This is a genomic window from Sinobaca sp. H24 (assembly GCF_023845525.1).
The window spans coordinates 1-115,343 of sequence record NZ_JALBWT010000002.1; the positions used below are offsets into that span (position 1 = coordinate 1).

Sequence of the window (115,343 nt, forward strand, 5' to 3'; positions counted from 1 at the left end):
ACTTTTCCTCCTTAAGAAACGACTGGTGTAAAGAAGCATGAAAAGCGTATACAGACTTTCGTTTTCTATTGGTGAAACAAAACGCTTTATTCAATTGTAAAGGTTTTTAATCCAGAAAGAAATATGGAAGGCTGTAAGAAAGGAACACGAACATGTTAAAAAAGAAATGGCTGGTTGTACTGGTACTTGGTACAGCATTTATTATATTAAGTTTTGGGATTTATCTTTCTTCTGTTGTTATCGGTGCTGCAGCTATTGATGAGAAAGAACTCGTGATGAATGAAACGTCCGTGCTTGAAGACGAAAACGGAGAGCTTATCGCGGAGCTGCAGGAAGAAAATAGAGATTTAGTCGATATTGAGGAACTGCCCGATCACGTTAAAGAGGCATTTGTGGCTATTGAAGATGTGCGTTTTTACGAGCACCAGGGGATAGACCCCAGAGCTATAGGACGTGCGCTTTATCGTGACATCCTTGCAGGAGCTGCCGTTGAAGGTGGAAGTACGCTGACACAGCAGCTGGCTAAGAATGCCTTTTTAACAAATGACAAATCACTAATGAGAAAAACAAAAGAAGTGCTGATTGCCATGGGGCTGGAGCGGAAATTCAGCAAAGATGAAATTCTCGGCTACTACTTAAATCAAATATACTTCGGCCACGGAGCTTACGGTATTCAGTCTGCCTCAGAGATGTACTTTAATAAAGATGCTTCGGAGCTTACTGTTCATGAAGCCGCGCTGCTTGCGGGTATGCCTAAAGCACCAACTACTTATTCACCGGTAGACAATCCGGAGGGCTCAAAAGACCGGCGCGACGTTGTTCTTTCCGTTATGGAACGGCACGGCTTTATCAGTGCAGAAGAAGCGGTAGCCGCGCAGGGCAGAACGGTGCCTTCCGAACTGCACCGGACCGAGAATAATCCGGCCTACTATACGTATATTGATATGGTTTTAGCAGAAGCAGAAAATACGTATCAAATCAGTGCGGAAGAAGTGTACCGGGGTGGTTATACGATTACGTGCCAATGAATAATGAGATGCAGCAGATATCCTATGATTTATTTCAGGACAGCAGTTATTTTCCAGAATCATCTGAAGCCAGAAGTGAAGCCTCCTTTTTCATGATGGACAGTGATACCGGAGGAGTGACAGCGGCACAAGGTGGAAGAGAATATGTGCGCCAGGGCCTGAACCGGACGACAATGAAACGGCAGCCTGGGTCTGCAATGAAGCCGCTTGCTGTATACGGACCGGCACTTGATACCGGCGATTATGAACCTTATTCGATGCTGGTGGATGAAAAAACAGATTACGATGGATATGAGCCATCCAATAATAATGATGAATACCAGGGTGAACTCTCCATGTCACAGGCTCTGATCGAGTCTACGAACACATCAGCCGTGTGGCTCTATGATCAAATCGGAGAAAGCTACAGCAGAAGCTGGATGGAAGAAGCCGGACTGCAGGTGGAAGACGAAGGACTCGGTGTAGCTCTGGGGGGCTTGTCCGAAGGAACGTCCCCGCTTGAAATCGCCAGGGCCTATACGTCATTTTCCAATAATGGTATGAAAGTAGAACCTTATTTTATAGAAAAGATCGAAGACCGCAGTGGAGAAACAATCGGTGAACGAGAGGTAAATGAAACCGAAGTAACCACTCCGCAGAACGCATGGTATATGACAAGAATGCTGGAGCAGGCTGTACTGGAAGGAACCGGTTCAGCAGGCGGCAATACTTCCTATGCTCTTGCCGGAAAAACCGGCACAACCTCTTTTGAAGCTGTGGATGATGCAGCCAGAGATGCCTGGTTTGCAGGCTATACACCGGAGTGGACGGGATCCCTGTGGATGGGGTATGACCAGACAACGGAGGAAAATTATCTGGAAGGCGGCAGTTCGTACGCCGCTACTTTGTTCAAAGAAATTTTAAATCGTCTCCCGGAGGAGCAGACAGCGTCACAGCAGGAGTTCGAAAAGCCGGAAGGGGTACAGGATCTGGCCGATCCGATCAATATGGGAGAAGTCAATGACCTGAATTCTTCATTAAGCTTTAAAGGCTCCGGTTTGATTAATGTGCAGCTTACCTGGACGCCATCCGAGGATGACCGGGTGAAATATAAGCTTTACGAAATCGACGGGGATGAAGAAACAGAAATTGCTGAAGTTCAGGGCGAGGGCTCTTATACCGTCGAAGGAGTAAATGTATTTTCATTAAAAGATTACAAAGTAGTTCCATTTAATTCCCAGACGAACCAGGAAGGAGAACCTTCCAACATTACGGAAGTGGAAGTGGGATCCATCTGGGGATCTGCTTCTTAAAGCAGGCAGCCGGCACTTATTTAGTGCCGGTATTTTTTATGAAAAAAAGTCAGCGCCGGCATAAGGCGTTATGGACAATTAATGACTCTTTGCGATAAGTACTATACATGACATTCAGACAAGAGTATGGTAAAAATGATATGGAATTCACACAGAATAAGACAGGCCACCGATATGATATCAGTGCAGTTAAAAGGGGTGCAGGAGATGAACATGCCATTCAACGACCGGTTTTTAAAAGCTTGCAGAGGCGAGGCGACGGATCATGTACCGGTTTGGTATATGAGACAGGCGGGAAGGTCTCAGCCGGAATACCGCAAGATAAAAGAAAAATATTCATTATTTGAAATTACCCACCAGCCGGAGTTATGCGCGTATGTAACCAAACTGCCGGTTGATCAATACAATAACGATGCAGCTGTTTTATATAAAGATATTATGACTCCGCTTCCAGCCATGGGAGTCGATGTAGAAATTAAATCCGGCATCGGCCCGGTTATTTCCAATCCGGTCCGGTCCATGCGGGATATAGAAGCATTTGGTGAACTACATCCAAAAGAAGACGTTCCGTATATATTCGATACTATTTCCCTTCTCGAAAAGCAGCTGAATGTTCCTTTAATCGGTTTCAGCGGCGCACCATTCACATTGGCAAGCTACATGATTGAGGGAGGACCATCGAAAAATTATCACCATACCAAAGCGTTTATGCATGCGAAGCCCGAAGCATGGAATCTGCTTATGAATAAATTGGCTGATATGACTATCGTGTACATTAATGCACAGATAGAAGCCGGTGCTAAAGCGATTCAGATTTTTGATTCCTGGGTCGGAGCATTGAATGCGGCAGATTACCGGACGTTTGTAAAACCGGTAATGCATAGAATATTTACAGAACTGCAGAGAAAAGACGTGCCCTTTATTATGTTCGGTGTAGGTGCCGGTCATTTAATGCAGGAGTGGAATGATCTGCCTATTGATGTAATGGGACTCGACTGGAGAACAAGCATTGGAGAAGCCAGGCAGGCAGGCGTCCATAAAGCCCTGCAGGGCAATCTGGATCCATCGCTTCTCCTGGCACCGTGGGAAAAAATTGAAGAGCAGGTAAAGCCTATTCTTGATGAAGGTATAAAAAATGATGCATACATCTTCAATTTGGGACACGGGGTCTTTCCGGAAGTAGATCCGCAGGTGTTAAAACGATTGACAGCATTTGTTCATGATTATACGAAACAGGCAAAGGAGAGTAATTAATATGAAAAAGAAAATTGGACTCCTCGTCATGGCTTACGGAACGCCGAGAAGCCTGGAAGAAGTAGAGCCTTACTATACCCATATCCGCCGCGGCAGAAAGCCTTCGGAAGAAGCACTCGAAGATCTGGTGTCGCGTTATAAAGCGATCGGCGGCATTTCTCCGCTGGCGCGTCTGACAGAAGATCAGGCAAACGGACTGACGGAGGTGCTTAACAGCCGTCATGAGGATGTAGAGTTTGTGATGTACCTGGGCCTTAAACATATTGACCCGTTTATTGAAGAAGCGGTAGAGCAGATGAAAGAAGACGGTATTGAAGAAGCATACAGTATCGTTCTGGCCCCGCATTTTTCCACTTTCAGCGTAAAGTCATACAACGGCCGTGCCAAAGAGACGTCCGAAAAAATTAATGGGCCGGTAATCCACAGTGTGGAAAGCTGGTATAAAGAACCGCTCTTTATAGACTACTGGGTCAATCAGGTAAAAGAAACGATGGCAGAAGTAGAAGACGAAAACAGAACCTGCGTTATTTTTTCCGCCCACAGTCTTCCGGAAAAAATTCTGGCCAATGGAGATCCTTATCCGGAGCAGCTGCGTGAAACGGCGGAAATGATCGCCGAACAGGCAGGTATTAAGCATTATGATATAGGCTGGCAGAGTGAAGGCAACACGCCGGATCCATGGATTGGCCCGGATGTTCAGGATTTAACTAAAGATCTGGCCCACAATAAGGGATTTAATGCGTTTGTTTACTGTCCGGTAGGGTTTGTGACCGACCATCTGGAAGTTTTGTTTGATAATGACGTAGAGTGTAAAGCTGCGACAGATGAAGTAGGCGCGGCTTACTATCGTCCGGAGATGCCTAATGCAAAGCCTGAATTTCTAAATGCGCTGGCGAATGTCATTGAAAGCAAAATGAATGCCAGCGTAGAGAAGTGACTGTAATGACGACTAAAACAGCTATTATTGGGGGCGGTATCACCGGCCTTTCCGCCGCCTATTACCTGCAGAAAGCTATTATGGCAAACGATCTGGATATGGAATTTAAGCTGTTTGAGAGCAGCAGCAGGCTTGGCGGGAAAATACAGACGGAATACCGGAACGGCTTTGTTATGGAAAGAGGACCTGACTCTTTTCTTGCCCGAAAAGAAAGCGCGTCCCGCCTTGCAAAAGAGGTAGGTATCGATAAAGAGCTGGTTTCCAACTTTGCCGGTCAGGCTTATATTCTAAAAAAACTAACTTATATCCGATTCCTAAGGGATCGGTTATGGGTGTGCCGACGAAGTGGATGCCGTTTTGGAAAACGCCTCTTCTCAGCTTTAAAGGAAAAGTGCGGGCTTTAGCTGATTTAGTGATACCGAAAAGCTCGCCGGCAGAGGATCAATCCCTCGGCGGCTTTTTCCGCCGTCGTCTTGGTAGTGAGGCGGTTGATTATTTGATTGATCCGCTCTTATCAGGAGTGTATGCGGGGGATATAGATAAGCTCAGCCTGCAGGCGACCTACCCCCAGTTTTTCGAAGCTGAACAGAAATATCAAAGTTGATGCGCGGCTTAAAGCCGCCTGCTCCTGAGAAAAATGAAGACCCTTCTAAGAAAAAGGGGGCTTTTCTAAGCTTTGAAAGAGGATTGTATTCTTTAGTAGAAGCCATTGAAAACCATTTAGAAGAAGAGGCCGTAAAAAAAGATACGACACTGACGCGGCTTTCCAAAACGGACCGCGGCATGATGCTTCATTTTAAAGACGGCTCTACTGAAGAAGTAGATAACGTTATTATGGCAACCCCTCCGCACGTAACCTCCAGGCTGCTTCAGGATCCGGTTATTGAAAAGACGCTGGGAAACATCCCGTCTACAACTGTGGCTACGATATCGATGACGTTTGAAGCCGGAGAAGTCCCGGAATCATTCGATGGTACGGGGTTTGTTGTATCCAAAAAAGCAGATTATACGATTACGGCCTGCACTTGGACCCACCGCAAATGGAAGCATTCCGCACCGGCGGGAAAAGCGTTAATCCGCTGTTATGTAGGAAAGCCCGGCGGAGAAGATATTGTCGAAAAAACGGATGAAGAAATATTGAATGCCGTACGTCATGATTTGGAAAAAATTATGCAGATTCAGGCAGAGCCTTCCGACTTTTTAGTAACAAGATGGAGACAATCCATGCCCCAGTATGAAATTGGGCATAAGCAGGCGCTTGCGGAAACAAGAAATCGTCTCCAAACAGCGTTTCCTGCTGTATACGCAGGCGGCGCAGCCTTTGAAGGCGTAGGTCTTCCTGATTGTATCCTGCAGGGGGAAAAAGGGGCGCAGTTCGTGCTGCAGCATGAAAAATACTAAACAAAAAACCCGTCCACAGAAGGGGTTTTGCAGTTTGTTGAGAAATGAAAGAAACAAAAATTGTTTTCTTCAGTGGTCCGACCTTCCAGACCCTTGCCCATAAAAAGCTGTCGAGAAAGTTTTCTTTCTCGACAGCTTTTAAAGTTTAGATAGTTTTCATTTTTTATGAGTTAAATAAGAAGGGTGTGTTAGTCTCTGTTTCTACTGTTATTTTTCACCAAGCCAAAGCCGAGCGTCAATAAACCGGCGGCAAGAAGGACAGCCCCAGCGTAAGCAGTATAAATAAAAGCATTCGGCTCTGTGGCCTGCGGATCTAATACGGAAAAGAAAAAACCAACCGGAAGCAGAATGGCCGATAATGGAATGCTGTGCCGGATAAAGCGCTTCGGTCCCGGTCCGTAAGAAGTATGATCCACATATAACAGTACGACCAACGCCAAGATAAGGAGCACTCCCGCATGCGCATGACCTGCACGAAACAAATCCTGCCGAATTTGATTATCTACATAACCTGCATCCATGGAAACAATCATTTGCAGTAGACTAACTCCCCCATAAATCACTGTAGGCAATACGATAACAAGCCAGCCAGCGGTTTTACGGCTCTCTTCTTCCACTTGTTTTCCTCCTTAAATTGAAAATCAATCATTGTATAAATGGTTCGGAGAAAGTGATCAGCGGACACCAGTTCTTTTACAGAAATAGTTACTTGACTGCGCCGATGATTTTTGGCTTTGCCAAGCATCTTAGGATCGCTCTTTTTCTTTTTAGTATACGACCATTCCAGTGTATTGCCTACAAAAAACTGCTGCAAAAGAAAACTTTCCCAACCACCTGAAAAACCCCCTCCACAGGAGGGGCCAGATTGTTGAGAAGCTGTTCCATTTTGTATATCCATACATGATCTCATATATTTTTAAAGTATTTTATGAAAAGAAAAATAGAAAAATAAACAGGGGTGACTCCTGCAGAACAGCCATAGCAGAAGATAAAGAGGCGTTTTCTCCTCTTTAGCTGAGGCATGGCCTGCGGAAAGCACCCCTGTAAAGATTTTGTATAAAAATACCTGTATTTTATCTTTTTCAACAGCTTGACCCCTCCATAGGAGGGGTTTTGATTATGCTTTGGAAAGATAATGGCCGGCTAAAGCATAAAGCACGGCGTTTGTTACAAAGTGAGAGGAAAAGTCGTTGGGATCCTGCTGGGGATACACTTCCACGTAATCCATTCCGATCAGCCCTTTTTTAGCAAAAGCGTGAATAAGCGTTAATAGTTCATGAGAATGAAGTCCATTTCCGTCAATGGGACCACCGGGGTTAAAAGCGTGGTCAAGGACATCGCTGCAGATGCTTAAGTAAACGGCATCGGTCTGTTCGGAAGCAATCGCGTATACTTTATCCGCAAACGCCTCCAGATCGTGTCCGTTTTTGCGGATATCATGAAGCGTGAGAGTTACGGCGCCGGCCTCTTTTGCGCTTCGCCCATTTTCCGGCTTGTTTCTCGGCCCGTGAATGCCTAAGTGAACGAGGCTTTCATTTCGGACGCCGTCTGTTTCATACAAGCGGGCAAACGGGGCCCCGCGGCCGTATGGATCCCCCATAGAGCTGTCATTGTTGTCATAATGGGCATCCATATGAATGATTCCTACTTTTTTTCCTTTGGAAGCCAGCGCTTTTACAATAGGATAGGTAATGCCGTGATCTCCTCCCAATGCTATGGGGAATGCCCCGCTGTCCCAGGCCCTGCCTGCAAATGCGGCAATCCGCTTCATCGTTTCTTCGACATTGGACGGCACAACGTCAATGTCGCCGGCGTCGCCCATTGTAAGATGTTCTTTTACATCTATATGATCAAGTTCAGGCAGGTAGCCGCTGTATCTCGCGGAGCTGAGCCTTATCACTTTAGGAGCCAGCTCACAGCCGGTGAAATCCCCCCAGGTCACTGCCCCTTCCCAGGGCACACCGTAAAACAGCACATCTTTGCCGGCTGCTTTCTTCCAGTCGTCGGAGACGTCGGTGCTTCCTAAATAACAAGGTGTATTACCGTAAATATACTCTTCATCCCGCATGTCCATTCCCTCATTTCTAAATATAGCTTTAATGTGAAGAAAACTTTATTATTTTATTGTATAGGAGAACGCGGCTGATAAAAAGAAATATTATCCCGGGAATGGCCCGGCTTTACCCGTCGGCAGAAGCAGCCGGCGAAACTTTTTGTTGTTATTTCACCCAATGTCAGGTACATTCAATTCTGGACGATTTATAGGCTGTTCTGGTTTTCACCGGGGAATTAATGGTACGATAAGAAAACACAGAAGCTGTAGAAAACAGCCCGAACGGGTCTTTTCATCATTAATCATTCTAGGTTTCAGCCTTTGGCTGCACACAACTTTAGTCTAATGTCAAAAACTGGGAAGTGTTGAATATTGCAGGAAAAAGATAAATTGAATATTCTCCGGCATTCCAGGCATGACTGGATGAATGTAGTGCAGGTCATCAAAGGAAATCTGCAGCTGGACCGAAAAGATCGTGTCTATGACATTCTCAATGAAGTAACAAGACGCGCTGAGCACGAAGCAAAGCTGTCCGACTTGAATACGCCGGACCTTGCTTATAAATTGATTACCTTCAATTGGCAGTGGCAGAAATTTCATTTAGATATTGAAATGATCGGAAAACCAATAGATTGTGCCCGGCATGAAATGTGCTGGCTGAAATTTTTTGACCAATTTTTTGAAAAGCTTAATGAGCAGTCCAACAGCATGACAGACCCGAATCTTCTCGTGAGCTTTCATCTTCAGGAATCCCCCTATATTGAGTTTGATTTCCAGGGCGGTATCCAGGATATGAAACACATGCAGGAGTGGCTGGCTGAGTGGAAAGTTTCCTCGAGCTGCTACGTAGAGAATATCGTAGCAAACGAGCAGGAACTGGTATTTGTACTGAATAAAAAATAAGGAGTGAAGCATGTGTTTGTAGATAGAGTAAAAGTCTACCTGAAAGCCGGAGACGGCGGCGATGGTATGGTAGCATTCCGGCGCGAAAAATATGTACCAGACGGCGGCCCGGCCGGAGGCGACGGCGGAAGAGGTGCCGACGTTGTATTTGAAGTAGATGAAGGCCTTCGTACGTTAATGGATTTCCGTTATAAAAAACATTTCAAAGCCAAGCCGGGTGAACATGGACGCCCTAAAAACCAGCATGGCAGAGGGGCTGACGATTTAATTATTAAAGTTCCGCCCGGTACGATTGTAACCGACGATGAGACGGGCCAGGCACTGGCCGATCTTGTAGAACACGGACAGCGCGCGGTCATTATAAAAGGCGGACGCGGAGGACGAGGCAACTCAAGATTTGCGTCTCCTTCCAACCCTGCTCCGGAGCTGAGTGAAAAAGGGGAGCCGGCAGGCGACCGGAACGTAACGCTTGAGCTGAAGGTTCTGGCTGATGTCGGTCTCGTAGGATTTCCAAGTGTAGGAAAATCAACTATACTAAGCGTAGTTTCTTCCGCCCGTCCCAAAATCGCTGATTATCCATTTACTACGTTAAAACCAAACCTTGGTGTTGTTAATGTTAAAGAAGGCGTCAGCTTTGTTATGGCTGATCTCCCCGGTTTAATTGAAGGCGCCCACGAAGGCGTAGGACTTGGACACCAGTTCCTCCGTCATATTGAAAGAACACGTGTCATTGTGCATGTTCTGGATATGTCCGGTATAGAGGACAGAGACCCATATGATGATTATTTAAAAATTAATGAAGAGCTTAAGCAATATAATATGCGTCTGCTTGAACGTCCGCAGGTTGTAGTAGCTAATAAAATGGACATGCCGGAAGCCCAGGAAAGACTGGATGCTTTTCTGGAAAAAGCACCAAAAGACCTGCAGGTATTTCCAGTGTCAGCCCTGACAAAAAGCGGGTTAACGAATCTGCTGCGTACGGTGGCTGAATTGATCGACACGACCCCTGAGTTTCCTCTTTACGAAGATCATGTGGATAAAGAACAGCGTGTTCTTTACTCCTTTGATAAGGAAAAACAGGCTTTCGAAATTACGATTGATGAAGACGGCACGTTTATCATTTCAGGAAAAGAAATTGAGCGCCGCTTCAAAATGACCGACATGATGCGCGATGAATCCATTAAAAAATTCTCCCGTCAGATGAGACACATGGGAATAGACAGTGCACTCCGGGAAAAAGGAGCAAAGCACGGCGATATAGTAAAACTTCTTGATTTTGAATTTGAATTCATGGAAGGCTAGAAGACCTTGGGCTTGCCCGCTTGTTGTAAAACAGCGTGCAAGTCTTTATAATGTATAATTAGTATGAAAATGATGGTATCGACCATGGTTAATGGCGGTGAAACATATTGGCAGAGAAAATGGACCAATTTTATTTAGTGCGCCAGGATCTGCTGACAGAAGCAATGCAGAAAACACTGGCTGCAAAAGCTATCCTCGAAAGCGGGAAGGTAGCCAGAGTGGCGGATGCAGCAGCTGAAGTCAACTTAAGCCGGAGTGCTTTTTATAAATACAAAGACGCAGTCTTTCCTTTTCACCAAATGATACAAGAGCAGATTATTACATTATCTATTCAGCTTGTGGATAAGTCAGGCTCATTATCCGAGCTGCTGGCGCTAATGGCGAGAGCGAATGCCAACGTATTAACAATCAACCAAAGCATTCCTCTACAGGGAAGAGCCAACGTTACGCTTACAGTAGATACGTCTGCTTTGAATATGGAAATTAGAGAGCTTGTACGCAGAATTCAGGCAATGCCTGCTGTAGAGAAAGCAGAAGTAGTCGGATCAGGGTCATTGTAAATTTATTGAAACAGGGAAGGAACGATGGTTATGAATAAGATAGGATATCTAGGCCCGAAGGGGACGTTTACTGAAATGGCGGCAGTTTCTATTTTCGCAGGTGAAGAGCTAGTTCCATTTGAGACGATTCCGGCCTGCATGGACGCCTTAGCGGCCGAAGATATAGACCGGGCGGTTATTCCTCTTGAGAATACGATTGAGGGATCAGTAAACATGACGCTGGACTATTTAATTCACAAACACAACCTTCCTATCATCGGGGAAGTAACCGTTCCGATTGAACAGCATTTAATGGTGCATCCTTCCCGCGCTGAGCAGTGGAGGGAAATTGAGGATGTGTATTCGCACCCTCATGCGATTGCCCAATGCCATGATTTTCTGACAGATATACTGCCCGGTGCCAGCCTGCATTACACAAACTCTACGTCCGCTGCTGCCGAAAAACTGCATGATGATCCATCCATGAACGCAGCGGCTGTAGCTAATATATTAGCGGCTGAACAGTATGGATTGACGATTGTTAATGAAAATGTACATGACTACGAAAATAATCATACGAGATTTGTCGTGCTCGCCCAGGAAGATTCAATGGAATTACAGCCGGCTGCCAGCCGGACGGGAGATAAAACCACATTAATGGTTACTCTGCCTTCCGACTTTTCCGGTGCCCTGCACCAGGTCCTGTCTGCATTTGCCTGGAGAAAGCTGAACTTGACGAAGATTGAATCAAGGCCGATGAAAACAGGAATCGGAAACTACTTTTTTGTGATTGACGTGGATCAGCTGATGGATGATGTGCTGCTTCCCGGTGCAGTAGCAGAACTAGAAGCACTTGGCTGTGGAGTTCGTATACTAGGGAGCTATCCCTGTCTATTCTCCGTTGAAGAAATAGAAAGCACAGAAAAAAAGCCAATTCCTAAATAAGGAATCGGCTTTTCTTCAAGAAGACAGGCATTAGGAAAGGAGAAATCCTTCTTCTTCCAATGCATCACATACGTTATCCAAAATTTGTTCAGAAGCGGCTTCAATAGTATGCATGTGCGTGCCGCCGGTCAGCTCAGAGAGCAGCGCAGCGTTTGTGCTGGATATTTTTTTGATGAACTGACTGATGTCGTAACGATTTTTAATTAATAAAGAGGCGGTAAGGTCGCCGTATATAGGGTGGTCTACCGAAACATCCACAACTACTGCTCCATAATCCACTACAATCTGAAGCTCTTTCTGCGTCGTTTCTATATCAGAGAGATGATAGCAGGCTATTTTTCGTTGAACCATGGATGGAGCCTGGGCAGCTACAAGAATATAGCCCTGGGCTGTTGCCAGAATAGGCTGTCCTTTTGCTTTTAAAAGGGAAACATCCTGTACGATAACCTGCCGGCTGACTTTTGTTCGTTTGGCTAATTCACTTCCTGTTAAGGGAGAGGATGCTTCCTCAAGCCACTTGAGTATTTGGTTACGGCGTACTTCGCCGAGCATTTTATCCGGATTATTCATAGTATATGCTCCTAGTGTGCTTATTTACGGTACCTCGTGTAATTGACTTTAAAGGAAAAACAGCTATTTATCAAGATAAAATAGAGGAGAGATCTGTTATGGCAGGGCATTCAAAATGGAATAATATTAAGCATAGAAAAGAAAGACAGGATGCAAAGCGGGCGAAGATCTTTACGAAGCTTTCCAAGGAGATTTTTGCTGCAGTTCGGGAAGCAGGAGATGATCCTTCCACAAATCTGCGGCTTCGGGCTGCCATTGCCAAAGCAAAAGCAGAAAATATTCCCGGCGATAATGTAGAACGGACGATTAAGAAAGCATCCGGTGATACAAGCGGCATTCAGTATGAAGAAATTACGTACGAAGGATACGGTCCGGGAGGCGCGGCAGTCATGGTCGACGTGCTTACAGATAACAAGAACCGATCCGTAGCAGAGATCCGTCATGCCTTTAATAAAAACGGCGGCAATATGGGAGAAAGCGGCTGTGTTGCTTTTATGTTTCACAAGAACGGCTATATTTTTCTTTCCAGTGAAGGTGTAGAAGAAGAAACCGCTATGCTTGATGCTATTGAAGCCGGCGCGGATGATGTCTGGCAGGATGAAGAAGTATTCACAGTAACCGTGCCGGTTAAAGAGCTGGAGCAGGTGAAAACGGAGCTTGAAGAAAAAGGATATAAAGTAGAAAAAGCGGAAGTGCTTATGGAGCCTGAAACAACGGTAGAGCTCAATGAGGAAAACGCGGAAGCGATGATAAAGCTGATTGATGTGCTGGAGGAAAACGATGATGTCCAGGACGTTCATCACAATTATGACTGGAATGAAACGCAGGAGCAAATAAATCAGTAATACCCAAACGCCGGCTTTTTTGATAGGATTAGGGAAAGTATGTTCGCAGGATGGGGAAGGGTGTCTTGATTGATAGAATATGTAGCAGGCAGAGTGGTACGGGCAGAAGGAGACACGATTACAGTGGAGGTCGGGGGCATTGGATACTTGATCTACTGCGCCAATCCTTTTGTGTTCCAGCTGAATGAAGAAAATACGGTGTATACCTACCAGTATGTAAGAGAAGATATACTAAGACTTTACGGATTTAAATCAAGAAAAGAGCGCGAGCTGTTTGAACGGCTGCTTCAGGTGAGCGGCATCGGTCCGAAGGGTGCGCTTGCGATTCTCGCAGCCGGGGCTCCGCTTCAAGTAGTAGAAGCAATTGAAAATGAGAATGAAGCATTTTTAGTGAAATTTCCCGGTGTTGGAAAAAAGACAGCAAGACAGATGATTCTCGACCTAAAGGGAAAGCTTCAGGATATTGTAGGAGAAGAAGGCTATCTTGCTTCGTCGAATGCATCCGGCCCCCTATTCGACCAGCCGCTTGAAGAAGCACTGGAAGCATTGAGAGCACTGGGCTATGTAGAAAAAGAAATACAAAAAGTGAAGCCAAAGCTTGCCAAGGAACAGATGAGCGCAGATGAATACGTCAGGAAAGCCCTGCAGTGGATGCTCTCATAAAGGAGAGACGAATGAATAAAAATGGTGGTGAGCAGTAATGGATGACCGTATCGTATCGCAGGAAGCAACCAACGATGATCAGTCGATGGAAAGCGGTCTTCGTCCTCTGCAGTTTTCAGAATACATTGGACAGCACAAAGTAAAAGATAATTTAAGTATTTTTATAGAGGCCGCCAAGATGAGGGAAGAGTGCCTGGACCATGTGCTGCTATATGGTCCGCCCGGTCTTGGTAAAACGACACTTGCTATGATTATTGCCAACGAAATGGGCGTAAACATTAAAACAACATCCGGTCCCGCAATTGAAAAGCCCGGTGATCTGGCAGCGGTTCTTACCGCGCTGGAGCCGGGGGATGTTTTGTTTATTGATGAAATACATCGTCTTCCGCGCACAATTGAAGAGGTGCTGTATCCGGCAATGGAAGATTTCTGTATTGATATTATGATTGGAAAAGACGCGACGGCCCGTTCGGTAAGGCTTGATCTCCCGCCTTTTACCCTTATAGGAGCAACCACAAGAGCGGGAATGCTTACAGCCCCTCTGCGGGATAGATTTGGGGTTCACGCCCGTCTGGAATATTACCAGCCGGAGGAGCTTGCGAAAATTGTTGCCCGCAGCGCGGATTTATTCCAACTCGATATTACCGAAGAAGCGTCTTATGAAATGGCAAGACGTTCAAGGGGAACCCCGCGTATTGCCAACAGGCTTCTGCGCCGCGTCCGTGATTTTGCAATGGTACAGGGAGACGGCCTCGTAACAGAAAGCATAGCAAGAAATGCGCTGGAAAAGCTTCAGGTCGATAAGCTGGGCCTGGACCACATTGACCATAAGCTCCTTAAGAGCATCATAGAAACTTTTGCCGGCGGACCGGTAGGAGTCGAAGCGGTAGCAGCGTCTATTGGGGAAGAATCCCATACGCTGGAAGATGTATATGAACCGTATCTGCTACAAATTGGATTTTTAATAAGGAGTCCGAGAGGGCGGATGGTAAGCGCCAGAGTGTATGAGCACTTTCAGCTGGAGGTGCCCGAGCAGTGAACGATATCCCAAAACTGCTGATTGGTCTCGGAGCGGCACTTATCCTATTTGGATTGATCTGGCAGGTAGGCGGACGTTATATTTCATTAGGCCGGCTGCCGGGAGATTTTTTCTTTAAAGGAGAAAATACTTCCTTTTATTTTCCGCTCGCTACTTCCATCATTATAAGTATCGTGTTATCTTTGATCTTATTTGTGATAGGCCGTTTTCGTTAAAATGGCATGCATAGAAAGGAATACTGGAAATGAACGTACAGGATTTTGATTTTGAACTTCCGGAGGAGCTGATCGCCCAGACTCCTCTGTTAAATAGAGACCGCTCCCGGCTGATGGTAGTCGATCCGCAGTCAGGTGAAGTGGAGCACCGTCAATTTCCCGAAGTGAAAACGTTTCTTCAAAAAGGAGATGCGCTGGTCATTAATGACACACGCGTACTCCCCGCCCGGCTGATCGGAGAAAAAGACACGGGGGCTGCGATTGAAATACTTCTGTTAAAGCAGCTCGAAGAAGACAAATGGGAAACGCTCGTAAAGCCCGCCAAAAAAATTAAAATTGGCACAGTGATAACGTTCGGCGGAGGAAAGCTTACAGCCGAATGTACAGAACTGCAGGAACACGGCGGCCGCATTCTTCAGTTTTCCTACGAAGGGGTGTTTCTGGAAATTTTGGAGTCCCTTGGTGAAATGCCGCTTCCTCCTTATATTAAAGAAAAGCTGGAGGACCAGGAGCGCTATCAGACCGTATATGCTGAAAACAATGGTTCAGCCGCCGCGCCGACAGCAGGCCTTCATTTCACAGAAGATCTGCTTCATGAACTGCAGGAGCAGGGGGTTCACATTGTTCCCCTTACGCTTCACGTCGGCCTCGGTACGTTCCGGCCCGTTTCGGTGGATTCCATCGAAGATCATGATATGCACTCTGAATTTTATGAATTAAAGCAGCAGGCAGCGGAGACGCTGAATGAAGTAAGGCGTTCCGGCGGCACTATTACAGCTGTGGGAACCACGTCGGCCCGTACGCTCGAGACTATTGCCGGACAGAATAACGGCCTGTTTACTGCGGGGGCGGGATGGACGAATATTTTCATCTATCCAGGCTATTCCTTTTCAGGAATTGATGCCCTGCTCACCAATTTCCACCTTCCGAAATCAACGCTGGTTATGCTTGTCAGCGCTTTGGCAGGAAAAGATACAATATTAAATGCATACGAAGAGGCAGTAAATAATAAATACAGATTTTTCAGCTTTGGAGATGCTATGTTTATTAAAAAGGGAGGGGGCGTCACATGAGCGCGATTCGTTATGAACTAATAAAAACGTGCAAGCAGTCCGGAGCCAGACTCGGAAAGCTTCATACTCCCCACGGGGTCATTGAAACGCCGATATTTATGCCGGTAGGCACGATGGCAACTGTCAAAACCATCAGTCCGGATGAACTCGAGGAAATGCACGCCCAGATTATTTTGAGCAATACGTATCATCTATGGATCAGACCCGGCGAAGATATTATTAAAGAAGCCGGCGGCCTGCACAAATTCATGAACTGGAACAAGCCGATTTTAACCGATTCCGGCGGGTTTCAGGTGTTCAGCTTAAGTAAACTCAGGGACATTAAAGAAGAAGGCGTTCATTTTAGAAATCATATCAGCGGAGAGAAGCTGTTTTTGTCTCCTGAAAAGGCGATGCAGATTCAAAATGACCTCGGGCCGGACATTATGATGGCTTTTGATGAGTGTCCGCCGCATCCTGCGAGCGAAGAATACATGAAAGCCAGCGTAGAAAGAACTTCCAGATGGGCAGAGCGCTGTCTGGGTGCGCATGCTAATCCGGATACGCAGGGGCTGTTTGGAATAGTGCAGGGCGGAGAATATGAACATTTTCGTAAACAATCGGCGAAAGAATTGATTTCTCTCGACTTTCCGGGTTATGCTATAGGCGGTCTATCAGTTGGAGAGCCGAAAGAAATCATGAATCGTGTGCTGGAATATACGACTCCACTTCTTCCGGATAACAAGCCAAGGTATTTGATGGGTGTAGGATCTGCTGATTCATTAATAGATGGAGCGATCCGAGGCATCGATATGTTTGACTGTGTCCTTCCGACTCGAATTGCAAGAAACGGGACATGCATGACAAGTTCCGGCCGTCTTGTCGTTAGAAATGCAAAGTTTGCCCGGGACTTCCGACCAATTGATGAGAAATGTGACTGCCATGTTTGCAAAAATTATTCCAGAGCTTACATACGTCATTTGGTGAAGTGCAACGAATCATTTGGTTTCAGGCTCACTTCTTATCACAATCTTTATTTCCTGTTAAACTTAATGGAGCAGGTCCGCCAGGCTATACGCGAAGACAGGCTCCTTGATTTCAGGGAAGAATATTTCGAGGCATACGGCTTTAATAAAGAAAATGCCAAGAACTTTTAGGTTTTTTTAATCAGCGAAGGGAGGGACAAATCATGGAAGCAATAATTATGCTTGTGCTAATGTTTGCTATTTTTTATTTTCTGCTTATTCGTCCACAGCAGAAAAAGCAGAAACAAATCACGCAGATGCACTCTAATCTCCAAAAAGGGGATCGTATCGTCACAATTGGAGGCCTTCACGGTACAATTGATGCGATAGATGAAAACAAATTAGTTATTATCGTAGATGGAAGCAGTAAGCTGACTTTTGACCGCAGCGCGGTTAAAGAGGTAGTAAACGAAGATTAATGTACTTCCATTAAAAAAAATGCTGTTTCTCCATTTTATTAATTTTGGAGAGACAGCTTTTTCTTTGTGCTCTCCCCTGCTAGAATAAAGAAGAGGTTAGGTAAAGAGAAGAGCAAAACAGGTGAAGGAGCGGAAGTATGCTATATTCAGTCAGCAATTGGAAAGATGTGGTTCAGCCGGCCCTGCAGAGTAAAAAAGAGGAATTTCATATGCTTGGCTATATTAACGTTACAGAAGAAACAATATGGGAGTATTTACTGGAGAACGAGCGGACCTGGAAAAAAAGAGTGCACTTACATAAAGTAGTACAGGATATTCTTCATCTGAAAATGAGTGACTACATGAACCGTCTTACGATTAATTCCTATATTGACCTTGAAGCAAAAAGCCGCAGCGGCAATCAGCTTGCTTCTATTTTGGAAGATATCGAAAGCACCCGAAATGCCCGTTCGGAAGGATAGGGGTAACCGTGCAGAAAAAAGTGATTTGACATTGATTTAGATGCATCCGTATAATTAGCTTGTTCTGTGTATAAAAAGGCCCGTAACAGCAAACTTGGCAGCACTGCCAAGTTTTTTCATGAAAAAAGCAATGATGAGCCAGCGTATAGAGAGGATGTACCGAAGCATGATAAAAAAATCGAGAATTGTTATCTTTTTTCTCATCGTTCTTGCTATTGGGGGATTGATGTCCCAAACGGCGCTTAATACCGCCAAAAGCATTAACCTCGGCCTCGATCTGCAGGGGGGCTTTGAGATATTATATGAAGTCAGCAACCCTGATGGTGAAGGGGAAGTGACTGAAGAAACGATGCAGTCAACCGTAAGTGCCCTTGATCAGCGTGTGAACGTTTTGGGGGTGTCAGAGCCTAATATATCAATCGAAGGAGATAACCGTGTCCGGGTTCAGCTGGCCGGCATAGACGATCAGCAGCAGGCACGGGAGCTTTTGGCTACCGAAGCGGACTTGAGTTTCCGCGACATAGATGACAACGTGCTTTTGTCCGGGGATGACCTTCAGGAAAGTGGAGCGAGCGTGAATTTTGATCAGGGCAATCAGCCCGTGGTTTCTGTTGGTCTCCGGGACGGTGATGAATTCGGCCGGGTAACAGAACAGGTGATTGAAGAATATCCTCCACCGGAGAACTTGATGGTGATTTGGCTCGATTATGAAGAAGGCGATTCTTTTATAGAAGAATCGCAGAAGGAAGATCCTAAGTTTTTATCGGCGCCTTCCGTTAACGAACCTCTTTATACCGATACCGTACAGATAGAAGGAAATTTTGAACTCGAAGAAGCGGAGTTTTTAGCGGAAATTCTTAATTCCGGATCGCTTCCGGTCGAACTGGAAGAAATTTATTCCAATGCGGTCGGCGCTTCACTTGGAGAAGAGGCCATGGACCAGACCATATTTGCCGGATTTATCGGAATTGGGCTGATCTTTGCGTTTATGCTTTACTATTACCGTTTTTTGGGAGTTATATCCATTATTTCTCTAACAAGCTATATTTACGTCGTCTTGTTGTCTTTAACTGGATGCAGGGAGTTCTTACTCTGCCCGGACTGGCTGCTTTAGTACTCGGTGTAGGTATGGCGGTAGATGCCAATATCATTACCTACGAACGGATTAAAGAAGAACTGCGTGAAGGAAGATCTGTCATCAGTGCTTTTAAATTAGGAACGAGCCGTTCTTTCTCCACGATCGTTGATGCAAACATCACAACTATTATCGCTGCCGGCGTGCTCTTTTATTATGGCACCAGTTCGGTTCAGGGATTTGCTGTCGTGCTGATTGTCAGTATTTTAACGAGCTTTTTAACTGCCGTTCTTTTAACAAGGTTTTTACTCGGATTATGGGTGAAAAGCCGGATTTTCAATAAAAAGCCAAGAGTTTTTGGAATAAAGGAGCGTGACATTGATGCTCGGCAGTAAACGAAGAAAAGAAATTCCATTCGTTAAACACAGAAAAAAGTTTTTTATCATTTCGCTTGTGATGGCGGCTGTTGGAATTGCCCTGCTTGTCACGATCCGTTTAAATCTCGGCATTGATTTTGAGAGCGGGTCCCGGGTGGAAGTGTCTGGAGATGAACCGCTGACCGCAGAGCAGGTGCAGGAGGATTTTGCATCGATTGGTGAAGGGTACGAACCGGATGACATTACGCTTGCCGGAGATAACGGAGAAATGGCCCATGCCCGTTTTATAGGGGCACTGGACCAGGGAGAAATCAGTGAGATACAGACGTATTTTATTGATAACTATGGCCAGGAACCTAATATCAGTACCGTTTCTCCGCAGGTGGGAGAAGAACTGGCAATGAATGCCCTGATTTCCGTTCTTATAGCGGCGGTTGGTATTATCATTTATGTAACCATTCGCTTTCAGTTTTTATATGCGCTTGCGGCTATCGTCGCCCTGTTCCATGATGCATTTTTTATTATCGTCGTATTCAGTGCGCTTCAGCTTGAAGTAAACGTACCCTTCATTGCAGCGGTATTGACTATTGTCGGTTATTCCATCAATGATACGATCGTTACGTTTGACCGGATCCGGGAGAATATGGCGAAAGAAGAAGAAGTTTCGACCTTCGAGCAGCTCTCTGCCGTTGTTGATAAAAGTTTGAATCAGACGCTGGGCCGGTCGATCAGCACCGTTCTTACCGTCGTATTTGCAGCAGTTTCTCTTTACGTGTTCGGCGGAGAGGCGATACGTTCGTTCTCCTTTGCCCTGATTGTCGGACTTATTGCCGGAACGTATTCCTCTTTATTCCTGGCAGCCCAGTTGTGGGTCGTCTGGAAGTGGAAAAGCTTACAAAAGCAGCAGAACAAAGAAGCGCAGAAAGAAACGGAACCAACGATATAGTGAAAAAACCATGGTTTGTGCCATGGTTTTTTCTATCTTTTTTTATGGAATCAAGGAAACAACGGTAAAGGAATGATAGCAATGAACGATTATCAGGAACATCGGTATAAAATGGTACGATTGGGTGCTATGATCGGGATTTTTGGAAACATTATTTTAGCTATTATAAAATTTATAATCGGAATTACGGCAGACAGCCGGGCTCTTGTTGCTGATGCTGCCCATTCCGCCTCGGACGTTGTCGGTTCGGTGGCGGTACTGGTCGGTATTCGTGCGGCAAAGCTTCCGCCGGACGCAGATCATCCATACGGCCACGGTAAAGCAGAAACGCTGACGGCCATTATCGTAGCGGTGCTGTTGTTCGTTGTAGGGTTTGAGATTGGCTTGAACGCAGTGAGAGATATCGCCGAGCCCGTCGTTGTTCCGGGAACTATGGCGCTTTATGCCGTTCTTTTTTCGATAGTGGTAAAAGAAGCGATGTTTCGCTACAAATACAAGCTGGGTATAAAATACAAAAGTGAGGCGATTATAACTGATGCCTGGCATCATCGTTCTGATGTGTTTTCATCGATTGCCGCTTTAATAGGAATAGGGGCTTCCATTGCCGGAGGAGCCTATAACATCGACTTTCTTACCTATGGAGACCTTTTAGCGGGATTGTTTGTTTCCCTGCTGATCATGAGAATGGCCTGGAAGCTTGGGAAAGACTCTATTCATAATGTGCTTGACCATGTGCTGCATGCAGAAGATACGGTGGAAATGAGAAAAAATGCGGAACAGGTGGAAGGCGTACTTCATGTCGATGAATTTTTTGCGCGGGAACACGGGCATTACGTTATAATTGATATCAAGATAGGCGTAGATCCGTATATCAGCGTAGAGGAGGGACATGCGATCGGAAAGCAGGTAAAGGAATCGTTAATAACGATGGAAGAAGTGCAGGATGTATTTGTGCACGTAAATCCATTTGAAGAAAAAACCCCAGAATAGGAGAATGCGTCATGAAAACACAAACCGTCTTTATTATAAGTCTAGTTTTAGCTATCATTATTGCTGTTTTTGCTGTTATTAACGTAAATAGTGTGGAAGTGAACTACCTGTTCGGCACCGCTGAATGGCCGCTTATTCTGATCGTACTCGGCGCTGTATTAATAGGAGCCTTCATCGCAGGTTCCATTAATGCAGTGAAAATATACGGACTTCGTACGGAATTAAAAAAATATAAAAACCGCACGCCTGCTTCTGAATCCTCAGGAAGCAAAGGGTTTAGCCGTAAGAAAGATAAGCAGAGCACTGGAAAAAACGGTTCATAAGCCAAAAATATAAGATTGTCACCCTTCCACCCCTTTAGTATAATAAACGGGTTGAGGGGTGTTTTAATGTTAAAATCCAAAATGAATTGGAAAACAGCTTCCTCTATAAACGAGGAATGGAAAGTACTTCAAAAAAAAATGAACCTGTCTCCTCTCGCAGCAAAAGTATTATCTGCCAGAGGATTTTCCTCTGTAGAAGAGGCCTCCTCCTTTTTGGATACCAGTATGTCCAGGCTCCACGATCCATTTTTACTCGATGGCATGGAGCGGGCGGTCTCACGAATAAAACAGGCGATAGAAGATAAAGAAAAGATATTGATTTTTGGTGATTACGATGCCGATGGTGTATCCAGCACAACGTTAATGGTGCTTCTGCTCAAAGAAGCAGGAGCGGTGTTCGGCTGGTATATTCCTAATCGCTTTACAGAAGGCTACGGGCCCAACGTACCGGCTGTGGAACAGGCAGCGGCTGACGGAGCTTCCCTGATGATTACGGTAGATACAGGAATCAGTGCAAAAAATGAAGTAGCCGCAGCCAATGCGCTGGGAATGGATGTTATTATTACCGATCATCATGAGCCGCCTCCAGAACTGCCGGAAGCCTATGCAATTATAAATCCGAAAAAACCGGGATGCCCTTATCCATTTAAAGAACTGGCCGGTGTCGGCGTTGCTTTTAAAGTGGCTCACGCCCTGCTTGGAGAAATGCCCGAGCATTATTTGGATCTGGTGACCCTTGGTACGATAAGCGACCTCGTGCCACTTGTCGGAGAAAACAGAAGTATGGTGAAAAAAGGCCTTCATTCTCTTACCTCTTCTACCAGGCCCGGAATATCGGCATTAAAAAAGGTGTGCGGTATTGAAACGGAAACGATGCAGGAAGATCATGTGGGATTTACGATGGGACCGCGTTTAAATGCAGCCGGGCGTATGGACTCTGCTGATCCGGCAGTTCACCTGCTGCTCTCTGAAAATGGAGAAGAAGCGGCTGAATGGGCCGGACGGATAGATACGTTGAACCAATCGAGAAAAAATATAGTAAAAGAATTAACAGAAACAGCCGTAAAGCAGGTAGAAGACAAACGCTATTACGAAAATGAAGTAATCATCACTGGAGGAGAGGGATGGAACGAAGGCGTTATCGGCATTGTTGCCTCACGACTTGTTGAAACATACCATCATCCAGTTATTGTTTTATCCATTAACGCCGAAACCAAAACGGCAAAAGGATCAGCACGGAGTATTGAAGGCTTCAATATGTTTGAGCATTTGTCCCGGCAGCGTCCGCTTCTTGAAAAATTCGGAGGCCATGAAATGGCAGCCGGTCTTTCCATGAATGTAGAAAATATTGAAAGCCTGCGCACAGAGCTGTGCCGGCAGGCCGCATCTGTGCTGGATCCTTCTGCCTACGTCCCTTCTGCTTCGATTGACCTGCAGGTACCTTTATCTGATATTACGGTGTCGGCGCTCGAAGATCTAAGTACGCTTGCCCCATTCGGCATGGCAAACCCAAAGCCTGTGTTTCTGCTTGAGGATGTAGAGATTACTGCATTCAAGAAAATAGGCAGTGACAAAACACACTTAAAGCTTTCACTGGAACAAGCCGGCAGCCGGCTCGATGGTATTGCTTTTCAAAAAGGACACCTGGCTGATCAAATGACAGTAACAGCAAATGCTTCATTCATAGGCCAGCTTTCCATCAATGAATGGAATAATTTCCGTAAGCCTCAGCTGATGATGCATGATATGGCTATTACAACATGCCAGATTCACGATAAGCGCCAGCAAAAAGGGCTCAAACAGATGATACAGGCACTTCCTGCCGGGACGGCGGCAGTCGTTTTTCAGGATCAGACAAAAGCGTTAATAGCAGACGAGCTGCCTGACGGTGCAAATCTATACATGGCCCGTGATCTGGCAGAGCCTCTGGAAGAAAAATATACAGCTTTTATTGATATTCCAGCCTCACTTGAAGAATTAAACCAGGCGCTTCATTTCTGCCGGCAGACAGAGCATATGTATGCCTGCTTTTTCACGGAAGAAGAAACATATTTCCAGCACGGCGGCACCAGAGAGCATTTTAAGTGGTTTTATTCCTTTTTAAATAAGTACCAGTCGTTTAATATGGATACGCTTAAACAAAAGCTGATTCAGCAGAAAGGCTGGAAAGCGGCAGATATTGATTTTATGACAGACGTATTTACGGAGCTTGGGTTCGTCAGGATGGATGGCAGCATGATTGAATTTTTAGGATCGAATGAAAAGAAGCCGCTGACAGAATCAGCTTCGTACAGACGCCGGGACCAGCTTAAACAGATGGAGCAGGACCTGTTGTTTTCCACGTACAGGCAGCTTAAAGACCGGCTGTTGGGAGAACTGCTTTTAGATAAACAAGACAATGAACAAAGAGAGAAGGTTAATCATGGATTATAAGAAATATATTACGGTCGTTGAGGATTACCCGAAAGAAGGCATTCGTTTTAAAGATATAACTACCCTAATGCAAAACGGTCCTGCCTACAAAGAGGCCATTAACGAAATGAAAGAATTCGCGAAAGATAAGAACATAGACGTGATTGTCGGACCTGAGGCCAGAGGATTTGTAGTAGGCTGTCCGATTGCCTATGCTATGGAAGTCGGCTTTGCGCCTGTACGCAAGAAAGGAAAACTGCCCCGGGAGACAGTAGATATGGATTACGGGCTTGAATACGGGGAAGACCAGCTTTCCATGCACCTGGATTCCATTAAGCCCGGGCAGCGTGTATTAATCACGGATGATCTGCTGGCCACCGGCGGCACCATTCATGCCACCGTAAAGCTTGTAGAGGAGCTTGGCGGTATTGTAGCGGGTCTTGCTTTTCTGATTGAACTGGATTACCTGGACGGCCGCGGAAAGCTTGCTGAACTTGGCGAATATGATATTTTTTCTTTAGTGACTTTTCAATAAATCAGTCAAAGGCTGATCGTTGTACAAAAGTACTCCTAAAACGGAGTGCTTTTTTTATTTCTTGAATAAAGTAGTGCAAATGAGGGCATAATCGAGTTATACTTAACAGATTAGACCCAAATTTGCATGGAGAGCCTTTTAACAAAGTACAGACCTTTTGAGTTAATTAGAACAAGTCTAAAAACTTTACAGAAAAGCAATTCTTACAGATAATATAGAAAATAGAAAAAACACGTTATAGTAGAAAGGTGTGCAGGGTGATTCCATGACCATCGACGAAGTGTTGGAAAAAGCTCGACATTATTTATCCGAAAATCATGTCTCTTTTTTAGAAAAAGCATATAAATATGCAGAAGAAGCTCACAAAGATCAGTACCGCAAGTCTGGAGAGCCCTATATCCTCCATCCCATTCAAGTAGCAGGTATATTAGTAGACCTTGAAATGGACCCCAATACAGTTGCGGGTGCTTTTTTGCATGACGTGGTGGAAGATACGGAAGTAACCGTGGAGGACATTACGGAAGCATTTAACGAAGAAGTAGCTATGCTGGTAGATGGCGTAACCAAATTAAAGAAAATTAAATATAAATCAAAAGAAGAACAGCAGGCGGAGAATCACCGGAAAATGGTCGTTGCGATGGCAAAGGATATTCGGGTAATCCTGATCAAACTGGCAGACCGCCTGCACAACATGAGAACGTTAAAGCATCTGCCGCCGGATAAACAGCGCCGTATTTCCAATGAAACCCTGGAGATATTCGCGCCGCTTGCCCACCGTCTTGGTATTTCAAAGATTAAGTGGGAGCTCGAGGATACGGCTCTGCGTTATTTAGATCCACAGCAGTATTACCGGATCGTTAACCTTATGAAGCAGAAACGCGCAGAGCGTGAGCAGTATATTGAAGAAGTAATCGGAGATATCAATCATAATCTTGATGATTTAAACATCAAAGCGGAAATGTACGGACGTCCCAAGCATATTTACAGCATTTACCGGAAAATGGTCAAACAGAAAAAACAGTTTAACGAAATATATGATCTTCTGGCCGTGCGTATTATTGTAAAGAGCATCCGGGACTGTTACGCCGTGCTTGGTATTATCCATACCTGCTGGAAGCCGATGCCGGGACGATTTAAAGATTATATTGCGATGCCAAAAGCAAATATGTACCAGTCTCTTCACACGACCGTCATCGGTCCGAAAGGAGAGCGCTTGAAGTGCAGATCCGCTCTACCGATATGCACCGTGTAGCTGAATTTGGTGTAGCTGCACACTGGGCCTACAAAGAAGGTAAAAGCGTTTCCGGAAAGCAGACGTTCGAAGACAAGTTAACATGGTTCCGGGAGATTATTGAATGGCAGAATGATGCCGATGATGCCCAGGATTTCATGGAATCATTAAAAATGGATCTGTTTTCCGACATGGTATTTGTTTTCAGTCCGAAAGGTGACGTTATCGAGCTGCCGAGAGGGTCGGTGCCAATTGATTTTGCCTACCGCATTCATACGGAAATCGGAAACCGGACCATTGGTGCCAAAGTAAACGGGAAAATGGTGCCTCTTGATTATCAGCTTGATACCGGGGATATTGTAGAAATGCTGACTTCCAAGCATTCCTACGGCCCAAGCCAGGACTGGCTCAAGCTTACCCAGAGCTCGCATGCTAAAAATAAAATTAAGCAGTTTTATAAAAAAGAACGACGCGAAGAAAACGTTCAAAAAGGTAAAGAGCTGGTGGAAAAAGAATTAAAAAACCAGGATTACGATCCAAAGCAGATCCTTACCGAAGAGAACAAAAATGAAGCTGCGGACAAATTCAGCTTCAGCGGAGAAGAAGATATGTTTGCTGCCGTAGGCTACAATGGTGTAAGCCCAAAGCAGATTGTAACGAGACTGACAGACAAGATCCGCCACCAGAACGAACAGGAAGAAAAGCAGTCCGTGGCTGAAGCAGTTAAGACAATTAATACGAACCATCCCGTGAAGAAAACAAACGCAGGTGTTCGTGTTAAAGGAGTGGATAACCTGCTTATCCGGTTATCCAAATGCTGCAGCCCGGTGCCGGGTGATGATATTGTAGGTTTTATTACGAAGGGGCGGGGAGTATCCATCCACCGCCGGGACTGTGCGAATGTAGACAATGATGAAGCGCGTCCCCGCCTTCTCGATGTAGAATGGGAAGGCTCAGTTGAAACGAATAAAAACTACAATGTGGATATAGAAATTATCGGTTACGACAGGCGCGGCCTGTTAAATGAAGTACTGCACTGCGTGACGGAAGCAAAAACAAATATCAATGCAGTCAGTGGACGAAGCGACAAAAAAAAATGGCATTTATTGATTTGAGCATATCTATCCACAACACCGGCCATTTACAGAAAGTTGTAGAGAAAATAAAAAAACTGCCGGATATTTATACAGTGCAGCGCGTTATGCATTAATACCGGTTTACAGAAAGGGCACATCCGAGCAATGAAAGTCATAATTCAGCGAGTATCAGAAGGAACCTGTTCCATTGATGGGGAGATTTCCGGTTCTATTACAGAAGGGCTTGTTGTATTAGCGGGATTTACTCACGTTGATACGCACCGGGAAGTAGAATGGATGGCTGAAAAAATAGTTAATCTCCGCATCTTTGAAAATACAGATGGGAAATTCGACAAATCCCTGCTCGATATTTCGGGAGAAGTGTTGTCGATTTCACAGTTTACGCTTTACGGAGACGCTCAAAAGGGAAGGCGTCCAAGCTTTACAGAAGCCGCCCGGCCGGAAGGCGCCGAACCGCTTTATCATTTGTTTAATGAGAAACTCCGTGAAAAAAAAGTTACGGTGGCGGAGGGGAAATTCGGAGCGGATATGCAGATATCATTAACGAACAACGGGCCCGTTACCCTCACGCTGGAATCCCCCGGACCAAAGGCATAATACGCAGATTCGTGTTGACACAAAAGCTAATTATTCGTATGATGGAGTTCGATAGAAAACCAATGATGGAGAAAAGTATGTAAAGGTAGACGAGGCCAGAGAAGAGATGCCAAGGCTGGAAGCATTTCTGCTCGTTATTTACAGAAAGACACTCCTTAGGTGCTGCTTTGAAACCACGAGAAGTAAAGGCAGCCGTATACAGGCGTTAACTGTTAAAGCGGGAGCTTGCAAAGCTCTAACCAGGGTGGTACCACGGGAATAAATCCCGTCCCTCATATTTTTGAGGGGCGGGTTTTTTGTGTTTTTTATTAAGCTGGTGTGGCATCGACAATTATTTTTAAAGGAGTGGGGAAATGGCAGTTCAAATACCTAGAGGAACCCAGGATATACTTCCGGGAACGTCAGAAAAATGGCAGTATGTAGAAAACAGAATGCGCGATATATGCCGGGCTTTTAATTATTCGGAAATCCGCACTCCTATTTTTGAACAGACAGAGCTGTTTCAACGCAGTGTAGGAGACACGACGGATATTGTGCAGAAGGAAATGTACACTTTTGAAGATAAAGGCGGACGCAGCATGACCCTCCGGCCGGAGGGAACGGCATCTGTAGTGCGTTCTTACGTAGAAAACAAACGCTTTGGACTTCCGGACCAGCCGGATAAGTTATATTATATTGGTCCCATGTTCCGCTATGAACGCCCCCAGTCGGGGAGAATGAGACAGTTCGTTCAGTTCGGCGTAGAGGCGATAGGCAGTGACGACCCTTCTATTGACGCGGAAGTTATTGCTCTCGCGATGGAGCTGTATTCGTCCCTTGGATTAAAAGGATTGAAGCTGGTAATTAACAGTCTAGGAGATAAGGAAAGCCGTGAGAATCACAAGCAGGCGCTTATTGAACACTTTAAGCCAAGTATTGAAGAATTCTGCAGCGACTGCCAGCAGCGCCTGGAAAAAAATCCGCTCCGCATCCTGGACTGTAAAAAAGACAAAGATCATCCTTTAATGGAAACGGCACCGTCTATTCTCGATTATCTTAATGAAGACAGCCGCCGCTATTTTGAAAAAGTACAGGCTTTTCTCAGCCAGATGGGTATTTCATTCGAAATCGATCCAGGGCTGGTGAGAGGACTGGATTATTACAACAACACAGCCTTTGAAATTATGATTGAAGGAGAAGGATTTGGCGCAATAACTACGTTAACAGGGGGCGGCCGCTACAACGGCTTAACAGAAGAGCTGGGAGGACCGGAAGCGCCCGGTATTGGCTTTGCTTTAAGTATTGAAAGACTACTGATGGCTCTTTCCGCCCAGAATGTGGAGCTTCCTGTCGAAAAGGGTCTGGACTGCTATGTAGTAACCATGGGTGAAAAGGCAGAAACAGAAGCGGTATCTATTCTTTGGGATCTGCGTCGAAAAGGACTTCGCGTGGAGAAAGATTACATGCAGAAAAAAATCAAAGCGCAGTTTAAAGCAGCCGATCGAATGAATGCCGCTTATACTGTTGTTATTGGTGAGGATGAACTGCAGAGCGGAGAAGTCAGTATTAAAAAAATGAGCGATGGCAGCCAGGAAAAAACGGCAATCGCAGATCTTGCTGCCTATCTGACTGATAAAACGGGGAGAGAATAATATGGGAAAAAGAACACATTATGCAGGAGATATAACGGAATCACTTATTGGGGAAAAGGTCCGCCTAAAAGGGTGGGCCCAGACGAGAAGAGATCTGGGACAGGTTATCTTTATTGATCTGCGCGACCGCAGCGGAATTGTACAAATTGTAGCCAATCCGGAAATTTCGGCTGACGCTTTGGAAACCGCAGACAGCGTACGAAGCGAATATGTGCTTGAAATCTACGGTACGGTCGTACAGAGAGACGAAGAAATGTATAACGAAAAGATTCCTACCGGTACGGTGGAAATCCGTGTAGAACAGATCGATATTTTAAATACATCCAAACCGCTTCCTTTCCAGATCGACAGCAATCAGGAAATTTCGGAAGATGTCCGCCTGAAGTATCGTTACCTGGATTTAAGAAGAGAAGAAATGCGGGAAACGATTAAGCTGCGCAACCGCGTGACTAAAATTATCCGTGACTATATGGACGACAACGAATTTGTTGACATTGAAACGCCGATGCTGACAAAAAGCACACCGGAAGGAGCCCGGGATTATTTGGTGCCAAGCCGTGTGCATAAAGGGGAATTCTATGCCCTTCCCCAGTCTCCGCAGCTGTTTAAACAGCTTTTGATGGTATCCGGTTTTGAAAGATACTACCAGATTGTACGCTGTTTCAGAGATGAAGACCTTCGGGCAGACCGTCAGCCGGAATTCACCCAGCTTGATATTGAAGCCTCTTTCCTGGAAACGGAAGAATTTCTTCCTATGATTGAAGAACTGATGAAAAAAACAGTAAAAGAAGTTCTCGGTAAAGACGTTGAGACACCTTTTCCAAGAATGACATATGAAGACGCAATGAACCGTTATGGTTCCGATAAGCCGGATACGAGATTCGGCCTGGAGCTTACAGAGCTATCTCATATTGTAGGCAACAGCGATTTTAAAGTGTTTGCCCAGGCGGTTAAAAACGGCGGTATCGTGAAAGGCCTGAACGTTAAAGGCGCCGCTCCAAAAATGTCCCGCAAGGAAATTGATGAGCTGGCCGATTTTGCAGCGATTTACGGTGCAAAGGGTCTGGCATGGCTTCGTGTAGAAGAAGATATGCTTCGCGGTCCAATTGCGAAATTCTTTACAGAAGAAGAAACGGAGCAAATTAAATCGGCAATGGATGCAGAACCGGGAGATCTGCTTTTCTTCGGCGCCGATAAAAAAGAAGTTGTTTACGCCACGATGGGTGCGCTTCGTCTGAAATTCGGAAAAGATTTCGATATGATCGATGAATCTAAATACAACTTCCTCTGGGTAACGGAATTTCCGCTTGTAGAATACGATGACAATTCAAAGCGCTACACAGCGATGCATCACCCGTTTACAAGTCCTCTTAAAGAGGATGCGCACAAGCTTGACTCGGAGCCCGAAAACGTAAGGGCGGAAGCGTATGATATAGTCCTGAACGGCTATGAGATCGGTGGAGGCTCCCAGCGTATTTATAAAAAAGATATGCAGCAAAGCATGTTCAAGGCACTCGGCTTCAGCCAGGAAGAAGCTCAGGAGCAGTTCGGCTTTCTACTTGATGCATTTGAGTTCGGCACGCCGCCGCACGGAGGAATTGCCCTTGGACTGGACCGTTTTGTTATGATTCTTGCAGGTCGGGACAATCTTCGTGATACGATTGCTTTTCCAAAAACAGCCAGCGCAAGCGATCCTTTGACAGGAGCGCCTGGAGCTGTCAGCGAACAGCAGCTCAAAGAACTGCATCTTAAACTGGCCATTGCAAAAAAAGAAGAACAAACAAAATAATTTTAGTTAAAAAAGGTTCCGATTATCGAGTAACGATAATGGGAACCTTTTTTTATAGCAGCCTTACAATTAAAGATGCTCTAGTGTATGGAACGTTGAAATAAACTTCTCAGGCGAGGAATGGATATGAAAGGTACGGATGCCAAACACTGTATGAACATATAAAAAACCAATTTGTTCTTCAGACCAGCGGTAGGAAAGATCAAAAATATCTTCGAGGTAGTATACATGCTGATCGCTTTCGATCCTGTCATCATATAAACAAAGAGAAGAAACATGCTTTATCCGCTTCTTTTCAAGCCACTCGATTTTCTGTTCAATGAAGACAGTGTCCTGCTCGACGAGGGGCTGCCGGGTATTGTTTTTTTGAACGGAGGAATAAGTCAATATGCTGTGCTCCCTTCTTTAACATAAGTCTTTTAAAAAGAGTACCATAAAGAAACAGGAAAGTTTAGTGATAACAAATACTCTTATAATATGCCGGTTAAGTATCTTGACCATTCGTATCCAGCATGCTATGATAAAAACACAATTTGAAGAGTCCTGAGGTGTACGTAGAACACTGTACGTTTTGAGCCAACACCTATACATCGGGAGCCTGATGTTTTCATCGAAAGTGCATGCCTCTGCGAAGTGGAAGCACGGACGGTGAAGCAGGGCACCCACCTGCGAGAGCAGGCTTCAAAACAAAGTTAGTTTAACGGCACTACGGGACTCTTCCTAATTACTACTACAAATTCTTACTCCGAAGGCTGTTACTTCGGGGTTTTTTATATGCTGATCTTATGACTTTATAGATAGTGGGGGAAGTAAATGCGTACGCTGCGGTCGAAATTATTAGTCTTTTTTGTAGCCATTACCAGTATCCCACTGCTCGTAATTGGTTTTGTTTCTTATGAAACTCAGGAATCGGATCTCTCAAATCGTATAGAACAAACGTTAATATCATTCTCCGCAAACTTGTCCGTATCGGTAGAAGGAATGATACAAGAACGGCTTTCCGATCTGGAGCAGCTGGCAACAAGTCCTGTTATACGTGACCCGCAGGCTAGCGAAGAAGAACTGCAGGCTGAATTTACTCGTTTTATTGAATCCCAGGAGATGTATCACGGCATGGTATTTACGGATAATGAAGGCACGATTGCCCACTCCACAGAAGATAATGCAGTCGGCCGAAACGTAAATGACCTTGACTGGTATGAAGAAGCTAAAAACGGAGAGCTCTATTTCTCTGACCTGTTTATGTCTAAAGTACTTGAGCGGCCGATTTTAGCGATGTCAGCCGGGGTTAAGGATGAAGAGGGCAATAATATAGGCGTAATTTCGCCGGCCTACGACCTGGTTTCACTTGAAACATTTATCTGGGACAGAATGAACCGGTTTACAGATGAGCAGGAGCAGCTGGGAATGAATGGAGAAGCCTTTATTTTAAATGAGGAAGGTTATTATATAGCCCATCCGGACAGCGGATATATTCTTGATCGTAATTTTATCCGGGATGCAGAGCTCAGCACGGAGGAATTCCAGGAACTGGGTAATTCGCCATCGCTTACGACGAATAGAAGTGAAGAAACAGTTACTACGATCGTGCCGATTGAACAGATGGAAGGCTTTGATAACCAGTGGTACGTAGGGATTTCCGTACCTGAAAGTGCACTATATGCTCCATTAAGAAGACTGCTGCTTACATATGTAATTTTATTCAGCGCCGTGCTCATTATTACGATCCTTGCAGCTGTTGCCCTTTCCAGATATATTGTCAGACCTCTCGAACTGCTGGTGACGGCAACGCGGGACTTTGCTGTAGGGAAGCCCGTTATGCCTCTTCCTTCAGCCTCTTACTCCGAGGTTAATGAGCTTACACAGACATTTAATGTGATGACGGCCAGATTGGAAGAGAGAGAAAAAAGCCATAAAAAATCAACATTAATTCTTGAAACAACCGATAACGGCGTTATTTCCATTAACAAAAGTACCTACGCTGTTACTACATTTAATTATGCCGCAAGTTCGCTTTTTCAATTGAATAAAAACAATGTTCTTGCTTCATCCCTTGATGATTTAAAAAATCAGAGCAGCTTATTTCGTGCTTTTATCGAAAAAGTCGATCTGGAGCTGGAAAAAGAGGAAACAAATGAAATGGAGCTGACCTTTGAGGGGAAAACCTACTATTTTATTACGAGCGTGACGCTTTTGCCAAGGCTTGAAGATGCTGAACAGGTAGAAGATATTTTAATCGTTTTTAACGATGTGACCGATAACAGGGCGCTTGAAAAGGAATTGATACGAAGCGAAAAACTTCAGGCAGTAGGAAAACTTGCGTCAGGTTTTGCCCATGAAATCCGCAATCCGCTTACGACAATAAAAGGATTTATTCAGTTATTTAAAGAAACGTCCGAGCAGAAAGAGGAAGAAGTTCAGCATTATCAAATTATTCTAAGTGAAATTGACCGGGTGAACGGAATTGTCCGTGATCTTCTCGGAATTGCGAGCCCTGAATACGATGAGAAGGCAGTTCAGGTCAATATGAATACAATTCTGCAGGATATTGTGTATCTCCATAAAGACCAGGCTCTGGCAAAAAATATAGAGATTCATACACCATGGCAGGAGATTCCTGATATATATGCCAATGAAAAAAAACTAAAACAGCTTTATTTGAATTTACTTCAAAATGCGATGGAAGCCGTAAAGGAAAATGGCAGAATCAGCATAAGAACATATGAATTCTTTAATGAAGCAGGCCGTTCCTGTATTGGGGTGGAGATAGAAGATACCGGAGACGGTATGGATACCCGCACGCTTTCTAAACTGGGCACCCCGTTTTTCACAACGAAAGATGAAGGCACAGGACTGGGACTGATGATCTGCTATCAGATTGTAAGTGAAATGGATGGGAAAATTAAAGTGTTCTCAGCTGAAGGCAAGGGTACGTTGTTTCAACTGACGTTTCCAACAGAATAAAAGAAAAAGCCGGAAGGAGCGTCCCTTCCGGCTTTTTCTATATAGCAGCGTTACCGCTTTGTCATTTTTTTATGCCCTTCCGCTAAAGCATGTTCAAATTTGTTGTGGGTTCTGGCTTCATAATATATTTCATTTTTCACTGCATCGGGCAGGTACTGCTGAGCGAGCCAGCCGCCCGGATCGTTATGCGGGTATTTGTATTCCACTCCCCGGTTCAAACTGGCAGCTCCTTTATAATGGGAATCTTTCAAGTGCCGGGGGATTTCTGGAGTCCCGTGTTTTAACAGGGAATCGCGGGCTTTATCCACCGCTTTGTAGGCACTGTTTGATTTAGGGGAGAGGCAGAGTTCCACAACGACATTTGCGAGCGGAATGCGTGCTTCCGGAAAGCCGAGCCTTTCTGCTGCTTCCACGGCCGCAACAGCTCTGGCACCTGCCTGGGGATTGGCCAGGCCTACATCTTCATAGGCGGTTACGATAAGCCTTCTGCTGATACTGATTAAATCCCCGGCTTCGATCAGTCTTGCCAGATAATGAAGGGCTGCATCCGGATCGCTCCCCCGGATTGATTTTTGAAAAGCAGAAAGCACGTCATAATGAGCATCGCCGTCTTTATCGTGCTGAAAACGGTTGTGCTGTATACATTCTTCCGCCGTTTCTTTAGTAATCGTAACTGGCTGATCGGAAGAGGAGCTGGATAACACTGCGATTTCGAGCGCGTTTAAAGCAGCCCTCGCATCTCCGCCGCAGGCATAGGCAAGGTGTTCCGCTGCTTCTTCGGATAAATCAGCATTAAAGGAGCCGAGGCCTCGCTCCTCATCTTCCATAGCGGCAAATAAAAGTTCTTTAATATCGTTATGTTCCAGGCGGTGCAGTTCGAAAATCTGGCATCGGCTGCGAATGGCAGGATTAATGGAATGATATGGATTGGCAGTGGTGGCACCGATCATCGTAATCAGTCCTTTTTCCAGGTGGGGAAGGAGAAAATCCTGCTTTGTTTTATCCAGCCGATGCACTTCATCCATTATGACAATTAAATGATTGGATATTTTTGCTTCGGCCACGGCTATTTCCATATCTTTTTTATTATGGACTACCGCATTGAGCATTTTAAATGGGGTGTCGGTACTCCCTGCAATGGCGGAAGCAATCGATGTTTTTCCGGTGCCGGGAGGGCCGTATAGTATTAGGGAAGTGAGACGGTTGGCAGTTATCATTCGTTTTAGCAGCTTTCCCTCTTCCAGAAGGTGCTGCTGTCCTGCAATTTCTTCTATTGTTCTCGGCCTCATTCGATAAGCCAGAGGCTGCTGTTTGTTTTTCATAAAATCCTCCATCTTGCAGCCGGCTCAAATAGGCTTTACGCTGCATCGTATCTACAGCCTTTATTATAGAGAGAGCGGCGGTGGAAGTAAATAAAGGGACCTAGAGCACTCCTATGCAAATAATGGGGCTTTCATGCTATAATAGCGTAGACTTCAGTGTGAATCGGTTGAAAGAAGGTCTTTGATGGTAAAATTATATACAAAACGCGAGCACCTTTTCCTGCGGTGGCTGATTTTTATGATAGGATTGGTCATTGTATCATTCGGAATTGCGTTGATGATTCGTGCAGATCTTGGCAGCGCTCCCTGGGATGTTCTTCACATCGGCCTCCGGGATCAACTGGGCCTGACGGTAGGAACTTGGAGCATTATAATCGGTATCATCGTAATTGTGATGACATCCTTGCTGCAAAAGGAAACTCCTCAGGCAGGCGGAATAGTAAATATGCTCTTAATTGGAGTGTTTATTGATATATTTCTTCTTCTCATTGAAACACCATCCCTGCTGGCAGTTCAAATTACTATGCTTTTAGCAGGAATTATTATTATCGGCTATGGAATTGGGCTTTATATAGCGCCGGAGGTTGGTGCAGGGCCCAGGGACAGCCTGATGATTGCACTGCATGAGCGGACAGGATGGAAAATTTCCAGAGTGAGAATTATGATGGAAACAGTAGTCCTTGCTGTCGGCTGGGCTTTAGGGGGACCTGTTTTCGTTGGTACTATTCTTTTTTGCCTCGGCATCGGGCAGGTAGTAGGTTTTGCTATGCCTCAAACGTCGAAGCTCGTGCATTATTTGATTGAAAGAGGTGGCAGACATGAAAATTTCAACAAAAGGACGTTACGGCCTTACCATAATGATGGCATTAGCAAAAAAACACGGTGAAGGGCCGACATCATTAAAATCCATAGCTCGTGAACATGAGCTTTCTGAACATTATTTAGAGCAGCTGATTGCCCCGCTTCGAAACGCCATGCTTGTAAAAAGCGTGCGTGGTGCTTACGGCGGCTATATGCTGACAAAAGAACCTGCCGAAATTACAGCGGGCGACATTATCCGGGTGCTGGAAGGACCAATAAGTCCGGTGGAGGTCCTCGAGGATGAAGAACCGGTAAAGCGGGCGCTGTGGATAAAAATAAGAGACGCTGTAAAAGATGTTCTCGATAACACGACCCTTGAATATTTAGCGAATTATAAAGAAGAAGGCGACATGCAGGACTATATGTTTTACATTTAAACTATGCGAGGAGGGGGCGTAAAGTGGCCTCAGCCATTTATTTGGATCATGCGGCGACAACGCCCATGCTTCCGGAAGTAATTGAAACGATCACGAAAAGCATGCAGGATTCCTACGGTAACGCATCCAGTATTCATAGGATGGGAAGAGATGCGAGAAAGCAGCTTGATCACGCAAGAAGTATGCTTGCAGAAACGATTCGTGCCGATGCGCGGGATATTGTGTTTACAAGCGGCGGCACCGAAGCAAACAATCTCGCGCTTACCGGCTATGCCAGAGCCAATAAAGAAGACGGAAAGCATATTATTACAAGCGCTGTAGAGCACCATGCTGTTCTGCATCCCCTTGAAAAGCTGAAACAGGAAGGGTTTGACGTTACGTTTCTTCCTGTAGATCAAACGGGGGCAGTATCCCTGGATCAGCTCAAAGCGGCTTTTCGGGAAGATACGATTTTAGTAAGCATTATGCACAGCAATAACGAAACGGGTGTTTTACAGCCTGTAGAGGATATAGCAGCGTATGTTAAAAACACACAGGCGGCTATGCATACAGATGCGGTACAATCATACGGACTTTCCAATCTGGATGTAGAAAAACTGGGCGTAGATATGCTTTCTGTTTCTGCCCATAAAATTAACGGGCCTAAAGGAACGGGATTTTTGTATATCCGCCGGGGGACGCTTGTGGACCCGCTGCATTCAGGCGGTGAACAAGAGCGCAGGAAAAGAGCGGGAACGGAAAATGTACCGGGAGCAGCTGGTTTTGCAAAAGCAGCGGAAGAGAAAACCCTGTCCCGTGAACAGGCAGCCGCTGATTTGTTATCATTAAAAAAACACTTTTTAAGCCGTCTTGAAGAAGAAGCGGTTTCTTTTGCCGTTAATGGGGAGGTTTCCCGGACGCAGCCGCATATCGTGAATATTTATTTACCCGGCATACAGATGGAATCGTTTTTAGTGCAGCTGGATATGGAAGGAATTTACGCTTCCAGCGGTTCTGCCTGCACAGCCGGATCCATGCAGCCATCCCATGTAATAGAAGCTATGTATCCAGGGGAAGAAAGAGCATACTCTTCGATACGGTTCAGCTTTGGGGTAGGCAATACGCTTGAAGAGATGAACAAAAGCAACAAAAACAGCAGCCGTGATAGGAAAAATATTAAAAACGCTCGTAGAAGCGGAAGGGAAAAAATGGTAGTTAAACAAAAAGCCCCGGAAGATACAAGAGTGGTTGTCGGAATGTCCGGCGGCGTGGACTCTTCGGTTACAGCAGCCCTTCTCAAAGATAAGGGCTATGAAGTAATCGGTATTTTTATGAAAAACTGGGACGATACGGACGGCAGTGGATTCTGTACAGCCACTGAAGATTTTGATGATGTAGTCAAGGTCTGCAATCAGCTGGATATCCCGTATTACGCGGTCAATTTTGAAAAAAAATACTGGGATCTTGTGTTCACGTATTTCCTTGATGAATACCGGGCAGGGAGAACGCCGAATCCTGACGTCATGTGCAACAAAGAAATCAAGTTTCAGGCGTTCCTGCAGCATGCGCTTTCACTTGGTGCCGACTATCTGGCGACCGGCCATTACGCACAGGTGGAAACCGACAGCGATGGAAACGTTACAATGAAGCGCGGCGTAGACAATAATAAAGATCAGACGTATTTTTTAAATCAGCTGAGCCAGTCACAGATTGAGCAGGTTATGTTTCCGCTTGGAGGCATGAACAAGCAGAAAGTCCGCGAAATCGCAGAAGAAAAAGGATTGGCTACCGCTAAAAAGAAAGACAGCACGGGCATCTGCTTTATCGGCGAAAGAAACTTCAAAGACTTTCTTCAGTCCTTCCTTCCGGCACAGCCGGGTTCGATGGTTACGGTAGACGGAGACGTAAAAGGCTCCCACGAAGGCCTGATGTATTATACGCTCGGACAGCGCCAGGGACTTGGCATCGGCGGAGCCGGCGAGCCTTGGTTTGTTATCCGTAAAGACCTTGAAAATAATAATCTTATCGTAGGACAAGGCTATCATAACGACGGCCTTTACAGCGACGAACTGGAAGCGTCCGGATTGAACTGGATTAATAAGGAGTATACGGAACCGTTCGACTGTACGGCAAAATTCAGATACCGTCAGGCGGATCAGGCGGTAACCGTTTATCCATCAGCAGACGGCAGCGCACGCGTCGTGTTTCATGAGCCGCAGCGCGCGGTAACTCCCGGGCAGTCTGTCGTATTTTATGACGGTGATATCTGCCTGGGCGGAGCGACAATTGAATATGCAGTAAAAAAAGAGGAGAGCGTTGAGGTTTAAAACGTTGTCCTCTTTTCCCTCTATCATGTGAACCAATACAAAAGGAGATTTTTAATATGGATACGAATCAACAGGCTCTGCAGGAATTACAGGAAGGAAATATGGAAGAAGCAGCCAGACTATTAAATCAGGCGATTGAAGAAGAGCCGAATAACCCGGTCGCCTATATTAATTTTGGAAACCTGCTTGCCGAACTGGGAGAAGCAGAAAAAGCGCTGCGCTTTTTTGAAAAAGGGATAGAGCTGGACAGCAGCGCCGCTGCCGCATACTACGGAGCGGGCAATGTTTTGTTTAATGAAGATAAGTTTGCGGAAGCACTGACGATGTATCAGCAGGCCCATAAAGCCGGGCTTGATGACAGCAGTCTTCATTACATGCTCGGAATGGCGTATTTTCAGTCCGGTCGTGTACCCCATGCGATGGCTTCTTTTAAACGCGCCGTAGAGCTGGACGCAGAAGATACGGAAGCCCGCTTTTACTACGCAATGAGTATGGCACAGAACGGAATGGTCGAAGAGGCAGTTACAGAGTTTCACGTGGTGACAGAGCAGGACCCGGAACATGCGGATGCCTATTTTAATCTGGGAGTAGGCTATCTTCATACGAAAGGTGCCGCGGAGGCGCTTCCCTACTTTGAACAGGCGATTGAAATAGAGCCGGACCATATGCTTGCCCATAACGGCAAAAAAGAGGCGTCCAAGCTATTAAATGAGTAACGGAGGAATAAGCGATGAATGACTATTATCCGGAAGCCTATGCCTCCTCTTATATTACAGGCTCTGTGCTTCATATTATTTTCCGGAATGAGGAAAATGGGTATACTGTTTTAGTCATTAAAGTAAAAAAATCAGAACCAAAGCTTGATGAAAAGAAAATGAGCATCGTCGGCTACTTTCCGGAAATTGACAGTGAAGAAATGTACCGCTTTGAAGGAGCGTATAAAGATCATCCCCGGTTTGGCAAACAATATGTAGTGCAGTCCTATGAAAAGCTGGTGCCGACGGAAAAAGAAGCATTAATTGGATATTTATCGAGCGACCGTTTTCCAGGTATTGGGGAGAAGACAGCAGGGAAATTAGTCGAGGCGTATGGTGAAAATGTAATTTCTCATGTGCTCGATGACCCGGAACGATTAAAAGAAGTGGTCGGATGGAACGAAGAAAAACGGAATAAAGTGTACCAGGCGATGCTTGAAAACCAGGGAATGGAGAGAGCGATCACGCGTCTTACCCGTCTTGGGTTTGGTATGGAACTGGCCGTGAAAATCTACAATTCCTATAAAGAACAGACGCTTCATATTATTGAATCTTCTCCTTATCAGCTCGTATGGGATATCCAGGGCATTGGTTTTGTAAAAGCCGACCGTCTCGGTAAAAGTCTTGGTATTAAGCATGACGACTTAGAAAGAGTAAAAGCAGGTATTTTATACTTATTGTATGAAAAAACCATGCAGGAGGGCCATGTCTATGTGCCGGCGCTGGACCTGCTTGAAGAAGCAGGCGAGCTTCTGAAAGAAAGACAGCCCATGGAAGCCGATTTACTGGCGGAGGGCCTCCGGGTGCTGGAACAGGAAGAAAAGGTCAGCCGGGAAGATCAGTTTGTATACGTTTCTTCTTTATACTATGCAGAAAAAGGGTTTGCCGCAAAAGTACGAAAGATGGCTGAATCCGGGGAGCTCGAAGAAACGTTTCCTGAATCGGAATTTCTGGAAGCACTTGGAGAAACGGAAGAAAAGTACAGCATTGAATATGCCGAACAGCAGAAAGAAGCTATAAAACAGGCGATCCACTCCAAAATTATGATTCTGACCGGTGGGCCGGGTACCGGTAAAACAACGGTTATCCGGGCTATTGTGGAAGTGTTTGCTTCACTCCACGGCTTTCCGCTCGATCCGAAAGAGTATAAAAAAGATGAAGCCTATCCTATCGTGCTCGCCGCACCTACAGGACGCGCAGCAAAACGAATGAAAGAATCCACAGGTCTGGCTGCCTCCACGATTCATAAGCTTCTTGGTTTTAATGGCGAAGAAGGAATGGATATTGAAGCAAGGGAGGAGGATTTGTATCTGCCCGGCAAGCTGCTGATCATAGATGAAGTATCGATGGTGGATATGTGGCTTGCCAACCAGCTGTTCCGTGCTGTGCCGGATGATATGCAGGTCATTCTTGTTGGTGATGAAGACCAGCTGCCATCTGTCGGACCGGGACAGGTGCTGACGGATTTAATCGAATCCGATAAGCTGCCGGTCGTATCGTTGTCTGTCGTCTACCGGCAGGCTGAAGGCTCATCTATTATTGATCTGGCCCACGCCATTAAAGCTGGAGGCCTTCCGGAAGATATAAAAGGAAAATATCCGGACAGGCGGTTCTTTCCCTGTTCCAAAGCGCAGACGGCGGAATTGATTGTTAAAGTTTGTGATGGTGCTGTAAAAAAAGGATACGATCCGATGGATATCCAGGTGCTTGCCCCCATGTACAGGGGACCGGCAGGCGTGCATGAATTAAACAAGCAGCTGCAGCACTTATTTAATCCACTTTCACAGAAAAAGAAAACTGTCAGTTTTGGAGAAGTGACCTATCAGAAGGACGATATCGTGCTTCAGCTCGTTAATAACCCGGAACAGGGTGTGTTTAATGGGGATCGCGGAAGAATTGAAGCGATCTTCGAAGCAAAAGAAACAGCAGATAAACAAATGCAGGTGATTATTACGTTTGATAATAAAGAAGTCACCTATTCACGGCAGGATCTGAACCAGATTATGCTGGCATACTGCTCTTCCATCCACAAGTCCCAGGGAAGCGAATTTCCAATTGTAGTCGTTCCGATGCTGATGGCGTACCGCAGAATGCTGAGACGTAACTTAGTCTATACGGCGATTACAAGGGCAAAGGACTATTTAATATTGTGCGGTGAATATGAAGCACTAGAACTTGCCGTACAGACAGAACACAAAGATACCCGCTATACACGACTGAAAGAAAAGCTGGAAACACCTTCAGATGAGACGGTTAACAAATAAAGTGGCTGTTCTGCCAGAGACACCGCCTGGTCTTTATTGCATGTGCGGTTTTCCTTCGTTTCAGCAGAGGGGACCATCATGATAATACAAGAAACCTCGTATTCCTTTCAAAAGGAATACGAGGTTTCTTGATGAACCTTTTTTCTAATGAAATGGAACATCAAATCCACAAAATAGGTTTTGGACAGCCCCTTTGTTATTTAGAAAACATGCCTTTGAAAGCGAATGATACATTCTGAGGCCTTTCAGCAAGGCGCCTCATAAAGTAGCTGTACCAGTCGTTACCAAAAGGTACGTAAGTTCTGAATCTATATCCCTCTTGTGCAAGAGCCTCCTGCATGTCAGTGCGGAAGCCATATAACATCTGAAATTCGAATTGATCAGCAGGAATCCCTGCTTCGGCAGTGAAGTTCTTGACCTCTTCAATAATCCGGTGGTCATGTGTTGCAATGGCCGTGTAGCTGCCGTTAGTTAAATGCTGTTTAATAATATTCAGGAAGTTAGCATCAATCTGCTTTTTATCCTGCCAGGCAACAGCATCACTTTCTTTGTAGGCGCCTTTGACTAAACGAAGCGGCACTCCTTTTAAATCATCTATATCGTCAGAGGCTCTGTATAAGTATGCCTGAATTACGGTGCCCACGTTGTCATATTCTTTCCGCAGCCTTTTCAGCATATCAAGCGTAGGCTGGCAGTGCGCATAATCTTCCATATCTATTCGTACAAATAACTCCAAAGAAGCTGCTTTTTCCAATATTTCTTTCATGAATTGGAAACAAAGCTCCCGGTCAATATCAATTCCGAGCTGCGTTAATTTTAATGAAAGATAACAGTCTGCACCGCAGCGGTCGACAGCCTCTAAAGTACGCAGGCAGTGCTCAGCAGCTTCTTTGGCTTCCTGCTCGCTGGACACAAATTCTCCGAGATGATCAACAGCAGCAAGTATGCCTTTGTGGTTAAGGGAAAGGACGGTATCCATCGCGCTTTCAATGGATTCCCCGGCGACTACTTTGGCAGCCCCCAGGTTAAATCCCCAGCGTTTAGCACTTTTATTCAGCGTTTTATTTTGTGATAAGAATAAAAAGAAATTTCTCGATGTTTTCTGCATAGCCTTCTCCTTTCATTGGGAAAAACAGCTGCTTTACAAGCGGCTGAAGGGAACCAAAGAAAATGAAACGCAGTATTCGCACGCAAAAATCTTCGCGTGCCTGCTCGAAACGAGTGTGGTTATTGAAAATATCCCCTGTGCCAGGGGGATTATAATAACATGTATTCTGTTCTATATATTCTCTACCGGGAACGAAAATTCCTTCTTTCAGGAGGAGTATACAGCGGACGTAATATTCGGGGAAATCACTCGCTTCCGCCGTTTCGATGGCTGCTTTTTGTCATGATTTACCGGTTTCAAATACGAAACAGGGAGAAAATTCACGGAATGAAACAGATAGGGGCAAAGACAGCCGGGATAGATGATTGACAGAAAGAGAAATATTCGTTATAAAAGATAAGAGAATAATAATAACACGTTGAAGGAAAAAGTACGTTTTCCACCCAGTACAGAGACTGTTTAGGCTGCTGAGATAAACAGAAGGGTCCGGATTGCGGAAAGCTGGTCCAGAGTGCACGGTAATGCGTGCCGCTTCGCTGCGTTACAAGCGTTTAAGTTGACGAAGGTTTCGTTTCCTTCGTAAACAGGGTGGTACCGCGAGCAATCTCGTCCCTGCGTCCAGGGGCGGGATTTTTTTGTCTGCAGAATTTTGACGAATAGATTGGCTAAATCCAAGGAGGAACCTACAAATGCAACAGCATACATCAGCACAGGTAAGACAGATGTTTTTAGATTTTTTCAAAGAAAAAGGACACGATATTGAACCGAGCGCTTCGCTTGTGCCAAGTGAAGACCCAACGCTTTTATGGATCAACAGCGGTGTCGCTACGCTGAAAAAATATTTTGACGGCCGCATCGTGCCGGACAATCCAAGAATTGCAAACGCCCAGAAGTCCATTCGGACCAATGATATTGAAAATGTTGGTAAAACCGCACGGCACCACACGTTTTTTGAAATGCTCGGCAACTTTTCGATCGGTGATTATTTCAAAAAAGAAGCCATTGAGTATGCATGGGAATTTCTTACCTCCGATAAATGGATTGGTTTTGAAAAGGAGCGTCTTTCTGTAACGGTGCACCCGGAGGATTTTGAAGCGTATGATCTATGGAAAGAAGTAGTCGGCCTTCCGGAGGAAAGAATTATCCGCCTGGAGGAAAATTTCTGGGATATCGGCGAAGGCCCGAGCGGACCAAACACGGAGATTTTCTATGACCGGGGCCCTGAATACGGCAATAATGAAAAAGATCCGGAGCTTTATCCAGGCGGGGAAAATGAACGGTATCTGGAAATATGGAATCTTGTATTTTCCCAGTTTAACCACAACGCAGATGACACGTATACGCCGCTTCCGAAAAAGAATATTGATACAGGAATGGGACTCGAGCGGATTGTTTCCGTTATTCAGGATGCGCGCACGAATTTTGATACGGATTTATTTCTGCCGATTATGAAAGAAATTGAAAGATTTGCAGACGTTCCCTACGGACAGAAAGAAGAATCGGACGTTTCCTATAAAGTGATTGCCGATCACATTCGTACCGTGGGATTCGCTATCGGCGACGGTGCCCTGCCGTCCAATGAGGGGCGCGGCTATGTGCTGAGACGCCTGCTTAGAAGAGCAGTACGTTACGCGAAGCTGATCGGTATTCACGAACCATTCATGTTCCAGCTTGTACCGGTGACAGGAAGCATTATGAATGATTATTACCCTGAAGTGCAGGATAAAGAAGCGTTTATCCAAAAAGTGATCAAAAATGAAGAAGAACGTTTTCATGAAACGCTGAGTGAAGGCTTAAACATTCTTTCAGATATTATGAAAAAAGCAGAAACAAATGATACAACGATTATACCGGGAGAAGAAGTGTTTCGTCTGTATGATACGTATGGCTTTCCGGTTGACCTCACAGAGGAATATTTAACGGAAGCCGGCTTCACTATGAACCGCGACAGTTTTCAAACGGCGATGCAGGAACAGCGCAGCCGGGCACGTGCTGCAAGAAAATCGACCGGTTCGATGCAGACACAGGATTCCCTCTTGTCCGACCTGAAAGAAAAAAGTGAGTTTATAGGTTATGACCAGCTGTCAGCCCGTACGACAGTCAGCACGCTTATTCATGATAAACAGGCTGTCGATGAAGTAACAGAAGGAGTAACAGCTCATATTCTGCTTGATCACACGCCTTTTTATGCAGAAAGCGGCGGCCAGGTGGCTGACACTGGATTCATCACGACCGATAACGCAACAGCAGAAGTAACAGATGTTCAAAGAGCACCAAACGGCCAGCATCTGCATGCTGTTACTGTTAAGGAAGGCACACTGAAAAAAGGGGACCTCGTCCAGGCTCAGGTCGATTCGTATACCAGAAAAGATATTGTGAAAAATCATACGGCTACACACTTAATGCATCAGGCTTTGAAAGATGTACTCGGAGAACACGTAAATCAGGCAGGGTCACTAGTGACCGGAAACAGGCTTCGTTTTGACTTTTCCCATTTCGGTCAAGTAAAGGCAGATGAACTGAAAGAAATCGAGCGGAAAGTAAATGAAAAAATCTGGGCGGATATTCCTGTCGTTATTGAAAGCAAAAAGATTGATGAAGCAAAAGCAATGGGAGCCCGGGCGCTTTTCGGCGAAAAATACGGAGACGACGTACGTGTCGTACAGATTTCAGACTATAGTATTGAATTATGCGGCGGCTGCCACGTGAATAATACCGCGGAAATCGGTATATTTAAAATTGTTTCCGAAGCGGGTACAGGAGCTGGCGTTAGAAGGATAGAAGCATTAACCGGCCAATATGCATACGGCTATATGAACGGCCAGATTGAAACACTTGAACACGCAGCGGAGCTATTGAAAGCTAAATCAGTCGATGATGTTCCTAACAGAATTGATGCACTTCATCATTCCTTAAAAGAGCTGCAGCGCGAAAATGACTCTATGTCGTCAAAACTCGGCAATGCCGAAGCCTCCACCTTGTTAAGTAAAGTACAGCAGGTGAATGGTGTATCCGTTATTGCAGAAACAGTTTCCGCCAAAGATATGGATGCGATAAGAAATACAGTTGACGAATTGAAACAGCAGCTCGAATCAGGTATTGTGGTGCTTGGAGCTGTTAATAATGACAAAGTACAAATTGTAGCAGGGGTTACAGACGATTTAATAAAGAAGGGATATAAAGCCGGGGACCTCGTAAAGCAGACAGCATCTATCTGCGGCGGCGGGGGAGGCGGACGTCCTGACATGGCCCAGGCAGGCGGCCGTAATCCGGATAAGCTCCAGGAAGCTTTGGATTCCGTTCCGGGCATGGTGGAATCTATTTCCTAAACGCTTTTAAATGTTGTACAATGGTACACGTAGAGATAGACAAACCATTTCTTTAAATGCATAATCATAGCATGTCTTTCTGTATTTATGATGATGGAAACAGACGATTTCTTTCATTAGAAAAGATAGGCAGATCGAAGGAGGCAGCATGGTGGATCCGAAAGACAAAACAGTAAAGTTTAATGTGCAGGATGAACTATCCACCGATTTGCAAGCGGAAGAAGTCCTTTTAAAAGTATATGATGCGTTGAAAGATAAAGGGTACAATCCAATCAATCAAATAGTAGGCTATCTTCTTTCCGGCGACCCTGCCTATATTCCCCGCCACAATGAAGCGAGAGCATTAATCAGGCGCCTGGAAAGAGATGAACTGCTTGAAGAATTAGTACGGTCTTACGTACAAAAAGGCGGCGGAAATGGATAGAGTACTTGGACTGGATGTTGGTTTAAAAAGAATCGGGGTTGCCCTCTCTGATCTGATGGGCTGGACTGCCCAGGGACACGATACGATTCATTTAAAAAGCAGCGCGACGGAAGAATCATTTCCTGCCATTAAGCAGATGGTAGATGAAAATGAAGTAGCGGTCGTGGTTGTCGGTCTGCCTAAAAACATGAATGGAACTATTGGGCCAAGAGGGGAACAATGCCAGGAATTTGCAGAAGCCCTTAAGAAATATATAAATATACCTGTGGTTCTTTATGATGAAAGACTGACGACGCAGGCTGCTCAGAAAACGCTGATTCAAGCTGACGTCAGCCGAAAAAAAAGAAAACAGGTAGTGGATAAAATGGCTGCTGTGTTAATATTACAGGGATACCTTGACAGGAATCAAAATTCTTTACAATAAATGGAGGCGTTATTTTTGTCTGAAGAAGAAACAGAGCGTATTGTAATACCTGACGAAGAAGGAAATGAGCATTTATTTGATGTTCTTTTTACTTTCCCTATTGAAGAACTGGGGCATTCTTATATTGTTGTTACTGCTTCCGGTAATCAGGAAAGTGAAGATGAAGAGATTGAAATCCTGGCTTTCCGTTATCAGGAAGGCGAAGATGAGGACGATATCGCTTTAGAAGAAATTGAAACAGACGAAGAGTGGGATATGGTAGAGGAAATGATTAACACGCTTGCGGATATGGAAGAGTAGAGCAGGCAACTCTGCAGGAAAGAAAAGCGCTGCCCCTGTTTTTACAGGGCATGGGCGCTTTTCTTTGTACTTTTTCAAGTATGAGCTGTTTAGTATAAAGAAAGGGGAGTCCCGTGGAAGAGATTAACCGCCCCAAAAGAAAAAGACCATTTTTAAAACGAAAACTATCTATTATTCTTTTAATCATCCTTTTTATTATTATTCTGATAACAGCGGCTGGAAGCTGGTATTTAATGAATGCTATGGGTCCTGTGAAAAGCAGCGAGCCGAAAGAAGTCGATATAGAAATAGAACAGGGATATTCTGCAGCCCAAACAGCAGATATGCTCGAAGAAAATAACTTAATACATAGCGAGGTAGTGTTTCGGTACTACTTAAGAGCAACGTCAGACTCCTCTATTCAGGCTGGTCATTATACGTTTTCGCAGGATATGCCGATAAGAGACATTGCCGGACAGCTGGAAGAGGGACCAAACGCAGAGCCTGGTATTGCATTTACCGTGCCTGAAGGAGTCTGGCTTGAAGACATAGCGTCCATTATTTCTGACAATACACCTTATTCAGAAGAGGAAGTAGCCGCCGAGCTGGAGAGCGGTGATTTTATAGCCGATGCTGGAACAGTATAGTGCAGTTACTGAAGAAATTGAAAATGAGGAAATCCTCTATCCATTGGAAGGCTATCTCTTTCCCCCACCTATGAATTTTTGAAGAAGATACGGAACTTCAGGTGATTTTAAACGAAATGATTGAACGAACGGAAGAGAATATGGTAGAATACGCCTCACAAATAGAAGAGAGCGATTATACAGTCCATCAATTACTGACTATTGCCTCTATTGTGGAAAGAGAGGCGCAGTTCGACGTTGACCGGCCGCTTATTGCGGGTGTGATTGAAAACAGGCTGGAGGCGGATATGCGGCTGGAAGTGGACCCGACGGTGGCCTATGCTATAAGGGAACACCGTTACATGACATCTCTTGATGACCTGGATACGGAATCACCTTATAATACGTATCGAAATGCAGGGCTGCCGCCAGGACCTATTTCAAGCCGGGAATTGCTTCTATTGAAGCTGTCCTCGAACCGGAAGACACGGAGTATATCTTCTTTTATGCCCGTCCCAACGGTGAAGTGATTTATAATGAATCCTTCGAAGAACACCAGCAAACCCAGGAACAGTACCGCAGTGAGTGGGAAGATGGAAGACAAACGGAAGAAGAAGAAGCTGATTAAAATTCTTTAATGCAGGGAAAGTATAGTAATAAGGGAAACCTATTTCCAAATTTCATCAAATCTAATTGAAATATGGTAAAAAATGAGTATGATGAAAACTATGGAAATAGCGATATCGCTTACATTTTTAATTGAAATATAAGAATGAACAACTTTAGAGCATTTAAGCTGAGAAAGAGGAGTGACCATAGTAATGGCAGAAGAAAAGCAAAATTATATGACTGAAGAAGGTAAAAATAAATTAGAGGAAGAACTGAATTTCCTGAAAACGGACCGCCGCACAGAAATTGTAGAGCGGATAAAGGTAGCCAGAAGTTTCGGTGATCTATCAGAGAACTCCGAGTATGATGCTGCCAAGGATGAGCAGGCTTTTGTGGAAGGCCGCATCGGACAGATTGAGAACATGCTGAAAACAGCTATTATGATTGAAGAAGATAAAACGAATAATTCTGAAGTGGCTCTTGGTAAATCCGTAACATTTAAAGAGCTTCCGGATGGAGAAAAAGAAATGTACACCATTGTCGGCAGCGCAGAATCTGATCCGCTGGAAGGCAAAATATCCAATGATTCTCCTATGGCTCAGAGCCTGCTTGGAAGAAAAGTAGGAGAAGCCGTTATGGTTAACACACCCGGCGGTGATATTGAAGTAGAAATTATTGAAGTCAGCTAATACGAAAGAAAACGACTGCCGCTGAAAAGCGGCAGTTTTTTAACATCGCCCAGGGTATCTTTCTCCTGTTTTTCCGGCGGATTACACAGTTTACAATTGTGTGTGAAAAATATAAAAACAATAGATTCTTTCAGATAACATTGTATAATAAGAAAAAGTAGTGTAGTTTTTTTGATAGGATACATAATGAAAGTGGTAGGTGAATAATCAAATGGATAGAAATAATCGAGGGTTTGGGGAAGAAAAAAGGTATGGTATGCGCCGCAAAAAAAGAATGAACCGCCTTTTAAATGCAGGAATAGCGATAGTAGCAGTACTGATTTTGTTTTTCTCTATCACGCTTCTTTTTACAGGAAATGAGGAAGCGTCTGACGAGGAGCAGAACCAGGAGCAGACTGAGGAACAGACAACAGAACCGGCAGAGACAGAACAGCCGGAGGAAGAAACATCGGCTCCGGAGGAGGAACCGGATACATCCGAATCAGAAGAAGCATCTGATTCGCAGGAAGAAGCAGAAACAGAACCTGCTCAGGAAGAAGAAACCAATACAACGGAAGAAACAGAAAGCAGTACGAGTACAGAGGAGCAGCAGAGTACAGATGAATCAGCTGCCGAGGAAGACGAGAGCGCAGCGGAGGAGGAAGAAACAGAGCAGCCTGCTTCTGATGCTGCCGAGCAGGGAGAATGGGAGCCTGTCGGGACTGAGCAAAGCGGTTCCTTTACTCCGAGCTTCGATAGAGACGGCCAGAACTGGGCGGAAATGGTAAATGCCCTCAGCGCAGCAACCGGCTTGTCTGAGGAGGAAATGACTATTTACAGGCTTGAAAATGGAGGAAGTACTACAACAGCAGTAGGAACGGTCTCTAATAGTGAAAACCGGAGCACGCCGTACCGTGTGGAAATGGAATTTATTGAAGGCCAGGGCTGGCAGCCGACAAATGTAGAAGTGTTAAGCAGCAATCCTTATTAAAAATAAAAATGCTTCAGCAAAGACCCCCCTTACAATAGTAAGGGGGGTCTTGAGCGGTGACAAAAACTTCCGATAGACAGATGAGGAGTTTGTCTATGTTTTTAACGCGGGGCGGCTGCTTTAAAGTGAACAGAAGCTGTAAATATCGGCCGGCCGTGCTCAGGGTGATAGTAAACATGATGCTGGACCTGATGCACTTCAAGCATAATGGCTTCATTTACTTCAACTTTCTGCTGAATAGCGTCTTCTAATTTTTTTATGTGATCTGCTTCAAAAAACTCAATTTTATCTTTTAATGGGCCAACACTAATATTCAATAGAAACGAATCCTCTCTTTGTCTAATTGTAGAAACGGGTACAGTCTAATAGTATAATGTATAAGTTGCAGAAAAATGCAGAAAGTAAATAAAGGAGCTGAATATAATGAAAATAGGAATCATAGGAGCTATGAAAGAAGAGGTGGAGATTCTCCAACATTCGCTGTCTTCCCTGCATGAAAGCAGAAAAGGCGGATGTATCTTTTTTGAAGGGACGATGAACGGCCAGGATATCGTACTGCTTGAATCAGGAATAGGTAAAGTGAATGCAGCAATAGGCACGACTTTATTAATTGATACATATGCCCCGATGTAGTTATTAATACAGGTTCAGCCGGCGGATTTGATCCTGCGTTAAAAGTGGGGGATCTGGTGATTTCCACTGAAGTTCGTTACAACGATGTGGATGCCACGGTTTTTGGCTATGAATTCGGCCAGGTGCCGCAGATGCCGGCATTTTATCCTGCCGATGAAGCATTGATAACTATGGCCGAAAAAGGAGCGGCTGATGGCGGCCTTCAGGCAGCATCCGGCCTTATATTATCAGGAGATTCCTTTATGAGCAGTGAAACGAGAGTAGGGGAACTAAAAGAGATGTTCCGGAAACCGCTTTGTTCGGAAATGGAAGCAGGAGCTATTGCACAGGTGTGCCACCGTTTTGATGTGCCGTTTGTAATCACACGCTCTTTAAGTGATATTGCCGGAACGGAGGCAAAAGTTTCCTATGACCAGTTTCTCGTTACCGCGTCTAAACATTCAGCAGAGCTGGTTATCCATATGGTAGGACAGCTGGCGGAAAAATAATCAGCTGGCTGTAACCTGGAGAAAATGCCGAAGAAGTCTGGCAGTCAGTCCCCAGATAATATAGTCATTATACTCATAAAAATATTCGGGTACGGTGGCAGTACGCCAGGAATAATTTTCCCCTCCCGGGATAAGGGAATAAGGAAACGTGTCCTCCGGCTGAACTTGTAAATAAATGTTATGTTTGACCGGGGGATTCTCATGGAAATAAGAAAGAGGCACCGTGAAAAGTTCACCAACTTCCGCTGGATTCGGTGAGAGAACGGCTGATTTTGAAATATGGCCGGCAAACGAATAAATCATATGGTTGTAGGGGGTAACAAGTGTATCCAGTGACCCTGCAAGCGTAATATCCTGCCGTGTGACTCCTATTTCTTCCATAACTTCACGAATACAGGCTTCTTCCTCGTTCGCGTCTTCGGCATCGACCCTGCCGCCTGGAAAGCATATTTCGCCGGGCTGGCTGTTCATATGTTCAGCGCGTACTTCAAACAGCACATGAGGGGCACCTTCTTTTTCAATAATGGGAATCATTACAGCTGATTTATGAAAATGGTCTTCCCCAGAATGCGGGAAGGTCTATTTTTTATCTGCTCAAACATGTGATCTAATTGGTTCAAAAGACATTCTCCTTTCTGTTTTCTATGATACCAAACAATAGCGGGAAAGGAGAATGTTTTCATTCCAGCCGAGGGTGGTATAGAGTAAAAAGGAGGCTGTTAATAATGAGTGACCAAGATAAAGAAAAAGATATCAAAAAAGACGTAAATCAGGAAGAACCGCCGACTGCTCTTGAAGATCCAATGCCATTGGAAGATATAAAGCAGGAAGAACAGGACACCAAAAAGAAGCATAAATCAAAGATTCCTCTTCCAGCCAGATTAAAGATAAATTAAAAGATAAGCTGAAGAGAAACAAATAATACAATATAAAACCTGGCCGCAGTGACAATCTGCAGCCAGGCTTTTTTAAGTTACAAATAGCGGTTAAACCATTCAGCCATATATTCCAGGCGGTGAATCCGGAGAACGGGGGGCCCGCTGCGGCTGAGTTCGTGATTAGAGCGGGGAACCTCAGGAACTCCACCGTTTTATCAAGTTTCTTTAAACCGATAAAAAGCTGTTCCCCTGCTCGACAGGGCAGCGCAAATCCTGCTCTCCATGCATGATAAGAAGAGGTGTAGAAACATGTTTAATATACTTAAGCGGTGAAAAATTCCACAGCTCTTCCGGGCTGTCCGGCAGACTGTTCTTTAATTCCATTCTGTAAAAAAGAATCCAATATCGCTCACACCCTGGAAACTAAGCCAGTTGGAGATAGAACGCTGCGTGACAGCTGCTTTGAATCGGTTTGTGTGCCAACTATCCAATTAGTCATAAAACCGCCGTAGCTGCCTCCTGTGACTCCCAGACGGCTGCTGTCTATAAAGGAGTACGACTGGAGAACATAATCAACAGCGCTCATCAGATCAGTATAGTCTTTTCCTCCATAGTCACCGCGGACGGCATCCACAAAGGACTGGCCATACCCATGGCTTCCACGTGGATTAATATACAGAACCGCGTATCCCCGGGCTGCCAAATACTGCATTTCATGGAAAAATGTATTGGCATACATGCGTGAGGACCGCCATGGATTTCCAGTACTAAAGGATACTGCTGTCCTTCCTCAAATTGGGCAGGACGCATTAACCATCCTTGAATTTCCCATCCATCCTCCGCTTTAAAAGAGAGCGGTTCCGGAATGGATATGTCCACCTTTTTTAAAAATTCATTGTTTACATCCGTTAGGCGCACATGAGCTTCTGCCTTGCGCTGTATTTCAAAGAAATCACCTGGATTGGAAGGGTCGCTTATTCCTGCGATAAAAAAGTCTTTCGCTGCATGATAGGAAAAGCCGAATAAATGATTCTCTTCTTCATGTACAGCTTCAATTTCGCCGAGCATATCCATCTGGTATAACCAGTACTGCCTCTTTCACTGGCAAGGAAATAAATATGCTTTTGATCACGGGACCATACGGGACCGGGGTTGGGGTGAGAAGAGCGGACATCGCCGATTGCGGCGTCGCCAATCTGAACATCCCATTTAAGCGTCATGCATGTATTTTCTTTTGTACGGAATTGATAATCCATACCTGATTGATTGTAGCGTCTGCATACTCAAGCTCGTGGCCTATTGCAGCAAGGTATTTTCCATCACCGGACCAGTTGGCCATAGTGAAAATACCAGTAGACTCAGTCATTTTTTCCAGCTCTTCGGTTTCCAGATGGAGGACGAATAAATCAACAACAGCTGACTTGTCTTCGTCCTCATTTCGGTTTGCGCTGAACGCGAGCCGTTTACTGTCAGAGGCCCAGCTTAGTCCAAAATGGTCAAATGGTCCTTTTGTCAGCAAAGTTGTCTTATTGGATCTTAAATCAAGAAGAGCAGCATGCTGTCTGGTTTTATCATGAAGACCTTTTGTGTCAGATTTATACTTCAGGCGGTTTACAAGAACGGGCTCCAGCGGCTTTTTCTCTTCTGGGTGCTGTCTTCCACTAAACCAGCCTCGGAGTCGACGGAAGCAATAAAGCAATCGACTGGCTGTCCGGTGCCCAGGCAGCTTCTGTAATACCGCCTTTAATATTAGTATATTGGCGGGGTTCGCCGCCGGCTGAAGACATAAGCCATATCTGTGTACTGCCGGAACGGCCGGAAAGAAATAACAGCTCGGATCCGTCCGGTGCCCACTGCGGGCTGTGGTCCTGAACGTCGCCAAATGTCCATTGGACAGGTTTATCATCTGTTAAATGCTGAATATAAATATGAGAATAATAAATATCTTCTTCTCGGCATGTTTTTGTACAAAAGCGTATTTTGTTCCTTCTTCAGATATATGTGGTTCGCTGACTACAGCAATGTGCTTTATATCATCAGCAGCAATCGGACGTTTTTGTAAAGACATGGATCTCATCCCTTTAGTAGCAATTCATTAGTATGTAAGTCTTATGGATTAAGTATAGTAAAATAGTGTAGGAAACACAATCACTCTTCTGGATATAATAGCACAATAAGAAAAAGTGAAAGATAATCTTACAAATTTAATGATTTGTCTGCACATACTCCCTATAATTACAAATAACAAAGTCATTCATCCCTTTTGAAGGAAAATCGGTTTCGTTCAAAGGGTTCTGGCTCACCCTCCAGAGTATTAATGTTTCCTGTAAGCCGTGAATAACAGGCTCTCCTTTAGGCATCACTCTCTCTCCCTTTGAAGCCATTGCCGGTAAATCCGGCAATGGCCTTTTTTTGTCTGTATATAAACGGGATGATTAGAATTAATCTGTATATTCGAATTCGATTTCATTTATTTTTCTGCTGAATTTAATATGAAGAGAGTGATCCTTGAAGTACCAGGCATCTTTCTTCGATAAAAGTAATGCCATCCATTTCCATAGTAAGCAGGAGTGAAGGATCAGAACTTCTATGCCGATTGAAAATCCGGCAATAAGCTGAGGGCTCCGCCGTAGCGAACGTAAAACGCGTACTGCCTCTTTTTCAGATTCATTTCTTCTAAAAACCATTAAAAAGCTGGCTGGTCATTGTAATGTTCATTATTATTCCTCCTATATGTTTACTACACTATTCCCTTCCAGACGTGCATAAAACTATGTAAAAAAGGATCTGACATCGTCAGATCTTTTTGATTCATTAATATTTGTAAATTAGTTAACAGCGTCTTTTAACTGCTTACCTGGGCGGAATGCTGGGTTTTTAGTTGCAGGAATTTTGATTTCTTCACCTGTTTGCGGGTTGCGGCCTTTACGGGCTGCACGCTCGCGTACTTCAAAGCTGCCGAAGCCTACAAGCTGAATTTTGTCACCCTTTTTAAGAGTGTCTGTGATGCTTTCAAATACAGCGTCTACTGCTTTAGAAGCATCCTTTTTTGAGATATCTGCTTGTTCTGCTACGGCGTTAATCAAATCTGTCTTATTCATCAAAAAACTCCCTTTCATTCCTAGTAATGTATAACTTCACTTACAAATTTACTCATGAATCCTTGCTATGTCAAGTGTTCAGCGGTAATTCGTGAAAATTAGCCCCTTATTCTGCCTTTTTTTTCGTATGACTCCTTAAATCGTCGTGTACTCTTTTCCACAATGGAACTCCGGTACGATGGGCAGAGCGGCTGATGATCTGCGCCCCAACGGGTGCCGTTAAAAACACGAAAAAATTGCAAGTAAAATTTTGCCAATAAATCCGCTTCAACCACCCAAAAGTAAAAAAGGTAGCAAAACTAAAAATGCGATGCCGAGGCACTTTTAGTGGCATGAATTCTTGCGTAAATATCAGGAAGTCTTACTAGGCCGATTGACCCCAAAAGACTAAAGAAAATACCAATGATAATTAAAATGCTAATCAGGATTTCTATCAATGACTAAGCCCCTCTCCCAATATTTTGCCAGTGCAACGGAGCCTAAGAAGGCCAGATGGCAATCATTAATATAACTTCCGAGAAAGCAGCTGTGTCTAAAGAGATCATCAAAGTCCTACAAACCTACCATGTTAAGTCCGAATGCATCAAGAGCTACTATGCGGTCTGGAACAGTAGGGCCTGCGATAACCCGGTATGTGCACAATACCAGAGAAACAGCCATCGCTATAAGGGCGATGTCCACTACGATAGTAAACATTACTTTCTCACCTCCAGAATAGCTTTTTCAAATTTGTTTTGTATATCTTCAATCATTGCCTTACGGCTTTCATATCAATATTGTGAATATAAATATATTGCTGTCCAGCGAGTAGTCCATAACGAGTGTTCCGGGCGTTAAAGATATCAGGCAGGAAATCAGGCTGATTTCCCACTTCTTCGTCAAATTGGTAGGAACCGCGATAATGCCGGGCTTGTGCTTAAAAGAAGGGCTTAGCACAATTTTACCATATCAATGTTGGCGATGAAAAGCTCTTTGGTAAACAGCCATAGCAGCGCGAACACTGCTTTGAGGCGGCGGAAATAAAACTCAAACGGCAGGATTTTCTGAAGCAGGTACAAAACACCAAATCCGATAACGTAGCCTATTACAAATCTCCAAGGGTGAAACTATTCTGCAGAAGCACCCATATAAATGCAATAAACACATTTAACACACAATCTGAAAGGCCATGCGATCTACTCCCCTAACACCGAATTAATATAAATAGATGGTTCAAGCAGTTCCTCGGCAATTCCATACGAGTAGCTGAAAATAGGTTCAGCAGCAAAGCCCAGAATAATTGTTAAGAGAACCATAGGAACAATAGGCAGGAGGAGGGCCGATTTTTTTTAGCAGCCTGCTCGTCTGTGTGTTTCTGCTCTCCCCAGAACGCATAGATGAATATTTTAAGCATGGAGAACAGGGTAAGCAGTCCGACTAACAGAGCAACAGCGGTAATGATGTAGCGGCCTTCCTGCATACCGGATAAAATCAGCGGGAACTTACTGAAAAACCCGCTGAGCGGCGGAATACCTGCAAGTGAAATGGCGGTAATAAAGAACATCCATGCTAAAAGAGGATGGGTTTTTAAAATGCCGCCCATTTTTTTCAGGTCAGTCGTGCCGGTAATCGATTCAGTCGCTCCGCTGAATAAGAATAACGCGGATTTAACAATGATGTGGTGGGCTATATAGTAGATGGCACCTGCAAGGGCAAGCGGGGTGAATATCCCAAGCCCCATCACCATGTAACCGACCTGGCTGATAATGTGATAGGAGAGGATCCGTTTGAAATCAAACTGTGATACCGCTCCAAGAACTCCAAAGAACATCGTAAATCCGGCAAGCGCCAGGATAATATTATGCGTGAATCCAATGTCGTGATTAAATACCAGCGTAAATAAACGAATAATCGCATAGATACCCACTTTTGTTAACAGGCCGCCAAACAGGGCGGCAATAGCAGAAGGAGGACCGTAGTACGATTTAGGCAGCCAGAAATACAATGGAAATAAGGCGCCTTTTGAAGCAAATACAATGAGAAGCAGAATAGCAATAACATTCAGAATGCCGGTCTGCCCGGTTTCTTCAATTCGTACCGCCATATCTGCCATGTTCAGCGTTCCAAGTGCTCCGTAAATATAAGCGACACCTATAAGAAAGAGCATTGAGGCAAAAACATTAATTACTACGTATTTAAAAGATTCACGCAGCTGGTATTTGGTTCCTCCCATAACTATAAGAACATAGGAGGCCAGCAGCATTACTTCGAAAAACACAAACATATTAAATAAGTCACCGGTTAAAAACGCACCGTTTACACCAGCGAGTAAAAATAGATAGAAGGGATAAAAGTAAAATTTTTCCCGTTCAGTTGAAATGGTGCTGAAAGCAAAGAACAAACAGACGACACCAACAATACTGGATAAAATAACCATCATGGTGGCAAACATATCTGCTACAAAGACAATACCGAATGGAGCCGGCCAGTCTCCCATTTCCATTGTAGCGATGCCGTTTTGATAGACATCAACTGCAAGAATAATGGAGCCGGCCAGCATAGAAAGCACAGTCAAAGAAGTAATTATTCTCTGGGCCTGGTGCTTTTTTGCCAGCAGGATAAGAACCGCACCAATTAAAAAAGGCAGGAGTACAGGTAAAATAACTAAACTATTCATCGGAAGTACCTCTCAACTGATCAAGATCATCTGTTTTGTGTGCATCGTATGTTCTATAAGCCAGCACGAGCACAAAAGCTGTCAACCCGAAGCTGATTACGATAGCTGTTAATATGAGTGCCTGAGGCAGTGGATCCGTGTAACTTGCTGCCTCCTGGCCTAAAAGAGGAGGCATGCCGTTCTGCAGGCCGCCATCGTTAAAATAAGAAGGTGGGCGCCGTGGGAAATGATAACAAGACCCATTACTATCCGGAAGATACTGCGGGAAAGCATCAGATAGGTTGCTACCATAAAGAGGACGCCGACTGTGATCGACATTAGTATTTCCATTATGCATCCTCTCCAATCGCTAAAATAATAACCAACGCTATTGCTACAACAACCAGGTAAATTCCAAGGTCAAATGGAACAGCTGTTGTCAGGTGGACCTCTCCAAATAAAGGAACATGGACGTACTGATCATACTGATTAAGAAAAGGACCTCCTAAAAACATACTGACCATTCCTGTAGCAAGTGAAATAATTAACCCTATAGCAATAATATTGACATAGTTAAAGGCAAGGCTTTTTTGATGGACTGAATATCAAAAGCCAGGTACAAAAGCAGCAGGGCCGAAGCGGTCATCAGCCCCCGATAAATCCGCCGCCGGGATTGTTATGCCGGCAAGAATAGATAAATAGAAAATGCAAATATCAAGAATGTTACTACTTGGGTAACGGATTGAAGAAGCAGGTTATTTGTCTTCATACATCCTCCCTCCCTGTCATACGCAGTTTGATGAGTGTAATAACGCCAAGTGCGGCTATTGCCAGCACCAGAACTTCCAGAATCGTATCGAGTCCACGGAAGTCAACAAGGATGACGTTAACCATATTTTCTCCTGCAGCAAGCTCATAGGAATTGTCGATGAAATACTGTGAAATAGATTCCAGCCCATTTTCATAACGAAAGGCATAAGAACTTAAGCCAATGAGAGTGACCATCACTCCCACCCCGACAGAGATAATCGCATTTGTAACCTGAATTCTCGGTTTCGTTCGTTCTTTTTTCAGGTTGGGAAGGTGCTTAAATGCGAGCAGGAATAATACGACAACCACTGTTTCGATTAGAAAACTGGGTTAAAGCCAAATCCGGAGCCCGGAAGGCTACAAAGAAAATAGCAACTAAAACCCTAGAGCGCCGACAATAATATAACGGCCATTTGTCATTTATAAATGGTACAACAACAGTCGTAAGGATAAAGAGCAGCACAAGCACCCACATATATCCCGGTATAGGAGAAATATTCTCCGTTGGCATAGAGAAAGCATCGTAACGGAACATTGTATAAGCGAGCAGCAGTACAATAAAGATGGACATGTAGGCTAAATAGTCACGAAGCCTTCGGTAATCTGCGCGCGTGTTATTTTCTGCGACCCTGTAACGAGTGCACTCAATGATCCGTCATAAAGCGGGTTAAGAATATCGCTTTCTTTTTTATAAATAGCCAGTGAGGACCATTTTTTCATATAAATGAACAATAACGTACCGAGTGCAATAACACCCATAGTCATAAACAGCTCCAGCTCAAATCCATGCCATAAATAAATATCAACATAGAAACGTTCGCCGCCTGTCATAACGCCGGGAAGGATACTCTGCATAGCGGGCTCAATTAAAGAGTAAGCCAGGAGGTTTGGAAACAGCCCGAATACGATAACAAGAGCAACGAGAATGATCGGGCTTATCAGCATACCGATCGGGGCTTCATGAACGTGCTTATCGAAGTTTTCCGGCTTGAATTTTCCGGTGAACGTTTTAAAGAATAGAATCAAACAGTACAAAAAGGTGAATATGCTGGCAACCCAGGCAATAACCGGGAAGAGTATGCCAAATGTCTGCATGTTCCACGCCGAAATTTCCATTGCTTCAAGCATGCCTGTAAAAAACATCTCTTTACTGATAAATCCGTTAAAGGGTGGTATGCCGGCCATAGAGGCCGCTCCGATCAGCGTAATAGTAAATGTAACCGGCATAATGGTCATCAGGCCGCCGAGACGGTTTATGTCTCTTGTACCTGTTTCGTGATCGATAATACCAATTGCCATAAACAAGCTTCCTTTAAAGGTCGCATGGTTAATAAGGTGAAAGATAGCCGTCATAATAGCTGCATGGTAAAGAGCGTTTTCTACGCCATCGTTAAAATACAGCGAAGCGGAGCCGACACCGAGCAGCGACATGATCAGTCCGAGCTGGCTGATAGTCGAGAAAGCAAGGATTCCTTTTAAATCCTTCTGACGCACTGCAGATAACGAGCCCCAGAATAATGTAAATAAACCAACGCCGGATACGATCCAGAACCATTCAGGAACACCTGCGAACACAGGCGTGAAGCGGGCGACTAGATATAGTCCGGCTTTTACCATCGTAGCAGAGTGCAGGTAGGCACTGACCGGTGTCGGTGCTTCCATCGCATCAGGCAGCCAGATGTGAAAAGGAAACTGAGCGGATTTTGTAAAGGCGCCCAGAAGAACGAGAATCATTGCCGGTATAAATAAATTACTTGCCATTACCAGATCGGCGCTGGCGATCGTTTCCTGAATGCTGAATGTGCCGGTAATGCTGTAGAGTATGGCAAAGCCGCCAAGCATGGCGAAACCGCCGAATACAGTTATCAGCATGGATTTCTGGGCACCGTAAATAGATTTATCGCGCTGAAACCAATAGCTGATCAACAGGGCGGAAGAAAGGCTTGTTAATTCCCAGAACACATAAAGCACAATCATGTTATCGGAAATAATAACGCCGAGCATGGCCCCCATGAACATGAGGAGGTACACATAAAAATTGTTCAGCGCTTCTTTTTCTTATCTAAATAATAGATAGAATAGAGTACAACTAAAGCGCCTATTCCAGTAATAAGAAGAGCAAATAAAATGCTCAGTCCGTCCAGGTAAACGGTGTAGAAAATTTGAAGCGACGGTACCCAGGGAGCGGAAGCCTCTACGACACCACCCTGGGATGTAGTCTGGAGCATCTGCTGCATAAAATACCCAAACAAGGCAAGCGGCAGAATAAAAACGAACCACCCAGTATGTATTTTGGGGATGTAGCGGTAAAAGAAAGGAATAAGGATGGCCAGTAAAAATGGAGATATAATGGCCCAGTGTAAAAACGTCATAATGTCTGTCCTCCTCGTGTAATAAAAAGCATGAAATGATGTAAATGTTCTGACAATAATTCATTTGGCAGAAGACTGTGCCTGGAAGAGATGCACAGCTGAGGGCATCCATAATCCATAGGAAAGCGAATATAAAATGTAATGTATTCACAGTACCGTACGCAAGTATTTTGTATTGTTGTTAACTGTATACTTTATAAACCAGCCTGGAAAGCATCCTTTTGCTTAAAAAAGGAGTAAGCTTATATAAAACACACAGACAATAAAATTATAACGTAAAAAAGTAAAGCCTGCATCCAAGAACGCCGCAACATCACTAGCTGTAAAGTATAAAATACCGTTTTTCTTAAATAAGAAGAAACGCGATAAAAATTAAAATGTATTACGTTTTTATGAACGCATAAAAAATGGAGGAACTCAGGCGCCGCCACCGGATTCTATTTGAAAAAAATCAATGCAGAGGTTATACTATTTGCTTAGAAAGCCAACGTTTAGAGTGCTTTTAATGAAAATAAAAACCGTTGAATAAATAAAAGGATGTGGCCGCGTGCTTAAGCGTTTTATACCAAATGAATATATTCCCTCCGTATATGATTTAGATCTGGATCATCTTCATGAGAGGAATATTAAAGGCATCATAACGGATCTGGATAATACTCTGGTAGAATGGGACAGGCCTGAAGCGACCCCGGAACTGCTGAGCTGGGTAAAGCTGGTTAAAAATAAAGGCTTCCAGGTGACGATTGTGTCCAATAATAATAAAAAAAGAGTGAGTGCGTTTTCCGAGCCGAGCGGCATTACTTTTATTCACTCAGCAAAAAAGCCTCTTGGACGTGCATTCAGGAAAGCTAAAAAGGATATGGGTCTGCATACAAATGAAGTAGTTGTGATTGGAGACCAGGTACTTACAGATGTATTCGGCGGAAACCGATCCGGTTTTTATACCGTACTTGTTGTTCCTATTGCGAAAACAGACGGAATGCTTACTAAAATTAACCGTAATATCGAAAGAAGAGTACTGAAAAGGCTGAAAGATAAAGGCCATGTTCAGTGGGAGGAATCATAAGTGACAGAAGAACTTGTATGTTCAGGCTGCGGAGCAGCTATCCAGACAGAAGATCAGAATAAAGCGGGTATACTCCGGAATCAGCGCTGGAAAAAGACATTATTATATGCCAGCGCTGTTTTCGTCTGCGCCATTACAATGAAGTACAGGATGTGGAATTAACGCATCAGGATTTTTCCAACAAGCTTCATGAAATTGGTAATCAAAAGCGCTGATTGTAAAAGTTGTTGATATCTTTGATCTAGAGGGAAGCTGGATTTCAGGTTTTCACCGGTATACAGGCAACAATGACGTTGTGCTTATTGCCAATAAAGCCGATCTGCTGCCCAAGTCAGTAAACCAGAACAAAGTAGTGCAGTGGCTGAAAAAGCAGGCGAAAGACCAGGGACTGACGGCCAAAGATGTGGTGCTCATCAGCGCTTCCAAAAACCAGGGAGTAGAGGAAGCCGCTCAGTTAATTGAGAAATACAGGCAGGGCAGTGATGTTTTTATTACCGGCTGTACCAACGTAGGGAAATCGACGTTTCTGAACCAGATTATTCGATTGTTCAGCGGGGAAGACGATGTTCCTATTACAACGTCCCATTTCCCGGGAACAACACTCGATATTATAGAAGTAATGCTCGAAGACGGAAAGCATTTAATTGATACACCGGGTATTATCAATAACCGTCAGCTTATTCATCAAATGCACAGCAGCGACTGGAAAAAAATGATGCCGAAAAAAGAAATTAAACCAATCATTTATCAGCTTCAGCCCGGACAAACTTTGTTTGTGGGCGGATTTGCAAGGCTTGATTTTGAAGAGGGTGAACGGAACTCCTTTGTTGCGTATTTTGCAAATGAGCTGAAGATTCACCGCACAAAACTCGAGAATGCAGATGAGTTAATGGCGAACCACCTGGGCGGCATGCTGTCACCTCCGTCTCCTAAATCAGTTGAAAAGCTGGGAAAATGGAAACGGTATGAGTTTATTATTAAAAAAGATAAAACCGATATTGTTATCGCAGGACTCGGCTGGTTTTCCGTTCCTAAAAAAGGAGCAAAAGTCAGCATCCACGTGCCGGAAGGAACCGGCGTTTCCTTAAGGGAGGCGATTGTGTGACGGACGGCATAAAGCTGCTGGGGCTGTTCGGCCATCCGGTCCATCACTCTTTATCACCTGCTATGCACAATAAAGAGTTCATTGCGCTGAATCTTCCTTATTACTATCAGGCCTTTGATGTCGCCCCGGCTAACTTAAAAGAAGCTGTCGCTGGTATCCGTGCGCTCGGAATACGGGGAGTCAACGTAACGATTCCTCATAAAGTAGAAGTTATGCAGTACCTGGATGACGTGGATGAACATGCCGAATTAATAGGCGCAGTAAATACGATCGTTAATGAAACGGGTACCTGACGGGTTATAACACAGACTCCAAAGGATTCATGGATTCACTAAAGGAAGAGACTGCTGCTGACATCGAAAAGAGCAGAATTCTTGTTATCGGAGCCGGCGGGGCTGCGAGGGCAGTTTTGACCGGCTTGTGGAGCAGCGGAGCCTCTGATGTATGCCTGACAAACCGCAGCATGGAAAAAGCAGAACATCTGGCCGGGAAATTCGAAGGCAGGCTTTCTTTAAAAGTATGGTCCAAAGAAGAAGCCGTGGCTAAAAACAATGAATATGATATTATCATTTAACACAACTTCGCTCGGCATGAGTCCGAACACAAAGGAAAAGCCGTGGCCGACGGAACGGGTTAAGCCGGAATGTATTTGCTGTGATTTAATTTACAATCCATTAAAAACAGCGTGGCTTCATGAAATGGAAGAAAAAGGGAATTTAACGTTGAACGGCCTTGGCATGTTTGTCAGGCAGGGAGCTGCATCTTTTGAAAAATGGACAGGCAGTTATCCTGATGTTCATCGGATGAAAGAAACAGTTCTGCAGAATTTAGGAGGAAAATAAATGTCATTAACGAACAGCCAGAAAAAATATCTACGCAGGCTTTCCCATAAACAGAGCCCTGTTTTTCAAATAGGAAAACAAGGACTCAGCGAAAATCTTATTAAACAGACTGCTGATACGCTCGAGGCCAGAGAATTAATTAAGATTAATATTCTGCAGAATTCAATGGAAGAAGTAGATGAAGCAGCAGAAGCTATTGCCTCTGCCGTAAACGCAGAGATTGTCCAGACAATTGGAAGCACCATGGTTTTATATAAAGAGTCCAGGAATAATAAGAAAATCGAACTTCCAAAATAAGGTGGATGCGGGATGTCGGAAAGAATTGGTATTGTAGGAGGTACATTTGATCCTCCCCATATAGCTCATTTAATGCTTGCTGAAGAAGCGCTTCATTCGCTTAATTTAGATGAGGTCTGGTTTATTCCGGTGTATACACCGCCTCACAAAAATATGAAATCAGACAGTACGCCTGAACAGCGGCTGGAGCTGATCAAAGCTGCGGTAAACGATCATCCGGACTTCCATGTATCCACGATAGAATATGAACGCCGGGGGCCTTCCTATTCGATTGACACGATCCGGGCGTTGAAAGAGGAGTATACGAACGCGTCTTTTTACTTTATTATTGGCGGAGATATGAAAGCGCAGCTCCATACGTGGAAAGATATTGAGCTTTTAAAAAAGCTGGTTACTTTTGCCGTAGCAGACCGTCCAGGCTATTTTGCTGAAAAAATGGATGAAGATGGTATACAATATATAGAAGCACCTTTATTAGATATTTCTTCAACCGATATAAGAGAAAGAATGCGGCTTGGAAAGAGCATTCGATATTATGTAACCGAAGAAGTTAGAGACTTTATTGAAAAGCAGGGATTGTATGAATAGAGCAGAAGCACTGGCTCTTGTAGAGCCGCATTTAACAGAGCACCGCTATATTCATACGATAGGAGTAGCGGATACTGCTCTGCAGCTCGCAGAGAACACAGATGTCGACAAAAACCGGCTGGAACTGGCTGCCATATTTCATGACTACGCTAAGTTCAGGGACAAGCAGGAAATGCGCGGGATCATTATGAAGGAAAAGCTTGATCCGGATTTTCTTCTTTACGGGGACGAACTGCTGCATGCGCCGGCGGGATCCTTTCTGGTAGAAAAAGAAATAGGTATAGAAGATGAAGAAATTTTGTCAGCGATTACCTGGCATACTACGGGCAGACAAGATATGACAATGATGGATAAAATTTTGTTTCTTGCTGATTATATTGAGCCCAACCGTTCTTTTCCAGGAGTCGAAGAAGTAAGAGAGCTTTCCGCTTCCAGTCTCGATAAGGCCATTATTAAAGCTTTAACAAACACCATTGAGTTTCTTATGAAAAAAAAGCAGCCGGTTTATCCGGGAACGCTTGCTACGTATAATCAATTAGTATTTAATATCCGAAAGGGGAATGTAAATGAAAAGTAATGAAATTCTGGAAAGTGCGATTCGTTCAGCAGACGAAAAGAAAGCGGAGAATATTGTAGCCTTAAATATGCAGGGTATTTCTACAATGGCGGACTACTTCGTTATCGCAAGCGGCCAATCTTATAAACAGGTTCAATCTATTGCACGGGAAATTCGTAAAAACGCGCTGGAAAACGAGTATGAGGTAAAAAGAATGGAAGGCTTTGATGAAGGGAAGTGGATTTTGATTGATATCGGCGACGTAATTGTCCATGTTTTCCATGAAGAAGAGCGGATGTATTATAATCTTGAAAAACTATGGGGAGATGCACCGGAAGTAGAAATTGAAAAGGTGCTTTCTTAATCACCAGTGAATGTATACGGCGATTTTTCCCGGGTATACGATGAATTAATGGGGGATGCCCCTTATGAAAAGTGGAATGACTGGCTGAAAAATGCGCTGCCTTCTGATGTGAAACCAAGCCGGACGAAGCTGCTGGATGCAGGGTGCGGTACGGGAACGATGCTCCGCCGCATGCTTGACGAAGGTTTTGATGCCGAAGGGATGGATCTGTCCGCCGACATGCTCACGGTAGCCAGAAATAAGCTCGAAGCTGCCGGCTACCGTCCACTGTTATTTCAGCAGAACTTATCCGAGCTGAAGGCTCCAGCTCCATACAGTGTCATTACTGCGTTCTGCGATACAATTAACTATCTTACAGAAGAGCATGAAGTTAAAAATGCTTTTGAAGCTGTATTTGCCAGCCTGGAAACAAACGGACGGTTTTTGTTCGATGTACATTCCGTTTTCTACATGCAGAACGTATTAAATGACTTTGCGTTTTCTGAAGTGAGGGATAACCTGGCTTATATATGGAACTGTTTTGAAACCGAAAATCAAAACGAAATCATTCATGAGCTTACATTATTTATAGAAAATGCTGAAGGCTCATATGAGCGGTCGGATGAAGAACACGTACAAAAAGCTTTTACATCAGAGCAATACAGCCAATGGCTTTTTGAAGCCGGCTTTTCTTCTGTTAAAGTGTACGCTGATTTTTCTTTTGATCGTCCGGAAGCTGAAAGTGAACGTCTTTTCTTTATCGCAGAAAAAGATTTACAATAATAAGATAACCGTTTAAAATAAGAGAGAATCCCGGCATCTGCCGGGAATCTTTCTTATTTTTTTACCCCGAATTCCCTTCCCGCTTTAAATCCATTAACCGCAGGACCCATTTTTCTTGAATGGAGGTGAAAATCGATTGAAAAAAGTCCATATGTTTGGAGCGGCCGCAGCCGCAGTTTTTATTATGGGCATTTTTGTATTTCTAATCCTTTCTCCGTCTGCTGAAAGCACGACGGGAGAAGGTAATATGGCAGATGACTATTTTTTGGATAGTCAGGAGAAAAACGATACAGAAGAAGCAGTGGCAGAAGAAACAGAGCCGGAAGCTGCTGAGGTGGATACAGCTTTTGTTATGGTAGACGTTAAAGGAAAAGTAGCATCTCCAGACGTTTACGAGCTCGAGCAGAATAAACGTGTTATAGATGCTGTAGAAATGGCAGGCGGGCTGGCAGATGGTGCTGATGCCTCGCAGGTGAATTTCGCAGCCAGGCTGCAGGATGAAATGGTCATTTATGTTCCGGCCGAGGGAGAAGAAACGACTCCTTTGAATATGGAGAGCACAGATGTTCAAGCAGACGGGGAAAGTCTGGAAAAAGTTAATCTCAACACCGCAGAAGCGGCTGAACTGGAAACTCTGCCCGGAATCGGCCCCGCAAAATCAGCTGGTATTTTATCGTACCGGGAAGAGAACGGCCTTTTTACATCTGCAGAAGAATTAAAAGAAGTATCCGGAATAGGAGACAAGACATACGAACAGCTTCAGGACAGTATTACGGTGGAATAAGCTAACATAAAAATCTAATTGAAAGATGCTGCTTAAATGAATCTATTAATAGCTGTATTAGCAGCTCTGCTGGGTATTACAGCAGTTTATTATTCTTTTCCAATTTTTCTTATTTTCATACTTCCGCTGTTATTTGTATACGCCTGGTGGAAAACGGGACAAAAACGCACCCTGATTTATGGCGGGATTGTGTTTGTTCTTTTTTCCATAAGGATGGATAGTGCAGAAAGAAATAACGTGTCTGCTTTTAATGAGCCGCCCGAAAGAGTAGAGGCCGTAATTCTGACTACTGCAGCAGTGGATGGAAACCAGGTACAGTGGCAGATGCGGGATAGACATCATCAGGAGAAAATATTTGTTTCCCTGTATATGGCGGAAGAAAAAGAATTACTCGAAATACAATCTCTTACTCCGGGTTCTGTCTGCCGGGTGGAGGGACAATGGAAAAAACCGGCAGCGGCGGGTAACTTTTCTGCATTTGACTACAAAAACTATATGCACAAACAGCAGGTTCGCTGGGTCGTTGAAGTTTCCGGTATGGATGATCTTTTGTGCCGTTCTCCAGAGCAGGATTCTTTTATGTCCACGGTCTCCCAATGGCGCGATTTTGGTATTAAACACGTTCAGAAACATTTTCCAGAAGGGCTGCAGGGGATCAGCAGTGCTCTTATTTTTGGGGACCGAAATGATCTGGATCCCGGGGTGGAAAAAGCCTATCAGCAATTGGGGCTTATTCATCTGCTGGCCGTTTCCGGTCTTCACGTTGGAATTATAAGCGGTGTTTTGTATTATGCCGGACTCCGCTTAGGCGTAACGAGGGAGCGGATGAGCTTCATTCTAGTCGGGTTTCTTCCTCTGTATGCAATGCTGGCAGGGGAGCACCTTCTGTATGGAGAGCGGTCTTAATCACTATGCTGGTGCTTTTGTATCAGCGTTTTTCAAAACAAACGCTTCCGCCTGTAACTGCTCTTGGGGCAGCTGCACTGGTAATGCTTTGGATAGATCCCTACTACGGCTGGCACATTGGCTTTCAACTTTCTTTTTTTATCAGCTTGAGCCTCCTGCTGTCTTTCCCGCTTCTCAGGCGTTTACATTCGCTCCCCCTTCAATTATTCGGCGTATCTGCCGTTGCCCAGACGGCTTCCCTTCCTATTATTCTTTTCCATTTTTACGAATTTTCCCTGCTTAGTTATGTATTGAATATTGCTTTTGTACCTTTTGTTTCGCTGTTGCTTTTACCATTTTGTTTTCTATTATTTTTCTATCCCTGCTGCTGCCACAGGCGGCTGCAGCGGCAATGAAACCGGCTGAATTCATCATTCTTCTTTTGCATGATAATCTGCAGGCTTTAGCCGAAAGCCGCATACTGCAGGTGGTAACGGGGCAGCCGGATATTCTGCAGCTTCTGTTATTAAGTGTGAGCCTGCTGCTTGTTTTTGCCATGGCCGAAAAAAGACACCGAATTGGTATAGTACTGGCAGCAGGCTCTCTTGCAGCTGTATTCGGATGGTTGTTTGCTGCTCCATATTTTGATTCCAAAGGAGCCGTGACGGTTATTGATGTAGGTCAGGGTGACAGTATATTGATAGAGCTGCCATACCGAAAAGGAATCTATTTAATTGACGGCGGCGGAGCGCTTGCATTTCCTAAAGAAGAGTGGCAGAAGCGGAAGAAGGAATATGATCCGGGCGAGCAGATCGTGGTTCCATTTTTAAAATCAAAAGGCATCCGTACTATCGATAAACTGATCGTTACGCACGGGGATATTGATCACTATGGAGGGCTGTATGCCGTGCTGAAACAAATCGAAGTGAAACAGATGCTGTATGGAAGAAGTGATGAAGAAAAAGACTCGGAACGACAATTTCTGGAAACGGCCCACCGGCAGGAGATTCCGATCGTATTTGCCGAAAAAGAAATGGCCTGGAAAGAAGGAGATCAGTATTTTCAAGTATTGGCTCCATTGGATGATAAAGCGAGCGGAAATGAAGCATCGATTGTATTATATGCTGTGATGGGAGGCAGAAGCTGGCTTTTTGCCGGGGACCTGGAAGAAGAAGGGGAAAAGCAGGTGATGCAGGCGTTTCCCGGTTTGAAAGCGGATATCTTAAAGGCTGGTCATCATGGCAGCAGAACGTCTACCTCCGCGTCCTGGGTAAATCAGCTGCAGCCTAAAGCAGCTTTGCTTTCATCGGGCCGTTGTAATCGATTCGGACATCCCCACGAAGAAGTACTTGATATTTTAGAAGCAGGTGAAGTAGACATTTACCGGACAGATGAAAAAGGAGCGGTGGAAATTACCTTTACTCATCAAGACATCGTTTCCATCCGTCAGGCAAGTGAGGAAATTCTGAATGATCAATGCGGCAGATGATGGGATATAGAGTCTCCCTGCTCTGTTAAAGACATTGACGATAAAGCAAAAGAAGCCCCCATAAAAGGGAGGCTTCTTTTTACAGATTGCCTACAAAGTGAACAACGGTAGCGATAATAAATATAAGTGAAAAAAAGCTGAAGGAGACTACTGCTGCTACCACGGAGTCCAGTAAATCATTCCGTTTACTCTGTACATCTTTTTCAAATGGATTCACGGCGAAACTCCTCTCCATTGCATGCTACACTCATTATAAAGGAAGCGCTGTCAGAAATCCATACAAAATCTACAGCTGAATCAATAGTTGTTTCTTCTGAAACACAGGTGTTGTAAGGTAGAATAAAGAAGAGGCAAATTAGTGCAAAGGGTGAGGACAATCGATTATCTAACCATGCAGAAAGAAATAAAATCCGGCCAGACGGCGCCGCTTTATGTATTTTATGGAAACGAAGCTTTTTTAATGGAAAAAATGACGGATTTAATTGTCGGGCAGACGTTGAGCGATGAGGAAAAAGATTTTCAATTTATCGTGTACGATATGCGTGAGACCTCTGTAGAAACTGGAGTGGAGGAGGCAGAAACACTTCCCTTTTTCGGATCCAATAAAGTAGTCCTGCTGCAGCACTGCTATTTTTTAACCGGGGCACGGGAAAAAGAAAAGGTGGAACATAACCTGAAGGCACTGGAGGCTTACTGCCTTAATCCTGCCAAAGAAACCGTACTGATCCTTTCCGTCCCGGCAGAAAAGCTGGATGAACGAAAAAAAATAGTGAAAACGCTAAAAAAAGAAGGCAAAATGCTGCAGGCTGCCGCCCCCGATCAGCGAAGCATGGAAAAGTGGGTGGATGCCCAATTCAAGCAGAGGCATCAGACCATTGAACCAGCAGCAAGAACAGAACTGCTGAAAAGAGCGGGATTTAATTTAAATATGCTTTCCAATGAAACGGATAAAGTAGCTCTGTATGCCGCTCAGGGGGACACTGTACATCTCAGCGATATTCAGGCGCTTACTCCTGTTACGCTGGAAGATAATGTGTTTACATTGATTGACAGGGTAATAAGCCAGCGTACCGATGAAGCGCTCCGGATTTATTATGATCTGCTCAAGCAGAAAGAAGAGCCGATAAAAATTCTGGCACTGCTGGCCAGGCAGACAAGAATGATTATTCACGTGCTTTATTTAAAAAAGCAGGGCTATTCCCGTCAGAAAATGGCCGGTCAGCTTAAGCTGCATCCATACGCGGTGAAAATCGCAGAAGAGCAGGGCAGAAATTATAATGAGGCTATTTTGGAAAATAGCTTAAAAGAGCTGGCGGCAGCAGATTTTGATATAAAAACAGGGAAAATGGAAAAGGAAATGCGGCTGGAGTTAAGTATTATTACCCTCTCTAAACACAAACATTTTTCCGCATAAAAAAAGCCGCTTTCCTAATTAAAGGAAAGCGGCGGAAACGCTCATTATTGAGCAATTTTATTTAGGTGCTTCTGCATACGTGATTTTTCACGGGAAGCTGCATTATGATGAATGATATTTTTATCTGCTGCTTTATCTACTTTCTTAGAAGCTAGTAGAAAAAGTTCTTTAGCGCCTGCAGCGTCATTATTTTCTACTTTCTTGTAGAATTCTTTAACGGCAGAACGTGTCGCAGATTTGAAAGCCTGCTGCTTTACACGCTTTGTTTCGTTTGTGATGACGCGCTTTTTAGCTGATTTAATATTTGCCATGGTACCCACCTCCTTAAAGTGATTCAAGTTCCGTTCTTTTATGAACACAGAAGGATTTTACCAAAATTTGAACATCGGCGCAAGACAAAGTCAATATATATTTGAAGTACGAACCTACGATTGCTATAATGAAGAGTAGTCTTTATCCGTATGTAAATATAACGGTTGTGTCCTGATACAGCTTCCTGGTCGAAAAACGAATCGGAAGCTGCTTTTATATGCAGAACTACATATTCAAATAAGATTGAATCGGCAGGAGTGAAGCTTCATGAATAACAAAGACAGGTTGGAAAGACAAAAACGAATCAGGAATTTCTCTATTATTGCTCATATTGACCATGGTAAATCAACGTTAGCGGATAGAATCCTTGAATCCACCAGTGCGTTGACAAAACGTGAAATGAAAGAGCAGACGCTCGATGCTATGGATCTTGAGCGCGAGCGGGGGATTACGATTAAGCTGAATTCGGTACAGCTTAAGCATACGCATACCGATGGAGAAGAATATATTTTTCATTTAATTGATACTCCGGGACACGTAGACTTTTCGTATGAAGTCTCGAGAAGCCTTGCAGCTTGTGAAGGAGCGCTGCTTATTGTAGATGCTGCGCAGGGCATTGAAGCACAGACTCTGGCTAACGTTTATTTGGCTCTCGACAACGACCTGGAAATCATTCCGGTTATTAATAAGATAGACCTTCCGAGCGCGGAGCCCGAACGGGTAAAGCAGGAAATTGAAGATGTGATCGGCCTGGACGCATCCGAGGCCGTTCACGCATCAGCTAAAAGCGGTATTGGCATCGAAGAAATTCTAAGCCAGATTGTTGAAAAAGTGCCGGCTCCTGAAGGAGATCCCGAAAAACCGCTGCAGGCGCTGATTTTCGATTCTTTGTATGATACCTACCGCGGTGTCATTTCCTACATCCGTGTAGTGGAAGGAACGATCCGTCCCGGCCAGAAAATTAAAATGATGGCTACTGGAAAAGAATTTGAAGTATCGGAAGTCGGCGTATTTACTCCAAAGCCGATCGCCTGTGACGAATTAACGGTAGGGGACGTAGGATTTGTGACAGCCGCTGTCAAAAATGTAGGTGATTCGCGCGTTGGTGATACGATCACAGATGCAGAACGCCCGGCAGAAATGCAGCTGGAAGGCTACAAAAAAATGAATCCGATGGTATTCTGCGGTCTGTATCCAGTGGATGCCAATGATTATAATCCGCTTCGCGACGCATTGGAACGGCTGGAGCTGAACGACAGCTCTCTGCAGTATGAAGCAGAAACCTCCCAGGCACTCGGATTTGGTTTCCGTGCCGGATTCCTGGGGCTTCTCCATATGGAAATTGTCCAGGAGCGTATTGAACGCGAATATGGAATTGACCTGATTACAACAGCGCCAAGTGTTATCTATAATGTGTACCTAACTGATGAAACGATGATTTCCATCGATAACCCGGCTAATTTCCCTAATCCGCAGAAAGTAGATTATGTGGAAGAGCCATTTGTTAAAGCAACCGTTATGGTGCCTAATGATTACGTAGGGGCTGTGATGGATTTATGTCAGAAAAAACGCGGTGAATTTATCGATATGAAATATATGGACGCCAACCGCGTAAATATTGTTTACAATATTCCGCTGACAGAAATTGTTTATGACTTCTTTGATCAGCTGAAATCAAGCACAAAAGGCTATGCCTCGTTTGATTATGAAATGATCGGATTCAGGCAGTCCAGTCTTGTGAAAATGGATATCCTCCTGAACGGGGAAACAGTGGACGCTCTATCTATTATTGTTCACCGCGATTTTGCCTATGAAAGAGGAAAGGCAATTACAGATAAGCTGAAAGATTTAATTCCCAGACAGCAGTTTGAAGTGCCGATTCAGGCAAGCATCGGACAGAAAATCATTGCCAGGCAGACAATTAAAGCCATGCGCAAAAACGTTCTCTCTAAATGCTACGGCGGGGATATTTCGAGAAAAAGAAAACTCCTCGACAAGCAGAAAGAAGGAAAAAAACGCATGAAAAGCGTCGGTAAAGTAGACGTGCCTCAGGAAGCCTTTATGTCTGTACTGAAAATGGATAACGACAAATAAAAGGGAAGGACTGTCTATCCAACAGACAGTCCTTTTCCAACGGAAAAGAGAAATGAAAGGAGGATGGGAAAATGGCCGTTACCTCAGCGTATATTCATATTCCTTTTTGCAGACAGATATGTTTCTACTGCGATTTTAATAAATTTCTGATTGACCGTCAGCCCGTGGATCAATACCTTAATGCACTTGAAGAGGAGATCAGACAGGCTAATATCAGAAAACCGCTGGATTCGATTTATATTGGAGGCGGAACACCCACTGCTCTGAATGAAGCACAGGTTAAAAAAATGCTGGACATCGTCGACCGCCTCGTTCCGCTTGCTGAAGGTGCAGAGTATACGGTGGAAGTAAATCCAGGAGAAATTACTATGGAGAAACTGACAGCCATGAAAAACCGCGGCGTCAATCGTCTTAGTATTGGCGTGCAGAGCTTTGAAACGAGGCTGCTTGAAGCTATCGGAAGAGGTCATGGAAGAGATGATGCAGTAGAGGCAGTAAAATTGGCTGAACGAGCCGGGTTTGACAACTATTCCATTGATTTAATGTTCGGTCTCCCGGGACAGACGATGGCTGATTTTCAAGCTTCCCTGGACATGGCAGTCAGCCTGAATGTGCCTCATATTTCTGCGTATTCCTTAAAAATTGAAGAAAAAACAATGTTCCATAATTGGTATAAGCAGGGACGTCTTACGCCTTTTCCGGAAGATACGGAAGCGGATATGTATGAGCTTCTGCTTGATTATGGAAGCCGGAACGGGCTTTATCCTTATGAAATCAGCAATCTTGCGGCTGCGGGCTATGAGAGCTTTCACAACTGTGTGTATTGGAAAAACGAAGAATATTATGGATTTGGTGCAGGCGCCCACGGATATGTAGACGGAACGCGCTACGCCAATATTGCTCCGCTCACTCATTATATAAAAGCAGTGGAACAGGGAAATACGGTTGTAAAAGAAGAAATGAACGTAAGCAGCGCAGAAAAGATGGAAGAAGAAATGTTTTTGGGACTGCGGATGTACGCAGGCGTGGACAAAAGCAGGTTTAAAGAACGATATGGAATGGAATATAAAGAGGTGTTTGCCTCTGCGGTACCAGACCTTCTGGAAAACGGACTTATTGAAGATGATGGAGAAAAAGTAAAACTGACCCCACGCGGAAGACTGCTTGGCAATGAAGTGTTTGAAAAGTTTTTATTGGAAAAAGATGATGCCTCCTAAAATTTTCAGTTGATTCCGTTGAATATAATTGACAAAAACAGAGGTCTTTGATAACTTAACATATAGATTTAGCACTCGAACAACCGGAGTGCTAAAAGAGGTGATAATGGATGTTATCGAACAGACAGCTGCTGATTCTGCAGGCCATTATAAATGGCTATATCAAATCAGCTGAACCGGTTGGATCCAGAAGCATATCGCAGGAAAAGAGTATTTCGTACAGTCCTGCCACGATAAGAAATGAAATGGCGGATTTGGAGGAGCTTGGTTTTTTGGAAAAAACCCACAGCTCTTCCGGGCGGGTGCCGTCTGAAAAAGGCTACCGGCATTATGTGGACCATCTGCTTCTGCCGCATCACTTTTCAAAAAATGAAGTAACGAACATGAAATCTTTGTTCGAACAGAAAATTCTGGAAGCAGATCAGGCTGTGAAGCATTCTGCCACTATTTTGTCCGAGCTTACGAGCTATGTATCTATCGTACTCGGGCCGAAGATGTTTGATGCAAAGCTCAAAAGTATCCAGGTTATTCCGCTGCGTGAAGATGCAGCAGTAGCTATTCTGGTTACCGATACCGGTCATGTAGAAAACAAAGCGGTAAGTCTGCCTGCAGGCTTAAGCAGCTCAGATCTTGAAAAAATGGTTAATATTCTTAATGAGAAGCTCAGCGGCGTTCCTTTATATCTGCTGGAACAAAAAATGGCAACCGAAATCACGGTGCTGATGAAGCAGCATATTGATAATTATGCAGAAGCGCTTCTTTTTGCAGAGGATACGTTGAAAAAAAGCTCGAATGAAAAAGTCTATTACGGCGGTAAAACGAATCTGCTGAACCAGCCGGAGTTTAAAGACATTACGAAAGTAAAATCCCTATATGAGCTTTTCGAGAAAGAAGACATGATGCATGAGCTCCTAAAGCCAAATAAATCAGGCCTTTCTATACGAATAGGCCAGGAAAATGAAAATGCAGCATTTGAGCACTGCAGCATTATCTCCGCCACCTATTCTTTCAACGGAAGAGCCGTAGGCACGATTGGAATTGTAGGGCCTAAACGAATGGAATATCAAAAGTAATCAGCCTGATTCAGCATATTTCCCATGACCTGGAAGATATACTGAAGAACCTGTACAGAACAGATGCTTAGTGATATCATTTATGATTGGCTGTGGAGGGAAGCGTCTCTCCTTCTTTCTATGTAAAAAGCAGGAAAACTGGTGGAGGTGAAAGATATGAAAAAAGACGAACCGCTATCTAACGAAGAAACAGAAACAGTAAACGATGAAAAACAAGAAGAGTCAACCGAAGAAGATACGGTTGAAATTATAGATAATGATGCTTCTGAGGAAGCAGTATCAGAAGACGCACAGCGTATCCAGGAGCTGGAAGCAGAGGTGCTCGAATGGAAAAACCGGTCTCTTAGAACGCAGGCTGACCTGGATAACGTAAGAAAACGTGCAAAAGATGAAAAAGTAAAACTGGAAAAATACCGCGCGGAAAAGCTTCTGCTTGGGATGATGCCGGCTCTCGATAATTTCGAAAGAGCACTTAAGGCAGAGCCTGAAGGCGAAGAGGCTAAATCCATCTATAAAGGCGTAGAAATGGTATTTAATCAGCTTAAAGAAGCAGCCGAAGCAGAAGGACTGCAGGAAATGCCTACTGTCGGCGAGATGTTTGATCCGCATTACCATCAGGCGGTCATGCAGGTGGAAGAAGAAGGGTTTGAGTCCAATCAAATAGTGGAAGAACTCCAAAAGGGCTACCTCTTAAAAGATAAAGTACTGCGTCCTGCAATGGTAAAAGTAAACGCATAAAACAAGAAATGTTAATTAATAGTAGGAGGATGAACTTAAAATGAGTAGAACAATTGGAATTGACTTAGGAACAACAAATTCATGTGTAGCAGTGATGGAAGGTGGAGAAGCAGTAGTTATTCCCAATCCGGAAGGCAACCGCACCACTCCATCCGTTGTTGCATTTAAAGACGGCGAGCGCCAGGTAGGGGAAGTAGCCAAGCGCCAGTCTATAACTAACCCAAATACTATCCAGTCCATTAAGCGTCATATGGGTACGGATTATAAGGTAGAAGCAGAAGGTAAACAGCAGACTCCACAGGAGATTAGTGCCATCATTCTGCAGAAACTTAAATCAGATGCTGAAGCTTATTTAGGCGAAACAGTAACAAAAGCTGTTATTACTGTTCCGGCGTACTTCAACGATTCCCAGCGTCAGGCAACGAAAGATGCCGGTAAGATTGCTGGACTTGAAGTAGAGCGTATCGTAAACGAGCCTACTGCAGCAGCGCTTGCCTACGGTCTCGAAAAAGAAGAAGATCAAACGATCCTTGTTTATGACCTTGGCGGCGGTACGTTTGACGTATCGATCCTTGAACTGGGTGAAGGCTTTTTCGAAGTAAAATCAACATTTGGTGATAACAAGCTTGGCGGAGATGATTTCGACCAGGTAATTATTGACCACCTTGTTGCCGAATTTAAAAAAGAAAACGGTATTGACCTGTCTCAGGATAAAATGGCAGTGCAGCGTTTAAAAGATTCCGCTGAGAAAGCAAAGAAAGATCTTTCCGGTGTATCCCAGACGCAGATTTCCCTTCCGTTTATTACTGCAGATGCGAGCGGTCCTAAGCACCTCGAGCTTACTTTAAGCCGTGCGAAGTTTGACGATCTTACTTCCCACCTTGTAGAAAAAACGATGGGACCAACACGTCAGGCGTTAAAAGACTCCGGACTAAGCGCTTCTGAAATTGACAAAGTAATCCTTGTCGGAGGATCTACGAGAATTCCTGCCGTTCAGGAAGAAATCAAAAAGCTTACCGGCAAAGATCCACACAAAGGCGTAAACCCGGATGAGGTTGTTGCTCTTGGTGCAGCTGTTCAGGCCGGCGTACTTTCCGGTGACGTGAAAGACGTTGTACTTCTTGACGTAACGCCGCTTTCTCTTGGAATTGAAACGATGGGCGGAGTATCAACTCGTTTAATCGATCGTAATACAACGATTCCAACGAGCAAATCCCAGACGTTCTCTACTGCATCGGACAATCAGCCTTCCGTTGATATCCATGTACTTCAGGGTGAGCGCGAAATGGCAGCCGACAACAAGACGCTGGGCCGTTTCCAGCTTACAGATATTCCACCTGCACCACGTGGTGTTCCACAGATCGAAGTAACGTTTGATATTGATGCGAACGGTATTGTAAATGTTCGTGCGAAAGATCTAGGCACAAACAAAGAGCAGTCCATTACGATTACGTCTTCATCCGGATTAAGCGATGAGGATGTTGAACAAATGGTAAAAGACGCAGAGGAAAATGCCGAAGAAGATAAAAAGCGCAAAGAGGCTGTAGAAGTTCGCAATGAAGCAGACCAGCTTGTCTTTACTACGGACAAAACGCTTAAAGATCTTGGCGACAACGTAGAACAGGAAGACAAAGATAATGCAGAAGCCGCAAAAGAAAAAGTTAAAACTGCTTTGGAAGGCGATGACATCGAAGCCATTAGAACTGCAAAAGATGAGCTTCAGGAAATCGTACAGCAGCTTTCTACAAAGCTTTACGAGCAGGCAGCCCAGCAGGCTCAGCAGGCTGAAGGCGCAGAAGGCGCTGCAGACGGCCAGAATGATGACGATAATGTCGTTGATGCCGACTACGAAGAAGTAAAAGATGACGACAACAAAGATAAATAAATAATGATGTAAAAGCAAAGGGGCTGTCCCATTACTAACGAAGCCAAGCTTCTTTATGGGGCGGCCTCTTCTTTTATGTAAATGGGACGCCTATTTGTCATGGTTTCTGGTTGAATCAATAAATACGATAATGGTATGATTACCTTTGTGTAATGAGCGATGAACGGGAGTGAATAGATTGAGTAAAAAAGATTATTATGAAACGCTTGGCGTAGATAAAGATGCATCAGTAGATGAAGTGAAGAAGGCTTATAGAAAATTAGCCAGAAAGTATCACCCTGACGTTAACAAAGAAGCGAACGCAGAAGAAAAATTTAAAGAAGTAAAAGATGCGTATGACGTATTAAGCGATCCGCAGAAAAAGTCCAACTATGATCAGTTCGGAAGCGCGGAACCGAATCAGGGTTTCGGAGGCGGCGGAGCCGGCGACTTCGGCGGCGGGTTTGGCGACATTTTCGACATGTTCTTCGGCGGGGGCGGGGGCGGCGGTAGACGCCGTGATCCAAATGCACCTCGTCAGGGCGCGGACCTTCAGTATACAATGACGCTTGCTTTTAAAGAGGCAGTATTCGGAAAAACGACGGAAATTGAAATCCCGAAAGAAGAAGAATGCGGTACGTGTGATGGAGACGGTGCAAAACCAGGTACGAGCCCGCAGACCTGCAGCAAATGCGGAGGTGCCGGCCAGCTGAACGTGGAGCAGAACACACCGTTCGGACGTGTAGTGAACCGCCGCGTATGTGACAACTGTCAGGGCACCGGGAAAATCATTCCTGAGAAATGTAAAACGTGCGGCGGCAGAGGAAGAATAACCAGAAATAAAAAAATCAGCATCAAAGTGCCGGCAGGAGTTGACTACGGACAGCAGATCCGCGTGTCCGGACAAGGTGAAGCAGGCGTTAACGGCGGCCCGCCGGGAGATTTGTATGTCGTGTTGATGTTCAGTCCCATGAATTCTTTGAACGGGAAGGCGACGATGTTTTCTGTGAAATGCCGTTGACTTTCGCCCAGGCAGCGCTTGGTGATGAAATTGAAGTGCCGGCATTAAGCGGAAAGGTTAAAGTGAAAATTCCGGCAGGAACCCAGACAGGAACCAGCTTCCGTATGAGAGGAAAAGGCATACCGAATGTTCACGGCCGCGGCCACGGCGACCAGCATATTAAAGTGAAGGTTATTGTCCCGAAAAAGCTTTCCGACGATCAGAAAGATTTGATACGCGAGTTCGCCAAAGTAAGCGGCGATTCCAACGTAGATGAGCAGCATCAGAATTTTTTTGATAAAGTAAAGCGCGCATTTCGCGGAGACTAATAAAGCACATGGGAGAAAAAAATGAGTAAATGGACGGAATGCAGTATTCACACTACGGAACAGGCGATTGAGCCTGTTTCGTATATTTTACATCAGGCCGGAGCCAGCGGAGTTGTGATTGAAGATTCTGCGGACCTGACAAGGCTTTGGGACGAAGCGGAAGACGAAATGTATAAGCTTTCTGCGGAGGACTACCCGGAAGAAGGGGCCATTGTTAAAGCGTATTTTCCAGCTAATGAATATGTTGGGGAAACAATTAAGAAAATCAAAGCGGCGCTTAAGGATCTTCCTCTGTATGATATTGATCCGGGCTCTGTGGAAGTCGTTCTTGCTGAAGTATATGAAGAGGACTGGGCGAACGCCTGGAAGCAGTATTATAAGCCGGTAAGAATGTCTGAAACGATGACGGTAGCTCCGAGCTGGGAAAACTATACACCGGAGTTCTCTTATGAAAAAGTCATTGAACTCGACCCGGGTATGGCTTTTGGTACAGGAACCCACCCTACAACAATGCTGTGCATCCAGGCGCTTGAAAGAGAGCATAAAGGCGGAGAAACCGTACTTGATGTAGGTACCGGCTCGGGAATTCTTGCGATAGCAGCAGCAAAACTGGGTGCCGCAGACGTTAAGGCTTTTGATTTAGATGATATAGCGGTGCGGAGTGCAATCGAGAATGTGGAATATAATCAGTGCACATCAGTCGTACAGGTAACAAAAAATGATCTGCTTGCCGGTTCTTCTGTGCAGGCAGACCTGATAGTGGCGAATATATTAGCAGATATCATTATAAGGTTGATGGATGGCGCATTCAGCCAGCTTAAAGCAGGAGGCGTCTTTTTAGCTTCCGGCATTATAGAGAGCAAGCGCAGCCAGGTGGAGCAGGCTCTTCTTGATACGGGTTTCAAAGATCTGGAAGTACACACGATAGAAGACTGGGTTCTTTTTAAAGCAGTTAAGCCTGAGTGAAGGATGCGGACGAATGCAGAGATATTTTATTCCCTCAATCCAAATGGAAACAAGCAAGGCAGTCATTCAGGGAGATGATGCGAAGCATATAACGAAAGTCATGAGAATGGAGATTGGCAGCAGATTAGTCGTTCTGAATAATGAAGGACGTGCAGCTGTCGGTGTGATCAGCTCATTCAATGACGGAGGCGAAGTGTGGGTTGACCTGGAACAAGAAGAACAGAAAAACAGTGAACTTCCTGTAAAAGCAGCAATCGCCCAGGCTCTTGTAAAAGGCGACAAGCTTGATTATATTGTGCAGAAAAGCACGGAGCTGGGCGTTTCTGTTATTTATATTTATCAGGCAGAACGTTCTGTTGTAAAATGGGATCAGGCAAAGGCAGCAAAGAAAATAGAACGTCTTCAGAAAATAGCTAAAGAAGCGGCGGAACAGTCGGAGAGGCGCATTATCCCTCAGGTCATGTACTGTGAAAATACCAGTAAATTAATGAAGCAGGCGGCTTCTTATGAAGAATGCATGGTTATAGACGAAGAAGAGGCCCGATCGGGTTCCCACAGCGCGCTTTCAGAATCCTTAAGCCGCTCTTCTAACAGCGATTCTTCTTTTTTTGCCTGCATCGGCCCTGAAGGCGGCATAAGTGAAAAAGAAAAATTGTCCATGACGAGCAGCGGCTTCTATTCAGTCAGCCTTGGTCCACGCATTCTTAGAAGTGAAACGGCATCATCATATTTCCTGGCCGTGCTGTCCTACCATTTTGAATTAATGAGGTGAACGCAATGAAAAATGTGGCATTCCACACCCTTGGGTGTAAAGTGAACCACTATGAAACAGAAGCAATTTGGCAGCTGTTTAAAGATGAAGGGTATGAAAAAACAGATTTTGACAAGCGTGCGGACGTGTATGTCATTAATACCTGTACAGTAACAAATACAGGGGATAAAAAAAGCAGGCAGGTTATCCGCCGTGCAGTTCGTAAAAACCCTGAAGCAGTTATTTGTGTAACGGGCTGCTACGCCCAGACGTCCCCGGCTGAAATTATGGCGATCCCCGGCGTGGATATCGTTGTAGGAACGCAGGACCGTAAAAAAATGCTTCCATACATTGAACAATTTAAAAAAGAAAGAGAACCGATAAACGGTGTCGGCAATATTATGAAAACAAGAGTATACGAAGAGCTTGATGTGCCGTCGTTTACGGATCGGACCCGTGCTTCCCTGAAAATTCAGGAAGGCTGTAATAACTTTTGTACATTCTGTATTATTCCGTGGGCCAGAGGTCTGCTGCGTTCCCGGGATCCTAAAGAAGTGTTAAAGCAGGCGCACCAGCTGGTGGAAGCAGGCTATAAAGAAATCGTGCTGACCGGTATTCATACGGGAGGATACGGAGAAGATATGAAAGACTATCATCTGTCTGATCTTCTGCTTGAACTTGAAAAAGTAGAAGGGCTCAAGCGTATCCGGATTTCATCAATTGAAGCAAGCCAGATCACCGATGAGGTCATTGCAGTAATTAAAGCTTCAGAAAAAGTAGTGAATCACCTTCATATTCCCCTGCAGTCGGGATCAGATACTGTACTAAAAAGAATGCGCCGTAAGTACACCAACGCTTTTTACGCGGAACGAGTCGAACGTTTAAAAGAAGCACTTCCCGGACTCGCGGTAACGTCTGATGTGATCGTCGGTTTTCCCGGGGAAACAAAGGAAGAATTCCAGGAAACATTTGACTTTATTTCGAGGCTGGAGTTTTCAGAGCTTCATGTATTTCCTTATTCCAAACGTACAGGTACCCCTGCGGCAAGAATGGACGAGCAGGTGGACGATGAAATAAAAAACGAACGAGTTCACCGTTTAATTGCCCTGTCCAATCAGCTGGCTAAGCAATATGCAGCTCGTCACGAAGGGGAAGTGCTGGAAGTTATTCCGGAAGAACAGGAAAAAGAAGATGCAGAGAGCGGCCGTCTGGTCGGCTATTCTACAAATTACATGAAAGTGAAATTTGAAGCGGATCCATCGGTTATCGGAAAAATAGTTAAAGTGAAAATAAACAGAGCAGGCTACCCTTACAACGAAGGTGAAGTTGTACGAATCGTTGAAGAGGAAGAAATGCTGCAATCGCAGTAAAGGAGAGATACTATGGATAACAACATGGCCTCAATGATAGATCATACATTGTTAAAACCGGAAGCAACGTTTGAGCAGGTACAAAAACTGGCGCAGGAAGCAAAAGCAAATGAATTTGCCTCCGTCTGTGTTAATCCGGCTATGGTAGAAGAAGCTTTCTCCATACTAAAAGGTACTTCAGTAAAGGTCTGTACCGTGATTGGATTTCCGCTCGGCGCCTCTACTCCTGAAACAAAAGCCGCGGAAGCGGAGCAGGCAATGAAGCACGGAGCAGCAGAATTGGATATGGTTATTAATATTGGCGCTTTGAAATCCGGGCGCGATGAAGTAGTGCTTCGTGACATACAATCCGTAGTGCAGACAGCAGATAAGACCGCTCTAGTGAAAGTCATCATTGAAACATCTCTTCTTACTGAAGATGAAAAACGCAGAGCGTGTGAACTGGCACTGGAGGCCGGCGCAGATTTTGTAAAGACGTCCACTGGATTTGCCGGCGGCGGGGCCACAGTAGAAGACGTAACCTTGATGAAAAGTGTTGTAGGAGAAAAGGCGCAGGTAAAAGCAAGCGGCGGCATCAGGGATCTGAAAACAGCTGAAGCTATGATAAATGCCGGAGCTTCAAGACTTGGAACCAGTTCAGGTATAGCGCTTGTATCAGGAAACCAGGCAGAAGAAGGAAGCTACTAATCCAAAAGATTTAAATAATGGCTAGGGTGTATTGCTTTTTTATTCCATATGCATTATAATTTTATAAAATGATCAATTATTTAATTGGTTATATTGGTTGTCCGGAGGGAGGGAATCATTATGGCTGAAACACGAGTTCGTAAGAATGAGTCCATTGATGTCGCTCTTCGCCGTTTTAAGCGTTCGCTTTCAAAAGAAGGAACATTGGCTGAAGTGCGTAAGAGAAAGCATTATGAAAAGCCTAGCATTAAGCGTAAGAAGAAGAGTGAAGCGGCAAGAAGCCGTAAATTCTAATTTACGATCTAATCTGGCAGAAATAAGAAATACTAGTGTTAGAAGAAATGCCCTGGCATTTTTCTGTTAAAAATATAGGGCAAGAGATGTGGGAAACGTTAGCCTTAAGGCTCTTTTTCTAAAAGATTCTCTCCACGTAAGTTTCTTCAGCAGTAAAAGCATGACTTCCTTCGATGGAAGCATGCTTTTTCTGTATGATCAGGGTTTCTCCATTAATTTTTTGTTTAAAGAATGTGAAACGTAAATGAGCTGCCTGCGTACATATAATGCGAGTTATAATATGTAAAGAAAAGAAAGAGAGGTGGGGGCTATTCTCATACGTTCTCTTGTATTGGCCATAAGTGCTGTTGTCTTTTTTATCTTTCCTTTCACAGTTCAGGCGGATGAAGATGATCTTGTGTACGTAATTCCCGTGGAACAGGCGGTAGAGCGGGGACTCGAATCATTTTTGGAAAGATCATTTGAGCAGGCAGAAGAGGCTGGAGCTACTCATGTGATTTTAGAAATAGATACCCCGGGTGGAGCTGTTGACGCAGCGGGTAACATAGCAAGTATTGTAAGCGATTCTCCAATGCCTGTTACTGCTTATGTTACAGAAGAAGCAATGTCAGCCGGTGCTTTTATCGCTCTAAGTGCTGACACGATATCCATGGCACCCGGTACGGAAATGGGCGCAGCCCAGGTAATTGACGGTTCTGGAAACGCTGCAAATGATAAAGCACAGTCTGCCTGGTCTGCAAATATGACCAATGCTGCACAGGCACAGGATAGGGATCCTATTTATGCAGAAGCGATGGCAGACCCTTCCGTTGACCTTCCGGAGTATAGGGCAGAAGAAGGAGCACTTCTAACTTTGACCCCCTCCGAAGCAGAAGAAGTAGGATATGCTGATTATTTAAGCGATGATCGTGAGCAGCTTCTTGATCAGCTTGGGCTGGAGAACGCCCAGGTAGAAGAGCTCAGCGTTAGCTTTGCAGAACAGATTGCAAGATTCGTTACCAATCCAGTTGTTATTCCTATACTATTAAGCGTAGGAAGTATTGGCCTTATTATGGCTGTGCTGACTCCTGGTTTTGGAATTCCCGGCATTTTGGGCATCGGTGCCCTGTTATTGTTCTTTTTTGGACACTCGATCGCAGGTTTTGCCGGTATGGAATCGATTATTTTGTTTCTCGTCGGTTTGGTGCTTCTTTTAATTGAATTGTTTGTTCCGGGATTCGGTATCTTTGGATTTCTTGGAATAACCGCCATGGTAGGCGGTTTGATATTAGCATCTTTTTCCACTACGTATATTGTTATATCCATTTTAGTAGCCGGCGCTCTAGCAGTTGGACTCGGTGTGATAATGATAGTAATATTTGGAAAAAAGGACCTATGCAAAAGCTGGTATTAAAAGATACAATGAAAAAGGAAGAAGGATATTATTCCAACCGCGACAGAGACGACCTGCTTCAAAAAGAGGCAGTTGCATTAACCCCTCTTCACCCGTCAGGTTCTGCTGTTGTAGATGAAGAGCGGATTGATGTTGTAACCGAGGGAGGCTTTATTGAAAAAGGAGCGGCTCTCAGGATAATCAAAGTAGAGGGCACAAGAATTATTGTAAGAAAAATTTAAGGTTAACATTTGAAGGAGGAAGCGGCACATGACAGTAGATTTGACTCTAATTATTGTACTGGCTCTTGTATTAATTGCATTGGCCATTCTTTTCACATTCGTACCAGTAGCGCTTTGGATTTCAGCGCTTGCAGCAGGAGTAAAGGTGGGCATTTTTCAACTGGTAGGTATGAGATTAAGACGTGTTATTCCAGCACGTATTGTAAACCCAATGATCAAGGCTGACAAAGCAGGTCTTGAACTCTCCCTTAACAAATTGGAAGGACACTATCTTGCAGGTGGTAACGTAGACCGCGTAGTTAACGCGTTAATCGCCGCTCAGCGTGCAAACATTGAACTTACATTTGAGCGCAGTGCAGCAATTGACCTTGCCGGCCGTGACGTGCTGGAAGCAGTACAGATGAGTGTAAATCCTAAAGTGATTGAAACACCATTTATTGCCGGTGTAGCAATGGATGGTATCGAAGTGAAGGCGAAAGCCCGTATTACTGTTCGTGCCAACATAGACCGTCTTGTCGGTGGTGCTGGTGAAGAGACAATCATTGCCCGTGTTGGTGAAGGTATTGTTTCTACTATCGGTTCTTCCAAAGACCACAAAGGCGTATTGGAAAATCCGGACAGCATTTCCCAGACTGTTCTTAGTAAGGGACTTGATTCAGGTACTGCATTTGAAATTTTATCTATTGATATTGCAGATATTGATATTGGTAAAAACATCGGCGCAGGCCTTCAGACAGATCAGGCAGAAGCCGACAAGAAGATTGCTCAGGCAAAAGCCGAAGAGCGTCGCGCAATGGCTGTAGCACACGAGCAGGAAATGCGTGCACGGGTTGAAGAAATGCGTGCGAAAGTGGTTGAGTCAGAAGCAGAAGTACCAATGGCTATGGCTGAAGCCCTTCGTTCCGGTAATCTGGGCGTAATGGATTACATGAATATCCAGAACGTAGAAGCAGATACGGATATGAGAGATTCCATCAGCAAAGGTACGAAAAAGGACCTGAATGATGATAATAACGATTCTGGCCCAATCCGCTAGAATTAGACAAAGAGGAGGCAGCCAATGGATGCTTTCATAGAATTTCTGCTTGGTAATATATTTTTCCTATTCATTGCAGCGGCGGGTATTTATTCCCTTTTTAACCGGGGCAGGCAGCGTGCTGAAGACGACGGGTCACAAAATAAACCCGTCAGCGGCCAGCCAAAGCGAACCGGTTCCGGCAAAATAGACTGGGAGTCCATCTTTCAGCAGGAAAAGCCGGAAGGCAGACGTTCCCCGGAAGGCGAACGTCCGACAAAACCGGTTCCTGAAGCAGAAGGAGAATTTGTGCGGGGGGAAAGCACGATCCCGCTTCCGGTCGTACTGCCCAGTATTATGAAAAAATGGAGCAGGCTAAAAAGCGGAGATCAGAGGCAGAAAAGAACCCGATTGACGATACCTCTCCCATTTTTAACCAGTCTCTGGATAACAGAAGAAGTTACGAAGTATCGAAATTTCTTCTTCCAAAACGTCGTTTTCTTCTCCAACGCATGAAGACGCAAAAAATGGAATTATATGGTCTGAAATTCTGGGTAAGCCCCGTTCCAGAGACCGCATCAAACATCTGTATATTCAAAAAGAAAATAGGAAACTGAGCCCCGCGGCTCAGTTTCTTTTTATTTGCTGCTTGTTCGCCTCATGACAAAAATTTGAAAGAGAGCAGTGGATCCCTTTGCAAGGGCGGGATAGGGATGGTAAAGTAAGAAAGAGATGAAAGCAACTAGACTAGTCGGTGCAGCCGATGAATCCGAGGAGAATGAGTATATTGGCAGAAAAGCATGTACTATCCTTAGAAGTGAAAGATGCAAACGAAGCGCAGCTGCTGTTCGGTCCCAACGATATTCATTTGAAACGGCTGGAAGAAAAGCTGAATGTATCGATTGTGACACGGGGAGAAAGCTTAATTATTTCCGGAGAAAAAAGTGATGCAGATACATTTCGGAAGTAATGGCGTCGTTAATTGAACTTCTAAGAAAAAACGTAGAGATTACAGAAAGAGACGTAATCTATGCTATACAGCTATCCAAAGAAGAAAAATAGATCAGCTGCATACGTTATACCAGGAAAAAATTGCAGTGAACACAAAAGGAAAACCTATTGTTGTCAAAACATTAGGCCAGCAGGAGTACGTTCATGCCATCCGCAGACGCGATATGGTTTTTGGTATTGGTCCTGCAGGTACCGGTAAAACGTATCTTGCTGTGGTTATGGCAGTAAACGCATTAAAAGATGGCAGCGTAAAGCGTATTGTGCTTACAAGGCCTGCCGTAGAAGCCGGAGAAAGCCTGGGATTTCTCCCGGGTGATTTGAAGGAAAAGGTGGATCCATACTTAAGACCGCTTTATGATGCCCTTCATGATGTGTTCGGACTGGAGCATACGAACCGCTTACTAGAACGCGGGACGATTGAGGTGGCCCACTCGCTTATATGCGGGGCCGAACATTGGAAGACGCCTTTGTTATACTGGATGAAGCTCAGAATACAACGAAAGAACAAATTAAAATGTTCATTACAAGACTGGGATTTGGTTCCAAAATGGTAGTCAATGGAGACCTGACGCAAATTGATCTTCCTAAAGGTCAGCAGTCCGGACTGCGGGTAGCTATTACTATTTTAAAAAATGTGGAATCGATAGGATTTATTTATCTGAAGCCGACTGATGTAGTAAGGCATACGCTCGTTCAGCAGATTCTGGAAGCATATGATGAAGCAGATCCGCAGAAACAGATAAACGCAGCGGAAGCTAAGAAACCACTATAGGCATAATGGAGGCAGGTTATGGCAGTAACGATTGATATTAACGATGAAACCACAGAAGTATCCGCGCCATCGCTTACGATGCTCGAGGAAGTGCTGCAGCTCGCTGCGGACATGGAAGATATTAAAGGAGAAGCAGAACTTTCTGTTACTATCGTGACCAACGAAGCTATTCAGGAGATTAATAAAGAATACCGTGGAATGGATAAACCGACTGACGTGATTTCTTTTGCGCTTGACGATGAAGAGCCTTTCACTGACGGGACGATGTGCCGCATCTGCTCGGCGATATTGTTATCAGCCTTCCTCGTGCTGTAGAGCAGGCAGAAGAGTACGGCCATTCTTTTGAGAGGGAGTTTGCTTTCCTGGGAGTGCACGGTCTGCTTCATCTTCTTGGCTATCTGCACGACAGTGAGTCAGAGGAAAAAGAAATGTTTGCCCGCCAGGAAGAGATACTCAAGGAATATGGGCTTAAACGACAATAAGCAGAGCAGAGTGAAACGGCTGCTGCTGTCTTTTCGTTACGCAGCCAGGGGAATGAAAAAGACTGCAGAAAATGAGGCAAACATGCAGTATCATTTAGCAGCTGCCGCAGCGGTAATCGTGCTTGCTCTGCTTGTACCCTTTCCTTTATGGAAATGGGTGGTACTGCTGCTTACTATCGGCATGGTTCTTTCACTTGAACTACTGAACACAGCATTGGAAAAAACAGTTGATTTAGTAACGGAGCAGTATCATCCCCTTGCCGAAAAAGCGAAGGATGCTGCCGCTGCCGGAGTATTTATATTTACAATAACAGCTATCATCATTGGTATACTGCTTTTTGCAGAACCAGTGAGCGTATGGCTTTAAGAGGAGATTTTTTATGGAAAAATTAATTGAACAAGCTAAACAGGCAAGAGAATTCGCTCATGTGCCTTATTCGAACTTTAAAGTGGGAGCGGCCTTGAAGACAAAAGACGGCTCCGTATATACGGGATGTAACGTAGAGAACGCTTCCTACGGATTGACCAACTGCGCAGAGCGGACAGCAGTTTTTTAAAGCGGTAAGCAGCGGCAGCAAGGATATTGAAGAGATTGCAATCGTTGCTGATACAAAAGAAGCTGTAGCTCCATGCGGCGCCTGCAGACAGGTTCTTTCCGAATTTATGGCTCCGGAAGCTGTTATTATTTTAAGCAACCTGCAGGGAAATATTGTTGGAAACGACGATGCAGGAACTTCTGCCGGGAGTTTTCAGGCAGGGGATATGAGATGACAGAAAACGTATTTAAATCAGGATTCGCCGCGTTAATTGGACGCCCGAATGCCGGCAAGTCTACGCTGTTAAATCATGTGATCGGCCAAAAATTGCGATTATGAGCGACAAGCCGCAGACAACGAGAAATAAAATCCAGGGATTTTATACGGACGAGAATTCCCAGATTATTTTTATTGATACCCCGGGCATTCATAAACCGAAGCACAAGCTCGGAGATTATATGGTGCGGATGGCGACGGAAACACTTAGAGAAGTAGATATTATTCTTTATTTGATTGATGCCACTGAAAAGTATGGTCCCGGTGAAGAATATATTATTAATAAATTAAAAGAAACGTCGACGCCGGTATTTCTTATTGTAAACAAAATCGATGAAATGACCCCGGAGCAGGTCATGCAGGTCATCGAAAAGTATCGTCACCTGTATGATTTTGCCGAGATCGTGCCGGTATCTGCTTTAAAGGGCAATAATGTAGAGACGATGATGCAGCAGCTTCTTGAATATATGGAGGAAGGTCCTGCTTATTATCCGGAAGATGAAATTACAGATCATCCCGAACGTTTTATTGTAAGTGAATTGATCCGGGAAAAGGTGCTTCAGCTGACCCGCGATGAAATTCCTCATTCGGTCGCCGTTATTATAGGAAATGAAAGAACGAAAAGGCGGCGCTGTATATATATCAGCTGTTATTGCCGTCGAGCGTTCCTTCGCAGAAAGGAATTATCATCGGAAACAGGGCGCCCTGTTAAAGAAAATCGGCGAGCTCGCCCGTCAGGATATTCAAAAACTGCTTGGTTCCAACGTGTATCTGGAGCTCTATGCCAAAGTAGAAAAAGATTGGAGAAACAGCTCCTACCAGCTTAAAGAACATGGATATGACCAGAACGATTATTAACGTTACGTAAAAAAAGGATCGATGTCATGCTGAAAAAAGCTGAAGGAATAGTGATTCGAACCGTTCCATACGGAGAAGCGGATGTAGTGCTGACATTGTACACAAGAGAGGCCGGTAAAGTCGCTGTTATGGCCAAAGGAGCCAAAAAGCCGAAAAACCGGCTGGCCGGTGCAGCCCAGCCGTTTGTATACGGTATTTTTCTTTATTACAGCAGCTCCGGCATGAGCTCGCTCAATCAGGCGGACATTATTAAATCCTACCGCCACATTCGTGAAGATCTGTGGAAAGCGTCATATATCGCCTATGCAGCCGAACTGCTAGATAAGCTGACCAACGACCGGGAAACGAACCCGTTTTTGTTTGAGCTGTTCTGGCAGATTCTCGAGCATGTGGAAGAAGGCGACGATGCTGAAACGCTTATACGGATTTTTGAGCTGAAAATGACAGACGCAGCAGGTATTAAGCCGCAGCTGGACCAATGTGTTAACTGCGGTAATAAAGAAGGAACGTTCAGCTTTTCCATCAGAGGAGCGGGATTTCTCTGCCACCGCTGCAGCCATCGGGATGAATACAGAATGGATATCAGTCCGAAAGCGATCCAGCTGCTGCGCACTTTTTACTATCTGGATTTAAAACGTCTTGGCAGCATTACGCTGAAGCCGGAAACCAAAAAGGAACTCCGGCAGGTCATGGATACGTATTATGAAGAATACTCGGGGCTGTACCTGCGTTCCAAGCGGTTTATGGAGCAGATGGAAAAATGGAATCCTGTGGAGGATACTTGACAGGCCTGGTGGATTTGAGTATGATTCAACTACATTTAATAGTGCACTGAAGGGAATTAGTACTCTTTCTCTAAACAATCAGCGAGCGCAGGACGGTGAAAGCTGCGCAGTTTATGAAGACGAAGGCATCCTGGAGCATACTAACGAAGAGCGGCTTTCTGCTGTACGGCAGAGAGCAAGTAGGGTGGAACCGCGGAGCATACAACCGTCCCTATACCATAGATGTGGTATAGGGACGGTTTTTTATGTGTTTAAAAAGCAGTTATTCAATGGAGGGATTAGATGAACGTTCAGGATATGATTTTAACGCTTCAGAAATTTTGGTCTGATCAAAACTGTATTCTTATGCAGGCTTACGATGTAGAAAAAGGTGCGGGGACAATGAACCGATGACCTTTCTAAGAAGCATTGGCCGGGAGCCATGGAATGTGGCATATGTGAACCTTCAAGACGTCCGGCTGACGGCCGTTACGGAGAGAATCCGAACCGTTTGTACCAGCATCATCAATTTCAGGTAATTATGAAGCCGTCACCGCCCAATATTCAAAACTGTACTTAGAAAGCCTGGAACAGCTCGGAATTAATCCGAAAGAGATGACATCCGTTTTGTGGAGGATAACTGGGAAGCACCTACGCTTAGCGCATGGGACTGGGCTGGGAAGTCTGGCTCGATGGTATGGAAATTACCCAGTTTACTTATTTTCAGCAGGTTGGCGGAATGGAAGCAAGTCCGGTAGCCGTCGAGATTACGTATGGTATTGAAAGACTGGCTTCTTATATTCAGGATAAAGAAAACGTTTTTGACCTAACATGGGTAGACGGATTTTTATATGGAGATATATTTAAGCAGCCGGAGTACGAGCATTCCAAATATGCTTTTGAGGTAGCGGATGCAGCCATGCTTTTTAAAGAGTTTGACACGTATGAAAAAGAAGCAGCCAGAGCGCTTGAGGAATCACTCGTATTTCCCGCGTATGACTACGTGCTGAAATGCTCTCATACGTTTAATCTTCTTGATGCAGGAGGGGCGATAAGCGTGACGGAGAGAGCCGGCTACATCGGCCGGGTCAGGCGCCTCGCGAGAGAGTGTGCTTCGTCTTATTATCAGGAAAGAGAGCGCCTGCAGTTCCCGCTGCTTAACAAGAAGGAGGAGTCATCCAATGGCTAATAAAGACTATTTACTGGAAATCGGCCTTGAAGAAATGCCGGCCCGTTTTGTAACCGATGCAATGCTTCAACTGGAAAGCAGAACGGCTGCGTGGCTGAAAGATAAAAGAATTACCTATACAGCAATTACTTCTTTTTCCACTCCAAGAAGGCTTGCGGTCCGTATTGAAGGGGCAGCAGACTCACAGGAGGATATTGTAGAAACGAAAAAGGCCCTGCTCGCAGCATCGCACAGGCAGAGGATGGAACCTGGACAAAAGCAGCAATAGGATTTGCCAGAGGACAGGGATTATCTGAAAACGATTTATATTTGAATCGATCAAAGATGTTGAATATGTATTTGCAAAAAAGGAAGAAAAGGGCCGGGCAACGGCTGAACTTCTGCCGGAACTTGGAGCAGAAAGCTTCCAAAATGACTTTTCCGAAAAGCATGAAGTGGGGAAGCCATACCATGCGTTATGTGCGGCCGGTCCAGTGGATTGTTTCTTTGTATGGTACAGAGATTATTCCAATGGAAATGGCGGGAGTTAAGGCGGGCCGGGAAACAAGAGGCCATCGTTTCCTCGGAGCCGATACTGTTATTGAAAGCCCGGGCTTATGAAGCTGTACTGGAAAAAGAATGGGTAATAGCAGAGCCGTCCGAACGAAAAGAAATGATCAGAAAACAGATTGCCGCGATCGAAGAAAAAGAAAACTGGCTTTCCCTATCAATGAAGACCTGCTCGAAGAAATAAACAACCTGGTTGAATATCCAACCGCCCTGTCGGGATCATTTGATGTTTCCTATCTGGAACTTCCCCAGGAAGTGCTGATTACCTCGATGAGAGAGCATCAGCGCTATTTCCCGGTAGAAGATGAGAATGCACGCCTGCTTCCGAAATTTGTTACGGTGCGTAATGGAAACGAAGAGCACATTGAAAACGTACGAAAAGGAAATGAGAAAGTGCTTCGGGCACGGCTGGCTGACGGCAGATTTTTCTATGAAGAAGATCAGAAGCTTCCTCCTGAACAGGCAGCGGCAAAACTGGACAACATTGTGTACCAGGAAGGTCTTGGCACTATAGGAGATAAGGTTCGGCGCATTCAAGGGCTCAGTCTGGCTGCAGCCAAAAAAATCAGCCTGCCGGAAGAAGCGCAGGAAAATATCCGCCGAGGAGCGTTTTTATCGAAGTTTGACCTGGTCACGCTTATGGTGGATGAGTTTACAGAACTTCAGGGTATTGTCGGTGAGAAATACGCGCTGCTTGCCGGAGAAAATGAAACCGTGGCACGTTCGATCAGAGAGCACTACCTGCCCCGTTTTGCAGGAGACATGACGCCTTCTTCCAAAGAAGCAGCAGTTATCGGGCTGGCTGACAAAATGGACACCGTAGTAACAGCGTTTGGCATCGGGGCAGTTCCTACAGGCTCTCAGGATCCAAATGGTATTAGAAGGCATGCAGCCGGGGCAGTTGCTATTATGCTTGCTCAGGAGCTGCCGATCACGGTGGAAGGTATGATTCAGCAGACAATGGAAATCGCTGCAAAAGCAGGAGTGCTGAAACGTCCGGAAGAAGAACTGGCTATTGAACTTCAGGAATTTTTCAAACAGCGGATCCGCAACCTTCTGCTGGAGCGCTCCATCAGCCATGACGTCTGTGATGCCCTTCTTCAGGGAGACATTGGCTATATTTATATTTTAGTAAATAAAGCCGGCTTTCTGCAGGCGCAGAAAAATAAAGCTTCGTTTAAAGAGACGGTGGAAGCACTCAGCCGTGTCACCAATATCTCCAAAAAAGCCGAATTGGACGCTGCACCCGTACGTACAGAGCTGATGGAAAACGATCAGGAGAAGCAGCTGATGAAAGCCCATGAAGAGCTTGCAGCCTCCCTGCCGTCCCTGCTCCAGGATAACAGCATGGAAGAGGCGCTTCAGGAACTTGAGAAGCTCTCTCCTTATATTAATGACTACTTTGAGCATGTGATGGTGATGAGCGATGATGAAGCTGTAAAGCAGAACCGTCTTGCGCAGATGATCCAGCTGTCCGGGCTTATCCAGACCTTTGCTGATTTCAGGTATCTCGTATTTACCGAGTCGTCAGACTAGAGAAGTCTGCGTAGTCAGCGCCGGTCCAATAAGATATAATAATAGATAGAGTAGCATAGCATGTCGTATGTTATGAAGGCGGTGTTGACCATTCAATTATCAAAAAGACAGGAATTTATAGTAGATATAGTAAAAGCAGAAGGACCGATTACCGGAGAGCATATTGCAGATAAGCTTTCTCTTACGAGAGCGACTCTCCGGCCGGATCTGGCAATTCTTACGATGTCCGGGTACCTCGATGCAAGACCAAGAGTCGGCTATTTTTATACAGGGAAAACAGGCACGCAGCTTCTTAACGAAAAGATCAAGCAGATTACGGTAAAGGAATATCAGTCAATCCCGGTAGTCGTAAATGATGCAAGCTCTGTATATGATGCGATTGTAACAATGTTTCTTGAAGACGTTGGACACTCTTTGTTGTAGACGGAGCATCCTCTTTAACAGGAGTGCTTTCCAGAAAAGACCTGCTGCGTGCGAGTATAGGCAAACAGGAGCTTGAGGCCATGCCGGTAAGTATTATTATGACTAGAATGCCTAATATAACGGTCTGCCGTAAAGACGACTTAATTATAGAAGTGGCCAGTAAACTGATTGAAAAGCAGATTGATGCACTTCCTGTTATTAAAGATCAGCAGGACGGAAAAATGGAAGTAACGGGAAGAGTAACAAAAACAAACATTACAAAGCTGCTTGTTGACCTGGCACATGATGACATGTAAAAAACGCGTCAGGCATCTGGAAAGGGAGGAACGATGGTAAAAACTAAATCAAGACCAATTGTATATGTAGTGTCTGATTCCGTTGGAGAAACGGCTGAGCTTGTAGTTAAGGCTGCTGCCAGCCAGTTCGGGGAAAAAGGAATGGAAATCCGCCGCATTCCCTATGTAGAGGATGAGGGCACTATTGACGAGGTAATTGAACTGGCAAGAGAAGCGCACGCTATGATTGCTTTTACGTTAGTGATTCCCGATAAAAATAAATACTTACTGGACCGGGCGGAAGAAGCCGGAGTAGAAACTGTAGATATTATCGGACCTATGCTCGACAAAATGGTGAACATGACCAACACCCAGCCAAAATATGAACCAGGGCTTGTCTACCGTCTGGATGAAGATTATTTTCGTAAGGTTGAAGCAATTGAATTTGCGGTAAAATATGATGATGGAAGAGATCCGCGCGGCATTATGAAAGCAGATATTGTTCTCGTCGGCGTGTCCCTACTTCAAAAACCCCGCTTTCCCAGTACCTTGCCACAAGCGGCTGAAAGTGGCAAATGTGCCTTTGGTACCTGAAGTAGAGCCGCCGGAAGAGCTTTACAAGATTCCCCCTGAAAAATGTATCGGCCTGCGGATCAGTCCGGAAAAGCTTAACAACATCCGGGCTGAGCGCCTGAAAGCATTGGGTCTTCGGGCAGAAGCAAGCTATGCAAGCCTGGACCGTATTAACCAGGAGCTCGTCTATTCCGAAAAAATAATGGAAAAAATCGGCTGTACGGTGATTGATGTGTCCAACAAAGCCGTAGAAGAAACAGCCAATTTGATTTCCAATATGTTTCAAAAATAATGACTAACTGCTGCCGTGCTTATCAAATGCCGGCAGTTGTTTCATATTCACATGGAGGTGGTATCTATTATTATTTATACGGACGCAGATGCCTGCCCTGTAAAGGAAGAAATTGATGCACTGGCAGAAGCCCGGCAGATTCCATCGTTGTTTGTACACAGCTATGATCACGTCTCCTCCAAAACCTATTACTCAAAAGCTGTGATGGTCGACATCGGACCGGAGGCGGTGGATATGTATATTATGAATCACATCGGAAAAAAGACGTTGCAATAACGCAGGACCACGGTCTTGCTGCCCTGCTTCTGCAAAAAGGAGCCGCTGTACTTTCTCCGAAAGGAAGAGTCTTTCGGAAAGACGAAATAGATACACTTCTTGCCGGCCGATATGAAGGTCTTCTGATTAAGCAGGGAAAATTGAAGAAAAAAGGCCCGCCGCCGTTAAAAGCTGCTGATAAAAAACATTTTAAAGAGTCGTTTGCCTCTTTTCTGGAGTCAGGGCAGAGCGGTGCGACCGAATAGGCTGCGTATAAAGGAAGAGGATAGAAAATGGCACAACGTATTCCTGAACAAGTAATTAATGAAATCCGGGACTCTCTGGATATTGTTGATGTAGTCAGCGATTATGTATCGTTGAAAAAACAGGGCAAGCACTATTCAGGGCTGTGTCCTTTTCATAATGAAAAAACACCGTCATTCACCGTGTCGTCAGATAAACAGCTGTATCACTGCTTTGGCTGCGGAGCCGGCGGGAATGCGATCACTTTTGTAATGGAAAAAGATAATCTGCCGTTTGTAGAAGCGGTGGAAAAGCTTGCCGGTAAAGCTAACATAGCGCTTCCGGAGCAGTCGGGAACGGCTTATCAAAAGGAAGAAGATGCCAGTCCGCTCTGGGAAGCCCATGAACTTGCTGCAAGATACTATCACCACCTGTTAATGAATACTGAACAGGGAAAAGAAGCTTATGATTACCTGCTGAATAGAGGAGTAACGGTGGAGCAGATGGAAACCTTCCGCCTCGGTTACGCTCCGAATCAGCCGAGAATGCTCAAAGAACTTCTGGAGAAGCGTGAGTTTGATATCGAAGAGATGGTCGACGGAGGACTTCTTTTCAGACGGGAATCCAGCTGGGATATATATGACCGGTTCCGCCATCGTATTATGTTTCCTATTCATAATGCCAAAGGGAAGGTAAAAGCTTTTGGAGGAAGATCTCTCGGCGAGCAGGAACCTAAATATTTAAATTCACCGGAAACCTCCATATTTTTAAAACACGAATCCCTATACGGCATTCACTTGGCCCGCGGACCGATACGTAAAAAAAATCAGGCGGTTCTGTTTGAAGGGTATGCCGATGTTATTGCAGCCTCAGGCGCCGGAGTGACAAATGGCATTGCTGCGCTGGGTACTGCTTTATCCGAAAGGCAGGTACAGTGGATCCGGAGAAATACAGATCAGGTTCTTTTATGCTACGACGGCGATGAAGCGGGACAGAAGGCCGCATGGAAGGCGGGTGCCCTGTTTGAAAAGGAAAAGGTGAACGTTCAGGTAGCCCTGCTTCCTGATAAAGTGGACCCGGATGATTATATTAGAAAACACGGCAGTGAAAAATTCAAAAAAGATATATTAAATTCTTCTGTATCGATTACTTCCTTTAAAATGAAATACCTGCGTAAAAATAAAAATCTTAATAATGAAGGAGATAAACTTGCTTACGTCGAAACCGTAATAAAGGAAATTGTAAAACTGCCGGGTGCTGTAGAACAGGATATTTATTTAAGACAGCTTGCAGAAGAATTTTTTTATCACTTGATGCACTTAACGAAGAGAAAGAACGATTAGCCCGGACACGTCAGGAGCCAGTCCGGCCGCCCTCTTCTTATATGGAGGAACCACCGCCTCCGCCTGTGCAGGAAACTTCCTCGTATAGAAAAAATCAGCTGCTTCCGGCTTATATGAACGCAGAGAAGCAGCTGCTTGCCCACATGCTGCAGAATAAAAACACAGCATTTCGAGTACAGGAGGTACTGGCGGGGAATTTAACTTTGATGCCCATATGGCCGTTGCTGCCCATCTTTATGCTTTTTATGCAGATGGGAACGAGCCGGATCCTGGTGAATTTTTATCGTATTTAGAGGACGGGGAGCTCAGAAATATTGTGTCGGAAATATCTCTTCTTGACATTCAGGCTGATTTATCGGAAAATGAAATGTCTGACTATGTGTACCAGATTAAAAGATACCCGGAAAGGGTATTAGTTAAAGAGAAAGAACGAAAAATTAAAGAAGCTGAACATCGAAAAGATTATGAAACAGCCCTGAAGCTTGCTATGGAGCTGTTGGAGCTTCGTAAATCATCAGGATTATAAACAGCGGTTCTTACAGGCTATTCCTCTTTCTCCATAAAGGAAAATAGCCCTATTTTTTTGCAGGCAGTTTATTGGAATCCACTGGCAGAGATATGCTAAAATCGACTTCCAACTGCATTAGAATAATGATTGATAGAGATAAATAATGGAAGTAATGAGACGATCGGAAGGAGGGGATCGAATGGCTGAGAAACCAACCCGCCCACTGGCGGAAGGCGATATGTCCATCGATCAGGTAAAAGAACAATTACTAGAAGCAGGTAAAAAACGCGGAAATTTGTCCTATGCGGAAATTTCTGAGAAACTTGCCCCTTATGAGCAGGATTCAGAACAGATGGATGAATTTTTGAATATCTCGGCGAACAGGGAGTAGATATTCTCAATGAAGGGGAAGAAGTTGTTCCGAGCATGGATCGTGTAGCCAAAGAGGAAGAAATCGACCTCAATGACCTGAGCGTTCCTCCCGGCATTAAGATTAATGACCCCGTTCGTATGTATTTAAAAGAAATCGGCCGGGCACCTGCTTTCAGCAAAAGAAGAAGTATCCCTGGCAAAGCTTATTGAAGAAGGGGACGAAGAAGCAAAACGCAGACTTGCAGAAGCAAACCTTCGTCTTGTCGTTTCGATTGCAAAGCGTTATGTAGGACGCGGCATGCTCTTTCTGGACTTAATTCAGGAAGGCAACATGGGACTCATTAAAGCAGTAGAGAAGTTCGACTACAACAAAGGATATAAGTTCAGTACCTATGCTACATGGTGGATCAGACAGGCCATTACCCGTGCGATTGCCGACCAGGCCAGAACGATCCGCATACCTGTGCACATGGTGGAAACAATCAATAAATTAATCCGCGTACAGCGTCAGCTGCTTCAGGATCTTGGACGCGAGCCTTCTCCGGAGGAAGTATCCAAAGAAATGGATTTGACGCCGGATAAAGTAAGAGAAATTCTTAAAATCGCCCAGGAACCGGTGTCACTTGAAACACCAATTGGGGAAGATGACTCTCATCTCGGCGACTTTATTGAAGACCAGGAAGCTCTTGCTCCATCCGATGCTGCGGCATACGAGCTTTTGAAAGAACAGCTCGAAGACGTGCTTGATACGCTTACGGATCGTGAAGAGAATGTACTGCGTCTCCGTTTTGGACTTGATGACGGCCGTACGAGAACGCTTGAAGAAGTCGGTAAAGTATTTGGCGTAACCAGAGAAAGAATCCGCCAAATTGAAGCAAAAGCCCTTCGTAAACTCCGTCATCCAAGCCGGAGCAAGCGCCTGAAAGATTTCCTGGATTAAATAACGATGAAAAAGCCGCCTGCCGGGCGGCTTTTTTTTATGTACAGCCTGATGTTTCTTCAGCTGTCTGGTTTCTAATATGTATTCGCTCTCATAAATATTGGTTTTAGTCTTTTTAAATTGTTCAATATAAAGTAAAATAAAAAAGAATACGTATACATGATTTGATACATAGTGAAGAGGGGGAGAGTGTGTGAAAAGAAAACCGCTTATTCCATTTTTATTAATCGCTGTACTTGGACTCCTTTTAACACTTGGTCTATCCTTTATTGGATTGAGCGAGCAGGCAGAAAGAGAAGCAGAAGAATCTGGAGAAGCTTCGGTAGAAGACGATCCGGTCGCCTACGGAGAAGATCTGGTAGCTGAAAACTGTATTTCCTGCCATGGTGAAAATCTGGAAGGACAGGGAGAATTTCCAGCTATTAATAACGCAGCATCTAATTATTCAGCTGAGGAGATTTCTACAATTGCCCAGGAAGGTATAGGAGATATGCCTGGAGGGATTGCAGCCAATGCAGAAGAAGGCGATGCAATAGCAGAATACTTAACGTCGCTGGAAGAATAAACAAAAAGAGGGGAAGCCTTCTTTTTGTTTTTTTTATGCAGAGAAAACAAGGGTATATGGTACGATAATAAAGGATCTATACATAGAAAGGAAAGCAGATATGACGAATATAGCACTATCCAAAAGACTCGCTGCGATTGCAGCATTTGTAAAAGAGGGCGCCGATGTAGCTGATATCGGAACCGATCATGGCATTCTGCCGATTTATTTATGCCGACAGAACAGCTCACGAAAGGCTGTAGCCGCTGACCTTCGTGACGGACCGCTTGCAGCAGCGAGAAAAAATATTCAAAAGCACCATATGGAAGATCGGATTGAACTCCGACTGGGAAGCGGCGTGTCCGTTTTGAAAATGAAGATCGTATTGACACAATTATGATAGCCGGAATGGGAGGTCCTTTAATTGTTTCCATTCTCGAAGACGGCAGGGACCTGGTAAACAGCCTTCCCTCCCAGCTGGTGCTGCAGCCGAATGTAGCAGCGGTGGAAGTCCGGCAGTGGCTGTTGACAATAACTGGGAGCTTATATGAATGTATTATAGAAGAAGACAATCACTATTATGAAATCCTTACCGCCCAAAAGGGAGACCCTGAAAAACCGTACCGGCAGGCAGCCATAAGCAGGGAGCGGCCCTGCTGTTCGGTCCATTTCTTTCTGTTAAAAAAGAACCAGCTTTATAAACCAGTGGAAAAGGGAACAGGAAAACTGGGAATCCATCAGCAGACAGGTAGACAGGGCAGAAAACAAAGAAGAAGTCAAAAAAAAAAAAGCTCCTGCAGCAAAAGCAGGAGTGGTACAGGGAGGTATTTTCATGAGCGGAGAGGTAAAGGACAAACTGTCATTGATGTGTTTGAAGAATGGTCGCCGCGTACGTACGCTGTAGAAGGGGACCGGGTCGGCCTGATGGTCGGCATGCTTGATAAACCGGTGAGCCGGGTGCTGGTCGCATTAGACGTTACGGACGAGGTGATCGAAGAAGCGATCTCTGCAGGAGCTGAGCTGATTATTGCGCATCATCCCTTGATATTCCGTCCTTTGACAGAAATTGATACGGCTCATGGCCAGGGACCGCTGATTGAAAAAGTGCATTAAACATGATATTGCTGTATACGCCGCTCATACCAATCTCGATATTGCGCCGGGAGGAGTAAATGATATGATGGCGGATGCTTTGCGTCTTCAACATGTGGAAGTGATGGTACCGACACAGACAGAAAACATGAAAAAAATTGTCGTCTTTGCTCCGGATTCTCATGCGGCCGCTATCCGTAAAGCTATAGGAGATGCCGGGGCCGGGAATTTGGGAGACTACAGCCACTGCAGCTTTTTTGTGGAAGGCACGGGCACTTTCATGCCGGAAGCTGATGCAGATCCATTTATTGGAGAGTCCGGCCGTCAGGAATATGTAAAGGAAATGCGCATAGAAACCATTGTGTCTGAATCAGACCTCAGCCGTGTGAAACAGGCAATGCTTGATGCCCATCCTTACGAAGAGCCTGCCTATGACGTTTATTCATTAGATGTAAAAGGCCGCGAACTGGGATTGGGAAGAGTCGGCCTGCTGCCGGAAGAGATGACGATAGAGGCTTTTACCGACTATGTAAAGCAGCGGTTTAACGTGCCGACAGTTCGTATTGTAGGAGACCGGAATAAAAAAGTCAGGAGAGTGGCGCTTCTGGGCGGGGACGGTAATAAGTACTGGAAGCAGGCGCTTTCTAAAAATGCTGATATTTATCTAACCGGAGATATTTATTATCATACCGCTCAGGACGCAATGCTGGACGGTCTAAGTATGATAGACCCCGGGCATAATGTTGAAAAAATTATGAAAGCCGGTACAAAGCGTTATATGGACGAGTTGAAGGATAAGCGTATAGAGGGTGTTGAATGGATTGCTTCTGAAGTGTCGTCAGAGCCATTTCATTCATATAAAAAAAGAGGCCGAAATGGCCTCTTTATTTTTTCGCTTTTACTTTAGGAAGGATTTTTGATCCTTCTACTTTTTTCTCTGTTTTCCACGTAGTGGGATCGTTTTCGTCGTACTGCTGTAAGAAAGTAATTACTTCTTTTGTAATAGGGGTAGGGGTGATGCACCGGACGTTACGCCTATTTTTTAATGCCGTGAAGCCAGCTCAGCTGCAGTTCGCTGATATCGGAAATACGGTAAGCCGGGGTATTGGCAATTTGTTCAGAAACCTGGGCAAGACGGTTGGAGTTATTACTTTTCGGATCCCAACAACGAACAAGCTCGGTCTGGCTCGCCTGTTCAGCAACAGCTTCCTACGGACCTGGGTAGCCATGCAGATTTCATTATGAATAGATGCTTTAGGATACTTTTCCATTGCACGGTTCATAATATCGGAACATCCCACTGACTCATAGTCGTCTGATGGTAATAATATATTTTTTCAGATTGAATATTGAGGTCTCTACGTCATCCAGCGTTTCCACAAGGTGAACGACGTCAGGTGCCACTCCGATAGCGCCTTCAGGCTCCGGGTGTCCTTTTTTGCCTACATAAATAATATCATATCCTTCATCACGCTTAGCGCGGATCAAGTCGTGCGTTCTCGTAACATCAGGGCAGGTGGCATCGACAGTTGTGAGCCCTCTTTCCTGAGCAATCTGGCGTACTTCAGGTGATACACCATGTGCCGTGAAAATAACGGTTCCGTGATCTACCTGCTTTAAGATTTCTACACGATTTTCTCCGTCCAGTGAAATAATGCCATCCTCTTCAAAAGCATCTGTAACATGCTTGTTGTGAACGATCATTCCCAGGATATAGATGGGGCGCGGCAGGTCCAGGTTGCTTGCAGCCTGTCGTGCCATACCATCGCGTCAACCACTCCGTAGCAATAACCGCGGGGTGAAATTTTTAATACTTCCATAACTGCCTCCTCTGAAACATACTTCCGTTATCTGTTCCGGCTGTTTTTCCGGGCCAGGGTTCTCCATGCATTTAGCATGTCCTTACAGTATACTAGCTTCCTTATAAAATGAAAAGCAGGACGAAGTAGAGAATATGGACAGGAACCCTGTGAAGAAGCGCAGTTTATGATAAAATAGGGGTCGGTTCAATAGGATACCCACAGGGTAATCAAAGACGGAGGAACAAACATGAATATGAAAGCTTTTGAGCAATACAAACTGCCTGCTTTTCTAATAGAGGCATTGGAGAAACAAAAATTAAATTCTCCTACAGACATTCAGGAAAGGCTGATTCCAGCTATTATAAATGGTAAAGACGTAATTGGGCAGTCCCAGACGGGTTCCGGAAAAACGCTGGCATTTCTGCTGCCCATCATAGCGAGAATTGAGCCTGACGTAAAAGAAGTCCAGGCCGTTATTACTGCACCGACAAGAGAACTTGTAGAACAGATTAATAAAGTGCTGAAGGGACTGCTTGCTGACCAGCCGGAAGACCGGGTTATTACGTCCCAGCGTGTAGTCGGAGGGTCAGACCGCAAGCGTGACATTGAAAAGCTGCAGAATACCCCTCATATTATCGTTGCGTCCCCGGGGCGTTTACGGGACATGGTAAAAACCCAATCCGTCGATATTCACCGCGTAAAGATGCTCGTTATTGATGAAGCAGACCAAATGCTTGATATGGGATTTATTGAAGAGATCGATCCCGTGGCAGCTTTAATGCCGGATACGCTGCAGATGATGGTCTTTTCCGCTACCATTCCAGAATCGCTGCAGCCATTTTTGAAAAAATATATGACCAATCCAAAGCACGTGCACATTGATCCAAAGTCCGCTGCGCCAAGAGAGATTAATCATTACTTTCTTCCTCTCAAGCACAAAGACCGTACGGAAGAAACGGTACGCATCGCTTCCTCGATACAGCCTTACTTAGCGATAGTATTCGCTAATAAAAAGGAAGAAGCAGACGAGGTACATGCAGCTTTTCTGGAGAAAGGGCTGAACGCAGACCTTCTCCACGGCGGCTTATCACCAAGAGAAAGAAAACAGGTGATGCGCCGTGTTCACAGTCTGGAAGTGCAGTACCTGATTGCTACCGATCTCGCCGCACGCGGAGTAGACATCCCGGGAATTACGCATATTATCAACCATACACTTCCTACCGATTTAGAGTATTATGTCCACCGTATCGGTCGTTCAGGCCGTGCGGGGCTGAGCGGAGAAGCCTATACGCTTATTGAAAAAGATGAGCTGGCCTCGCTTCAAAAACTTGAAAAAAAGGGAATCAAGTGTGAATTGGTTGAGCTCCGCAAAGGGGAGTTCGTTAAAACAGTAGACCGGAAGAGTTTCCGGCCGCCTCTCAAAAGCAGGAACAAAAAGCCGTACCTAAAAAGCCTAAACCAAAAAACGTAAAGCCGGGCTACAAGAAAAAAGCCCAGCAGGAGCTCAGCCATCAGCAGAGCCGTGAAAAAAGATTAAATAAACGCAAAGATAAGCGCTGATAAAGGAGAAAATTTCCCATGCTACTAGGATCCCATGTTTCCATGAGCGGCAAAAAGATGCTGCTCGGTTCGAGCGAAGAAGCCGCCTCTTATAACGCTACGGCTATGATGATATATACAGGAGCTCCGCAGAATACCCGCCGCAAAGCTATCGAAGACCTGCAGATCGAAGAAGGCGCAAAGCATATGCAGGAAAATGGCATTAAAGAAGTAGTTGTGCATGCCCCTTATATTATTAATATCGGCAACACTACAAAGCCGGAAACGTTTCAGCTGGGCGTTGATTTTCTAACGTCTGAAATACAGCGGACTGAAGCGCTAGGTTCAAAACAGATTGTTCTGCATCCAGGCGCCCACGTCGGTGCAGGGCCGGAAGCAGGAATTAAAAAGATTATTGAAGGGCTGAATGAAGTCATTGTGCCGGAGCAGAACGTGCAGATTGCGCTTGAAACGATGGCCGGTAAAGGCTCGGAATGTGGAAGAACATTCGAAGAGCTCGCAGCTATTTTCGATGGGGTTCATCATAACGACAAATTATCGGTCTGCTTTGATACCTGCCACGTCCATGATGCCGGCTACGATATCATTAATGATCTCGATGGAGTGCTGGAGTCGTTTGACCGCGTGATCGGATTGGACCGCTTGAAAGTGCTCCACATTAATGACAGCAAAAACGACGTTGGTGCCCATAAGGACCGTCATGAAAATATCGGCTTTGGTTATATTGGTTTTGAAGCCCTCAATAGAATTGTTCACCATGAGAGATTTACAGACATTCCAAAGATATTGGAAACACCTTATGTCGGAGAAGATAAAAAAAAATAAAAAACCGCCGTACCACCATGAAATCCAAATGTTATCCAAACAGTCTTTTAATGAGAATTTAAAAGAGGAAGTCATGGCGCAGTAAATGCAGCGGCGATATAAAGAAAAACAAAAAGTCAAGGAGCCGCTGCGGCCCCTTGACTTTTTTCGTTAGATCCGGTAAAACCTTATAGCGAGAGAAAGAAACCTAATCCGGAGCACAAAAAAGCACAAAACAGGGGCTTTACCGTGAGTGTAACGAGTGAATTTTCGATACTGGCGATCCCATTTTTGTTCATGCTCAGCGGGATTGAAAAAGAGCAGGTTCATAATCATTTAGACGTACTGGATGAAAAACAGGAAGATCTGGAGCGTGCAGAAAAAATCGAAACGGAAGAAATTTTTCCGGAAGAACTCCAGCCGATCAGCAGCGAAATGACGTATCACGAATGGAAAGCCGCAGAAGACGAAGCGGAAGATTTTTATGAAAAAAGCGATGGTCTTTTCAAAAAAGACTGGGGAGTGTTTATGTCTTATCACGCTCATAACAAAGACATTGATCCAGCCATCGTTTACGAACTGCTCAGTGTAGAAACGGGCGAAACGTTTGATCCTGATCTGGTAGGACCGCAGACGAAATATGGACGCGCCTATGGGATGGCCCAGTTTATGACTAATACGGGGCCATGGATCGCAGATATGGCAGATATTGCTTATGAAAAAGACTTTCTCTACAATCCTTATTATTCCATGCGTTTATCCGTAGAGTATCTTGATTATCTGCACGACAAATACGATGGGGACTGGAATAAAGCCTTAACAGCTTATCACCGCGGCGTGGCAGGGATGAGTGCCTATGTCGAAGAGCACGGGGATGCAAAGAGCTGGTATGCCGTTGAGATACAGGAAAAAGCGGAAGACAGGGAACTTGTTGCTAAAGAATAAAATGTAAAAGCGTTCCAGCATAGTGCCGGAACGCTTTTTTGTCGTATCATATTTACTCTCCGTCGGAATCTACAAAGCGGGCGGCCCAGTCATGAAATAGCAGCTGGCTGTTTACCGGCTTATGATCGGATGAGACATAGTGGTAGACCCCGGTATTGTCCTGGTATCTTGCTTTCACATTATCTTTTAAATATGTTTCCAGGATTTTTTTCAAGCGTTTTTTTTAGAGTTTGAGAATACCGGAAACATAATTTCGATGCGTTTGTCCATATTTCTAGTCATCCAGTCCGCTGAGGATAAGTACATTTTTTCTTCTTTGTGGGAATGGAAAAAGAATATACGGGAATGCTCCAGAAATCTTCCTATAATACTGATAACGTGAATATTCTCACTGACTCCTTTTATGCCAGGTTTTAAGCAGCAGATACCCCGGATAATCAGGTCAATCTTCACGCCAGCTGCCGAAGCTTCATAAAGTTTTAAAATAAGGGGCTTGTCTGTTAATGAATTCATTTTTGCAATAATGCGGCCGTCTCCGTGCTTTTTTTGATAGGCGATTTCCCGATCTATTAACGCCAGCAGGTCTTCCCGAAGATCGGTCGGAGCCGTCGATATCTGATTCCATTTCGGCTTTTTCGTAAAGCCGCTGATGTGATTAAAAAAGTTCGTAGCGTCCTCGCCAAATGAGGTATTCATCGTTAGAATCCCCATATCCGTATACAGTTTGGCTGTCGAATCATTATAATTTCCCGTACCTAAATGAACGTAGCGTTTAATTTTTCCTTTATGCTCTTTTACTACGAGCGTAATCTTGCTGTGCGTTTTGAGACCACTTACTCCAAAAATAACATGAGCGCCGGCTTTTTCCAGCTTTTTCGCCCAGATAATGTTGTTCTCTTCATCAAAGCGCGCTTTAAGTTCTACGAGCACGGTCACTTGTTTTCCGTTATCCGCTGCCTCAAGCAAAGCCTTGATAATCGGGGAATCACCGCTTACCCTATAGAGCGTCTGCTTGATAGCCAGAACTTCAGGGTGATGTGCGGCGGCGGTAATAAAGTCTACGATCGGCTGAAATGATTCATAGGGATGATGAAAAAAAAGATCTTTTTTTTCAATGGCTTCAAAAATATCCGGTTCATCAATAAGATCTTCCGGCGTCTGAGGGATCAATGTCTCATCGACAAGGTGTTCGCGTTCTTCTGATAAATTGGAATACAATCCAAACAGAAAAGAAAGATCGAGCGGGCCGATAGTCCGGTAGACATCGTCCTCATGCACGTCCAGGGTCTGTACGAGGTAGCGCAGGGTTTTTTCGTCCATCAGCCCCTTCTGGTACTCTAATCGAATAACAGCCCCCCAGCGTCTTTTCTTTAATTCTTTTTCTATTTCCTGCAGAAGGTCCCGGGCTCCCTCTTCGTGAATAGTTAAATCGGCATTTCTTGTAATTCGGAATGGAGACACGCTGATAATATCATAGCCTTTGAATAATTCCGGCATATACTCCATTAACAAATGCTCGAGAAGCATAAACCGTTTTTCTCCGGAGGCAGCAGGCAGCTCAATAAACCGGGAAAGCACGGCAGGGATCTGAACGATCGCAAAGCTTTCCGAATGATCACCATCCTGTTTATGCTGAAGTCTCACTGCCAGATGGAGAGATTTGTTAAGAAGCATAGGGAAGGGCCTGGAGCTGTCCACGGCCATAGGAGTCAGCACGGGAAACACATAGCTCCGGAAATACGTTTCCACATACGACTGCTGGCGGTCACTCAGCTCCTGCATCGTTAATATTTGTATGCCTTCTGTGTCCAGCAGCGGAAGGATGGTTTCGGTGAAAAAGATATCCTGCTTCTGGACGAGCGCAGCTGTTCGGTTGGTGATTGCTGCGAGCTGCTGCTTAGGTGTCATGCCTGCTTTGTTTTCAGGGCGGTTGTACCCGGCTTTAACCTGATCTTTTAAACCGGCGACCCGCACAGAAAAAAATTCATCCAGATTGGAACTGAATATAGCAAGAAACTTAAGCCGTTCCAATAAAGGAGTTCTTTCATCTACTGCTTCCTGAAGAACTCTTTCGTTAAAGGAAAGCCAGCTTAATTCTCTGTTGTTATAGTAGGCAGGAGAACTGAAATCAATAGATTGTTTTTTTGAAGGCGTCATAGGCTGATCTTCCTTTCTGCAGACGGCTTTTCTCCATCTATAATGGTCCTGGAAACGTAAAAAAGGCTCCAGAACAAACATTAGCACAGCAGTGTAAATGCCGTATAAATATTTGATTACAAAAAGTGAAGAGTAATGGAGCGGTCAAGGACTTTTTCCAAATGCTTTTTATGTTTTTCACTTTCATCATTTCAAATACGGGAGAAACGTCATCGGCACTGTAAAAAGTAAAGTGCAGTTCTTTACGCTGTTTTTCAATATCAAGGCGCTCGATTACGTTGCGGTTCGTGCGGTTGAGCGCATAAGCAAGCTTTAATATACTGCCGAGAAGCTCATACTGTGCGAGAAGCTTATCGTCTATCTGCTGTTTAAATGGTTTGGAAAAAGAATGCAGCCATGATTTCGATTTAAAGGACGCGATAAAAGCCATCGCCATTCGATCCCTGTGCGAAATGCCGTCAATGGAACGGTTCGTTAATAAATAAAACGTATGCTGGCTGCTGGCTTCGTAGCTTATATATTCCCCTATATATAAGACGTTTACACTTTTTCGCAGTAATTCCTGCTGATTATTTGCAATGAGCTCCTCGGGAAGATGCGGAAGCAGCTGCGTATACAAATGATCGGCAATAAATCCTACCTGCTCTACGTTGACATTATTGATTTCAAACTCTTCTTTCAGCTGATAAAAGCTTTCTTCTTCAACTTCTATCGTTTTAATTTCCGGATGTTCTTTCTGCATTTCTTCCATTAATAATCCGTCGCGGAGCCCTTTGTTGCTCATCATAAAATAAGGGGCGCTGGTGTATTCAATAAGGGATTGAATAATAACGGCAGCCGGCAGAATTGTATCAGAGCGGTCTTTGGATAAGCCTTCAATGGAGTCGCGCTTTTCTTCCGGTGTGTCGGACAGCAGATCGATAACAGACTGCATCTCGTCTGGCACCATCGTGTACTGATGCAGTCCGGAAAGAGGATAATCGATGGACGCCTGATGAATTAAGGACAGATTACGGGCACTTCCTCCTATGCCGACAATCGGAAGATCCTCAGTAGAGAGGAGCCAGGGCAGGGTTTTAAATTCATTTTTAGCTTTTTCCTTAACGGCTTCCAGTGCCTTATGTTCTTTTTTATAAGAATCCACAAACTCTTTTTTCAGTGTTAGAGCACCAAAAGGAAAGCTGTGGGAGTGAATAATCTTTTTGTCTTGAAATAACGTAATTTCTGTACTTCCGCCGCCGATATCAACGGTAATGCCGTCATTTAGAAAGGTAGACTGCTGCACTGCCAGAAATCCGTAGTAAGCTTCTTCATCTCCGCTCAATACCCGGACCGGCATGTTTGTTTCATCTGTAATAAACTGGATAATCTCTTTGCAGTTTGATGCATTCCGAATGGCAGCTGTTGCTGCTGCCTGAACGGTTTCCACCTCATGAAAATCAATTACTTCCTGAAAACGGAGAAGCACAGACCGAAGAATACTGAAACCTTCATCCGTTAAATTATTCTGCTCGTCCATATGCGAGCTCAACCGGGCCACTTCTTTTACGTTATGTAATTCCCTCAGTCCGCGTTTGCCATTCATTCCGTGGATAACCATCCGGATCGAGTTGGAACCAATATCAATAACAGCTATTTTTTTTAACATAGTATTGTCTCCTTTTTCTTCTTATAATACAGTATGACAGGAAGCTGCGAATATTTACATCTCTCTTTTCCTCCTGTATACTTGATTAGTCAAATCGTAATGATTCTTAATGAATGAACATTAACTAAAAGGGGGAGGAGCCTCCAGATGAAAACTACTATTTCTGTACCAGCTTCTATTATTTCTGTTGATCAAGTTTCTTTCTATTATACAAACCAGCCCGTGCTGGAAGACATTACGCTGCATATAAAAAAAGGCGATTTCCTGGGCCTGGTCGGACCAAATGGCTCCGGTAAGTCAACGCTCGTTAAAATTCTGCTGGGTCTGCATGCCCCGGAGAGCGGAACCGTTCAGCTGTTTGGCACTCCTGTAAAAAAATTCAAATCATGGGATCAAATCGGCTATGTATCCCAAAAAGCCAACAGTTTTAACAGCGGCTTTCCAGCTACCGTATTTGAAGTCGTAGCCATGGGCCTGTATGGAAAAATCGGTTTGTTCCGTTTTCTGAAAAAAGCGCATAAAGAAAAAATCAAACAAACGCTTTCGAGTGTCGGCATGCTTGAATTTAAAGATAGAAATATTGGAGAGCTTTCCGGCGGCCAGCAGCAGCGGGTTTTTATCGCAAGAGCGCTGGTCAGTGATCCGGAAATACTAATTCTCGATGAGCCGACGGTCGGTGTGGATACAGCTTCGGTGCAGGCTTTTTATGAGCTGCTCAGCCATCTGAATAAAGAAAGAGGCATTACGCTTCTGCTTATCACGCATGATGTAGGAGCTATGACAAGCTACGTCACAAAGGTAGCCTGCTTAAATAAAAGCCTTCATTTTCACGGCAGCACAAAAGATTTTGAAGAAAGCGATATGTCTTCTTTGTACGGCCATGATGTGCATTTGCTGACTCATGAGCATGGGGGAGGCGGGCACTAAATGTTTGATCTGTTTTTTCAGTATGAATTTTTACGCAATGCATTTTTAGCCGGCATTATTATTGGATTTCTTGCACCGGTACTGGGCGTGTTTATCGTTGTACGCCGGATGGCGCTCGTAACGGACGCTCTCTCCCATATTACGTTAACCGGAATTGCGTTTCATTTACTGCTGAGCCAGAGCGCTGTATTCCTGCAGGCCGTAAACCCTTTATATATGGGCATGGCTTTTTCAGTAGGCGGTTCAATTTTAATGGAGAAGCTGCGTCATGTATATAAACATTACCAGGAAATAGCGGTGCCGATTATAATGTCTTCGGGTATTGGACTAGGTGTTGTATTTATTTCTCTGGCAGACGGTTTTAACAATGATTTGTTTAATTATTTGTTCGGCAGTGTTCTTGCAGTGACGCCGACTGATTTAACAGCTATTACCGCTGTGCTTGTTGTAGTGGTAATCCTGCTTGTTTTATTTTATAAAGAACTGCTGTTTTTGGCGTTTGATGAAGAGCAGGCGAGAGTCAGCGGAATACCAAATAAATGGCTGAATTTCCTGTTTATTGTTATGACGGCTCTTGTGATCGCTTCCTCGATGAGAATTGTCGGTATTTTACTAGTCTCTGCTTTAGTGACGCTGCCTGTAGCAGCTGCTATTCAATTATCAAAGAGCTTTAAGCAGATGTTTATATATTCCATTATTATCGGTGAGGTATCCGTTATAAGCGGTCTGATTTCCGCTTTTTATCTAAATGTAGCTCCAGGTGGAATGATCGTACTTATCGCTCTCGGCATTCTTCTCCTTGTAATAGGAAGCCGGAAAGCTGGAGGTATGGGAGTACGGAAGCTGCGCGGCAGAAAAACACTGGAATGGCGAAAGGCATAGGCTTTCAATTGTCGCCTCGGTTTATTTCCTGTAAAATATACGTATAGAAGAGTTGATATCATGTTAGAGTTATCATTTATAGAACGCGGAATTGTTGCTGCCCTGCTTGTAGGTGCCATCGCCCCCATGGTCGGTGTGTTTCTTGCCGTCAGGCGGTCTACGATTATTTCAGAGTCGCTTTCCCATGTTACGCTCACAGGGATTTCAGCAGGTGTGCTGATGGGGCAGGTTTGGACTGTTACCGACATAAGTCCGATGTATACGGGATTTTTATTTGCCCTGCTTGGTTCCCTGCTGATTGAAAAACTCCGCCAAATATACGATCGCTTTCAGGAGCTTGCCGCTCCAATTATTTTATCTGCCGGGGTGGGACTGAGTGCAGTGATAATGAGTGCCTCCGGCAGCGGCTATACAGAATGGTATGAATATCTCTTCGGAAGTATCGTATCGGTCCGGATGGAGGATCTTTGGTTTATTATTGCTACAGCCGGACTGGTTATTCTGATTTTAGCTTTATTTTTTAAAGAGTTTGTTTCTGTCTCATTTGATCAGGAATTTGCAAAAGTTTCCGGAATTCCTTTGAAAAAAGTAAATTTTTTGTTTTCGTTATTAATAGCGCTTGTGATCTCCATGTCTATGAAGGTGGTAGGTATTTTACTAGTTGGAGCGCTGATTGCTCTTCCCGTAGCCGCCGCGCTGAACGTAGCCAAAAGCTTTAAAAAGCTTCTTCTGCTCAGTGTCCTGTTTGGGGAGGCGGCCGTTCTGGCAGGGGTTTATTTTTCATATCAGTTTAATATTGCTACCGGAGGTATGATTGTTGTGCTTTCCGCTGCTCTTCTGCTTGCGGTATTGGCAGGAAAGCGGCTGAAGTCTATGAGAAAAAGGGAGAGATTTGCATGAACGTAGAACAGGCGTTGAACCAGTTAAAAAAAGATGGATTTAAATATACAGGCAAACGGGAACAGATGCTGGAACTGTTTTCCAAAGAAAAGCGGTATCTATCCGCGAAGGATGTACTCGTGGAACTTCAGAAAAATTACCCCGGCGTAAGTTTTGACACGGTGTACCGGAATTTATCACTGTTTGCAGAAAAAGAAATATTGGAAATGACGGAGCTGGACGGTGAGAAAAAATTTCGTTTCAGCTGTGCGACGACGCAGCATCACCATCATTTGATCTGTTTAGACTGCGGCAAAACAAAGCATATTCATTCCTGCCCGATGGACTGGCTTGAAGAAAACGTAGAATCTGATTTTGCCGTTACATCCCACAAGTTTGAAATATACGGCTACTGTGAAGAGTGCCAGGCAAAGTCAAAAGTGACCGCATAAAAAACAGCGCACCCATCAGCCGGGTGCGCTGTTTTTCTGTAAATAAAATGCCCCGCCGGGTCCATCCCGGCGGGGCATTTTATTATTTAGTAAGGGAAGCTGCTTTTTCTGCTTCTTTTTTATAATGTTCTTCTGCAATTTTGTCGACTTCTTTTTTCAGTTCATCGACCATTATTTCTTCCGGCACTTTACGGATGATTTCTCCGTGGCGGAAGAGAAGACCTTCGCCGCGGGCACCGGCAATACCGATATCGGCTTCACGGGCTTCACCCGGACCGTTTACGGCGCAGCCGAGCACGGCTACTTTGATCGGTGCTTTAATCGTGGAAATATATTCTTCTATATCATTGGCAATGCTGATTAAGTCAATTTCAATGCGTCCGCAGGTAGGGCAGGAAATAAGAGTGGCTGCATTCGCCGCAAGACCGTAGGTTTTTAAAAGCTCCCGGCCTACTTTAATTTCCTCCACAGGGTCTGCACTTAAAGAAATACGCATTGTATTTCCAATACCCATATTCACAATAGCACCAAGGCCTGCTGCACTCTTTACCGTACCGGCAAAAAGGGTGCCTGACTCGGTAATACCAAGGTGAAGCGGATAATCAAAAGCTTTAGAAGCCTTTTCGTAGGCTTCAATAGCCAAATGAACATCAGACGCTTTCATCGATACGATAATATCATGAAAATCCAGTTCTTCCAGAATACTGATGTGATAAAGGGCACTTTCTACCATGCCGTCCGCAGTAGGATAGCCGTATTTATCGAGAATTTTCTTTTCAAGTGAACCGGCGTTTACACCAATACGAATAGGAATGCCTTTTGCTTTAGCCGCTTTTACGACTGCTTCCACTTTTTCGCGTTTTCCGATATTACCTGGATTGATGCGTATTTTATCTGCGCCGCCTTCGATAGCTTTAAGCGCGAGGCGGTAATCGAAATGAATGTCTACTACTAATGGAATAGTAATACGCTTTTTTATTTCAGGAATAGCCTCGGCTGCACGCATGTCTGGACATGCTACGCGGACGATTTGGCAGCCTGCTTCTACTAATCGGTCAATTTCTTTGACAGTTGCTTCTACGTCATGTGTTTTAGTCGTTGTCATGCTTTGAATGATGATCTCATCATTGCCGCCAATAACCAGATTTCCTACATTTACTGGTCTTGTTTTGGAACGATGCGTTACTTGGCTCATGTATCCATTCGCCCCTTCAGATTAATAAATTTTTCGGTCCAGTCTAAAGCATGTATTGTCCAATACACACCAATCGTAACCAAATCTTATGCATTGCCATTGTATCAGCGTTTGAATCTGTTTGGCAAGCATATCTGTTTAAAGGTTGTTTTGAGCTTCTTTTTCCTATCAAAAGTGTAACCAAATAAAAAAAGCATCGACTAATGGTATGGAACACAAATGTTCCTGTACACATAAAAGGCAGGAGGGAACTGCCTGCACCGTAAAAATGCAGAAAACAAGCACGATCATAAAAGGAGAGAACAACATGAACAGAAAAAAAACATTCACAGCGGCGGGAGTTGCTGCAGCAATTATGCTGACGTTTCCAACAGCGGGAGCTCTGGCTGACTCAGCAGAGGGAGATGAAATTATCACTCTCGGCGAAGATTTAACAACAGAACAACGGGATCAGCTGTTAAACGAAATGGATGCAGGTTCTGAGGTGGAAACGATTACGGTATCCAACGAAGAGGAGCATGAATACCTGGGCGATTACATGAGCGCCGCCGATATAGGAACAAGAGCTCTTTCCTCCGCTAAGATTACAACTGCGGGGTCCGGTGACGGAATT

General features: G+C 44.6%; 110 protein-coding genes, 1 other RNA gene, 25 pseudogenes and 1 other annotated feature (1 of these 137 running past the window's edge). Of the genes and pseudogenes, 104 read left to right on the plus strand and 32 right to left on the minus strand.

What is annotated here, in order from left to right; genetic code table 11:
- Positions 1-152: 152 nt before the first annotated feature.
- From MMY81_RS33745 to hemY, 5 genes and pseudogenes are all read left to right on the plus strand, one after another.
- Positions 153-1,028 carry a transglycosylase domain-containing protein gene (locus MMY81_RS33745; RefSeq protein WP_308215197.1) on the plus strand — a complete coding sequence of 292 codons (876 nt, stop codon included), beginning with the start codon at positions 153-155 and terminating at the stop codon, positions 1,026-1,028.
- Positions 1,025-2,320, plus strand: a complete 1,296-nt coding sequence (locus MMY81_RS33750) for a transglycosylase domain-containing protein (protein ID WP_308215198.1) — start codon at positions 1,025-1,027, stop codon at positions 2,318-2,320. Before MMY81_RS33745 ends, MMY81_RS33750 begins: the two co-directional genes overlap by 4 nt.
- Positions 2,321-2,527: 207 nt before the next feature.
- Positions 2,528-3,574, plus strand: a complete 1,047-nt coding sequence (gene hemE / locus MMY81_RS03055) for a uroporphyrinogen decarboxylase (protein WP_252311982.1) — start codon at positions 2,528-2,530, stop codon at positions 3,572-3,574.
- A gap of 1 nt (position 3,575) precedes the next feature.
- The gene (gene hemH, locus MMY81_RS03060; RefSeq protein WP_252311620.1) at positions 3,576-4,511 is read left to right on the plus strand and encodes a ferrochelatase; all 936 of its coding nucleotides are present in this window, start codon (positions 3,576-3,578) and stop codon (positions 4,509-4,511) included.
- A 5-nt stretch (positions 4,512-4,516) separates the two neighbouring features.
- Positions 4,517-5,912: pseudogene (gene hemY / locus MMY81_RS03065) on the plus strand (protoporphyrinogen oxidase).
- 188 nt (positions 5,913-6,100) lie between these two features.
- Here the strand turns inward: hemY and MMY81_RS03070 are convergent.
- The 3 genes from MMY81_RS03070 to MMY81_RS03080 form a co-directional block, all read right to left on the minus strand.
- Positions 6,101-6,529, minus strand: a complete 429-nt coding sequence (locus MMY81_RS03070) for a hypothetical protein (RefSeq protein ID WP_252311621.1) — start codon at positions 6,527-6,529, stop codon at positions 6,101-6,103.
- Positions 6,472-6,810, minus strand: coding sequence for a hypothetical protein (locus MMY81_RS03075; protein ID WP_252311622.1), 339 nt, complete (start codon positions 6,808-6,810; stop codon positions 6,472-6,474). The genes MMY81_RS03070 and MMY81_RS03075 overlap by 58 nt, the downstream gene beginning before the upstream one ends.
- 219 nt (positions 6,811-7,029) lie before the next feature.
- Positions 7,030-7,980 carry an agmatinase family protein gene (locus tag MMY81_RS03080; protein WP_252311623.1) on the minus strand — a complete coding sequence of 317 codons (951 nt, stop codon included), beginning with the start codon at positions 7,978-7,980 and terminating at the stop codon, positions 7,030-7,032.
- A gap of 357 nt (positions 7,981-8,337) precedes the next feature.
- On the opposite strand from MMY81_RS03080, the gene MMY81_RS03085 reads away from it, so the two are divergent.
- The 4 genes from MMY81_RS03085 (at position 8,338) to pheA (ending at position 11,654) form a co-directional block, all read left to right on the plus strand.
- On the plus strand, positions 8,338-8,868 hold the full coding sequence (locus tag MMY81_RS03085; protein ID WP_252311624.1) for a Spo0B C-terminal domain-containing protein: 531 nt from the start codon (positions 8,338-8,340) through the stop codon (positions 8,866-8,868).
- Positions 8,869-8,880: 12 nt separating this feature from the next.
- A complete protein-coding gene (obgE, locus tag MMY81_RS03090; protein ID WP_120193491.1) occupies positions 8,881-10,170 on the plus strand; it encodes a GTPase ObgE in 1,290 nt (429 codons plus the stop codon).
- Positions 10,171-10,289: 119 nt separating this feature from the next.
- Positions 10,290-10,730: an ACT domain-containing protein gene (locus tag MMY81_RS03095; protein ID WP_120193590.1), complete on the plus strand. Its 441-nt coding sequence runs from the start codon at positions 10,290-10,292 to the stop codon at positions 10,728-10,730.
- Positions 10,731-10,754: 24 nt separating this feature from the next.
- Entirely contained in the window at positions 10,755-11,654 is a 900-nt protein-coding gene (pheA, locus tag MMY81_RS03100) for a prephenate dehydratase (protein WP_252311625.1), read from the plus strand.
- A gap of 30 nt (positions 11,655-11,684) precedes the next feature.
- On the opposite strand, the gene MMY81_RS03105 is transcribed toward pheA, so the two are convergent.
- The gene (locus tag MMY81_RS03105; RefSeq protein ID WP_252311626.1) at positions 11,685-12,224 is read right to left on the minus strand and encodes a transcription repressor NadR; all 540 of its coding nucleotides are present in this window, start codon (positions 12,222-12,224) and stop codon (positions 11,685-11,687) included.
- 98 nt (positions 12,225-12,322) lie between these two features.
- On the opposite strand from MMY81_RS03105, the gene MMY81_RS03110 reads away from it, so the two are divergent.
- From MMY81_RS03110 to aspS, 20 genes and pseudogenes are all read left to right on the plus strand, one after another.
- Positions 12,323-13,069, plus strand: a complete 747-nt coding sequence (locus MMY81_RS03110; RefSeq protein ID WP_252311627.1) for a YebC/PmpR family DNA-binding transcriptional regulator — start codon at positions 12,323-12,325, stop codon at positions 13,067-13,069.
- A 69-nt stretch (positions 13,070-13,138) separates the two neighbouring features.
- Positions 13,139-13,732 carry a Holliday junction branch migration protein RuvA gene (gene ruvA / locus MMY81_RS03115; RefSeq protein WP_120193487.1) on the plus strand — a complete coding sequence of 198 codons (594 nt, stop codon included), beginning with the start codon at positions 13,139-13,141 and terminating at the stop codon, positions 13,730-13,732.
- 37 nt (positions 13,733-13,769) lie between these two features.
- On the plus strand, positions 13,770-14,771 hold the full coding sequence (ruvB, locus tag MMY81_RS03120; protein ID WP_120193486.1) for a Holliday junction branch migration DNA helicase RuvB: 1,002 nt from the start codon (positions 13,770-13,772) through the stop codon (positions 14,769-14,771).
- Positions 14,768-14,986: a DUF2905 domain-containing protein gene (locus MMY81_RS03125; protein WP_120193485.1), complete on the plus strand. Its 219-nt coding sequence runs from the start codon at positions 14,768-14,770 to the stop codon at positions 14,984-14,986. The genes ruvB and MMY81_RS03125 overlap by 4 nt, the downstream gene beginning before the upstream one ends.
- A 29-nt stretch (positions 14,987-15,015) precedes the next feature.
- On the plus strand, positions 15,016-16,059 hold the full coding sequence (gene queA / locus MMY81_RS03130; RefSeq protein WP_252311628.1) for a tRNA preQ1(34) S-adenosylmethionine ribosyltransferase-isomerase QueA: 1,044 nt from the start codon (positions 15,016-15,018) through the stop codon (positions 16,057-16,059).
- Positions 16,056-17,195, plus strand: a complete 1,140-nt coding sequence (tgt, locus tag MMY81_RS03135) for a tRNA guanosine(34) transglycosylase Tgt (RefSeq protein WP_120193483.1) — start codon at positions 16,056-16,058, stop codon at positions 17,193-17,195. The genes queA and tgt overlap by 4 nt, the downstream gene beginning before the upstream one ends.
- A 32-nt stretch (positions 17,196-17,227) precedes the next feature.
- A complete protein-coding gene (yajC, locus tag MMY81_RS03140) occupies positions 17,228-17,482 on the plus strand; it encodes a preprotein translocase subunit YajC (RefSeq protein ID WP_252311629.1) in 255 nt (84 codons plus the stop codon).
- A 137-nt stretch (positions 17,483-17,619) separates the two neighbouring features.
- Positions 17,620-17,943: a post-transcriptional regulator gene (locus tag MMY81_RS03145; protein ID WP_252311630.1), complete on the plus strand. Its 324-nt coding sequence runs from the start codon at positions 17,620-17,622 to the stop codon at positions 17,941-17,943.
- 166 nt (positions 17,944-18,109) lie between these two features.
- Complete coding sequence (locus tag MMY81_RS03150; protein WP_308215199.1) at positions 18,110-19,057, plus strand: SecDF P1 head subdomain-containing protein; 948 nt, start codon at positions 18,110-18,112, stop codon at positions 19,055-19,057.
- On the plus strand, positions 19,018-19,413 hold the full coding sequence (locus MMY81_RS33755) for an MMPL family transporter (protein ID WP_308215200.1): 396 nt from the start codon (positions 19,018-19,020) through the stop codon (positions 19,411-19,413). Before MMY81_RS03150 ends, MMY81_RS33755 begins: the two co-directional genes overlap by 40 nt.
- Positions 19,400-20,341 carry a protein translocase subunit SecF gene (gene secF, locus MMY81_RS03155; protein ID WP_252311631.1) on the plus strand — a complete coding sequence of 314 codons (942 nt, stop codon included), beginning with the start codon at positions 19,400-19,402 and terminating at the stop codon, positions 20,339-20,341. Before MMY81_RS33755 ends, secF begins: the two co-directional genes overlap by 14 nt.
- An 81-nt stretch (positions 20,342-20,422) precedes the next feature.
- Positions 20,423-21,331, plus strand: coding sequence for a cation diffusion facilitator family transporter (locus MMY81_RS03160; protein ID WP_252311632.1), 909 nt, complete (start codon positions 20,423-20,425; stop codon positions 21,329-21,331).
- Positions 21,332-21,342: 11 nt separating this feature from the next.
- Positions 21,343-21,654 carry a LapA family protein gene (locus MMY81_RS03165; protein WP_252311633.1) on the plus strand — a complete coding sequence of 104 codons (312 nt, stop codon included), beginning with the start codon at positions 21,343-21,345 and terminating at the stop codon, positions 21,652-21,654.
- A 66-nt stretch (positions 21,655-21,720) separates the two neighbouring features.
- Positions 21,721-24,087: a single-stranded-DNA-specific exonuclease RecJ gene (gene recJ / locus MMY81_RS03170; RefSeq protein WP_252311634.1), complete on the plus strand. Its 2,367-nt coding sequence runs from the start codon at positions 21,721-21,723 to the stop codon at positions 24,085-24,087.
- On the plus strand, positions 24,077-24,601 hold the full coding sequence (locus MMY81_RS03175) for an adenine phosphoribosyltransferase (protein WP_252311635.1): 525 nt from the start codon (positions 24,077-24,079) through the stop codon (positions 24,599-24,601). Before recJ ends, MMY81_RS03175 begins: the two co-directional genes overlap by 11 nt.
- Before the next feature lie 265 nt (positions 24,602-24,866).
- A pseudogene (locus MMY81_RS34895) lies at positions 24,867-25,837 on the plus strand (RelA/SpoT family protein); the annotation flags it as partial.
- A 186-nt stretch (positions 25,838-26,023) separates the two neighbouring features.
- Positions 26,024-27,042 (plus strand): annotated as a pseudogene (locus MMY81_RS34900) (TGS domain-containing protein).
- Positions 27,043-27,073: 31 nt separating this feature from the next.
- Entirely contained in the window at positions 27,074-27,526 is a 453-nt protein-coding gene (dtd, locus tag MMY81_RS03185) for a D-aminoacyl-tRNA deacylase (protein ID WP_252311636.1), read from the plus strand.
- A gap of 53 nt (positions 27,527-27,579) precedes the next feature.
- Positions 27,580-27,802: a binding site (T-box leader), on the plus strand.
- 77 nt (positions 27,803-27,879) lie between these two features.
- Positions 27,880-29,157, plus strand: a complete 1,278-nt coding sequence (hisS, locus tag MMY81_RS03190) for a histidine--tRNA ligase (protein WP_252311637.1) — start codon at positions 27,880-27,882, stop codon at positions 29,155-29,157.
- Position 29,158: 1 nt separating this feature from the next.
- Complete coding sequence (aspS, locus tag MMY81_RS03195; protein WP_252311638.1) at positions 29,159-30,946, plus strand: aspartate--tRNA ligase; 1,788 nt, start codon at positions 29,159-29,161, stop codon at positions 30,944-30,946.
- Positions 30,947-31,015: 69 nt separating this feature from the next.
- Here aspS and MMY81_RS03200 read toward each other — a convergent pair whose 3' ends face one another.
- Positions 31,016-31,333, minus strand: coding sequence for a hypothetical protein (locus MMY81_RS03200; RefSeq protein WP_252311639.1), 318 nt, complete (start codon positions 31,331-31,333; stop codon positions 31,016-31,018).
- Between the two features lie 150 nt (positions 31,334-31,483).
- Here MMY81_RS03200 and ssrS point away from each other — a divergent pair.
- Positions 31,484-31,665: non-coding RNA, 6S RNA (gene ssrS / locus MMY81_RS03205), on the plus strand.
- A 94-nt stretch (positions 31,666-31,759) separates the two neighbouring features.
- Positions 31,760-33,910 carry a PAS domain-containing sensor histidine kinase gene (locus MMY81_RS03210; protein ID WP_252311640.1) on the plus strand — a complete coding sequence of 717 codons (2,151 nt, stop codon included), beginning with the start codon at positions 31,760-31,762 and terminating at the stop codon, positions 33,908-33,910.
- Positions 33,911-33,960: 50 nt separating this feature from the next.
- Here the strand turns inward: MMY81_RS03210 and MMY81_RS03215 are convergent, their stop codons facing one another.
- Positions 33,961-35,232, minus strand: coding sequence for a replication-associated recombination protein A (locus MMY81_RS03215; protein WP_252311641.1), 1,272 nt, complete (start codon positions 35,230-35,232; stop codon positions 33,961-33,963).
- A gap of 184 nt (positions 35,233-35,416) precedes the next feature.
- On the opposite strand from MMY81_RS03215, the gene MMY81_RS03220 reads away from it, so the two are divergent.
- The 6 genes and pseudogenes from MMY81_RS03220 to recD2 all read left to right on the plus strand — a co-directional run bounded on the left by MMY81_RS03220 (position 35,417) and on the right by recD2 (position 41,795).
- Entirely contained in the window at positions 35,417-36,118 is a 702-nt protein-coding gene (locus tag MMY81_RS03220) for a YczE/YyaS/YitT family protein (protein ID WP_252311642.1), read from the plus strand.
- Positions 36,051-36,470, plus strand: coding sequence for a cysteine metabolism transcriptional regulator CymR (gene cymR / locus MMY81_RS03225; RefSeq protein ID WP_252311643.1), 420 nt, complete (start codon positions 36,051-36,053; stop codon positions 36,468-36,470). The genes MMY81_RS03220 and cymR overlap by 68 nt, the downstream gene beginning before the upstream one ends.
- Before the next feature lie 23 nt (positions 36,471-36,493).
- Positions 36,494-37,579, plus strand: a pseudogene (locus MMY81_RS03230) (cysteine desulfurase family protein); the annotation flags it as partial.
- A gap of 78 nt (positions 37,580-37,657) precedes the next feature.
- The gene (gene mnmA, locus MMY81_RS03235) at positions 37,658-38,776 is read left to right on the plus strand and encodes a tRNA 2-thiouridine(34) synthase MnmA (RefSeq protein WP_252311984.1); all 1,119 of its coding nucleotides are present in this window, start codon (positions 37,658-37,660) and stop codon (positions 38,774-38,776) included.
- Positions 38,777-38,832: 56 nt separating this feature from the next.
- Complete coding sequence (locus tag MMY81_RS03240; protein ID WP_252311644.1) at positions 38,833-39,492, plus strand: tetratricopeptide repeat protein; 660 nt, start codon at positions 38,833-38,835, stop codon at positions 39,490-39,492.
- 14 nt (positions 39,493-39,506) lie between these two features.
- Positions 39,507-41,795, plus strand: a complete 2,289-nt coding sequence (recD2, locus tag MMY81_RS03245; RefSeq protein ID WP_252311645.1) for an SF1B family DNA helicase RecD2 — start codon at positions 39,507-39,509, stop codon at positions 41,793-41,795.
- A gap of 196 nt (positions 41,796-41,991) precedes the next feature.
- Here recD2 and MMY81_RS03250 read toward each other — a convergent pair whose 3' ends face one another.
- Complete coding sequence (locus tag MMY81_RS03250) at positions 41,992-42,903, minus strand: proline dehydrogenase family protein (RefSeq protein ID WP_252311646.1); 912 nt, start codon at positions 42,901-42,903, stop codon at positions 41,992-41,994.
- A gap of 159 nt (positions 42,904-43,062) precedes the next feature.
- Between MMY81_RS03250 and MMY81_RS03255 the strand changes: the two genes are divergently transcribed.
- From MMY81_RS03255 to MMY81_RS03295, 9 genes and pseudogenes are all read left to right on the plus strand, one after another.
- On the plus strand, positions 43,063-43,272 hold the full coding sequence (locus MMY81_RS03255) for a hypothetical protein (RefSeq protein WP_252311647.1): 210 nt from the start codon (positions 43,063-43,065) through the stop codon (positions 43,270-43,272).
- 320 nt (positions 43,273-43,592) lie between these two features.
- Positions 43,593-46,232: an alanine--tRNA ligase gene (gene alaS, locus MMY81_RS03260; RefSeq protein WP_252311648.1), complete on the plus strand. Its 2,640-nt coding sequence runs from the start codon at positions 43,593-43,595 to the stop codon at positions 46,230-46,232.
- A 151-nt stretch (positions 46,233-46,383) separates the two neighbouring features.
- On the plus strand, positions 46,384-46,656 hold the full coding sequence (locus tag MMY81_RS03265; RefSeq protein ID WP_120193588.1) for an IreB family regulatory phosphoprotein: 273 nt from the start codon (positions 46,384-46,386) through the stop codon (positions 46,654-46,656).
- Entirely contained in the window at positions 46,649-47,080 is a 432-nt protein-coding gene (gene ruvX, locus MMY81_RS03270; RefSeq protein ID WP_252311649.1) for a Holliday junction resolvase RuvX, read from the plus strand. The genes MMY81_RS03265 and ruvX overlap by 8 nt, the downstream gene beginning before the upstream one ends.
- Positions 47,081-47,095: 15 nt before the next feature.
- Positions 47,096-47,380 (plus strand): DUF1292 domain-containing protein, encoded by a 285-nt coding sequence (locus tag MMY81_RS03275; RefSeq protein WP_120193459.1) that lies wholly within the window; start codon positions 47,096-47,098, stop codon positions 47,378-47,380.
- Between the two features lie 113 nt (positions 47,381-47,493).
- Positions 47,494-48,006, plus strand: coding sequence for an endolytic transglycosylase MltG (locus MMY81_RS33045; RefSeq protein ID WP_252311650.1), 513 nt, complete (start codon positions 47,494-47,496; stop codon positions 48,004-48,006).
- 74 nt (positions 48,007-48,080) lie between these two features.
- Positions 48,081-48,496: pseudogene (mltG, locus tag MMY81_RS03285) on the plus strand (endolytic transglycosylase MltG); the annotation flags it as partial.
- 310 nt (positions 48,497-48,806) lie between these two features.
- A complete protein-coding gene (gene greA, locus MMY81_RS03290) occupies positions 48,807-49,283 on the plus strand; it encodes a transcription elongation factor GreA (RefSeq protein ID WP_120193457.1) in 477 nt (158 codons plus the stop codon).
- Positions 49,284-49,494: 211 nt separating this feature from the next.
- Positions 49,495-50,253, plus strand: a complete 759-nt coding sequence (locus tag MMY81_RS03295) for a YrrS family protein (RefSeq protein ID WP_252311652.1) — start codon at positions 49,495-49,497, stop codon at positions 50,251-50,253.
- A gap of 101 nt (positions 50,254-50,354) precedes the next feature.
- Here the strand turns inward: MMY81_RS03295 and MMY81_RS03300 are convergent, their stop codons facing one another.
- A complete protein-coding gene (locus tag MMY81_RS03300) occupies positions 50,355-50,570 on the minus strand; it encodes a DUF2536 family protein (RefSeq protein ID WP_245960977.1) in 216 nt (71 codons plus the stop codon).
- A gap of 130 nt (positions 50,571-50,700) precedes the next feature.
- Here MMY81_RS03300 and mtnN point away from each other — a divergent pair.
- A pseudogene (gene mtnN, locus MMY81_RS03305) lies at positions 50,701-51,374 on the plus strand (5'-methylthioadenosine/S-adenosylhomocysteine nucleosidase).
- On the opposite strand, the gene MMY81_RS03310 reads toward mtnN, so the two are convergent.
- Entirely contained in the window at positions 51,375-51,908 is a 534-nt protein-coding gene (locus tag MMY81_RS03310) for an NUDIX hydrolase (protein ID WP_252311653.1), read from the minus strand.
- Positions 51,909-52,099: 191 nt separating this feature from the next.
- On the opposite strand from MMY81_RS03310, the gene MMY81_RS03315 reads away from it, so the two are divergent.
- A complete protein-coding gene (locus MMY81_RS03315; protein ID WP_252311654.1) occupies positions 52,100-52,270 on the plus strand; it encodes a hypothetical protein in 171 nt (56 codons plus the stop codon).
- A 207-nt stretch (positions 52,271-52,477) separates the two neighbouring features.
- Here MMY81_RS03315 and MMY81_RS03320 read toward each other — a convergent pair whose 3' ends face one another.
- The 17 genes and pseudogenes from MMY81_RS03320 to MMY81_RS34920 form a co-directional block, all read right to left on the minus strand.
- Positions 52,478-52,636, minus strand: a complete 159-nt coding sequence (locus tag MMY81_RS03320; protein ID WP_252311655.1) for an alpha/beta hydrolase family protein — start codon at positions 52,634-52,636, stop codon at positions 52,478-52,480.
- 25 nt (positions 52,637-52,661) lie between these two features.
- On the minus strand, positions 52,662-52,955 hold the full coding sequence (locus tag MMY81_RS03325) for a prolyl oligopeptidase family serine peptidase (protein WP_252311985.1): 294 nt from the start codon (positions 52,953-52,955) through the stop codon (positions 52,662-52,664).
- Positions 52,838-53,326, minus strand: a complete 489-nt coding sequence (locus MMY81_RS03330) for an alpha/beta hydrolase family protein (RefSeq protein ID WP_252312007.1) — start codon at positions 53,324-53,326, stop codon at positions 52,838-52,840. Before MMY81_RS03330 ends, MMY81_RS03325 begins: the two co-directional genes overlap by 118 nt.
- The gene (locus MMY81_RS03335; RefSeq protein WP_252311656.1) at positions 53,227-53,472 is read right to left on the minus strand and encodes a hypothetical protein; all 246 of its coding nucleotides are present in this window, start codon (positions 53,470-53,472) and stop codon (positions 53,227-53,229) included. Before MMY81_RS03335 ends, MMY81_RS03330 begins: the two co-directional genes overlap by 100 nt.
- Positions 53,469-53,771: a TolB family protein gene (locus MMY81_RS03340; protein WP_252311657.1), complete on the minus strand. Its 303-nt coding sequence runs from the start codon at positions 53,769-53,771 to the stop codon at positions 53,469-53,471. Before MMY81_RS03340 ends, MMY81_RS03335 begins: the two co-directional genes overlap by 4 nt.
- 142 nt (positions 53,772-53,913) lie before the next feature.
- The gene (locus tag MMY81_RS33250) at positions 53,914-54,039 is read right to left on the minus strand and encodes a hypothetical protein (protein WP_256497850.1); all 126 of its coding nucleotides are present in this window, start codon (positions 54,037-54,039) and stop codon (positions 53,914-53,916) included.
- A gap of 122 nt (positions 54,040-54,161) precedes the next feature.
- Positions 54,162-54,320: a hypothetical protein gene (locus MMY81_RS03345; RefSeq protein ID WP_252311658.1), complete on the minus strand. Its 159-nt coding sequence runs from the start codon at positions 54,318-54,320 to the stop codon at positions 54,162-54,164.
- 760 nt (positions 54,321-55,080) lie between these two features.
- Positions 55,081-55,353 carry an HU family DNA-binding protein gene (locus tag MMY81_RS03350; protein WP_120193451.1) on the minus strand — a complete coding sequence of 91 codons (273 nt, stop codon included), beginning with the start codon at positions 55,351-55,353 and terminating at the stop codon, positions 55,081-55,083.
- A gap of 299 nt (positions 55,354-55,652) precedes the next feature.
- The gene (locus MMY81_RS34905) at positions 55,653-55,790 is read right to left on the minus strand and encodes a monovalent cation/H(+) antiporter subunit G (protein ID WP_374561235.1); all 138 of its coding nucleotides are present in this window, start codon (positions 55,788-55,790) and stop codon (positions 55,653-55,655) included.
- 115 nt (positions 55,791-55,905) lie between these two features.
- Positions 55,906-56,049 carry a hypothetical protein gene (locus MMY81_RS03355; RefSeq protein WP_252311659.1) on the minus strand — a complete coding sequence of 48 codons (144 nt, stop codon included), beginning with the start codon at positions 56,047-56,049 and terminating at the stop codon, positions 55,906-55,908.
- A 69-nt stretch (positions 56,050-56,118) separates the two neighbouring features.
- A complete protein-coding gene (locus tag MMY81_RS03360; RefSeq protein WP_252311660.1) occupies positions 56,119-56,289 on the minus strand; it encodes a Na+/H+ antiporter subunit E in 171 nt (56 codons plus the stop codon).
- A gap of 239 nt (positions 56,290-56,528) precedes the next feature.
- Positions 56,529-58,009: pseudogene (locus MMY81_RS03370) on the minus strand (Na+/H+ antiporter subunit D).
- A pseudogene (locus tag MMY81_RS03375) lies at positions 58,002-58,339 on the minus strand (Na(+)/H(+) antiporter subunit C). Before MMY81_RS03375 ends, MMY81_RS03370 begins: the two co-directional pseudogenes overlap by 8 nt.
- Complete coding sequence (locus MMY81_RS33765) at positions 58,339-58,551, minus strand: MnhB domain-containing protein (RefSeq protein WP_374561427.1); 213 nt, start codon at positions 58,549-58,551, stop codon at positions 58,339-58,341. The pseudogene MMY81_RS03375 and the gene MMY81_RS33765 overlap by 1 nt, the downstream one beginning before the upstream one ends.
- Positions 58,552-58,753: 202 nt before the next feature.
- Positions 58,754-59,107: a hydrogen gas-evolving membrane-bound hydrogenase subunit E gene (gene mbhE, locus MMY81_RS34910; RefSeq protein ID WP_374561239.1), complete on the minus strand. Its 354-nt coding sequence runs from the start codon at positions 59,105-59,107 to the stop codon at positions 58,754-58,756.
- A 267-nt stretch (positions 59,108-59,374) separates the two neighbouring features.
- Positions 59,375-60,817, minus strand: a complete 1,443-nt coding sequence (locus MMY81_RS34915; protein ID WP_374561242.1) for a proton-conducting transporter transmembrane domain-containing protein — start codon at positions 60,815-60,817, stop codon at positions 59,375-59,377.
- A gap of 23 nt (positions 60,818-60,840) precedes the next feature.
- A complete protein-coding gene (locus MMY81_RS34920) occupies positions 60,841-61,170 on the minus strand; it encodes a hypothetical protein (protein WP_374561245.1) in 330 nt (109 codons plus the stop codon).
- A gap of 547 nt (positions 61,171-61,717) precedes the next feature.
- On the opposite strand from MMY81_RS34920, the gene MMY81_RS03390 reads away from it, so the two are divergent.
- The 14 genes and pseudogenes from MMY81_RS03390 to MMY81_RS03445 all read left to right on the plus strand — a co-directional run bounded on the left by MMY81_RS03390 (position 61,718) and on the right by MMY81_RS03445 (position 69,908).
- Complete coding sequence (locus MMY81_RS03390; protein ID WP_252311662.1) at positions 61,718-62,236, plus strand: YqeG family HAD IIIA-type phosphatase; 519 nt, start codon at positions 61,718-61,720, stop codon at positions 62,234-62,236.
- A pseudogene (gene yqeH / locus MMY81_RS03395) lies at positions 62,237-63,341 on the plus strand (ribosome biogenesis GTPase YqeH). It begins immediately after the preceding gene.
- The gene (locus MMY81_RS33770) at positions 63,338-63,634 is read left to right on the plus strand and encodes a shikimate dehydrogenase family protein (protein ID WP_308215202.1); all 297 of its coding nucleotides are present in this window, start codon (positions 63,338-63,340) and stop codon (positions 63,632-63,634) included. Before yqeH ends, MMY81_RS33770 begins: the two are co-directional and overlap by 4 nt.
- A gap of 29 nt (positions 63,635-63,663) precedes the next feature.
- Entirely contained in the window at positions 63,664-63,915 is a 252-nt protein-coding gene (locus MMY81_RS33775) for an NAD(P)-binding domain-containing protein (RefSeq protein ID WP_308215203.1), read from the plus strand.
- Positions 63,893-64,183 (plus strand): hypothetical protein, encoded by a 291-nt coding sequence (locus MMY81_RS33780; RefSeq protein ID WP_308215204.1) that lies wholly within the window; start codon positions 63,893-63,895, stop codon positions 64,181-64,183. The genes MMY81_RS33775 and MMY81_RS33780 overlap by 23 nt, the downstream gene beginning before the upstream one ends.
- Positions 64,184-64,480, plus strand: coding sequence for a ribosome assembly RNA-binding protein YhbY (gene yhbY / locus MMY81_RS03405; protein WP_252311663.1), 297 nt, complete (start codon positions 64,184-64,186; stop codon positions 64,478-64,480).
- Positions 64,481-64,492: 12 nt separating this feature from the next.
- On the plus strand, positions 64,493-65,068 hold the full coding sequence (gene nadD, locus MMY81_RS03410) for a nicotinate-nucleotide adenylyltransferase (protein WP_252311664.1): 576 nt from the start codon (positions 64,493-64,495) through the stop codon (positions 65,066-65,068).
- Positions 65,061-65,645, plus strand: coding sequence for a bis(5'-nucleosyl)-tetraphosphatase (symmetrical) YqeK (gene yqeK, locus MMY81_RS03415; protein WP_252311665.1), 585 nt, complete (start codon positions 65,061-65,063; stop codon positions 65,643-65,645). The genes nadD and yqeK overlap by 8 nt, the downstream gene beginning before the upstream one ends.
- Entirely contained in the window at positions 65,635-65,988 is a 354-nt protein-coding gene (gene rsfS / locus MMY81_RS03420; RefSeq protein WP_120193438.1) for a ribosome silencing factor, read from the plus strand. Before yqeK ends, rsfS begins: the two co-directional genes overlap by 11 nt.
- Positions 65,989-65,994: 6 nt before the next feature.
- Positions 65,995-66,750, plus strand: coding sequence for a class I SAM-dependent DNA methyltransferase (locus MMY81_RS03425; protein ID WP_252311666.1), 756 nt, complete (start codon positions 65,995-65,997; stop codon positions 66,748-66,750).
- A 136-nt stretch (positions 66,751-66,886) separates the two neighbouring features.
- A complete protein-coding gene (locus MMY81_RS03430) occupies positions 66,887-67,534 on the plus strand; it encodes a helix-hairpin-helix domain-containing protein (protein WP_252311667.1) in 648 nt (215 codons plus the stop codon).
- Between the two features lie 36 nt (positions 67,535-67,570).
- The gene (locus tag MMY81_RS03435) at positions 67,571-68,440 is read left to right on the plus strand and encodes a ComEC/Rec2 family competence protein (RefSeq protein WP_252311668.1); all 870 of its coding nucleotides are present in this window, start codon (positions 67,571-67,573) and stop codon (positions 68,438-68,440) included.
- Between the two features lie 5 nt (positions 68,441-68,445).
- Positions 68,446-68,835, plus strand: coding sequence for a ComEC/Rec2 family competence protein (locus MMY81_RS03440; protein WP_252311669.1), 390 nt, complete (start codon positions 68,446-68,448; stop codon positions 68,833-68,835).
- Positions 68,778-69,908 (plus strand): DNA internalization-related competence protein ComEC/Rec2, encoded by a 1,131-nt coding sequence (locus MMY81_RS03445; protein ID WP_252311670.1) that lies wholly within the window; start codon positions 68,778-68,780, stop codon positions 69,906-69,908. Before MMY81_RS03440 ends, MMY81_RS03445 begins: the two co-directional genes overlap by 58 nt.
- A gap of 79 nt (positions 69,909-69,987) precedes the next feature.
- Here MMY81_RS03445 and MMY81_RS03450 read toward each other — a convergent pair whose 3' ends face one another.
- Positions 69,988-70,125: a YqzM family protein gene (locus tag MMY81_RS03450; protein WP_252311671.1), complete on the minus strand. Its 138-nt coding sequence runs from the start codon at positions 70,123-70,125 to the stop codon at positions 69,988-69,990.
- Positions 70,126-70,266: 141 nt separating this feature from the next.
- Here MMY81_RS03450 and holA point away from each other — a divergent pair, with 141 nt between their 5' ends.
- The gene (gene holA / locus MMY81_RS03455) at positions 70,267-71,322 is read left to right on the plus strand and encodes a DNA polymerase III subunit delta (protein ID WP_252311672.1); all 1,056 of its coding nucleotides are present in this window, start codon (positions 70,267-70,269) and stop codon (positions 71,320-71,322) included.
- 44 nt (positions 71,323-71,366) lie between these two features.
- Here the strand turns inward: holA and rpsT are convergent, their stop codons facing one another.
- Positions 71,367-71,633 (minus strand): 30S ribosomal protein S20, encoded by a 267-nt coding sequence (gene rpsT / locus MMY81_RS03460; RefSeq protein WP_120193433.1) that lies wholly within the window; start codon positions 71,631-71,633, stop codon positions 71,367-71,369.
- 268 nt (positions 71,634-71,901) lie between these two features.
- Here rpsT and lepA point away from each other — a divergent pair, with 268 nt between their 5' ends.
- From lepA to MMY81_RS03625, 33 genes and pseudogenes are all read left to right on the plus strand, one after another.
- Positions 71,902-73,728, plus strand: a complete 1,827-nt coding sequence (gene lepA, locus MMY81_RS03465) for a translation elongation factor 4 (RefSeq protein ID WP_120193432.1) — start codon at positions 71,902-71,904, stop codon at positions 73,726-73,728.
- 71 nt (positions 73,729-73,799) lie between these two features.
- The gene (hemW, locus tag MMY81_RS03470) at positions 73,800-74,945 is read left to right on the plus strand and encodes a radical SAM family heme chaperone HemW (protein WP_252311673.1); all 1,146 of its coding nucleotides are present in this window, start codon (positions 73,800-73,802) and stop codon (positions 74,943-74,945) included.
- A 110-nt stretch (positions 74,946-75,055) separates the two neighbouring features.
- Entirely contained in the window at positions 75,056-76,018 is a 963-nt protein-coding gene (hrcA, locus tag MMY81_RS03475; RefSeq protein WP_308215205.1) for a heat-inducible transcriptional repressor HrcA, read from the plus strand.
- Between the two features lie 156 nt (positions 76,019-76,174).
- On the plus strand, positions 76,175-76,756 hold the full coding sequence (gene grpE / locus MMY81_RS03480; RefSeq protein ID WP_252311674.1) for a nucleotide exchange factor GrpE: 582 nt from the start codon (positions 76,175-76,177) through the stop codon (positions 76,754-76,756).
- 40 nt (positions 76,757-76,796) lie between these two features.
- Positions 76,797-78,641 (plus strand): molecular chaperone DnaK, encoded by a 1,845-nt coding sequence (dnaK, locus tag MMY81_RS03485; protein WP_252311675.1) that lies wholly within the window; start codon positions 76,797-76,799, stop codon positions 78,639-78,641.
- A 238-nt stretch (positions 78,642-78,879) separates the two neighbouring features.
- Positions 78,880-79,949, plus strand: a pseudogene (gene dnaJ / locus MMY81_RS03495) (molecular chaperone DnaJ).
- Positions 79,950-79,970: 21 nt separating this feature from the next.
- A complete protein-coding gene (gene prmA / locus MMY81_RS03500; protein ID WP_252311676.1) occupies positions 79,971-80,915 on the plus strand; it encodes a 50S ribosomal protein L11 methyltransferase in 945 nt (314 codons plus the stop codon).
- Between the two features lie 13 nt (positions 80,916-80,928).
- Positions 80,929-81,687, plus strand: a complete 759-nt coding sequence (locus MMY81_RS03505) for an RsmE family RNA methyltransferase (RefSeq protein WP_252311677.1) — start codon at positions 80,929-80,931, stop codon at positions 81,685-81,687.
- Between the two features lie 5 nt (positions 81,688-81,692).
- Positions 81,693-83,036, plus strand: a complete 1,344-nt coding sequence (gene mtaB / locus MMY81_RS03510; protein ID WP_252311678.1) for a tRNA (N(6)-L-threonylcarbamoyladenosine(37)-C(2))-methylthiotransferase MtaB — start codon at positions 81,693-81,695, stop codon at positions 83,034-83,036.
- Between the two features lie 12 nt (positions 83,037-83,048).
- Entirely contained in the window at positions 83,049-83,723 is a 675-nt protein-coding gene (gene deoC / locus MMY81_RS03515) for a deoxyribose-phosphate aldolase (RefSeq protein WP_252311679.1), read from the plus strand.
- A 120-nt stretch (positions 83,724-83,843) separates the two neighbouring features.
- A complete protein-coding gene (gene rpsU / locus MMY81_RS03520; protein WP_120193423.1) occupies positions 83,844-84,017 on the plus strand; it encodes a 30S ribosomal protein S21 in 174 nt (57 codons plus the stop codon).
- A 301-nt stretch (positions 84,018-84,318) separates the two neighbouring features.
- Entirely contained in the window at positions 84,319-85,410 is a 1,092-nt protein-coding gene (locus tag MMY81_RS03525; RefSeq protein ID WP_252311680.1) for an NfeD family protein, read from the plus strand.
- Positions 85,392-85,631: an NfeD family protein gene (locus MMY81_RS03530; protein ID WP_252311681.1), complete on the plus strand. Its 240-nt coding sequence runs from the start codon at positions 85,392-85,394 to the stop codon at positions 85,629-85,631. Before MMY81_RS03525 ends, MMY81_RS03530 begins: the two co-directional genes overlap by 19 nt.
- 28 nt (positions 85,632-85,659) lie before the next feature.
- On the plus strand, positions 85,660-86,667 hold the full coding sequence (gene floA / locus MMY81_RS03535) for a flotillin-like protein FloA (RefSeq protein WP_120193421.1): 1,008 nt from the start codon (positions 85,660-85,662) through the stop codon (positions 86,665-86,667).
- Positions 86,668-86,691: 24 nt separating this feature from the next.
- A complete protein-coding gene (locus tag MMY81_RS03540; protein ID WP_252311682.1) occupies positions 86,692-87,162 on the plus strand; it encodes a hypothetical protein in 471 nt (156 codons plus the stop codon).
- Between the two features lie 262 nt (positions 87,163-87,424).
- Positions 87,425-88,429: pseudogene (locus MMY81_RS03545) on the plus strand (PhoH family protein).
- A gap of 18 nt (positions 88,430-88,447) precedes the next feature.
- Positions 88,448-88,911: pseudogene (gene ybeY, locus MMY81_RS03550) on the plus strand (rRNA maturation RNase YbeY).
- Positions 88,892-89,278 (plus strand): diacylglycerol kinase family protein, encoded by a 387-nt coding sequence (locus MMY81_RS03555; protein ID WP_252311683.1) that lies wholly within the window; start codon positions 88,892-88,894, stop codon positions 89,276-89,278. Before ybeY ends, MMY81_RS03555 begins: the two are co-directional and overlap by 20 nt.
- Positions 89,279-89,291: 13 nt before the next feature.
- Positions 89,292-89,677 (plus strand): annotated as a pseudogene (locus MMY81_RS03560) (cytidine deaminase).
- A gap of 1 nt (position 89,678) precedes the next feature.
- A pseudogene (era, locus tag MMY81_RS03565) lies at positions 89,679-90,581 on the plus strand (GTPase Era).
- A 26-nt stretch (positions 90,582-90,607) separates the two neighbouring features.
- A complete protein-coding gene (recO, locus tag MMY81_RS03570; protein ID WP_120193414.1) occupies positions 90,608-91,366 on the plus strand; it encodes a DNA repair protein RecO in 759 nt (252 codons plus the stop codon).
- A 282-nt stretch (positions 91,367-91,648) separates the two neighbouring features.
- Positions 91,649-91,759, plus strand: a complete 111-nt coding sequence (locus MMY81_RS33785; RefSeq protein ID WP_308215208.1) for a glycine--tRNA ligase subunit alpha — start codon at positions 91,649-91,651, stop codon at positions 91,757-91,759.
- A gap of 28 nt (positions 91,760-91,787) precedes the next feature.
- Positions 91,788-92,534 (plus strand): annotated as a pseudogene (locus MMY81_RS03575) (glycine--tRNA ligase subunit alpha).
- A 61-nt stretch (positions 92,535-92,595) separates the two neighbouring features.
- Positions 92,596-94,619 (plus strand): annotated as a pseudogene (gene glyS, locus MMY81_RS03580) (glycine--tRNA ligase subunit beta).
- 72 nt (positions 94,620-94,691) lie between these two features.
- A pseudogene (gene ccpN / locus MMY81_RS03585) lies at positions 94,692-95,338 on the plus strand (transcriptional regulator CcpN).
- A 33-nt stretch (positions 95,339-95,371) separates the two neighbouring features.
- A pseudogene (locus MMY81_RS03590) lies at positions 95,372-96,182 on the plus strand (pyruvate, water dikinase regulatory protein).
- A gap of 51 nt (positions 96,183-96,233) precedes the next feature.
- A pseudogene (locus MMY81_RS03595) lies at positions 96,234-96,703 on the plus strand (YaiI/YqxD family protein).
- A gap of 27 nt (positions 96,704-96,730) precedes the next feature.
- Entirely contained in the window at positions 96,731-98,023 is a 1,293-nt protein-coding gene (gene dnaG, locus MMY81_RS03600) for a DNA primase (RefSeq protein WP_252311684.1), read from the plus strand.
- A gap of 214 nt (positions 98,024-98,237) precedes the next feature.
- Positions 98,238-98,549: a hypothetical protein gene (locus MMY81_RS03605; protein WP_252311685.1), complete on the plus strand. Its 312-nt coding sequence runs from the start codon at positions 98,238-98,240 to the stop codon at positions 98,547-98,549.
- Between the two features lie 181 nt (positions 98,550-98,730).
- Positions 98,731-99,843 (plus strand): annotated as a pseudogene (gene rpoD, locus MMY81_RS03610) (RNA polymerase sigma factor RpoD).
- A 193-nt stretch (positions 99,844-100,036) separates the two neighbouring features.
- Positions 100,037-100,408: a c-type cytochrome gene (locus MMY81_RS03615; RefSeq protein ID WP_252311686.1), complete on the plus strand. Its 372-nt coding sequence runs from the start codon at positions 100,037-100,039 to the stop codon at positions 100,406-100,408.
- Between the two features lie 100 nt (positions 100,409-100,508).
- Positions 100,509-100,945 (plus strand): annotated as a pseudogene (locus tag MMY81_RS36220) (class I SAM-dependent methyltransferase); the annotation flags it as partial.
- Between the two features lie 309 nt (positions 100,946-101,254).
- Positions 101,255-102,386: pseudogene (locus tag MMY81_RS03625) on the plus strand (Nif3-like dinuclear metal center hexameric protein).
- Here MMY81_RS03625 and MMY81_RS03630 read toward each other — a convergent pair.
- A pseudogene (locus MMY81_RS03630) lies at positions 102,364-103,299 on the minus strand (4-hydroxy-3-methylbut-2-enyl diphosphate reductase). The pseudogenes MMY81_RS03625 and MMY81_RS03630 overlap by 23 nt on opposite strands.
- A gap of 229 nt (positions 103,300-103,528) precedes the next feature.
- Between MMY81_RS03630 and MMY81_RS03635 the strand changes: the two are divergent.
- The 3 genes and pseudogenes from MMY81_RS03635 to MMY81_RS03645 all read left to right on the plus strand — a co-directional run bounded on the left by MMY81_RS03635 (position 103,529) and on the right by MMY81_RS03645 (position 106,590).
- Complete coding sequence (locus tag MMY81_RS03635; protein ID WP_252311687.1) at positions 103,529-104,752, plus strand: DEAD/DEAH box helicase; 1,224 nt, start codon at positions 103,529-103,531, stop codon at positions 104,750-104,752.
- 107 nt (positions 104,753-104,859) lie between these two features.
- Positions 104,860-105,751, plus strand: a pseudogene (locus MMY81_RS03640) (deoxyribonuclease IV).
- A gap of 143 nt (positions 105,752-105,894) precedes the next feature.
- The gene (locus MMY81_RS03645) at positions 105,895-106,590 is read left to right on the plus strand and encodes a lytic transglycosylase domain-containing protein (RefSeq protein WP_252311688.1); all 696 of its coding nucleotides are present in this window, start codon (positions 105,895-105,897) and stop codon (positions 106,588-106,590) included.
- Between the two features lie 52 nt (positions 106,591-106,642).
- On the opposite strand, the pseudogene MMY81_RS03650 reads toward MMY81_RS03645, so the two are convergent.
- Both MMY81_RS03650 and MMY81_RS03655 read right to left on the minus strand, forming a co-directional pair.
- Positions 106,643-108,747: pseudogene (locus MMY81_RS03650) on the minus strand (RNA degradosome polyphosphate kinase).
- Between the two features lie 37 nt (positions 108,748-108,784).
- On the minus strand, positions 108,785-110,395 hold the full coding sequence (locus MMY81_RS03655) for a Ppx/GppA phosphatase family protein (protein ID WP_252311689.1): 1,611 nt from the start codon (positions 110,393-110,395) through the stop codon (positions 108,785-108,787).
- A 147-nt stretch (positions 110,396-110,542) separates the two neighbouring features.
- Here MMY81_RS03655 and MMY81_RS03660 point away from each other — a divergent pair, with 147 nt between their 5' ends.
- From MMY81_RS03660 to MMY81_RS03675, 4 genes are read left to right on the plus strand one after another with little or no spacing between them, the layout of a single operon-like run.
- Positions 110,543-111,322 carry a metal ABC transporter ATP-binding protein gene (locus MMY81_RS03660; RefSeq protein WP_252311690.1) on the plus strand — a complete coding sequence of 260 codons (780 nt, stop codon included), beginning with the start codon at positions 110,543-110,545 and terminating at the stop codon, positions 111,320-111,322.
- The gene (locus MMY81_RS03665; RefSeq protein ID WP_252311691.1) at positions 111,323-112,204 is read left to right on the plus strand and encodes a metal ABC transporter permease; all 882 of its coding nucleotides are present in this window, start codon (positions 111,323-111,325) and stop codon (positions 112,202-112,204) included. It abuts the gene before it with no gap.
- Between the two features lie 60 nt (positions 112,205-112,264).
- The gene (locus MMY81_RS03670; protein ID WP_252311692.1) at positions 112,265-113,104 is read left to right on the plus strand and encodes a metal ABC transporter permease; all 840 of its coding nucleotides are present in this window, start codon (positions 112,265-112,267) and stop codon (positions 113,102-113,104) included.
- A complete protein-coding gene (locus tag MMY81_RS03675) occupies positions 113,101-113,535 on the plus strand; it encodes a Fur family transcriptional regulator (RefSeq protein ID WP_120193397.1) in 435 nt (144 codons plus the stop codon). Before MMY81_RS03670 ends, MMY81_RS03675 begins: the two co-directional genes overlap by 4 nt.
- A gap of 82 nt (positions 113,536-113,617) precedes the next feature.
- On the opposite strand, the gene ispG is transcribed toward MMY81_RS03675, so the two are convergent.
- Complete coding sequence (gene ispG / locus MMY81_RS03680; protein ID WP_120193396.1) at positions 113,618-114,730, minus strand: flavodoxin-dependent (E)-4-hydroxy-3-methylbut-2-enyl-diphosphate synthase; 1,113 nt, start codon at positions 114,728-114,730, stop codon at positions 113,618-113,620.
- A gap of 307 nt (positions 114,731-115,037) precedes the next feature.
- Between ispG and MMY81_RS03685 the strand changes: the two genes are divergently transcribed.
- On the plus strand, positions 115,038-115,343 hold the 5' end (the start) of the coding sequence (locus MMY81_RS03685; protein ID WP_252311693.1) for a DUF1002 domain-containing protein. It continues 591 nt past the right edge of the window; 306 of the gene's 897 nt are visible here — the first part of the coding sequence; it begins with the start codon at positions 115,038-115,040; its stop codon lies off the right edge, out of view.

Coding starts and splice junctions, on each gene's coding strand:
- MMY81_RS33745 (WP_308215197.1), top strand. CDS start 153: ATGTTAAAAAAGAAATGGCTGGTTGTACTGGTACTTGGTACAGCATTT.
- MMY81_RS33750 (WP_308215198.1), top strand. CDS start 1,025: ATGAATAATGAGATGCAGCAGATATCCTATGATTTATTTCAGGACAGC.
- hemE (WP_252311982.1), top strand. CDS start 2,528: ATGAACATGCCATTCAACGACCGGTTTTTAAAAGCTTGCAGAGGCGAG.
- hemH (WP_252311620.1), top strand. CDS start 3,576: ATGAAAAAGAAAATTGGACTCCTCGTCATGGCTTACGGAACGCCGAGA.
- MMY81_RS03075 (WP_252311622.1), bottom strand. CDS start 6,810: ATGGATATACAAAATGGAACAGCTTCTCAACAATCTGGCCCCTCCTGT.
- MMY81_RS03080 (WP_252311623.1), bottom strand. CDS start 7,980: ATGCGGGATGAAGAGTATATTTACGGTAATACACCTTGTTATTTAGGA.
- MMY81_RS03095 (WP_120193590.1), top strand. CDS start 10,290: ATGGACCAATTTTATTTAGTGCGCCAGGATCTGCTGACAGAAGCAATG.
- pheA (WP_252311625.1), top strand. CDS start 10,755: ATGGTTATGAATAAGATAGGATATCTAGGCCCGAAGGGGACGTTTACT.
- MMY81_RS03105 (WP_252311626.1), bottom strand. CDS start 12,224: ATGAATAATCCGGATAAAATGCTCGGCGAAGTACGCCGTAACCAAATA.
- MMY81_RS03110 (WP_252311627.1), top strand. CDS start 12,323: ATGGCAGGGCATTCAAAATGGAATAATATTAAGCATAGAAAAGAAAGA.
- ruvB (WP_120193486.1), top strand. CDS start 13,770: ATGGATGACCGTATCGTATCGCAGGAAGCAACCAACGATGATCAGTCG.
- queA (WP_252311628.1), top strand. CDS start 15,016: ATGAACGTACAGGATTTTGATTTTGAACTTCCGGAGGAGCTGATCGCC.
- tgt (WP_120193483.1), top strand. CDS start 16,056: ATGAGCGCGATTCGTTATGAACTAATAAAAACGTGCAAGCAGTCCGGA.
- yajC (WP_252311629.1), top strand. CDS start 17,228: ATGGAAGCAATAATTATGCTTGTGCTAATGTTTGCTATTTTTTATTTT.
- MMY81_RS03145 (WP_252311630.1), top strand. CDS start 17,620: ATGCTATATTCAGTCAGCAATTGGAAAGATGTGGTTCAGCCGGCCCTG.
- MMY81_RS03150 (WP_308215199.1), top strand. CDS start 18,110: ATGATAAAAAAATCGAGAATTGTTATCTTTTTTCTCATCGTTCTTGCT.
- MMY81_RS33755 (WP_308215200.1), top strand. CDS start 19,018: ATGCAGGGAGTTCTTACTCTGCCCGGACTGGCTGCTTTAGTACTCGGT.
- secF (WP_252311631.1), top strand. CDS start 19,400: ATGCTCGGCAGTAAACGAAGAAAAGAAATTCCATTCGTTAAACACAGA.
- MMY81_RS03160 (WP_252311632.1), top strand. CDS start 20,423: ATGAACGATTATCAGGAACATCGGTATAAAATGGTACGATTGGGTGCT.
- MMY81_RS03165 (WP_252311633.1), top strand. CDS start 21,343: ATGAAAACACAAACCGTCTTTATTATAAGTCTAGTTTTAGCTATCATT.
- recJ (WP_252311634.1), top strand. CDS start 21,721: ATGTTAAAATCCAAAATGAATTGGAAAACAGCTTCCTCTATAAACGAG.
- MMY81_RS03175 (WP_252311635.1), top strand. CDS start 24,077: ATGGATTATAAGAAATATATTACGGTCGTTGAGGATTACCCGAAAGAA.
- dtd (WP_252311636.1), top strand. CDS start 27,074: ATGAAAGTCATAATTCAGCGAGTATCAGAAGGAACCTGTTCCATTGAT.
- hisS (WP_252311637.1), top strand. CDS start 27,880: ATGGCAGTTCAAATACCTAGAGGAACCCAGGATATACTTCCGGGAACG.
- aspS (WP_252311638.1), top strand. CDS start 29,159: ATGGGAAAAAGAACACATTATGCAGGAGATATAACGGAATCACTTATT.
- MMY81_RS03210 (WP_252311640.1), top strand. CDS start 31,760: ATGCGTACGCTGCGGTCGAAATTATTAGTCTTTTTTGTAGCCATTACC.
- MMY81_RS03215 (WP_252311641.1), bottom strand. CDS start 35,232: ATGAAAAACAAACAGCAGCCTCTGGCTTATCGAATGAGGCCGAGAACA.
- MMY81_RS03220 (WP_252311642.1), top strand. CDS start 35,417: ATGGTAAAATTATATACAAAACGCGAGCACCTTTTCCTGCGGTGGCTG.
- cymR (WP_252311643.1), top strand. CDS start 36,051: ATGAAAATTTCAACAAAAGGACGTTACGGCCTTACCATAATGATGGCA.
- mnmA (WP_252311984.1), top strand. CDS start 37,658: ATGGTAGTTAAACAAAAAGCCCCGGAAGATACAAGAGTGGTTGTCGGA.
- MMY81_RS03240 (WP_252311644.1), top strand. CDS start 38,833: ATGGATACGAATCAACAGGCTCTGCAGGAATTACAGGAAGGAAATATG.
- recD2 (WP_252311645.1), top strand. CDS start 39,507: ATGAATGACTATTATCCGGAAGCCTATGCCTCCTCTTATATTACAGGC.
- MMY81_RS03250 (WP_252311646.1), bottom strand. CDS start 42,903: ATGCAGAAAACATCGAGAAATTTCTTTTTATTCTTATCACAAAATAAA.
- MMY81_RS03255 (WP_252311647.1), top strand. CDS start 43,063: ATGTATTCTGTTCTATATATTCTCTACCGGGAACGAAAATTCCTTCTT.
- alaS (WP_252311648.1), top strand. CDS start 43,593: ATGCAACAGCATACATCAGCACAGGTAAGACAGATGTTTTTAGATTTT.
- ruvX (WP_252311649.1), top strand. CDS start 46,649: ATGGATAGAGTACTTGGACTGGATGTTGGTTTAAAAAGAATCGGGGTT.
- greA (WP_120193457.1), top strand. CDS start 48,807: ATGGCAGAAGAAAAGCAAAATTATATGACTGAAGAAGGTAAAAATAAA.
- MMY81_RS03295 (WP_252311652.1), top strand. CDS start 49,495: ATGGATAGAAATAATCGAGGGTTTGGGGAAGAAAAAAGGTATGGTATG.
- MMY81_RS03310 (WP_252311653.1), bottom strand. CDS start 51,908: ATGATTCCCATTATTGAAAAAGAAGGTGCCCCTCATGTGCTGTTTGAA.
- MMY81_RS03315 (WP_252311654.1), top strand. CDS start 52,100: ATGAGTGACCAAGATAAAGAAAAAGATATCAAAAAAGACGTAAATCAG.
- MMY81_RS03320 (WP_252311655.1), bottom strand. CDS start 52,636: ATGGAATTAAAGAACAGTCTGCCGGACAGCCCGGAAGAGCTGTGGAAT.
- MMY81_RS03330 (WP_252312007.1), bottom strand. CDS start 53,326: ATGGATATGCTCGGCGAAATTGAAGCTGTACATGAAGAAGAGAATCAT.
- MMY81_RS03335 (WP_252311656.1), bottom strand. CDS start 53,472: ATGACGCTTAAATGGGATGTTCAGATTGGCGACGCCGCAATCGGCGAT.
- MMY81_RS33250 (WP_256497850.1), bottom strand. CDS start 54,039: ATGTCTTCAGCCGGCGGCGAACCCCGCCAATATACTAATATTAAAGGC.
- MMY81_RS03345 (WP_252311658.1), bottom strand. CDS start 54,320: ATGTCTTTACAAAAACGTCCGATTGCTGCTGATGATATAAAGCACATT.
- MMY81_RS03350 (WP_120193451.1), bottom strand. CDS start 55,353: ATGAATAAGACAGATTTGATTAACGCCGTAGCAGAACAAGCAGATATC.
- MMY81_RS03355 (WP_252311659.1), bottom strand. CDS start 56,049: ATGTTTACTATCGTAGTGGACATCGCCCTTATAGCGATGGCTGTTTCT.
- MMY81_RS34915 (WP_374561242.1), bottom strand. CDS start 60,817: ATGTTCATGGGGGCCATGCTCGGCGTTATTATTTCCGATAACATGATT.
- MMY81_RS34920 (WP_374561245.1), bottom strand. CDS start 61,170: ATGACGTTTTTACACTGGGCCATTATATCTCCATTTTTACTGGCCATC.
- MMY81_RS33775 (WP_308215203.1), top strand. CDS start 63,664: ATGGATTCACTAAAGGAAGAGACTGCTGCTGACATCGAAAAGAGCAGA.
- MMY81_RS33780 (WP_308215204.1), top strand. CDS start 63,893: ATGAATATGATATTATCATTTAACACAACTTCGCTCGGCATGAGTCCG.
- yhbY (WP_252311663.1), top strand. CDS start 64,184: ATGTCATTAACGAACAGCCAGAAAAAATATCTACGCAGGCTTTCCCAT.
- nadD (WP_252311664.1), top strand. CDS start 64,493: ATGTCGGAAAGAATTGGTATTGTAGGAGGTACATTTGATCCTCCCCAT.
- yqeK (WP_252311665.1), top strand. CDS start 65,061: ATGAATAGAGCAGAAGCACTGGCTCTTGTAGAGCCGCATTTAACAGAG.
- rsfS (WP_120193438.1), top strand. CDS start 65,635: ATGAAAAGTAATGAAATTCTGGAAAGTGCGATTCGTTCAGCAGACGAA.
- MMY81_RS03435 (WP_252311668.1), top strand. CDS start 67,571: ATGAATCTATTAATAGCTGTATTAGCAGCTCTGCTGGGTATTACAGCA.
- MMY81_RS03440 (WP_252311669.1), top strand. CDS start 68,446: ATGCTGGTGCTTTTGTATCAGCGTTTTTCAAAACAAACGCTTCCGCCT.
- rpsT (WP_120193433.1), bottom strand. CDS start 71,633: ATGGCAAATATTAAATCAGCTAAAAAGCGCGTCATCACAAACGAAACA.
- lepA (WP_120193432.1), top strand. CDS start 71,902: ATGAATAACAAAGACAGGTTGGAAAGACAAAAACGAATCAGGAATTTC.
- hemW (WP_252311673.1), top strand. CDS start 73,800: ATGGCCGTTACCTCAGCGTATATTCATATTCCTTTTTGCAGACAGATA.
- hrcA (WP_308215205.1), top strand. CDS start 75,056: ATGTTATCGAACAGACAGCTGCTGATTCTGCAGGCCATTATAAATGGC.
- grpE (WP_252311674.1), top strand. CDS start 76,175: ATGAAAAAAGACGAACCGCTATCTAACGAAGAAACAGAAACAGTAAAC.
- dnaK (WP_252311675.1), top strand. CDS start 76,797: ATGAGTAGAACAATTGGAATTGACTTAGGAACAACAAATTCATGTGTA.
- prmA (WP_252311676.1), top strand. CDS start 79,971: ATGAGTAAATGGACGGAATGCAGTATTCACACTACGGAACAGGCGATT.
- MMY81_RS03505 (WP_252311677.1), top strand. CDS start 80,929: ATGCAGAGATATTTTATTCCCTCAATCCAAATGGAAACAAGCAAGGCA.
- mtaB (WP_252311678.1), top strand. CDS start 81,693: ATGAAAAATGTGGCATTCCACACCCTTGGGTGTAAAGTGAACCACTAT.
- deoC (WP_252311679.1), top strand. CDS start 83,049: ATGGATAACAACATGGCCTCAATGATAGATCATACATTGTTAAAACCG.
- rpsU (WP_120193423.1), top strand. CDS start 83,844: ATGGCTGAAACACGAGTTCGTAAGAATGAGTCCATTGATGTCGCTCTT.
- MMY81_RS03530 (WP_252311681.1), top strand. CDS start 85,392: ATGCAAAAGCTGGTATTAAAAGATACAATGAAAAAGGAAGAAGGATAT.
- floA (WP_120193421.1), top strand. CDS start 85,660: ATGACAGTAGATTTGACTCTAATTATTGTACTGGCTCTTGTATTAATT.
- MMY81_RS03540 (WP_252311682.1), top strand. CDS start 86,692: ATGGATGCTTTCATAGAATTTCTGCTTGGTAATATATTTTTCCTATTC.
- MMY81_RS03555 (WP_252311683.1), top strand. CDS start 88,892: ATGGGCTTAAACGACAATAAGCAGAGCAGAGTGAAACGGCTGCTGCTG.
- recO (WP_120193414.1), top strand. CDS start 90,608: ATGCTGAAAAAAGCTGAAGGAATAGTGATTCGAACCGTTCCATACGGA.
- MMY81_RS33785 (WP_308215208.1), top strand. CDS start 91,649: ATGAACGTTCAGGATATGATTTTAACGCTTCAGAAATTTTGGTCTGAT.
- dnaG (WP_252311684.1), top strand. CDS start 96,731: ATGGCACAACGTATTCCTGAACAAGTAATTAATGAAATCCGGGACTCT.
- MMY81_RS03605 (WP_252311685.1), top strand. CDS start 98,238: ATGGCCGTTGCTGCCCATCTTTATGCTTTTTATGCAGATGGGAACGAG.
- MMY81_RS03635 (WP_252311687.1), top strand. CDS start 103,529: ATGAATATGAAAGCTTTTGAGCAATACAAACTGCCTGCTTTTCTAATA.
- MMY81_RS03655 (WP_252311689.1), bottom strand. CDS start 110,395: ATGTTAAAAAAAATAGCTGTTATTGATATTGGTTCCAACTCGATCCGG.
- MMY81_RS03660 (WP_252311690.1), top strand. CDS start 110,543: ATGAAAACTACTATTTCTGTACCAGCTTCTATTATTTCTGTTGATCAA.
- MMY81_RS03665 (WP_252311691.1), top strand. CDS start 111,323: ATGTTTGATCTGTTTTTTCAGTATGAATTTTTACGCAATGCATTTTTA.
- MMY81_RS03670 (WP_252311692.1), top strand. CDS start 112,265: ATGTTAGAGTTATCATTTATAGAACGCGGAATTGTTGCTGCCCTGCTT.
- MMY81_RS03675 (WP_120193397.1), top strand. CDS start 113,101: ATGAACGTAGAACAGGCGTTGAACCAGTTAAAAAAAGATGGATTTAAA.
- ispG (WP_120193396.1), bottom strand. CDS start 114,730: ATGAGCCAAGTAACGCATCGTTCCAAAACAAGACCAGTAAATGTAGGA.